Source organism: Pseudomonas imperatae (assembly GCF_057128625.1).
The window spans coordinates 1-85257 of record NZ_JBSKHP010000029.1; the positions used below are offsets into that span (position 1 = coordinate 1).

Annotated in this window: 87 protein-coding genes, 1 tRNA gene and 1 pseudogene; 33 read left to right on the forward strand and 56 right to left on the reverse strand. The window is 63.2% G+C overall.

Going from position 1 to position 85257, the window contains the following annotated elements; genetic code table 11:
• The first annotated feature begins 265 nt into the window (after positions 1–265).
• From pstS to pstB, 4 genes are all read left to right on the forward strand, one after another.
• Positions 266–1285: a phosphate ABC transporter substrate-binding protein PstS gene (gene pstS, locus ACWKWX_RS27125; RefSeq protein WP_416425251.1), complete on the forward strand. Its 1020-nt coding sequence runs from the start codon at positions 266–268 to the stop codon at positions 1283–1285.
• A 72-nt stretch (positions 1286–1357) separates the two neighbouring features.
• Positions 1358–2350, forward strand: coding sequence for a phosphate ABC transporter permease subunit PstC (gene pstC / locus ACWKWX_RS27130; RefSeq protein ID WP_416425250.1), 993 nt, complete (start codon positions 1358–1360; stop codon positions 2348–2350).
• A complete protein-coding gene (gene pstA / locus ACWKWX_RS27135) occupies positions 2347–3219 on the forward strand; it encodes a phosphate ABC transporter permease PstA (RefSeq protein ID WP_416425249.1) in 873 nt (290 codons plus the stop codon). The genes pstC and pstA overlap by 4 nt, the downstream gene beginning before the upstream one ends.
• A complete protein-coding gene (gene pstB / locus ACWKWX_RS27140; RefSeq protein ID WP_416425248.1) occupies positions 3219–3992 on the forward strand; it encodes a phosphate ABC transporter ATP-binding protein PstB in 774 nt (257 codons plus the stop codon). Before pstA ends, pstB begins: the two co-directional genes overlap by 1 nt.
• Positions 3993–4055: 63 nt before the next feature.
• On the opposite strand, the gene ACWKWX_RS27145 is transcribed toward pstB, so the two are convergent.
• The 3 genes from ACWKWX_RS27145 to ACWKWX_RS27155 all read right to left on the reverse strand — a co-directional run bounded on the left by ACWKWX_RS27145 (position 4056) and on the right by ACWKWX_RS27155 (position 5969).
• Positions 4056–4640 carry a class I SAM-dependent methyltransferase gene (locus ACWKWX_RS27145; protein ID WP_483829405.1) on the reverse strand — a complete coding sequence of 195 codons (585 nt, stop codon included), beginning with the start codon at positions 4638–4640 and terminating at the stop codon, positions 4056–4058.
• A 71-nt stretch (positions 4641–4711) separates the two neighbouring features.
• Positions 4712–5065 carry a YkgJ family cysteine cluster protein gene (locus tag ACWKWX_RS27150; RefSeq protein ID WP_416425246.1) on the reverse strand — a complete coding sequence of 118 codons (354 nt, stop codon included), beginning with the start codon at positions 5063–5065 and terminating at the stop codon, positions 4712–4714.
• Between the two features lie 187 nt (positions 5066–5252).
• Positions 5253–5969 (reverse strand): CbtA family protein, encoded by a 717-nt coding sequence (locus ACWKWX_RS27155; protein WP_483829406.1) that lies wholly within the window; start codon positions 5967–5969, stop codon positions 5253–5255.
• 106 nt (positions 5970–6075) lie between these two features.
• Here ACWKWX_RS27155 and ACWKWX_RS27160 point away from each other — a divergent pair, with 106 nt between their 5' ends.
• On the forward strand, positions 6076–6480 hold the full coding sequence (locus ACWKWX_RS27160) for a VOC family protein (protein ID WP_416425244.1): 405 nt from the start codon (positions 6076–6078) through the stop codon (positions 6478–6480).
• A gap of 150 nt (positions 6481–6630) precedes the next feature.
• Here the strand turns inward: ACWKWX_RS27160 and ACWKWX_RS27165 are convergent, their stop codons facing one another.
• The 23 genes from ACWKWX_RS27165 to ACWKWX_RS27275 all read right to left on the reverse strand — a co-directional run bounded on the left by ACWKWX_RS27165 (position 6631) and on the right by ACWKWX_RS27275 (position 34387).
• The gene (locus tag ACWKWX_RS27165; protein WP_483829407.1) at positions 6631–7728 is read right to left on the reverse strand and encodes an alpha/beta hydrolase; all 1098 of its coding nucleotides are present in this window, start codon (positions 7726–7728) and stop codon (positions 6631–6633) included.
• Positions 7729–8289: 561 nt separating this feature from the next.
• The gene (gene nuoN / locus ACWKWX_RS27170) at positions 8290–9759 is read right to left on the reverse strand and encodes an NADH-quinone oxidoreductase subunit NuoN (RefSeq protein WP_416425242.1); all 1470 of its coding nucleotides are present in this window, start codon (positions 9757–9759) and stop codon (positions 8290–8292) included.
• A 7-nt stretch (positions 9760–9766) separates the two neighbouring features.
• Positions 9767–11299, reverse strand: coding sequence for an NADH-quinone oxidoreductase subunit M (nuoM, locus tag ACWKWX_RS27175; protein ID WP_483829408.1), 1533 nt, complete (start codon positions 11297–11299; stop codon positions 9767–9769).
• A gap of 40 nt (positions 11300–11339) precedes the next feature.
• Positions 11340–13193 (reverse strand): NADH-quinone oxidoreductase subunit L, encoded by a 1854-nt coding sequence (gene nuoL, locus ACWKWX_RS27180; RefSeq protein WP_416425240.1) that lies wholly within the window; start codon positions 13191–13193, stop codon positions 11340–11342.
• Complete coding sequence (nuoK, locus tag ACWKWX_RS27185; protein ID WP_008369052.1) at positions 13190–13498, reverse strand: NADH-quinone oxidoreductase subunit NuoK; 309 nt, start codon at positions 13496–13498, stop codon at positions 13190–13192. The genes nuoL and nuoK overlap by 4 nt, the downstream gene beginning before the upstream one ends.
• Before the next feature lie 3 nt (positions 13499–13501).
• Positions 13502–14002 carry an NADH-quinone oxidoreductase subunit J gene (gene nuoJ / locus ACWKWX_RS27190; protein WP_416425239.1) on the reverse strand — a complete coding sequence of 167 codons (501 nt, stop codon included), beginning with the start codon at positions 14000–14002 and terminating at the stop codon, positions 13502–13504.
• Positions 14003–14011: 9 nt separating this feature from the next.
• Complete coding sequence (gene nuoI, locus ACWKWX_RS27195; RefSeq protein ID WP_027979511.1) at positions 14012–14560, reverse strand: NADH-quinone oxidoreductase subunit NuoI; 549 nt, start codon at positions 14558–14560, stop codon at positions 14012–14014.
• A gap of 11 nt (positions 14561–14571) precedes the next feature.
• A complete protein-coding gene (nuoH, locus tag ACWKWX_RS27200) occupies positions 14572–15579 on the reverse strand; it encodes an NADH-quinone oxidoreductase subunit NuoH (protein ID WP_416425238.1) in 1008 nt (335 codons plus the stop codon).
• Positions 15576–18287, reverse strand: coding sequence for an NADH-quinone oxidoreductase subunit NuoG (gene nuoG, locus ACWKWX_RS27205; RefSeq protein ID WP_416425237.1), 2712 nt, complete (start codon positions 18285–18287; stop codon positions 15576–15578). Before nuoG ends, nuoH begins: the two co-directional genes overlap by 4 nt.
• Before the next feature lie 131 nt (positions 18288–18418).
• Positions 18419–19774, reverse strand: coding sequence for an NADH-quinone oxidoreductase subunit NuoF (gene nuoF / locus ACWKWX_RS27210; RefSeq protein WP_416425236.1), 1356 nt, complete (start codon positions 19772–19774; stop codon positions 18419–18421).
• The gene (nuoE, locus tag ACWKWX_RS27215) at positions 19771–20268 is read right to left on the reverse strand and encodes an NADH-quinone oxidoreductase subunit NuoE (protein WP_483829409.1); all 498 of its coding nucleotides are present in this window, start codon (positions 20266–20268) and stop codon (positions 19771–19773) included. Before nuoE ends, nuoF begins: the two co-directional genes overlap by 4 nt.
• Before the next feature lie 2 nt (positions 20269–20270).
• On the reverse strand, positions 20271–22052 hold the full coding sequence (nuoC, locus tag ACWKWX_RS27220; RefSeq protein ID WP_416425235.1) for an NADH-quinone oxidoreductase subunit C/D: 1782 nt from the start codon (positions 22050–22052) through the stop codon (positions 20271–20273).
• A gap of 74 nt (positions 22053–22126) precedes the next feature.
• Complete coding sequence (locus tag ACWKWX_RS27225) at positions 22127–22801, reverse strand: NuoB/complex I 20 kDa subunit family protein (protein ID WP_158156576.1); 675 nt, start codon at positions 22799–22801, stop codon at positions 22127–22129.
• A 10-nt stretch (positions 22802–22811) separates the two neighbouring features.
• Positions 22812–23225 (reverse strand): NADH-quinone oxidoreductase subunit A, encoded by a 414-nt coding sequence (locus ACWKWX_RS27230; RefSeq protein WP_008369061.1) that lies wholly within the window; start codon positions 23223–23225, stop codon positions 22812–22814.
• A 593-nt stretch (positions 23226–23818) separates the two neighbouring features.
• Positions 23819–25144 (reverse strand): isocitrate lyase, encoded by a 1326-nt coding sequence (gene aceA / locus ACWKWX_RS27235; RefSeq protein ID WP_476295827.1) that lies wholly within the window; start codon positions 25142–25144, stop codon positions 23819–23821.
• Between the two features lie 547 nt (positions 25145–25691).
• Complete coding sequence (locus ACWKWX_RS27240) at positions 25692–26444, reverse strand: secretin N-terminal domain-containing protein (protein ID WP_416425233.1); 753 nt, start codon at positions 26442–26444, stop codon at positions 25692–25694.
• 151 nt (positions 26445–26595) lie between these two features.
• The gene (locus ACWKWX_RS27245; RefSeq protein WP_416425232.1) at positions 26596–27018 is read right to left on the reverse strand and encodes a GNAT family N-acetyltransferase; all 423 of its coding nucleotides are present in this window, start codon (positions 27016–27018) and stop codon (positions 26596–26598) included.
• The gene (locus ACWKWX_RS27250) at positions 27011–28177 is read right to left on the reverse strand and encodes a ribosomal protein uL16 3-hydroxylase (protein ID WP_416425231.1); all 1167 of its coding nucleotides are present in this window, start codon (positions 28175–28177) and stop codon (positions 27011–27013) included. The genes ACWKWX_RS27245 and ACWKWX_RS27250 overlap by 8 nt, the downstream gene beginning before the upstream one ends.
• A gap of 84 nt (positions 28178–28261) precedes the next feature.
• On the reverse strand, positions 28262–29632 hold the full coding sequence (gene purB, locus ACWKWX_RS27255; protein WP_416425230.1) for an adenylosuccinate lyase: 1371 nt from the start codon (positions 29630–29632) through the stop codon (positions 28262–28264).
• 106 nt (positions 29633–29738) lie between these two features.
• Positions 29739–30359 carry a high frequency lysogenization protein HflD gene (gene hflD / locus ACWKWX_RS27260; protein ID WP_416425229.1) on the reverse strand — a complete coding sequence of 207 codons (621 nt, stop codon included), beginning with the start codon at positions 30357–30359 and terminating at the stop codon, positions 29739–29741.
• A complete protein-coding gene (gene mnmA / locus ACWKWX_RS27265) occupies positions 30356–31486 on the reverse strand; it encodes a tRNA 2-thiouridine(34) synthase MnmA (protein ID WP_416425228.1) in 1131 nt (376 codons plus the stop codon). The genes hflD and mnmA overlap by 4 nt, the downstream gene beginning before the upstream one ends.
• 161 nt (positions 31487–31647) lie before the next feature.
• On the reverse strand, positions 31648–32091 hold the full coding sequence (locus tag ACWKWX_RS27270; protein ID WP_473003093.1) for an NUDIX hydrolase: 444 nt from the start codon (positions 32089–32091) through the stop codon (positions 31648–31650).
• 67 nt (positions 32092–32158) lie between these two features.
• Positions 32159–34387, reverse strand: coding sequence for an NADP-dependent isocitrate dehydrogenase (locus ACWKWX_RS27275; protein ID WP_416425226.1), 2229 nt, complete (start codon positions 34385–34387; stop codon positions 32159–32161).
• Between the two features lie 376 nt (positions 34388–34763).
• Here ACWKWX_RS27275 and icd point away from each other — a divergent pair, with 376 nt between their 5' ends.
• Positions 34764–36020: an NADP-dependent isocitrate dehydrogenase gene (icd, locus tag ACWKWX_RS27280; RefSeq protein ID WP_416425225.1), complete on the forward strand. Its 1257-nt coding sequence runs from the start codon at positions 34764–34766 to the stop codon at positions 36018–36020.
• A 140-nt stretch (positions 36021–36160) separates the two neighbouring features.
• Here icd and cspD read toward each other — a convergent pair whose 3' ends face one another.
• Positions 36161–36421 carry a cold shock domain-containing protein CspD gene (gene cspD, locus ACWKWX_RS27285; protein ID WP_416425224.1) on the reverse strand — a complete coding sequence of 87 codons (261 nt, stop codon included), beginning with the start codon at positions 36419–36421 and terminating at the stop codon, positions 36161–36163.
• A 228-nt stretch (positions 36422–36649) separates the two neighbouring features.
• On the opposite strand from cspD, the gene clpS reads away from it, so the two are divergent.
• Together clpS and clpA are read left to right on the forward strand one after the other, a co-directional pair.
• Positions 36650–37012: an ATP-dependent Clp protease adapter ClpS gene (clpS, locus tag ACWKWX_RS27290; RefSeq protein ID WP_416425223.1), complete on the forward strand. Its 363-nt coding sequence runs from the start codon at positions 36650–36652 to the stop codon at positions 37010–37012.
• Between the two features lie 30 nt (positions 37013–37042).
• Entirely contained in the window at positions 37043–39313 is a 2271-nt protein-coding gene (clpA, locus tag ACWKWX_RS27295; protein ID WP_416425222.1) for an ATP-dependent Clp protease ATP-binding subunit ClpA, read from the forward strand.
• A gap of 157 nt (positions 39314–39470) precedes the next feature.
• Here the strand turns inward: clpA and infA are convergent, their stop codons facing one another.
• The 3 genes from infA to aat all read right to left on the reverse strand — a co-directional run bounded on the left by infA (position 39471) and on the right by aat (position 41235).
• On the reverse strand, positions 39471–39689 hold the full coding sequence (gene infA, locus ACWKWX_RS27300) for a translation initiation factor IF-1 (RefSeq protein WP_002553999.1): 219 nt from the start codon (positions 39687–39689) through the stop codon (positions 39471–39473).
• Positions 39690–39789: 100 nt separating this feature from the next.
• On the reverse strand, positions 39790–40497 hold the full coding sequence (locus tag ACWKWX_RS27305) for an arginyltransferase (protein ID WP_475504269.1): 708 nt from the start codon (positions 40495–40497) through the stop codon (positions 39790–39792).
• A 57-nt stretch (positions 40498–40554) separates the two neighbouring features.
• Positions 40555–41235, reverse strand: a complete 681-nt coding sequence (gene aat / locus ACWKWX_RS27310; RefSeq protein ID WP_473003087.1) for a leucyl/phenylalanyl-tRNA--protein transferase — start codon at positions 41233–41235, stop codon at positions 40555–40557.
• Between the two features lie 392 nt (positions 41236–41627).
• Here aat and ACWKWX_RS27315 point away from each other — a divergent pair, with 392 nt between their 5' ends.
• The 5 genes from ACWKWX_RS27315 (at position 41628) to cysG (ending at position 49071) form a co-directional block, all read left to right on the forward strand.
• Entirely contained in the window at positions 41628–44042 is a 2415-nt protein-coding gene (locus ACWKWX_RS27315) for a DNA translocase FtsK (protein WP_416425219.1), read from the forward strand.
• A gap of 59 nt (positions 44043–44101) precedes the next feature.
• Positions 44102–44725 carry an outer membrane lipoprotein periplasmic chaperone LolA gene (gene lolA, locus ACWKWX_RS27320; RefSeq protein WP_416425218.1) on the forward strand — a complete coding sequence of 208 codons (624 nt, stop codon included), beginning with the start codon at positions 44102–44104 and terminating at the stop codon, positions 44723–44725.
• An 18-nt stretch (positions 44726–44743) separates the two neighbouring features.
• Positions 44744–46069, forward strand: a complete 1326-nt coding sequence (locus ACWKWX_RS27325) for a replication-associated recombination protein A (RefSeq protein WP_473003084.1) — start codon at positions 44744–44746, stop codon at positions 46067–46069.
• A 326-nt stretch (positions 46070–46395) separates the two neighbouring features.
• Complete coding sequence (serS, locus tag ACWKWX_RS27330) at positions 46396–47676, forward strand: serine--tRNA ligase (RefSeq protein ID WP_416425216.1); 1281 nt, start codon at positions 46396–46398, stop codon at positions 47674–47676.
• Positions 47677–49071 (forward strand): siroheme synthase CysG, encoded by a 1395-nt coding sequence (cysG, locus tag ACWKWX_RS27335; RefSeq protein WP_416425215.1) that lies wholly within the window; start codon positions 47677–47679, stop codon positions 49069–49071. It abuts the gene before it with no gap.
• A 132-nt stretch (positions 49072–49203) separates the two neighbouring features.
• Here the strand turns inward: cysG and ACWKWX_RS27340 are convergent, their stop codons facing one another.
• The 8 genes from ACWKWX_RS27340 to ACWKWX_RS27375 form a co-directional block, all read right to left on the reverse strand.
• Entirely contained in the window at positions 49204–50196 is a 993-nt protein-coding gene (locus ACWKWX_RS27340; protein WP_416425214.1) for a glutathione S-transferase family protein, read from the reverse strand.
• Positions 50197–50290: 94 nt separating this feature from the next.
• The gene (locus tag ACWKWX_RS27345) at positions 50291–51292 is read right to left on the reverse strand and encodes a glycosyl transferase family protein (protein ID WP_483829410.1); all 1002 of its coding nucleotides are present in this window, start codon (positions 51290–51292) and stop codon (positions 50291–50293) included.
• Positions 51289–51624, reverse strand: coding sequence for a TusE/DsrC/DsvC family sulfur relay protein (locus ACWKWX_RS27350; protein ID WP_473003078.1), 336 nt, complete (start codon positions 51622–51624; stop codon positions 51289–51291). The genes ACWKWX_RS27345 and ACWKWX_RS27350 overlap by 4 nt, the downstream gene beginning before the upstream one ends.
• Entirely contained in the window at positions 51621–51893 is a 273-nt protein-coding gene (gene tusB, locus ACWKWX_RS27355; RefSeq protein WP_473003076.1) for a sulfurtransferase complex subunit TusB, read from the reverse strand. The genes ACWKWX_RS27350 and tusB overlap by 4 nt, the downstream gene beginning before the upstream one ends.
• Entirely contained in the window at positions 51893–52252 is a 360-nt protein-coding gene (tusC, locus tag ACWKWX_RS27360) for a sulfurtransferase complex subunit TusC (protein ID WP_483829411.1), read from the reverse strand. The genes tusB and tusC overlap by 1 nt, the downstream gene beginning before the upstream one ends.
• Position 52253: 1 nt before the next feature.
• Positions 52254–52646 (reverse strand): sulfurtransferase complex subunit TusD, encoded by a 393-nt coding sequence (gene tusD / locus ACWKWX_RS27365; RefSeq protein ID WP_473003073.1) that lies wholly within the window; start codon positions 52644–52646, stop codon positions 52254–52256.
• A 70-nt stretch (positions 52647–52716) separates the two neighbouring features.
• Positions 52717–54096 carry a nucleobase:cation symporter-2 family protein gene (locus ACWKWX_RS27370; RefSeq protein WP_473003072.1) on the reverse strand — a complete coding sequence of 460 codons (1380 nt, stop codon included), beginning with the start codon at positions 54094–54096 and terminating at the stop codon, positions 52717–52719.
• A gap of 550 nt (positions 54097–54646) precedes the next feature.
• Entirely contained in the window at positions 54647–55318 is a 672-nt protein-coding gene (locus ACWKWX_RS27375; RefSeq protein ID WP_483829412.1) for a Bax inhibitor-1/YccA family protein, read from the reverse strand.
• A 134-nt stretch (positions 55319–55452) separates the two neighbouring features.
• Here ACWKWX_RS27375 and ACWKWX_RS27380 point away from each other — a divergent pair.
• Positions 55453–55540, forward strand: a tRNA-Ser gene (locus ACWKWX_RS27380).
• Here ACWKWX_RS27380 and ACWKWX_RS27385 read toward each other — a convergent pair.
• Positions 55527–55715 (reverse strand): hypothetical protein, encoded by a 189-nt coding sequence (locus ACWKWX_RS27385; RefSeq protein ID WP_416425082.1) that lies wholly within the window; start codon positions 55713–55715, stop codon positions 55527–55529. The two genes, ACWKWX_RS27380 and ACWKWX_RS27385, sit on opposite strands and share 14 nt — an antisense overlap.
• Positions 55716–55765: 50 nt before the next feature.
• Here ACWKWX_RS27385 and ACWKWX_RS27390 point away from each other — a divergent pair, with 50 nt between their 5' ends.
• Both ACWKWX_RS27390 and ACWKWX_RS27395 read left to right on the forward strand, forming a co-directional pair.
• Entirely contained in the window at positions 55766–56206 is a 441-nt protein-coding gene (locus ACWKWX_RS27390; protein ID WP_416425081.1) for a Panacea domain-containing protein, read from the forward strand.
• 68 nt (positions 56207–56274) lie between these two features.
• A complete protein-coding gene (locus ACWKWX_RS27395; RefSeq protein ID WP_416425080.1) occupies positions 56275–56625 on the forward strand; it encodes a hypothetical protein in 351 nt (116 codons plus the stop codon).
• Between the two features lie 101 nt (positions 56626–56726).
• On the opposite strand, the gene hxsA is transcribed toward ACWKWX_RS27395, so the two are convergent.
• From hxsA to ACWKWX_RS27415, 4 genes are read right to left on the reverse strand one after another with little or no spacing between them, the layout of a single operon-like run.
• Positions 56727–57344 (reverse strand): His-Xaa-Ser repeat protein HxsA, encoded by a 618-nt coding sequence (gene hxsA / locus ACWKWX_RS27400; RefSeq protein ID WP_483829413.1) that lies wholly within the window; start codon positions 57342–57344, stop codon positions 56727–56729.
• Positions 57341–58564, reverse strand: a complete 1224-nt coding sequence (gene hxsC, locus ACWKWX_RS27405; RefSeq protein ID WP_483829414.1) for a His-Xaa-Ser system radical SAM maturase HxsC — start codon at positions 58562–58564, stop codon at positions 57341–57343. Before hxsC ends, hxsA begins: the two co-directional genes overlap by 4 nt.
• A 5-nt stretch (positions 58565–58569) precedes the next feature.
• On the reverse strand, positions 58570–60057 hold the full coding sequence (hxsB, locus tag ACWKWX_RS27410; RefSeq protein WP_483829415.1) for a His-Xaa-Ser system radical SAM maturase HxsB: 1488 nt from the start codon (positions 60055–60057) through the stop codon (positions 58570–58572).
• Positions 60054–60350 (reverse strand): His-Xaa-Ser system protein HxsD, encoded by a 297-nt coding sequence (locus tag ACWKWX_RS27415; RefSeq protein WP_483829416.1) that lies wholly within the window; start codon positions 60348–60350, stop codon positions 60054–60056. The genes hxsB and ACWKWX_RS27415 overlap by 4 nt, the downstream gene beginning before the upstream one ends.
• 255 nt (positions 60351–60605) lie before the next feature.
• On the opposite strand from ACWKWX_RS27415, the gene ACWKWX_RS27420 reads away from it, so the two are divergent.
• Positions 60606–60734 (forward strand): hypothetical protein, encoded by a 129-nt coding sequence (locus ACWKWX_RS27420; RefSeq protein WP_483829417.1) that lies wholly within the window; start codon positions 60606–60608, stop codon positions 60732–60734.
• Between the two features lie 119 nt (positions 60735–60853).
• On the opposite strand, the gene ACWKWX_RS27425 is transcribed toward ACWKWX_RS27420, so the two are convergent.
• Positions 60854–61474: a transglycosylase SLT domain-containing protein gene (locus tag ACWKWX_RS27425; RefSeq protein ID WP_416425062.1), complete on the reverse strand. Its 621-nt coding sequence runs from the start codon at positions 61472–61474 to the stop codon at positions 60854–60856.
• A gap of 108 nt (positions 61475–61582) precedes the next feature.
• On the reverse strand, positions 61583–61837 hold the full coding sequence (locus ACWKWX_RS27430; RefSeq protein WP_476295792.1) for a DUF3077 domain-containing protein: 255 nt from the start codon (positions 61835–61837) through the stop codon (positions 61583–61585).
• Between the two features lie 565 nt (positions 61838–62402).
• Between ACWKWX_RS27430 and ACWKWX_RS27435 the strand changes: the two genes are divergently transcribed.
• Positions 62403–62942 carry a DUF3237 domain-containing protein gene (locus ACWKWX_RS27435; RefSeq protein WP_483829418.1) on the forward strand — a complete coding sequence of 180 codons (540 nt, stop codon included), beginning with the start codon at positions 62403–62405 and terminating at the stop codon, positions 62940–62942.
• Between the two features lie 462 nt (positions 62943–63404).
• On the opposite strand, the gene alaE is transcribed toward ACWKWX_RS27435, so the two are convergent.
• On the reverse strand, positions 63405–63866 hold the full coding sequence (gene alaE, locus ACWKWX_RS27440; protein WP_483829419.1) for an L-alanine exporter AlaE: 462 nt from the start codon (positions 63864–63866) through the stop codon (positions 63405–63407).
• Positions 63867–64010: 144 nt separating this feature from the next.
• Between alaE and ACWKWX_RS27445 the strand changes: the two genes are divergently transcribed.
• The 6 genes from ACWKWX_RS27445 to ACWKWX_RS27470 all read left to right on the forward strand — a co-directional run bounded on the left by ACWKWX_RS27445 (position 64011) and on the right by ACWKWX_RS27470 (position 68007).
• Entirely contained in the window at positions 64011–64637 is a 627-nt protein-coding gene (locus tag ACWKWX_RS27445; RefSeq protein ID WP_483829420.1) for a LysE family translocator, read from the forward strand.
• Positions 64638–64802: 165 nt separating this feature from the next.
• Entirely contained in the window at positions 64803–65579 is a 777-nt protein-coding gene (locus tag ACWKWX_RS27450) for a hypothetical protein (protein WP_483829421.1), read from the forward strand.
• Between the two features lie 178 nt (positions 65580–65757).
• Entirely contained in the window at positions 65758–66240 is a 483-nt protein-coding gene (locus ACWKWX_RS27455) for a MarR family winged helix-turn-helix transcriptional regulator (RefSeq protein WP_483829422.1), read from the forward strand.
• The gene (locus ACWKWX_RS27460; RefSeq protein WP_483829423.1) at positions 66240–66533 is read left to right on the forward strand and encodes a hypothetical protein; all 294 of its coding nucleotides are present in this window, start codon (positions 66240–66242) and stop codon (positions 66531–66533) included. The genes ACWKWX_RS27455 and ACWKWX_RS27460 overlap by 1 nt, the downstream gene beginning before the upstream one ends.
• Entirely contained in the window at positions 66476–66901 is a 426-nt protein-coding gene (locus ACWKWX_RS27465) for an FAD-dependent monooxygenase (protein ID WP_483829424.1), read from the forward strand. The genes ACWKWX_RS27460 and ACWKWX_RS27465 overlap by 58 nt, the downstream gene beginning before the upstream one ends.
• Positions 66902–66981: 80 nt before the next feature.
• Positions 66982–68007 (forward strand): hypothetical protein, encoded by a 1026-nt coding sequence (locus tag ACWKWX_RS27470; protein WP_483829425.1) that lies wholly within the window; start codon positions 66982–66984, stop codon positions 68005–68007.
• 58 nt (positions 68008–68065) lie between these two features.
• Here ACWKWX_RS27470 and ACWKWX_RS27475 read toward each other — a convergent pair whose 3' ends face one another.
• Entirely contained in the window at positions 68066–68617 is a 552-nt protein-coding gene (locus ACWKWX_RS27475; RefSeq protein ID WP_483829426.1) for a GNAT family N-acetyltransferase, read from the reverse strand.
• On the reverse strand, positions 68541–69410 hold the full coding sequence (locus ACWKWX_RS27480) for a DMT family transporter (RefSeq protein ID WP_483829427.1): 870 nt from the start codon (positions 69408–69410) through the stop codon (positions 68541–68543). The genes ACWKWX_RS27475 and ACWKWX_RS27480 overlap by 77 nt, the downstream gene beginning before the upstream one ends.
• 192 nt (positions 69411–69602) lie before the next feature.
• Between ACWKWX_RS27480 and ACWKWX_RS27485 the strand changes: the two genes are divergently transcribed.
• Positions 69603–70520: a LysR family transcriptional regulator gene (locus tag ACWKWX_RS27485; RefSeq protein ID WP_483829428.1), complete on the forward strand. Its 918-nt coding sequence runs from the start codon at positions 69603–69605 to the stop codon at positions 70518–70520.
• Here the strand turns inward: ACWKWX_RS27485 and ACWKWX_RS27490 are convergent.
• A complete protein-coding gene (locus tag ACWKWX_RS27490) occupies positions 70498–71145 on the reverse strand; it encodes an HD domain-containing protein (protein WP_483829429.1) in 648 nt (215 codons plus the stop codon). The two genes, ACWKWX_RS27485 and ACWKWX_RS27490, sit on opposite strands and share 23 nt — an antisense overlap.
• A gap of 38 nt (positions 71146–71183) precedes the next feature.
• Positions 71184–71309 (reverse strand): annotated as a pseudogene (locus ACWKWX_RS27495) (GNAT family N-acetyltransferase); the annotation flags it as partial.
• A 342-nt stretch (positions 71310–71651) separates the two neighbouring features.
• On the opposite strand from ACWKWX_RS27495, the gene ACWKWX_RS27500 reads away from it, so the two are divergent.
• Positions 71652–72440, forward strand: coding sequence for an aspartate/glutamate racemase family protein (locus ACWKWX_RS27500; protein ID WP_483829430.1), 789 nt, complete (start codon positions 71652–71654; stop codon positions 72438–72440).
• Between the two features lie 178 nt (positions 72441–72618).
• Here ACWKWX_RS27500 and ACWKWX_RS27505 read toward each other — a convergent pair whose 3' ends face one another.
• A complete protein-coding gene (locus tag ACWKWX_RS27505) occupies positions 72619–73248 on the reverse strand; it encodes a LysE family translocator (RefSeq protein ID WP_483829431.1) in 630 nt (209 codons plus the stop codon).
• A 135-nt stretch (positions 73249–73383) separates the two neighbouring features.
• Here ACWKWX_RS27505 and ACWKWX_RS27510 point away from each other — a divergent pair, with 135 nt between their 5' ends.
• Positions 73384–73878 (forward strand): Lrp/AsnC family transcriptional regulator, encoded by a 495-nt coding sequence (locus ACWKWX_RS27510; protein ID WP_416427412.1) that lies wholly within the window; start codon positions 73384–73386, stop codon positions 73876–73878.
• Between the two features lie 126 nt (positions 73879–74004).
• Here ACWKWX_RS27510 and ACWKWX_RS27515 read toward each other — a convergent pair whose 3' ends face one another.
• The 5 genes from ACWKWX_RS27515 to ACWKWX_RS27535 form a co-directional block, all read right to left on the reverse strand.
• Positions 74005–74397 (reverse strand): Rid family hydrolase, encoded by a 393-nt coding sequence (locus ACWKWX_RS27515; RefSeq protein WP_483829432.1) that lies wholly within the window; start codon positions 74395–74397, stop codon positions 74005–74007.
• A 5-nt stretch (positions 74398–74402) separates the two neighbouring features.
• On the reverse strand, positions 74403–75755 hold the full coding sequence (locus tag ACWKWX_RS27520) for an MFS transporter (RefSeq protein ID WP_483829433.1): 1353 nt from the start codon (positions 75753–75755) through the stop codon (positions 74403–74405).
• Positions 75756–75842: 87 nt separating this feature from the next.
• A complete protein-coding gene (locus tag ACWKWX_RS27525) occupies positions 75843–76556 on the reverse strand; it encodes an SDR family NAD(P)-dependent oxidoreductase (protein WP_416425044.1) in 714 nt (237 codons plus the stop codon).
• Positions 76557–76570: 14 nt separating this feature from the next.
• Positions 76571–77860: a flavin-containing monooxygenase gene (locus ACWKWX_RS27530; RefSeq protein WP_473003026.1), complete on the reverse strand. Its 1290-nt coding sequence runs from the start codon at positions 77858–77860 to the stop codon at positions 76571–76573.
• Between the two features lie 125 nt (positions 77861–77985).
• Positions 77986–78912 (reverse strand): LysR family transcriptional regulator, encoded by a 927-nt coding sequence (locus tag ACWKWX_RS27535; protein WP_416425042.1) that lies wholly within the window; start codon positions 78910–78912, stop codon positions 77986–77988.
• Between the two features lie 151 nt (positions 78913–79063).
• Between ACWKWX_RS27535 and ACWKWX_RS27540 the strand changes: the two genes are divergently transcribed.
• The 6 genes from ACWKWX_RS27540 to ACWKWX_RS27565 all read left to right on the forward strand — a co-directional run bounded on the left by ACWKWX_RS27540 (position 79064) and on the right by ACWKWX_RS27565 (position 85055).
• Positions 79064–80278, forward strand: coding sequence for an aldose 1-epimerase family protein (locus tag ACWKWX_RS27540; RefSeq protein ID WP_483829434.1), 1215 nt, complete (start codon positions 79064–79066; stop codon positions 80276–80278).
• Positions 80279–80463: 185 nt separating this feature from the next.
• Positions 80464–81447: a DUF1852 domain-containing protein gene (locus tag ACWKWX_RS27545; protein WP_483829435.1), complete on the forward strand. Its 984-nt coding sequence runs from the start codon at positions 80464–80466 to the stop codon at positions 81445–81447.
• Between the two features lie 24 nt (positions 81448–81471).
• Positions 81472–82506: a methionine synthase gene (locus tag ACWKWX_RS27550; RefSeq protein ID WP_483829436.1), complete on the forward strand. Its 1035-nt coding sequence runs from the start codon at positions 81472–81474 to the stop codon at positions 82504–82506.
• A 72-nt stretch (positions 82507–82578) separates the two neighbouring features.
• On the forward strand, positions 82579–83001 hold the full coding sequence (locus tag ACWKWX_RS27555) for a MerR family transcriptional regulator (protein WP_483829437.1): 423 nt from the start codon (positions 82579–82581) through the stop codon (positions 82999–83001).
• A gap of 55 nt (positions 83002–83056) precedes the next feature.
• Positions 83057–84313, forward strand: coding sequence for an NADH:flavin oxidoreductase/NADH oxidase family protein (locus tag ACWKWX_RS27560; protein WP_483829438.1), 1257 nt, complete (start codon positions 83057–83059; stop codon positions 84311–84313).
• 271 nt (positions 84314–84584) lie between these two features.
• A complete protein-coding gene (locus ACWKWX_RS27565; protein WP_483829439.1) occupies positions 84585–85055 on the forward strand; it encodes a GNAT family N-acetyltransferase in 471 nt (156 codons plus the stop codon).
• The last annotated feature ends 202 nt before the right edge of the window (positions 85056–85257 follow it).

The window sequence follows — 85257 nt, forward strand, 5'->3', positions numbered from 1 at the left end:
GGGCAGCCCGTTGATCGACGCCTCCAGTCGGCCCGGGCGCTTTACGGGGCATACAATCAAGATCAAGAGCCAGATCAGACGCCAGATCAAAGGCTTGTTCATGGCGATTCGCCGCCCCTTCGGGGGGGTAGATGCTGGCCCAATGCAATAATTTCACATCCCATTCGACTAACTGTCATTAAACCGAAATATTCAAAGCATTAAATCGTCACGGCCAAACCCGTGTGGGTAGGACCCACTCAAACCAATTTGCCGAGGTGTTGCCGTGACGCTGCTGAATAAAAATCGTCTGTCGCTTTTGCTGGCCTCCCTGTGCCTTTCGGGCCTGGCCCACGCGACCGATGTAACCGGTGCGGGCTCCAGCTTTGTTTACCCAGTGCTGTCCAAGTGGTCCCAGGACTACAGCAAGCAGAAAGACAACCGCATCAACTACCAGTCCATCGGTTCGGGCGGCGGCATCGCCCAGATCAAGGCAGCCACCGTTGACTTCGGCGCATCGGATGCCCCGCTCAGCGCTGACGACCTGAAAGCAGCCGGCCTGGGCCAGTTCCCCAGCGTCATCGGCGGCATCGTGCCGGTCTTCAACGTCGAAGGCGTGGAAGGCGGCAAGCTGAAGCTGGACGGCCAGACCCTGGCTGACATCTTCCAAGGCAAGATCACCAAGTGGAACGACAAGGCCATCGAGGCCCTGAACCCAGGCGTCAAGCTGCCTGAAACCGCCATCACCGTGGTGCACCGTTCGGACGGCTCGGGTACTTCGTTCAACTTCACCAACTACCTGTCCAAGGTCAGCCCAAGCTGGAACGACCAGCTGAAGTTCGGCACCACCGTGGCCTGGCCTGTGGGTGTGGGCGGCAAGGGCAACGAAGGTGTGGCTGCCTACGTGAAGCAGATCAAGGGCTCCATCGGCTACGTCGAATACGCCTACGCCCTGCAGAACAAAATGGCCACTGCCCAGCTGAAGAACGCCGCCGGCAAGTTCGTCGAGCCTAACGCCAAGGCCTTCCAGGCTGCCGCCGACACCGCCGACTGGGCCAGCGCCAAGGACTTCAACCTGATCATGACCAACGCCCCGGGCGACAACGCCTGGCCGATCACTGCCACTACCTGGATCATCATGTACAAGCAGTCCAAGAACGCCGAGCAGAGCAAGGCCGCCTTTGACTTCTTCAAATGGTCCCTGGAAAACGGCCAGCAGCAGGCCAGCGCCCTGGACTACGTAGCACTGCCGAACTCGCTGGTGCAGAAGATCGAAGGTTACTGGAAATCCGATTTCGCCCATTGATGTGAAGTAAACCGGCGCGCCCCCGCCGGACCTCGGGTCCGGTGGGGGCGTACGCCTTGCGAGTGGATTGCCATGACAGATAACACCCAATACATGACCTCGACCAGCTCTACCACCGATGCCAGCGAAGCCCGTGCGGCACGCGACCATCGCCACGACATGTGGTTCCGGCGCACCATGATGGGTGCCGGCATGCTGGTGCTCGTGCTGCTGCTGAGCATCGCCGGCTCCACCCTGTGGGGCGGCAGCGAAGCGTTTCGCACCTTTGGTTTCGGCTTCCTGACCAGCACCCAATGGGACGTGGTCAACGGCCAGTTCGGCGCCGTCGTGCCTGTTTTCGGCACGCTGGTGACCTCGCTTTTGGCGTTGCTGATCGCCGTTCCGGTGAGTTTCGGCATCGCCATTTTTCTTACGGAAGTGGCGCCCATGTGGCTGCGCATGCCGATTGCCTCGGCGATCGAGCTGCTGGCCGGTATCCCGTCGATCATCTACGGCATGTGGGGGCTGTTCATCTTCGGCCCGTTCATGGCCGCGCACCTGGCGCCGTGGATCAACGACCACCTGGGCGCACTGCCCGTGGTCGGCGCGCTGTTCCAGGGCCCGCCCCTGGGTATCGGCATGCTTACCGCCGGTATCGTGCTGGCGATCATGATCACCCCCTTCATCACCTCGGTGATGCATGAGGTGTTCCGCAGCGTGCCGACTACCTTGAAGGAATCGGCCTACGCCCTGGGTAACACCACCTGGGAAGTGGTCTGGGACATCGTGCTGCCCTACACCCGCTCGGCGGTGGTCGGCGGTATCTTCCTGGGCCTGGGCCGCGCCCTGGGCGAGACCATGGCGGTGACCTTCGTGCTGGGCAACGCCCACCAGTTCTCCGCTTCCTTGCTGATGCCCAGCAGCTCGATCGCCTCGGTGATCGCCAACGAGTTCAGCGAGGCCTACACCGACCTGCACCGTTCGGCGCTGATCGCCCTGGGCTTCCTGCTGTTTGTCGTCACTTTCGTGGTGCTGGCGGCTGCCCGCCTGATGTTGATGCGCTTGTCGCGTAAAGAGGGACTATGAACGACAACGAGCGGCTGTACCGTGTTCGCCGCCTGAAGAACCGTATTGCCATGGCCCTGAGCTGTGGCGCCACGGCCTTTGGCCTGCTGTGGCTGGTGTGGATCCTGATCACCACCCTGATCAACGGCTTCAAGGCGCTGAACCTTGCCCTGTTCACCCAGATGACCCCGCCACCGGGCACCGAGGGCGGTTTGGCCAACGCCTTCTACGGCAGCGCCCTGATGTCGGTGCTGGCCCTGCTGATCGGCACGCCGATTGGCCTGGCCGCTGGTATCTGGCTGGCCGAGTTCGCCCGCCACTCCAAGCTGGGCAACACCGTGCGCTTCATCAACGACATCCTGTTGTCGGCGCCGTCCATCGTGCTGGGCCTGTTCATCTACACCGCGGTGATCCTGCCGCTCAACCACCTCACCAACCACCAGGTGGGCTTCTCGGCGTTCGCCGGTGCCCTGGCCCTGGCGCTGCTGGTGATTCCGGTGGTGGTGCGCACCACCGATGAAATGCTGCAACTGCAGCCTTCGACCATGCGCGAAGCCGCGCTGGCCCTGGGTGTGCCGCAGTGGAAGCTGACCCTGCAGATCGTCCTGCGCGCCGCCAAGGCGGGTGTGGTGACCGGTGTGCTGCTGGCCCTGGCGCGTATCACCGGCGAAACCGCGCCGCTGCTGTTCACCGCGTTCGGCAACCAGTTCTGGAGCAGCAACCTGCTCAAGCCGATCGCCAGCGTGCCGGTGGTGATCTTCCAGTACGCCATGAGCCCCTTCGACGACTGGCACGCCATCGCCTGGGCGGGTGCCCTGGTGCTGACCCTGTTTGTCCTGGCCCTGAGCCTGCTCTCCCGATTGATCCTTTTGCGCAATAGGTCTCACTAATGACAAGTCTTGCCCAGGAACGCACCAAAATCCGTGTGCGCAACCTTGAATTTTTCTACGACCAGCAGCGCTCGCTGAAATCCATCGACATGGACATCCCCGAGAAGCGCGTGACCGCCATCATTGGCCCGTCCGGCTGCGGCAAGTCCACGCTGCTGCGCGTGTTCAACCGCATCTACGCGATGTACCCGAAACAGGAAGCCAAGGGCGAAGTACTGCTCAACGGCGAGAACATCCTGGCCCCGAACTACTCGATGAACCGCCTGCGCAGCCACGTGGGCATGGTGTTCCAGAAGCCGGTGCCGTTCCCGATGTCGATCTACGACAACATCGCCTACGCCGTGCGCCACCATGAGAAACTGGGCCGCCGCGAAATGGACGACCGCGTCGAGCAGGCGCTGCACGGCGCCGCCCTGTGGGGCGAGGTGAAGGATAAGCTCAAGCAGAGCGCCCAGAGCCTCTCCGGTGGCCAGCAGCAACGTCTGTGCATCGCCCGCACCATCGCCCTGAAGCCTCAGGTGTTGCTGCTGGACGAGCCGACCTCGGCGCTGGACCCGATCTCCACCGGCCGCATCGAGCAACTGATCACCGAGCTCAAGGAACAGTTCACCGTGATCATCGTGACCCACAACATGCAACAGGCCGCGCGCTGCTCGGACTACACCGCGTTCATGTTCATGGGCGAGCTGATCGAGCACGGCGACACCGACACGCTGTTCACCAACCCCGCCAAGACCCAGACCGAAGACTACATCACCGGTCGGTTCGGTTGATCTGACGCGGCCTGCGGCCGCTGCTACAGGTTTTGTAGCAGCGGCCACAGGCCGCGTCACGCGTCACACCCGCACGATCAACCGATGCACCCGCTTGCCCGACGACAGGCTCGTCGACTCGTCATCCAGCAGCACCTCTACACTGCCCAATGCCTCGCGCACCAGCCGCCGATCGAAGGCGCTGTACAGCCGCCCGGCCGCGTCGCGAATGGACGCATCAGGGGTCACCCGCCAGCTCAGATACAAGGTCCCGCCTGGGCGCAACAGCTCGCGCAGGCGCCGGGTAGCTGCGGCCACCTGTGCTTCGGGCAGGTGCATGATCACCGTTTCACACAGCACATTCTGCAAGCTGCCGGCCTGCAGGCCCTCCAGCTCGGGCAGGTGCATCAGCGCAAAGCGCAGGTCGGGGTGCAGGGTGCGCGCCTGGGTCAGCAGGCCGCTGCTGGCTTCCACGCCCAGGGCGTCAAAGCCCTGGGCGCTGAGCCACGCCAGGTCGCGGCCACTGCCGCAGCCCACGTCCACCGTAGGGCCGGGGCGGAAATGGCGCAGCAGCAGGGCGTACATGTCGCTGGGAGGTGCCTGGTGGTTCCATTCGCGCGCGTAGTCGGGCGCGCGTTGGTCATAGGCCTGGAGGGTCTTGGGGTCCACGTTCGGTTCCTGGAAAAGGCGGCATGCCATCACTCTAGACAATGTGCCAGCACCAGGGGTTCGCTTTAACCTCAGGCGCTCAGTGCCCAGCCCGGCTCCAGGGGGGGCAGGCCGTGGTGGGCGCGGGCGCGGTCGCAGGCTTCGTTGTGCGTGCCGGTCTCCCAGGACGCCTCGAATTCGCGGCAGGTGCTGGAGCGTTGTTCGTACATGGTGCAGCCCACCGAACAGCCGATTTCCCCGGCCAGGCTGGTGCAGCGCGCCGGCTTGCCCTCGGTGCCACGCATGGCCACGTGGTTGGGGCTGACCTGCACGGTCAGTTCATCGGGCACCAGCCCGCCCACCGAGGTGCATTCGCCCCAGTAGAAAGACACACGGAAAAACGCGCAGCAGGCGCCGCAACTCACGCAAGGGTTGTTATCAGACATGATGAAGGCAGGATTCGATACGGGCGGCGAACTCAGGACGAGGACCGCAACCGAGGGCCTATTCTAGGCATCGCCGCGCCGTTGAGAAGAGGGAAACGGGGGCCTTGAGCAAATATATTTGTGTGGCGTTGCGGGCGCTTTTGTGCAGCGCGAACCGGCGCTGGGCCGGTTCGCGCTGCGCCCTGTTTCAGCGCCCGGCCAGCAGGCGCTGGCGCTTGAAATCGCGCTCGGTGAGGTAGCCGAAAATCAGCCCCAGGGCGCTCCACATCACCAGCTGGATACCCAAGGTGGCGAGGCGGAACTGCCAGAGGTTTTCTGCCGGGAAGCCGTCGGGCACCTCGTTGACCGGCGGGAACACCGAGCCGCCCAGGTTCACCACCAGCAGGTACAGGGCGATGCCGATCAGGGCAGCGGTCCAGATGCCGTGGCGCGGCAGCAGGTTGCGGGCGAAGTTCACGGCGATGACCATGGCCACCACCGACAGCATCACCATCAGCAGGAACAGGTGGGTGCGCTCGCGGATGGTGTCGGGGTCGCCGATGGACGGCGGGTTGGCGGGGTATTTCAGCGCCGGCACCACGATTACCGCTACGAATGCCGCCAGCGCCAGCAACGCGGCCAGCCCGCGTGGGCCCAGGCGCCCGACCCGGCCCACGCAGTTGGCGAAGGCCAGGGCAAACAGCGCGCCCATGCCGGCGCTGTACACCACCACGCCGCTGATCAGGCCGATACCGCTCTGCAGCTCGCGGCCCACCAGCTCGGGGGCCGGGCCCTGATCCAGGTGTTCCTCGAAGGCAAAGGCCTGGTCAATCTGGGGTTCGCCGAAGCATTTGGCGAAACTGAACGCGAGAAAGCCGGCAAGGATGCCGACGAACATGCCGCGCAGGAGCAGTGAACCGGTCATGAAGGCGCTCGTCTAGCGAATAGGTGCTGGCGAGTGTAAACCGGCCCCGGGCCATTGCGACGGGGCTGAGTTTTTTGTCATATAGGATGAAAAAGGAGGACCTGCCATGTACAGCCATATTCAACTGGGCGCACGGGACTTGCCGCGGCTGGCGGCGTTTTATGATGCCGTGCTGCATGAACTGGGGCTTGAACGCATGCCGGATGATAACGATGGCGGGCCGCCGGGGGCCGGCTGGCAGGTGCCAGGCCGGCGCTGGCCGCAGTTTTTCGTGCAGGAACCGTTCAATGGCCTGCCGGCTACCTGGGGCAATGGCGTACAGGTCAGCTTTGCCGCGCGCAGCCGTGCCCAGGTTGATGCGGCGTGGAAGACCGCGGTGCAGCTGGGTGGCCAGGACGAAGGCGCCCCGGGCCTGCGCCCGCAGTATTCAGCCGACTACTACGGCGCCTACTGCCGTGACCCTGAGGGCAACAAACTCTGCTTCGTGCACGCGGAGGGCCTTAACCCGTAGCAGCGGCCCAAAGGCCGCGTCCGGGGGCGCCACGGTGTTGGCTTCGGACGCAGCCTGCGGCAGCTGCTACGGGGATAATCTGTAGCAGCGGCCCAAAGGCCGCGTCCGGGGCGCTACGGTGTTGGCTTCGGACGCAGCCTGCGGCAGCTGCTACGGGGCGGGGGTGTCGGGGGTGTCGGAGATGGCGCGGTGCAGGTCGGCGGTCAGGCGTTCGCCGGCGTAGGCCTGGGCCTGGGCGGATTTCTGTACCAGGCTGCCCAGCCCGAAGAACTCATGGGTGACGCCGCTGTACACCCGGCGCTCCACGTTCACGCCGGCTGCTTTCAACGCGGTCTCCATCAAGGCGCCGTCGTCACGCAGCGGGTCGACCTCGGCGTTGATCAGGGTCACCGGCGGCAAGCCCTGCAGGTTGGCGTGCAGCACGTCCAGGCGCGGGTCCTGTTTCTGCCCCGGGTCGCTCAGCAGTTGGTTGAAGAACCACGGCATCATCGCCGCGTTCAACGGCTTGGCGTGGGCGTATTTGGTGTAGGACTCGGTGTCGCTGCCGGTCTGGGTCACCGGGTAGATGGCCAGCAGGTGCTTGGGCGCCGCCAGGCCTTGCTCATGGGCAGCGATGGCAGTGGCCAGGGCCAGGTTACCGCCGGCGCTTTCACCGGCCAGGGCCAGGTGCTTGGGGTCGCCGCCCACGGCGCGGGCGTAGTGGGTGAGCCAGCGGTACACGGCCACGCCGTCATCGGCGGCGGCGGGGAAGCGGTCTTCCGGCGCACGGCGGTAGTCGATCGACACCACCACGGCATCGGCCACCTTGGCCAGGGCGCGGGCCGAGCTGTCATAGACCTTGCGGTCAGCCAGCACCCAGCCACCGCCGTGGAAGTACAGGATCACCGGCTTGAAGCCACCGCCATCCGGGGTATAGACCGTGGCCGGTATCTGCCCTGCGGCGCCCGGCACGCTACGGTCGTAGGCCTGCACGCCAGCGGCGTCGCCAGTAATGCCCTGATCGGCCAGCACTGCCTTGGCGGCGTCGGCCAGGGTTGGCTGCACCCGCGCGGTCGTCACGTCCAGGGTCTCGATGGGTTGCGGGTTGAGGCTGGCCAGCTTGTCCAGCACCAGGCTCATGTCGGCATCGGTGCGCAGGTTGGCGGCTTCGATCTGCGCCAGTTGCTCGGGGGTAGGCGCCTTGGGCGTGCTGGAGCAGCCAGCCAGCAGGGCAACGGCGAGCAGGAGGAGGGTGGAGGGTTTGGTCATCGACAGGGGGCCTTGAACAGAAAGAAAAGACTCACCCAACTGTAGCGCCTGGCGCAGAGCGGCGCGACACAAATCCAGTGTCAGGCAAACAAGGCGGACAGCGCCACTCCATCAGGCCATGGCACGGTGCAACAAATGTAGCACCGGCCGGCAGGCCGGGTCGCGCCGTGCGGACGGCGCTCGATCTCAAGACCGCTGCAAAACCCCAGACATGCACTTGGCGGCCATGACGCAATCCTGTAGCCGCTGCCGCCAGGCTGCGCTGGGCAGTGTGAACCCTGAAGATCTGCAGTGTGGTAAAGGGCCAGCGCAGCCTGGCGGCAGCGGCTACGCGATTGCGGGGGGGGGGGAGAGGTGCATGGCGGTGTTTTGGTGGCGGTCATGAGATCGAGCGCCGCCCGCGCGGCGCATCGCGGCCAAGGCCGGCTCCTACATCTGTTTCGGGCCAGTTATGCCTGTGGCATCACCTTGTCCGCCTTTGTTGCATGGCTGGGGAATTGTTGTTGCCCCAAAAACAAAACACCCCGCACTCGGCGGGGTGTTTTGTTATGGCAGGGTTAATTAACCCACCAACTGAAACCCAGCATGCTGCACCAGGTCCAGCAACGGCTGCGGGTACACGCCCAGGGCGAACGCCAGGATGGCGATGGCCAGCAGCATCACGCCACCGGTGCGCTGTTCCCAGTTGAACGGTGCATCGTGGCGACGCAGGGTCGGCTCGATCAGGTACAGGGTGACCATCACGCGCAGGTAGTAGAACACGCCGATGGCGCTGCCGATCACCAGGGCGCCGGTCAGCCACCACAGTTGCGACTGCACGCCGGTGGCGATGATGTAGAACTTGCCGATGAAGCCGGCGGTCAGCGGGATGCCGGCCAGGGACAGCATCATCACGGTCAGCACGGCGGTCAGGTACGGACGGCGCCAGAACAGGCCGCGGTATTCGTACAGGGCGTCGGCGTCACGGCCGTTGTACGGCGAGGACATCAGGGTGATCACGCCGAAGGCGCCCAGGCTGGTGATCACGTAGGTCACCAGGTACACGCCGATGGCTTCCAGCGCCAGGCCCTTGCTGGCCACCAGGGCGATCAGCAGGTAGCCGAAGTGGGCGATCGACGAGAAACCCAGCAGGCGCTTGAGGTTGGTCTGGGTCACCGCCAGCAGGTTGCCGATGATGATCGAGGCCACCGCAATCACTTCCAGCACGGTGGTCAGCACGCCGCTGCTGGCCGCAGGCGACAGTTGGAACAGACGCACCACCACCGCGAACACCGCCACCTTGCTGGCCGTGGCCAGGAAGGCCGCCACCGGCGCCGGGGCGCCTTCGTAGACGTCCGGGGTCCACAGGTGGAAGGGTACCAGCGACAGTTTGAACGCCAGGCCCACGAACATCATACCCAGGCCCAGGGCCGCCAGGCTGCTCGGCTTGCCGGTGGCTGCCAGGGCGCGGCCGATCTCGGCGAACTGCAGGCTGCCGGCGTCGGCATACAGCAGCGCCATGCCGAACAGCAGGAAGGCGGAGCCGGCGGCCGACAGCACCATGTACTTGATGCCGGCTTCCAGCGAACGCTTGTTGAAGAACGCGTAGGCGATCAGGCCGTAGGTGGGTACCGACAGCAGTTCCAGGCCAATGAACAGGCTCGACAGGTGCTGCGCGCTGACCAGCACCATGCCGCCGGCGGCGGCCATCAGGATCAACAGGTACAGCTCTTCGCGGTTGCCCGGGTAGCCCGAGCCGCCATCACCCAGGTAGGCGTGGGCCAGGGTCACGCACGCCAGCGTGGCGACCAGGATCAAGGCAATGTACAGGCAGGCGAAGTGGTCGATCTGGATCAGCGAGGTGACGCTGATGGGCGACACCTTGAGGGCCGGCAGCACCGACAGCAGGGCAATGTTCAGCCCCGCCACCGACAGCAGGAAGGTTTGCGAGTGATTGCGCCGCCAGGCGATCGCCAGCATCACCACGACAACGGTGAGGCTGGTGATCAGCAGCGGTGCAAGCGCGATAAAGTGTTGAAGGGTCAGGTCCATAGCGCTCTTACCGGGCCGAAGCGAGTTGAGTGAAAGCGGTGCCGAACCACTGCTGCACACCGGCCATGGTGGCCGAAGAGGTGTCCAGGAACGGTTGCGGATAGACGCCAAGCAGTACCAGCAGGGCGGCAAGGCCCAGCACCATGATCAGTTCGCGGTTGTCCATGCCGGCCAGGATCGCGTCGGATTTCGACGGGCCGAAGTAGGCGCGGTGGATCATGATCAGCGAGTACACCGAGCCGAACACCAGGCCGGTGGTGGCGATGATGATCACGATCGGGGCAATCGGGAAGCTGCCGATCAGGATCAGGAACTCGCCGACGAAGTTGCCGGTGCCCGGCAGGCCCAGGGACGCCGCCGCGAAGAACAGGCTGATGGCCGGCAGGTAGGCGATGCGCGACCACAGGCCGCCCATCTCGCGCATGTCACGGGTGTGCAGGCGCTCGTACAACTGGCCGCTGAGGATAAACAGCGCCGCTGCCGACAGGCCGTGGGCCAGCATCTGGATCACCGCGCCTTGCAGCGCCTGTTGCGAACCCGAGTAGATGCCGATCAGCACGAAGCCCATGTGCGACACGCTGGAGAAGGCGATCAGGCGCTTGATGTCGGTCTGCGCGAACGCCAGGAAGGCGCCGTAGAAGATACCGATCAGGCCCAGGGTCATGGCAATCGGCGCAAACTCGGCCGAGGCATGCGGGAACAGCGGCAGGGCGAAACGCAGCAGGCCGTAGGCCGCGGTCTTCAGCAGGATACCCGCCAGGTCCACCGAACCTGCAGTGGGCGCCTGGGCGTGGGCATCAGGCAGCCAGGAGTGGAACGGCACTACCGGCAGCTTCACCGCGAAGGCGATGAAGAAGCCCAGCATCAGGATGTATTCCACGCCGTGGGGCAGGTTGGTCTTGAGCAGGTCGCTGTAGTTGAAGGTCAGCACGCCAGTGGCGTTGTAGTTGAACAACACCAGGCCCAGGATCGCCACCAACATGATCAGGCCGCTGGCCTGGGTGAAGATGAAGAACTTGGTCGCCGCGTAGATCCGGGTCTTCTTGCCGTCTGCCGAGCTGTGACCCCAGAGCGCGATGAGGAAGTACATCGGCACCAGCATCATTTCCCAGAAGAAGAAGAACAGGAACAGGTCCAGGGCCAGGAACACCCCGACCACGCCGCCCAGAATCCACATCAGGTTGAGGTGGAAGAAGCCGACGTGGCGCTGGATCTCTTTCCAGGAACACAGCACCGACAGCACGCCGAGCAGGCCGGTCAGCAAGATCATCAGCAGCGACAGGCCATCGAGGCCCAGGTGCACGCTGATGACGAAGCGCTCGATCCACTGGACCTTGAATTCATAGGCCCAGACAGGTGCGGCGCCCGGGGCAGGGGCCAGGTGGTAGTCGCCATGGGCCCACAGCCAGAGGCCGAGGGCGAGTTCCAGGGACATGGTCAGCAACGCGATCCAGCGTGGTAGGGTGGCGCCGGAGCGCTCACCCAGCCAGCACAGAAGGCCGCCGATAAAGGGGATCAGGATCAGCCAGGGCAGAATCATGACGGGCTCAATTCCTTTCGCAAAGTCGCAAGGTTCATAGTCAGACCGCAGCCAGCACAACGGCGCCCAGTACCAGCACGGCACCGGCGGCGATGGAAGCGGCGTACCAGCGCAGCTGGCCCGTTTCGGTACGGCTCATGGCGCTGTTGCCGCCCTTGGCCATGCGCGGGATCAGACCGATGGTGCGGTCCACGGGGTCCTTGCGCAGCAGGTGGCTGATAGCCAGGTACGGTTTGACGAACAGTTTGTCGTAGATCCAGTCGAAGCCCCAGGCGGCGAACCACCAGGCCGACAGCACGCGGCCAAGGCTGCTGTTGGCGATGGCGGTGGCCACGCGGCGCTTGCCCAGGAACAGCATGGCCGACAGCAGGATACCGGCCAGGGCGATGGCGCCCGAGGCGATTTCCAGGCTGTGCTTGGCTTCACCGCCGGCATGGCCGACGCTTTCCGGCAGCACGCCCGCCAGTGGTGGGTGGATCCAGGCGCCGACGAAGGTCGACAGCACGATCAGCACGCCCAGCGGCAGCCAGTGGGAAATACCGTGGCCGGGGTGGGCGTCGGTCTTGGCTTCGCCGTGGAAGGCGATGAAGATCAGGCGGAAGGTGTAGATCGAGGTCATGAACGCGCCCACCAGGCCTGCGTACAGCAGGTAGGTGTGGCCGCTGGCGAAGGCTTCCCAGAGGATCTCGTCCTTGGAGTAGAAGCCCACGGTCAGGATCGGCAGGGCCGACAGCGCCGCGCCACCGACGATGAAGCAGGCGTAGGCCAGCGGCAGTTTCTTCCACAGGCCGCCCATCTTGAAGATGTTCTGCTCGTGGTGGCAGCCAACGATCACCGCACCCGAGGCAAGGAACAGCAGGGCCTTGAAGAAGGCGTGGGTCATCAGGTGGAAGATCGCGCCTTCCCAGGCACCCACGCCCAGCGCCAGGAACATGTAGCCGATCTGGCTCATGGTGGAGTAGGCGAGGATACGCTTGATGTCGGTCTGCACCAGGGCGGCGAAGCCGGCCAGTACCAGGGTCACGCCGCCGACGATGCCCACCAGGTGCAGGATATCCGGCGCCAGGGCGAACAGGCCGTGGGTACGGGCGATCAGGTACACGCCCGCGGTCACCATGGTGGCGGCGTGGATCAGTGCCGACACCGGGGTAGGGCCGGCCATGGCGTCTGCCAGCCAGGTCTGCAGCGGCAATTGGGCCGATTTACCGACCGCGCCGCCCAGCAGCATCAGGGTGGCGAAGACAATCCAGAAGTCGCCGACCTTGAAGTGCGCAGGGGCCCGTACCATCAGTTCCTGGATGTTCAGCGTGCCCAGCTGCTGGAACAGGATGAACAGGCCGATGGCCATGAACACGTCACCGATACGGGTGACGATGAAGGCCTTCAGGGCTGCGTTGCCGTTGGCGCGGTTGCTGTAGTAGAAGCCGATCAGCAGGTAGCTGCACAAGCCCACGCCTTCCCAACCGAAGTACAGGAACAGCAGGTTGTCGGCCAGTACCAGGAACAGCATGCTGGCGATGAACAGGTTGGTGTACGAGAAGAAGCGCGAGTAGCCCTCTTCACCGCGCATGTACCAGGACGCGAACAGGTGGATCAGGAAGCCCACGCCCACCACCACGCCCAGCATGGTCACCGACAGGCCGTCGACGTACAGGGCGAAGTTGGGTTCGAAGCCGTCCACCGACATCCAGCGCCACAGCACCAGGGTGTAGTGGCCCGCTTCAGGCGGCGCGACGTTGAATTGCCAGATGACCCAGGCGGCGACAATCGCCGACAGGCCGATGGAGCCCACGCCGATCAGCGCCGAGAGGTTCTCGGAGAAGCGCCCGCGCGAGAACGACAGCAGCAGGAAGCCGATCAGGGGGAATACGAAAGTCAGGAAGATTAGGTTCATCCGCGCATCTCACTGGCAGCGTCGATATCAAGCGTGTGGAAGCGGCGGTACAGCTGCAGCAGAATCGCCAGGCCAATGCTGGCCTCGGCGGCTGCCAGGGTGATGACCAGGATGAACATGATCTGTCCATCCGGCTGCGCCCAGCGTGCACCGGCCACGACGAACGCCAGCGCAGTGGCGTTCATCATGATTTCCAGGCTCATCAATACGAACAGAATGTTGCGGCGTACCAACACGCCCATCAGGCCCAGGCAGAACAGCACACCGGCTACTGCGAGACCATGTTCCAGGGGAATAGATGACATGAGTTACTCCTTCGCCTCGTTGCGGCCCAGGTGGAAGGCGGTGACCACGGCGGCCAGCAGCAGCATCGAGGCCAGTTCCACCACCAGCAGGTAAGGGCCGAACAGGCTCACGCCCACGGCCTTGGCGCCCACGGTTTCCTGGCCGATGGCCGCGCCCGAAGGCTCGGCGAACAGCACGTACAGCAGCTCGAACAGCAGCATGCCGGCCAGGAAGATCGGGCCTGCCCAGATGCCGGGCTTGAACCAGCCCCGTTCCTGCAGCACCGAGGCCGGGCCCAGGTTGAGCATCATCACCACGAAGACGAACAGCACCATGATGGCGCCGGCGTAGACGATCACTTCCAGCACGCCGGCGAACGGTGCGCCCAGGCTGAAGAAGGTCATGGACACGGCGATCAGCGAGATGATCAGGTACAGCAGCGCGTGCACGGGGTTGGTGTTGGTGATCACCCTGAAGGTGGACACCACGGCGACTCCGGCTGCGAAATAGAAAGCGAATTCCATCTTTCTTCCTTAAGGGAGCAAGCTCTTCACGTTGATCGGCTCGGCTTCGTTCTGCGCAGCGCCTTTCGGCTTGCCGGCAACGGCCATCCCTGCAACGCGATAGAAGTTGTAGTCAGGGTTCTTGCCGGGGCCGGAGATCAGCAGATCTTCTTTCTCGTACACCAGGTCCTGACGCTTGAACTCGGCCATTTCGAAATCCGGGGTCAGCTGGATCGCGGTGGTCGGGCACGCTTCCTCGCACAGGCCGCAGAAAATGCAGCGGGAGAAGTTGATGCGGAAGAAGTCCGGGTACCAGCGGCCGTCTTCGGTCTCGGCCTTCTGCAGCGAGATGCAACCTACCGGGCAGGCCACGGCGCACAGGTTGCACGCCACGCAGCGCTCTTCGCCGTCGGGGTCGCGGGTCAGTACGATGCGGCCGCGGTAGCGCGGCGGCAGGTACACGGCTTCTTCGGGGTACTGCAGGGTGTCGCGCTTGCGGAAGCCGTGGCCGAAAATCATCACCAGGCTGCGCAGTTGGGTACCCGTACCCTTAACGATGTCACCAATATATTTGAACATGGGTCAAATCCTCACTGGGCCGCAACAGCTGGCGTGTTCAGCAACACGACGGCAGCGGTCACCAGCAAATTGATCAGGGTCAGCGGCAAGCAGAATTTCCAGCTGAAATCCATCACCTGGTCATACCGTGGGCGCGGGATCGAGGCGCGCAGCAGGATGAAGATCATGATGAAGAACGCGGTCTTCAGGGCGAACCAGATGAACGACAGTTGCGGCAGGATATCGAACGGGCCGTGCCAGCCGCCGAAGAACAGGGTCACCAGCAGCGCCGAGATCATGATGATGCCGATGTACTCACCGACGAAGAACATGCCCCATTTCATGCCGGCGTATTCAATGTGGTAGCCGTCGGCCAGTTCCTGTTCCGCTTCCGGTTGGTCGAAGGGGTGGCGGTGAGTTACCGCAACGCCGGCGACGAAGAAGGTGCAGAAGCCGAAGAACTGCGGAATGATGAACCACAGGTGCTGGTTCTGGTATTCAACGATGTCGCGCATGTTGAACGAACCCACCTGCGCCACGATGCCCATCAGCGCCAGGCCCATGAACACTTCGTACGACACGGTCTGCGCCGAGGCCCGCAGGCTGCCGAGCAGGGCGTACTTGTTGTTCGACGACCAGCCGGCGAACAGCACGGCGTACACCGACAGGCCGGCCATGGCGAAGAAGAACAGCAGGCCGATGTTCAGGTCGGCGATGCCCCAGGTCGGGGTGATCGGGATGATGGCGAAGGCGATCAGCAAGGCACTCATGGCCACCACCGGCGCCAGGGTGAAGATCACCCGGTCGACGAACGGTGGGTTCCAGTCTTCCTTGAAGAACATCTTCAGCATGTCGGCGGCGATCTGGAACATGCCGAACGGGCCGACACGGTTCGGACCGTAGCGGTCCTGCCACCAGCCCAGCAGGCGACGCTCGACGAAGCTGAGCAGCGCGCCGCAGACCACCACGGCCAGCATGATCACCAGGGCCTTCACGACAGCAATGATGATGTCGATCACTTCAGGGGTGAACCAGGTCATTGTGCTGCCTCCTGCAGGCCGTCGACGGTAGCGCCGGCGAACGCAGGCGGAATGCCGGCGAAGCCTGCGGGCAGGGCCACCAGGCCCGCGCCGAGTTCTTCATTGATGCGCAGCGGCAGGCGCAGGGCCACGCCCGCCACGTTCAGGCTCAGCAGCGCGCCGTCGTTGACGCCCAGGCGGTCGGCTTCCGACTTGGCCAGGCTGACGTAGGCGGGCTGGATGCGTTCCTGCACCGGCGCTGCGCGGGACGAGTTTTCCTCGGAACCGAACAGGTGGTGCACCGGCACCGCGGTCCAGGTGCCACGGGCCGGGGCGAAGGCGCCCGGGATGGCGCTGTACCAGTTCAGGCTGTCGCCCTGGCTCTCGATCAGGCGGGTGCCCGGGTCGCCTGCGCGCAGGTGACCACCGACCTCGTCCTGGAACTTGTTCCAGGCCTGTGGCGAGTTCCAGCCCGGCGACCAGGCGAACGGCACCTGCTGGCGCGGCTCGGCGGAGCCCGAGTAGCCTTCCATGGAGAAGGCGAACGCGGTGTCCTTGTCCTGCGGGGTGCGCGGCTCGTGCACGCTGACGTTGGCGCGCATGGCGGTGCGGCCGCTGTAGCGCAGCGGTTCACGGGCCAGCTTCAGGCCCTTGATGCGGAACGCGGCCGACGGGGCGGCCTCGACGATGCGCGCCAGGGCCGGCTTGCTGTTGGCCACGGCCTGGGTCACCTGGTCCAGCAGGGTGTAATCGACCTGACGGTCCAAAAGCGTGCTGCGCAGGGCGTGCAGCCAGCGCCAGCCTTCGTGGATCAGGTTGCTTGCGTCCAGGTACGCCGGGTCGAACACCTGGAAGAAGCGCTGGGCGCGGCCTTCCTGGCTGACCAGGGTGCCGTCGCCTTCGGCGAAGCTGGCCGCTGGCAGCACCAGGTGGGCGCGGTCGGCGGTGGCGGTCTGCTGGTGGTCGGCGACGATGACGACCTTGGCGGCGGCCAGGGCAGCGTCGACCTTGGCGGCCGGCAGGCGGGTGTACAGGTCGTTTTCGAGAATGACCAGGGCGTCGGCACGGCCGTCGATCACCGCGTCCAGCGCAGCGTCAACCGACTCGCCACCGAGCATGGCCAGGCCCAGGCTGTTGGCCTCGGGCACCACCAGGCTCAGGGAGCCTTGCTTGCCGGCCAGGTTCAGGGCCTTGGCGATGTTGGCGGCGGCCTCGATCAGGGCGTTGCTGCCCAGCGAGGTGCCGGACACGATCAGCGGGCGCTTGGCTTTCAGCAGGGCGTCGGCGATGCGTTGCGCCAGCTCCAGGGCTTCGGCGTCCAGGCCAGTCACGGCAGGGGCGCTGGCGTCCAGGGCGTGGGCCACGGCGAAGCCGATGCGCGCCAGGTCTTCAGGCGCCGCGTGCACGCATTCCTCGGCCACGTCATCGAGCTTGGTGTCGGTGAGGCTGGCGATGAACAGCGGGTGCAGGGCGTGCTGGCCGATATTTTTGACCGCTGCGTCCAGCCAGGGCTGCACGCGCATGCCTTCGGCCATTTCCACGGCCTTGCCCTTGACCGACTGGCGCAGGGCCAGGGCCATGCGCGCGGCGGTCTGGGTCAGGTCTTCGCCCAGCACGAACACGGCGTCGTGGTCTTCCACTTCGCGCAGGCTCGGGATCGGCAGCGGGCTGTTTTTCAGCACGTCCAGCACCAGGCGGATGCGGCCCAGCTCAGCGGCTTCGATGCCGCTGTAGAAGTGCTCGCCGCCTACCAGTTCCAGCAGCGCGTAGTTGCTTTCCAGGCTGGCGCGGGGCGAGCCGATGCCGACGATGTTGCGGCCGCGCAGCAGTTCGGCGGCCTTGTCCAGGGCAGCGTCCAGGCCCAGCTTCTGCTGGCCCAGCAGCGGCTGGCGCGGGCGGTCCTTGCGGTTCACGTAGCCGTAGCCGAAACGGCCGCGGTCGCACAGGAAGTAGTGGTTGACCGAACCGTTGTAGCGGTTCTCCACGCGGCGCAGTTCGCCGTAGCGCTCGCCGGGGCTGATGTTGCAGCCGCTGCTGCAGCCGTGGCAGATGCTGGGGGCAAACTGCATGTCCCACTTGCGGTTGTAGCGCTCGGAGTGGGTCTTGTCGGTGAACACACCGGTCGGGCAGACCTCGGTGAGGTTGCCGGAGAACTCGCTTTCCAGCACGCCGTCTTCAACGCGGCCGAAGTACACGTTGTCGTGGGCGCCGTACACGCCCAGGTCGGTGCCGCCGGCGTAGTCTTTATAGAAGCGCACGCAGCGGTAGCAGGCGATGCAGCGGTTCATCTCGTGGGCGATGAACGGGCCGAGCTCCTGGTTCTGGTGCGTGCGCTTGGTGAAGCGGTAGCGCCGCTCGTTGTGACCGGTCATCACGGTCATGTCCTGCAGGTGGCAGTGGCCGCCTTCCTCGCACACCGGGCAGTCGTGCGGGTGGTTGGTCATCAGCCATTCGACGACGCTGGCGCGGAACGCCTTGGACTCGTCGTCGTCGATGGAAATCCAGGTGTTGTCGGTGGCAGGGGTCATGCACGACATGACGATGCGACCACGGGTGTCGTTCTCGTCGGTGTACTGCTTGACCGCGCACTGGCGGCAGGCACCAACGCTACCGAGTGCGGGGTGCCAGCAGAAGTAAGGGATGTCGAGGCCAAGCGACAGACAGGCCTGTAACAGGTTGTCTGCGCCATCGACTTCGAGCGCTTTGCCGTCTACGTGGATAGTGGCCATGGTTCAAAGTTCTTCGTTGGCCCGCGTGGGCGGGCGTGGCTAATGGAAAGCTGTGTGCTCGCCCCGCCACCCTTCATGCAAGGGCAGGGGGCGCGCAGCCGGCGGCACGGACCACCGGCTTTTGAGTCTTGTTATGCGCCGACCTGGATCGGGCGCGCCAGGTCCGGGCGCAGGCCGCTGCTTGCGGCGATGCCAGCCTCGAATTCCGGGCGGAAATATTTGATCGCGCTGCCCAAGGGCTCCACGGCACCGGGTGCGTGGGCACAGAAGGTCTTGCCTGGGCCGAGGAAACCGACCAGGCCCAGCAGCGTCTCGATGTCGCCTTGCTGGCCGCGGCCTTGCTCCAGGGCACGCAGCAGCTTCACGCTCCACGGCAGGCCGTCGCGGCACGGGGTGCAGAAGCCGCACGATTCGCGGGCGAAGAACTCTTCCATGTTGCGCAGCAGCGAGACCATGTTGACCTTGTCGTCCACGGCCATGGCCAGGCCCGTACCCATGCGGGTGCCGACCTTGCCGATGCCACCGGCGTACATTTGCGCGTCCAGGTGCTCGGGCAGCAGGAAGCCGGTACCGGCACCGCCTGGCTGCCAGCACTTGAGCTTATAGCCGTCGCGCATGCCGCCGGCGTAGTCCTCGAACAGCTCGCGGGCCGGGATGCCGAACGGCAGCTCCCACAGGCCGGGGTTCTTGACCTTGCCGCTGAAGCCCATCAGCTTGGTGCCGGCGTCTTCGCTGCCTTCGCGGGCCAGCGATTTGTACCAGTCCACGCCGTTGCCGACGATGGCCGGCACGTTGCACAGGGTTTCCACGTTGTTCACGCAGGTCGGCTTGCCCCACACGCCCACGGCGGCCGGGAACGGCGGCTTGGAACGCGGGTTTGCGCGGCGGCCTTCCAGGGAGTTGATCAGGGCGGTTTCTTCACCGCAGATGTAGCGGCCGGCACCGGTGTGCACGAACAGCTCGAAGTCGAAGCCCGACCCGAGGATGTTCTTGCCCAGCAGGCCTGCGGCCTTGGCTTCTTCCACTGCACGGTTGAGGTGCTTGGCGGCGGTCACGTACTCGCCGCGCAGGAAGATGTAGCCACGGTAGGCCTTCAGCGCGCGGGCGCTGATGAGCATGCCTTCCACCAGCAGATGGGGCAGTTGCTCCATCAGCATGCGGTCTTTCCAGGTGTTGGGCTCCATTTCGTCCGCGTTGCACAGCAGGTAGCGGATGTTCATGGATTCGTCTTTGGGCATCAGGCCCCATTTGACGCCGGTGGGGAAGCCCGCACCGCCACGGCCTTTCAGGCCAGAGTCTTTCACCGTCTGGACGATGTCGTCCTGGGACAGGTCGGCAAAGGCCTTGCGCGCGGCGGCGTAGCCGTCTTTCGCCACGTACTCGTCGAACCACACGGGTTCGGCGTCGTCACGCAGGCGCCAGGTCAGCGGGTGGGTTTCCGGGGTGCGGGCGATACGGTTCGCCGGGCCGAAGGAAGTCAGGGTCATACGTAGCCCTCCAGCAGTTTGGCAATGCCGGCTGGCTGTACGTCACCGAAGGTGTCGTCGTCGATCATCAGCGCCGGGGCCTTGTCGCAGTTGCCCAGGCAGCACACCGGCAGCAGGGTGAAGCGCCCGTCCGCGGTGGTCTGGCCCAGGCCGATGCCCAGCTTGCTCTGGATCTCGCTGACCACCGATTCATGGCCGCCGATGTAGCAGACCATGCTGTCGCACACACGGATGATGTGGCGGCCCACCGGTTGGCGGAAGATCTGGCTGTAGAAGGTGGCCACACCTTCGACGTCGCTGGCCGGGATGCCGAGGATCTCGCCGATGGCGTACAGGGCGCCGTCCGGCACCCAGCCGCGTTCCTTCTGCACGATTTTCAGGGCTTCGATGGACGCCGCGCGCGGGTCCTCGTAGTGGTGCAGCTCGTGCTCGATGGCCGAGCGCTCGGTTTCGCTGAGGGCGAAACGGTCAGTCTGGATAAGCGTGCTGTTCATGCTTAGCGGTCCACGTCGGCCATAACGAAGTCGATACTACCCAGGTACGCGATCAAGTCCGCGACCATGCTGCCTTTGATCACCGAAGGGATCTGCTGCAGGTGCGGGTAGCTTGGGGTGCGGATCCGGGTACGGTAGCTCATGGTGCCGCCGTCGCTCGTCAGGTAATAACTGTTGATGCCCTTGGTCGCTTCGATCATCTGGAAGGACTCGTTGGCCGGCATGACCGGGCCCCACGAAACCTGCAGGAAGTGCGTGATCAAGGTTTCGATGTGCTGCAGCGTGCGCTCTTTGGGCGGCGGCGTGGTCAGCGGGTGGTCCGCCTTGTACGGGCCTTCGGGCATGTTGCGCATGCACTGGTCGATGATCTTGATGCTCTGGCGCATCTCTTCCACGCGCACCATGCAGCGGTCATAGGCATCGCCGTTGTGGCCCAGCGGCACTTCGAACTCGAAGTTCTCGTAGCCCGAGTACGGGCGCGCCTTGCGCAGGTCGAAGTCGCAACCGGTGGAACGCAGGCCGGCACCGGTGACGCCCCATTCCAGGGCTTCCTTGGTGTTGTAGGCGGCGACACCGATGGTACGGCCTTTGAGGATGCTGTTCTGCAGGGCAGCCTTGGTGTATTCGTCCAGGCGCTTGGGCAGCCATTCGACGAAGTCTTTCACCAGCTTTTCCCAGCCGCGCGGCAGGTCGTGGGCCACGCCACCAATGCGGTACCAGGCCGGGTGCAGGCGGAAGCCGGTGATGGCCTCGATCACCGTGTACGCCTTCTGGCGGTCGGTGAAGGTGAAGAACACCGGGGTCATGGCGCCCACGTCCTGGATGTAGGTACCCAGGAACAGCAAGTGGCTGGTGATACGGAAGAACTCGGCCATCATGATGCGGATGGTGTCGACCTTCTGCGGCACCTTGATGCCGGCCAGCTTCTCCACCGCCAGCACGTAGGGCAGGTTGTTCATCACCCCGCCCAGGTAGTCGATGCGGTCGGTGTAGGGGATGAAGCTGTGCCACGACTGGCGCTCGGCCATCTTCTCGGCGCCACGGTGGTGGTAGCCGATGTCGGGCACGCAGTCGACGATCTCTTCGCCGTCCAGCTGCAGGATGATGCGGAACGCACCGTGGGCCGAAGGGTGGTTGGGGCCCAGGTTGAGGAACATGTAGTCCTCGTTGGTGCCCGAACGCTTCATGCCCCAGTCTTCCGGGCGGAAGCGCGCGGCTTCTTCTTCAAGCTGCTGCTTGGCCAGGCTCAGGCTGTAGGGGTCGAACTCGGTGGCGCGCGCCGGGTAGTCCTTGCGCAGCGGGTGGCCTTCCCAGGTGGGCGGCATCATGATGCGCGACAGGTGCGGGTGGCCCTGGAAGGTGATGCCGAACATGTCCCAGACTTCACGCTCGTACCAGTTGGCGTTGGGCCAGATACCGGTGACGGTGGGCAGGTTCAGGTCGCCTTCGTGCAGCGCGACCTTGATCATCACGTCGCTGTTCCGCTCCACCGACATCAGGTGGTAGAACACGGTGAAATCGGCGCCCGGCAGGCCGCGGCGCTGGGTGCGCAGGCGCTCGTCGACGCCATGCAGGTCATACAGCATGGAGTAGGGCTTGGGCACGTTGCGCAGGAAGCTCATCACTTCCTTGAGCTTGGCGCGGGCGATCCACAGCACCGGCATGCCGGTGCGGGTTTCCTGGGCGACGAACGCCTCGGGGCCGAAGCGCTGTTGGAGTTCGACGACCACGTCCTGGTCGTCAGCCTTGTAAGGCGGGATATATAGAGCGGTGTCCGCTGTCATGTTCTCGGTCGCTATTCGTCAACGTACAGAATGAGGCCAGGGTTCTTTGTGGCGGTGCCGGGTAAAGAGCTGGATCAGACTTCGTCGGGGCTGCGCAGGTTGGTGACCGCAATGCGTTGTTCGCGGCGTTGCTCCTTTTGCGACGGCATCTCGGCGCGGTACACGCCTTGATCACCGACGACCCAGGACAGCGGGCGACGCTCTTGGCCAATCGATTCCTGCAACAGCATCAGGCCTTGCAGGAAGGCCTCTGGGCGCGGCGGGCAGCCGGGCACGTAAACGTCCACGGGCAGGAATTTATCCACCCCCTGGACGACCGAGTAAATGTCGTACATGCCACCGGAGTTGGCGCACGAACCCATGGAGATCACCCACTTGGGCTCCAGCATCTGCTCGTACAGGCGCTGGATGATCGGCGCCATCTTCACGAAGCAGGTGCCGGCGATGACCATGAAGTCGGCCTGGCGTGGCGATGCCCGGATCACTTCCGCGCCGAAGCGGGCGATGTCGTGGGGCGCGGTGAACGCGGTGGTCATTTCCACGTAGCAGCACGAAAGCCCGAAGTTGTACGGCCACAGGGAGTTTTTACGCCCCCAGTTGACAGCACCGCTCAGGACGTCCGAGAGCTTGCCCATGAAAATGTTCTTGTGGACCTGATCCTCTAGCGGATCGGCTACGGTTTCCCGTTCGCCGATCGGATACTGGTCGTTGGGTGCATCCGGGTCGATTCTGGTGAGATTGTATTGCATTGCCAAAGCCTCATTGTTTCAGCTTCGCTTGCCGCTTACGGCGACCTTCGGGAGCCCAATCGAGCGCCCCCACCCGCCAAAGGTAGACAAGACCTGCCAACAGAATTGCTATGAAAACGAGTGCTTCGACGAATCCGGCCCAGCCGCTTTCGCGTACCGACACAGACCATGCAAAGAGAAAGAGGGCTTCGATATCGAAGATCACGAACAGCATCGCGACCAGATAGAATTTGGCGGAAAGGCGCAGGCGGGCGCTGCCGACCGGCAGCATGCCGGATTCGAATGGTTCGTTCTTGCTGCGGCCCCAGGCCTTGCTGCCCAGCAGGGCCGACAGCCCCAGCATGAAGGCGCAGAGCCCGGCGACACCCAAAAGGAAGATGGCAAAGCCCCAGTTGTGGGCCATGAGTCCTGTCGAATCGGGCATGCTGGAATCCTTAACGGAGAGCAAATGTCTCGGTACTTGAAAAGTAGTAAAGCAGTGACGATATGTCGCAGCTGAATCTATCGCGCTGATTTTATGGGTAAAGCGGTAGCAAGTAAATTTTCTACAGCAAATTTATTCGTAGGATTAAGCACATACACACCTTGCAAGTGCCTGCAGGCCCCATGGGGCGGGGGTTTCAGGTGGTTTTATTTATACCGTTGTTACACCCGTTTGGAGGTCTTTTTAATGTGTAATGATAATTAATATCATTTAAAGGGTTCCAAATCGTGTCAACCCTCACGTGCGCGTTAACCAACTCGTACGTTCTACGCTATTTTCCCTCTATATAAGTTGGCGTGGATCAAGACTTTGGTTGTAGAAGCGTAGTCGATGTGGGGCGGGGCGAAGGAGTGAATGAGCGCGGTGCACTTCGCTCCCTGTAGCAGCGGCCGCCAGGCCGCGTCACGGCGTCACGCATTGCAGGGGCCATGACGCAGCCTTCGGCAGCTGCTACGGGGGAAGACGGCCTTTGGCGCAATGAAAAAAGGCCACCTGCGTGGGGTGGCCTTTTTCGTTACGGCGTGTGCGTTACATCAATGGAACTGCTCTTCTTCGGTAGAGCCGGTCAGTGCGGTCACCGACGAGGTGCCGCCCTGGATCACGGTGGTCATGTCGTCGAAGTAGCCGGTGCCCACTTCCTGCTGGTGCGCCACGAAGGTGTAGCCCTTGGCGGCGTCGGCGAACTCCTGCTCCTGCAGCTTCACGTAGGCGGTCATGTCGTTGCGGGCGTAGTCGTGCGCCAGGTTGAACATGCTGTGCCACATGTTGTGGATGCCCGCCAGGGTGATGAACTGGTGCTTGTAGCCCATGGCCGACAGTTCGCGCTGGAACTTGGCGATGGTCGCGTCGTCCAGGTTCTTCTTCCAGTTGAAGGACGGCGAGCAGTTGTACGACAGCAGCTGGTCCGGGTATTCCTTCTTGATGGCCTCGGCAAAGCGACGGGCTTCGTCCAGGTCCGGCTTGGCGGTCTCGCACCAGATCAGGTCGGCGTACGGCGCGTAGGCCAGGCCGCGGGCGATGGCCTGGTCCAGGCCGGCGCGCACCTTGTAGAAGCCCTCCTGGGTGCGGGTGCCAGTTACGAACGGCTGGTCGTACGGGTCGCAGTCCGAGGTCAGCAGGTCGGCGGCGTTGGCGTCGGTGCGGGCCAGGATGATGGTCGGCACGCCGGCCACGTCGGCTGCCAGGCGGGCAGCCACCAGCTTCTGCACGGCTTCCTGGGTAGGCACCAGTACCTTGCCACCCATGTGGCCGCATTTCTTCACCGAGGCCAGCTGGTCTTCGAAGTGCACGCCGGCGGCGCCTGCCTCGATCATGCTCTTCATCAGCTCGTAGGCGTTCAACACGCCGCCGAAACCGGCTTCGGCGTCGGCCACGATTGGCGCGAAGTAGTCGATGTAGCCGTCATCGCCCGGGTTCTTGCCGGCTTTCCACTGGATCTGGTCGGCACGACGGAACGAGTTGTTAATGCGCTTGACCACGGTCGGCACCGAGTCCACCGGGTACAGCGACTGGTCGGGGTACATCGATTCGGCCGAGTTGTTGTCGGCGGCCACTTGCCAGCCGGACAGGTAGATGGCCTGGATGCCAGCCTTGACCTGTTGCACGGCCTGGCCGCCGGTGAGGGCGCCCATGCAGTTGACGAAGTCCTTGTCCGGACGGAAGGACGGCTTGGCGCCCTGGGTCACCAGGTTCCAGAGCTTCTCGGCGCCCAGGCGGGCCAATGTGTGCTCGGGCTGGATCGAACCGCGCAGACGCACAACGTCGGCAGCAGAGTAGGTCCGGGTTACACCTTTCCAGCGCGGGTTTTCTGCCCAGTCTTTTTCGAGGGCAGCTATTTGTTGTTCGCGTGTCAGTGCCATGGAGATAAACCTCGTCGCATAGGTTTGAATGAAAATTCTCGCTCCGCCGGCGCTGTCCTTACAGAAACACCATTGTGGCGCTCGCAGATCAGAAGCTTAGAAGGTCTGGGACGGGCTTGACGGAGAAGGCGACGATCGAACGGTCGTTCGAAGGAGGGGAAGACAGCTGGCAGGCCAAGGTTGCCCGGGCGCACGTGGCTCGTGGTTGCCGTTGTGCGAACGTTCAGGTCTTGCCGTGATGCCGATTGTGCTTCCGTCCCTCGGGACAACTTCTTCGTTCCAGTCGCAATCTCGTCAGGCTGCCTTGTGGGCGTTCCAGACACGAATCGGCTCAGGTGGGTAGGTTAGAGACCGATCCGAAGGCCCTTTCCAGGGCCCCTGATTAGCGGGAGCGAGGCCATCATGCCAAGCACAAATAGTGTCGTCAAATGTTTTGTAGTGGTTTTTTTCTATCACTACATCTTTGGTAGTAGGCGACTTGGCAGTCAGTTTTCGAGGGGCGGGTCGACGACTGGCGGGGCGTTTTCGCGACCCGCAAGTCATGTTTTCAGTCCAGTGGGTCCACTTTTACCCGCAAAGTCATGTCGCTACGCCCCTGGGTGGACCAATTTCGCGTGTAGCCACTGTTATTGGCGGTGCTTTGCTCGTTGGTACCGGCCAGGGTGATCCACTCGCCCAGGCGTCCGCTGACCTGCGTGTCGGTGCTTTGCACGTTCACTACATCCTGACGTTCCTGGCTCATCCGGTCATTATTGGTGCTGATGCTCAGGTGTACGGTCTCACCGGTGACGCTGGCGGTCACGTAGAAGCCCTGGGTAACGTTGCGGTACTGGGTTTGGGTCTGCAGGCCGCCGTAGCTGTCGCTCTGGGCGGTGGTGAAGGGCACGCTCTGGCCCACCTGGATCAGCGCCGGCGTGCCCTCGGTGGCCTGCACCTGCTGGGTGCCGCCGGTGCGGTTGGTGGTGCCGTAGTTGATGATGCGGGTGTTGTTGTTATTGACCGTGTAGCCGCCGCGGTCGCCTTCGTTGCTGTCGCTGGTGTCGACGCTGATCAGCAGGCGCCGGGCGGCCACGTCCAGTTGGGTGATAAGCGCGCGCAGTTGCTGGATCTTGTCCGGGTCGGCGTTGACGATCAATTGGTTGCCGTAGGCGCTGACCTTGCCGTCGCGGCCGATGAAGTTCTGCGCCACGGGCAGCAGGTCGTCGCTGGTGCGGTTGTTCAACTGCACGATCTCGGTGGCGGCGCTGGCGGTGAACGAGGCGAGCAGTGCGCAGGTGGCAAGCAGGGGGCGTAACGGCATGTCCGGAGTCTCCATCATTGGAGTGGACATTATGGCAGAACGGATGAGCGCAAATCCGTGACGCGACGCAGCTCCCGTAGCAGCGGCCGCCAGGCCGCGTCACCGGCGTTGCGGCCGGACGCAGCCTTCGGCAGCTGCTACGGGAGGTATTTCAGCTGTAGCGCACCATATCCACGTGCGGAATGCCCGCCTCGAGGAACTCTTCGCTCACCACCTTGAAGCCGTGGCGCTCATAGAACGCCGTGGCGTGCACCTGGGCGCTCAGGCTTTGCTGCTTGAGGTCCTGGTGCTCGGCCTGGGTGATGGCGGCTTGTAGCAGGGCGTCGCCCACTTTAAGGCCACGCCAGTCCTTGAGCACCGACACCCGGCCAATCTGGCCATCGGGCAGCAGGCGGGCGGTGCCGATAGGGTAGTCGCCCTCGCACGCCAGGAAGTGCACGGCGTCGACGTCATCGGCGTCGAACTCCAGCTCCGGTGGTACCGATTGCTCGGCGATGAACACGGCCTCGCGGATACGTCGAATGTCGGCGATGTCCTTGTGCCAATCAGCCACGCGTACGCGAATCTTATTCATCGGCAAACCCCAGACTTCCTTGTTTGACCAGCTCGCAGATCAGTGTACGACCTTGCTCGTCAATCATCCATGGGCCCAGGTTTTCGATATGCAGGGCGTCGGCCGCGCAGATCAGCTTCAGCAGCTCGCGCATCTCGCCCGGCAGCAGGCGGCTCTGGCCGCTGGCAAACAGCAGCAGGTCGTCGCCCACTTCCGACCAGGCCAGGCGCGCGCTCGGGTTGCGGATCAGGATGGCGCCGTCTTCCAGGCCGCCCAGCAGGTCGTCCTCTTCCAGCTCTTCACCGGCCACCAGCTCGGGGTAGCGCGGCTCGGTCATGAACTGGCCGAACCAGGTCAGCAGCAGGCGCTCGTCGTTCATGTGCTCGTTGAGCAGCTTCTTCAAGCGGTCCAGGGCGTCGTGCTGGATCTGCGTCGGGTCGCTGACAGGCTGGGCGTCGGCGTCGGTGTAGCGCTCTTCGTCCGGCATGAACTGGGTGAGGAAGTCGGTGAAGTGGGTCAGCACTTCAGCGGCGCTCGGCGCGCGGAAACCCACCGAGTAGGTCATGCAGTCGTCCACGGCGACGCCGTAGTGGGCCAGGCGCGGCGGCAGGTAGAGCATGTCGCCCGGCTCCAGCACCCACTCGTCGGTCTGCTGGAAGTCGGCCAGGATGCGCAGGTCGGCGTGGTCGATCAGCGGGCTGTCGGCGTCGCACATCTGGCCGATTTTCCAGTTGCGCTTGCCATGGCCCTGCAGCAGGAACACGTCGTAGTTGTCGAAGTGCGCGCCCACGCTGCCACCAGGGGCTGCGTAGCTGATCATCACGTCGTCGATGCGCCAGCTGGGCAGGAAACGGAACGGCTGCAGCAGTTCGGCCACTTCCGGCACGAATTGGTCGACGGCCTGCACTAGCAGGGTCCAGTCACGCTCGGGCAGCTTGCTGAAGGCGTCGTCTTCGAACGGGCCGCGGCGCATTTCCCACGGGCGTTCGCCGTTCTCGATGACGATGCGCGACTCGACTTCTTCTTCCAGGGCCAGGCCCGCCAGCTCGTCGGGGCTGATCGGGTTGTCGAAATCGGTGAACGCCTGACGGATCAGCAGGGGCTTTTTCTGCCAGTAATCACGCAGGAATTCACGTGCAGTCAGGCCGCCCAGCAGTTGCAGAGGAGTATCAGGATTCATGTGTAACCTATTGAATGAGAGCGCTTTTAAGTCACGAATAAAAACGCCCGGCTGAGCCGGGCGTCGTAGCGACGGGGCGGAGCGTCAGATGCGCTTGGCCTGGGCCGCGGCGTTACCGATGTAGGAAGCCGGGGTCAGCTTCTTCAGTTCAGCGCGGGCTTCGGCTGGCATGTCCAGGCCGTCGATGAAAGTTTGCAGCGCGTCAGGGGTGATGCCCTTGCCGCGGGTCAACTCTTTCAGTTTTTCATACGGGTTTTCGATGTTGTAGCGGCGCATCACGGTCTGGATCGGCTCGGCCAGGACTTCCCAGCAGGCGTCCAGGTCTTGGGCGATGCGCACTTCGTTCAGTTCCAGCTTGCTGATGCCCTTCAGGGTCGCCTCGTAGGCGATGACGCTGTGGGCAAAGCCCACGCCCAGGTTGCGCAGCACGGTGGAGTCGGTCAGGTCACGCTGCCAGCGCGAAACCGGCAGTTTGCTGGCCAGGTGCTGGAACAGGGCGTTGGCGATACCCAGGTTGCCTTCGGAGTTTTCGAAGTCGATCGGGTTGACCTTGTGCGGCATGGTCGACGAGCCGATTTCGCCGGCGATGGTGCGCTGCTTGAAGTAGCCCAGGGAGATGTAGCCCCAGATATCGCGGTCGAAGTCGATCAGGATGGTGTTGAAGCGCGCGATGGCGTCGAACAGCTCGGCGATGTAGTCGTGCGGCTCGATCTGGGTGGTGTAGGGGTTGAAGCCCAGGCCCAGCTCGTCTTCGATGAAGGCGCGCGCGTTGGCTTCCCAGTCGATGTCGGCGTAGGCCGACAGGTGGGCGTTGTAGTTGCCCACGGCGCCGTTGATCTTGCCCAGCAGCGGCACGGCGGCTACCTGGGCGATCTGGCGCTCCAGACGGTAGACGACGTTGGCCAGTTCCTTGCCCAGGGTGGTCGGCGAAGCCGGCTGGCCATGGGTGCGCGACAGCATCGGCACGTCGGCGAAGCGGTGGGCCAGTTCGCGGATGTTGTCGGCGATCTGGCGCATCAGCGGCAGCAGCACGGTGTCACGGCCTTCGCGCAGCATCAGGGCGTGGGACAGGTTGTTGATGTCCTCGCTGGTGCAGGCGAAGTGGATGAACTCGCTGACCTTGGCCAGTTCCGGCAGCTTGGCAGCCTGTTCTTTCAACAGGTACTCGATGGCCTTGACGTCGTGGTTGGTGGTGCGTTCGATCTCTTTCACGCGCTCGGCGTGCTCGAGGGCGAAGTCATCGGCCAGGGCGTCGAGGATAGCGTTGGCTTCGGCGGAGAACGCCGGCACTTCGCTGATTTGCGGGTGGGCGGCCAGGCGCTGGAGCCAGCGCACCTCGACCAGGGCGCGGAAACGGATCAGGCCGTATTCGCTGAAAATAGGGCGCAGGGCCTGGGTTTTGCCGGCGTAGCGGCCGTCAACAGGGGAAACCGCAGTGAGCGAAGAAAGCTGCATGGGGTGTTCTCGGACAGTCGGGCAACGAAATGGGGCGCGTATCATACATGAAAATTCATTGCAGGTCGGCAGCCCAGCGCCGACCGCGCCCGTGAGGTGACGAGCGTTAACCGCGCATCATCGGATACAGTTCTTTGAGTAGCTTGCGCCGGCTGAATACCAGTTGCCAGCGGTGGCCGCCCAATTGCCGCCACAAACGCGCCGAACGGATGCCGGCCAGCAGCAACGCGCGGATTTTCGCGGCGTTGCTGGGCTGCTGCAGGTTGCGCATGTCGCCCTGCACCTGGATCCGCTGGCGCAGGGTGCTCAGGGTGTCCTGATACAGCGCACCGCTGGCGGCGATAACGTTCTCGTGGGTAATGCCAAAATGTTCTACCTGGGACTGGATCTGCGGCAGGCGCCGGCCGATCACCTCCAGCAGGTCGTCACGCTTGCCCAGCTGGCGCTCCAGGTTGAGCATCGACAGGGCGTAGCGCAGCGGTTCGCGCTGCAGGCTGGCCGGGTCGCGCTCAAGCGCGCTGACCAGGGCGCGGTAGCCGTCGCGCAGGTTCAGGTCGTCGCCGCCGAACACCTCCAGGGTGTCCTTGGGGTCGCGAATCAGCAGGCTGCCAAGCATGCAGCCCATGGCCGCCTCGGCGCTCTGGCCGGTCTTGGCGATGCGGTCTACCAGCACGGCGGCCTGGAAAACCGCACCCAGGGCAATCAATTGCTCCTGAATGGGGTTCATGCAGCGGCGCCTTTGCTGGTCCACGGCTGGGCCACTTCAATGACGCCGCCACCCAGGCAGATCTCGCCGTCGTAGAACACCACCGACTGGCCGGGGGTAACCGCGCGCTGCGGGTCGTCGAACACCGCGCGGTAGCCGCTGGCGGTCTTTTCCAGCGTGCAGGGCTGGTCGCCTTGGCGGTAGCGCACCTTGGCGGTCAGGCGGCGCGGGCTGCTCAGGTCGATGGGGTTCACCCACCAGATTTCCGAGGCCAGCAGGGCGCGGGAGAACAGCCACGGGTGATCATTGCCCTGGCCGACCACCAGCACGTTGCGTTCCAGGTCCTTCTCCAGCACGTACCACGGCTCGTCGCTGGCGTCCTTCAGGCCGCCAATGCCCAGGCCCTGGCGTTGACCGATGGTGTGGTACATCAGGCCGTGGTGCCGGCCGATCACTTCACCTTCGGTGTTCTGGATCTCGCCGGGCTGCGCCGGCAGGTACTGCTTGAGGAAGTCGCTGAAGCGGCGCTCGCCAATGAAGCAGATGCCGGTGGAATCCTTCTTCTTGGCGGTGGCCAGGCCGTGTTTCTCGGCGATGGCGCGCACTTCCGGCTTTTCCAGCTCGCCCACCGGGAACAGGGTGCGGGCGATCTGTTCGCCGCCCACGGCGTGCAGGAAGTAGCTCTGGTCCTTGTTCGGGTCCAGGCCCTTGAGCAGCTCGGTGCGGCCGTCGATGTCACGGCGGCGCACGTAGTGGCCGGTGGCGATCAGGTCGGCGCCCAGCGACAGGGCGTAGTCCAGGAAGGCCTTGAACTTGATTTCGCGGTTGCAGAGGATGTCGGGGTTCGGCGTGCGGCCGGCCTTGTACTCTTCCAGGAAATGTTCGAAGACGTTGTCCCAGTATTCGGCGGCGAAGTTGGCCGTATGCAGCTTGATGCCGATACGGTCGCACACGGCCTGGGCGTCGGCCAGGTCTTCGCGGGCGGTGCAGTATTCGGTGCCGTCGTCTTCTTCCCAGTTCTTCATGAACAGGCCTTCCACCTGGTACCCCTGTTCGAGCAGCAGGAGGGCGGACACGGAAGAATCAACGCCGCCGGACATGCCGACGATGACGCGCTGGGTTTCAGGGGCAGCAGCTGAATCACGCATAGGAATTGAGAGTGTGTCTGGGAAAAGCAGGGGATTCTACCACCAAGCGCCGCGCTTCGCTCGCTTCTGTAGCCGCTGCCGCAGGCTGCGCTGGCCTTTGAGTGCGCAGTAGATCTCCAGTGGGGCATAGGGCCAGCGCAGCCTTCGGCAGCGGCTACAGGTCAATTACGGATCAGGGACAGGCTGTGCAGGTCGCCCGCCAGGTAATCATCAATACACTGCAACAACAACTCGCTGCGCCAGCGCGGCTTCTGCTCGATGATCTCATCGCGGGTCAGCCACTGCGGCCCGATGATGCCGTGGTCCAGCGTGCGCTCCGGGTCGTGGTGCAGCGGCTTGCCGGCAAAGCACACCCGCTGGTACGTCACGCCGTTGCTGGGCGCGGTGTACAGGTAGATGCCAATGACGCCGGTCAGCTCGACGTCGTAGCCGGTTTCTTCCAGGGTTTCGCGGATGGCCGCCTCGATCAGGCTTTCATCGGGTTCCAGGTGCCCGGCGGGCTGGTTGAGCACGGCGCGGCCGCCCTTGAGTTCTTCGACCAGCAGGAAGCGGCCGTTGTCCTCGATGACAGTGGCGACGGTGACGTGGGGGATCCATGGGCGCATCGATGTTCTCCTGTAGAAAGCACAAAGCCCCGGCACATGACCGGGGCTTCGTGTGTTGCGGGCTAGCTTACTTCAGCGACGCGATCGCGGCGTTCAAGGTAGCGCTTGGGCGCATGACCTTGGCAGCCAGCTCGGCGTTGGCGTGGTAGTAGCCGGCGATGTCGACCGGCTTGCCTTGCACTGCGTTCAGTTCAGCGACGATGGTCGCTTCCTGTTCGGTCAGTGCAGCGGCCAGCGGGGCGAAGCGCGCCTGCAGGGTGGTGTCTTCGGTCTGGGCGGCCAGGGCTTGTGCCCAGTACAGCGCCAGGTAGAAGTGGCTGCCGCGGTTGTCGATGTTGCCGACTTTGCGCGATGGCGACTTGTTGTTGTCCAGGAACTGGCCGGTGGCCTGGTCCAGGGTGGCCGCCAGGACCTTGGCCTTGGCGTTGTCGGTGGTCACGCCCAGGTGTTCCAGGGAAGCGGCCAGGGCCAGGAATTCACCCAGCGAGTCCCAGCGCAGGAAGTTCTCTTCCACCAGTTGCTGCACGTGTTTCGGAGCCGAACCGCCGGCGCCGGTTTCGAACAGGCCACCGCCGTTCATCAGCGGCACGATGGACAGCATCTTGGCGCTGGTGCCCAGTTCCATGATCGGGAACAGGTCGGTCAGGTAGTCGCGCAGCACGTTGCCGGTCACCGAGATGGTGTCCTGGCCCTTGCGGATGCGCTCCAGGGAGAACTTCATGGCGTCGACCGGGGACATGATGCGGATGTCCAGGCCCGAGGTGTCGTGGTCTTTGAGGTAGACCTGGACTTTCTCGATCATCACGCCGTCGTGGGCGCGTGCCGGGTCCAGCCAGAAGATGGCCGGGGTGTTGGAAGCGCGGGCGCGGTTGACGGCCAGCTTGACCCAATCCTGGATCGGCGCGTCCTTGGTCTGGCACATGCGGAAGATGTCGCCAGCCTCGACTTTCTGTTCCAGCAGGGTGCGGCCCTTGCCATCGACCACGCGCACGGTGCCGTCGGCCTTGATGTGGAAGGTCTTGTCGTGCGAACCGTACTCTTCGGCTTTCTGCGCCATCAGGCCAACGTTTGGCACGCTGCCCATGGTGGTCGGATCGAAGGCGCCGTGCTTCTTGCAGTCTTCGATGGTGGCCTGGTAGATGGTGGCGTAGCAACGGTCCGGGATCACCGCCTTGGTGTCCTGCAGGTTGCCTTCGGCGTTCCACATCTTGCCCGAGTCACGGATCATGGCCGGCATCGAGGCGTCGACGATCACGTCGCTTGGCACGTGCAGGTTGGTGATGCCCTTGTCGGAGTTGACCATGGCCAGCGCTGGGCGGGTGGCGTACACGGCTTGCACGTCGGCTTCGATCTGCGCTTTCTGCTCGGCAGGCAGCGACTGGATGCGGGCGTACAGGTCGCCGATACCGTTGTTCAGGTTGAAGCCAACCTGCTCCAGCACGGTGGCGTGCTTGGCCAGGGCTTCTTTATAGAACTCGGCAACCACCTGGCCGAACATGATCGGGTCGGAAACCTTCATCATGGTGGCTTTCAGGTGCAGGGACAGCAGCACGCCCTTGGCCTTGGCGTCTTCGATTTCGGCGGCGATGAAGGCGCGCAGGGCCTTTTTGCTCATCACGGCGCAGTCGATGATCTCGCCGGCTTTTACCGAAGTCTTTTCCTTCAGGACGGTCACGGAACCGTCGGCGGCCAGCAGTTCGATGCGCACGGCGTCAGCGGCTTCGATCAGCGCGGCTTTCTCGCTGCCGTAGAAGTCGCCGTTGCTCATGTGAGCCACGTGGGACTTGGAGTCGGCAGCCCAGGCGCCCATCTTGTGCGGGTGCTTGCGCGCGTAGTTCTTCACCGACAGCGGTGCGCGGCGGTCGGAGTTGCCTTCGCGCAGCACCGGGTTCACGGCGCTGCCCTTGATCTTGTCGTAGCGCGACTTGGCTTCTTTCTCGGCGTCGTTGGCCGGGGTCTCCGGGTAGTCCGGGATGTTGAAGCCCTGGGCCTGCAGCTCGGCGATGGCGGCCTTGAGCTGGGGAACCGAGGCGCTGATGTTCGGCAGCTTGATGATGTTGGCTTCCGGCGTGGTGGCCAGGGTGCCCAGCTCGGCGAGGTCGTCAGCGATGACCTGGTCGGCTTTCAGTTGCTCAGGGAAGCTCGACAGGATGCGGCCAGCCAGGGAGATGTCCCGGGTTTCCACGGCAATATCAGCCGAGGCGGTGAAGGCCTCTACGATAGGGAGCAGGGAATAGGTGGCGAGGGCCGGAGCTTCGTCGGTGAAGGTGTAGATGATCTTTGAGCGGGTGGGCATATTCGGATTAACTCTCTTCTTTGCTAAGCGTGCACAGAATCTCGAGATGCGCAGGGTAGGCGCTTTCGTCCAATGTGATCAATGAGCCGAAAGTCGAGGATTCGTCGCGATGATGTGGGGTGCATCAGTAGAGCGTCAAGCGACCGAGTTGCGGTACAACCGGGTCTTTTCAAGCGTTTTCAAAGGCTTGGTGTCTGGTTGCAGACGCCTCGGCCCCCGGTGACTCGATGGTCACTGCGACAGTATACCACTGGTGATGCGGGATAAATGATGCTCTTCGGCAGATTCACCTGCCAATCGGGTGGTTGCGGTCTAGGGCAGGTGGGTTACGCTCAGGGATAGCCAGGATGTTCAACCCACAAAAACGGAGTCCAGCATGGGATACCAGAAGATTCAGGTACCGAGCGTCGGCCAGAAGATTACCGTCAATGCAGATCATTCCCTCAACGTGCCTGACCAACCGATCATTCCGTATATCGAAGGCGATGGCATTGGCGTGGACGTCACGCCGGTCATGATCAAGGTGGTGGACGCCGCGGTGGCCAAGGCCTACGGCGGCAAGCGCAAGATTTCGTGGATGGAAGTGTACGCGGGTGAGAAAGCCACCCAGGTCTACGACCAGGACACCTGGCTGCCCCAGGAGACCCTGGACGCCGTGAAGGACTACGTGGTGTCCATCAAGGGCCCGCTGACCACGCCGGTGGGTGGGGGCATTCGCTCGTTGAACGTGGCCCTGCGCCAGCAGCTCGACCTTTATGTGTGCCTGCGCCCCGTGGTGTGGTTCGAAGGCGTGCCCAGCCCGGTGAAAAAGCCAGGCGACGTGGACATGGTGATCTTCCGCGAGAACTCCGAGGACATCTACGCCGGCATCGAGTGGAAGGCCGGCTCGCCGGAGGCGCAGAAGGTCATCAAGTTCCTGAAGGAGGAGATGGGCGTCACCAAGATCCGCTTCGACCAGGATTGCGGCATCGGGATCAAGCCGGTGTCCAAGGAAGGCACCCAGCGCCTGGTGCGCAAGGCCCTGCAATATGTAGTGGATAACGACCGCAAGTCGCTGACCCTGGTGCACAAGGGCAACATCATGAAGTTCACCGAGGGGGCCTTCAAGGACTGGGGCTACGAGATCGCCCGCGACGAGTTCGGCGCCACCTTGCTGGACGGCGGCCCGTGGATGCAGTTCAAGAACCCCAAGACCGGGCGCAACGTGATCGTCAAGGACGCCATCGCCGACGCCATGCTGCAGCAAATCCTGCTGCGGCCGGCCGAGTACGACGTGATCGCCACCCTCAACCTCAACGGTGACTACCTGTCCGACGCCCTGGCGGCCGAGGTGGGCGGCATCGGCATTGCGCCGGGCGCCAACCTGTCCGACACCGTGGCCATGTTCGAGGCCACCCACGGCACCGCGCCCAAGTACGCGGGCAAGGACCAGGTCAACCCGGGTTCGGTGATCCTCTCGGCGGAAATGATGCTGCGCCACCTGGGCTGGACCGAGGCGGCGGACCTGATCATCAAGGGCACCAACGGCGCCATTGGTGCCAAGACCGTGACCTACGACTTCGAGCGGCTGATGGACGGTGCCACGCTGGTGTCCAGTTCGGGCTTCGGCGAGGCGTTGATCAAGCACATGTAATGGCAGGCAACAAAAAAAACCGGCCGTCCTGGCCGGTTTTTCTGTCCCTGACTAGTCAAGAACCTGTGGGAGCTGGCTTGCCAGCGAGCTTTTCAGGTCGCCCCAAAGCTCGCTGGCAAGCCAGCTCCCAAAGGTGTCAGTCAGGCAGTAATGGTCTGCTGCACAGCCTGTGGGGCAGTGTGCTGGGCGGGGCTGTCGGTGGCAGCGGAAATGTCGACGGCGTGCAGGCCCTTGGGGCCCTGGATGATTTCGAATTTGACAGGCTGGCCGGCCTTGAGGGTCTTGTAGCCATCCATCTTGATGGCCGAGTAGTGGGCGAACAGGTCTTCGCTTTTGCCCTCTTCAACGATGAAGCCATAGCCCTTGGCGTTGTTGAACCACTTGACCTTACCGTTTGCCATGCTCATATCCCTCTGCAAAGGACTCCATCTCTGGAGTATCATCCACTTCATCCGGCATTCGGACCGATCAAAAAATTTGGTTGACTGCGCGGACCTTTATTCCCCAATGTGGGTTCTATTGTTTGTAACACCGTTTTGCCGATAGTCAAGGTCATGCGGCGGCCGAGCTTACAGTCGGTCACAAGGTCAACACACAACCCTATTCGCTCAACCATGAACCTTCTTTCCATGCATGCATTCAGCCAGATTCGACTAACATTCAATCAGGATCGCCCGGAATCGCATGAGGACGATTCCGCAGGCGTGGCCATACAGGAGGCCAAGCCGGCCTTGAAGGCGCCACCCATGTATAAGGTGGTTTTGTTTAACGATGACTACACACCGATGGATTTCGTCGTCGAAGTGCTCGAGGTGTTTTTCAACCTTAACCGCGAGCTGGCGACCAAGGTCATGCTCGCCGTCCACACGGAAGGGCGAGCCGTATGTGGATTGTTTACCCGCGACATCGCCGAGACAAAGGCCATGCAGGTCAATCAGTACGCCAGGGAAAGCCAGCATCCGCTACTCTGTGAAATCGAGAAGGACGGTTAATCGCCGACCACTTGGGTATGAGGTGAAGCTATGTTAAACCGCGAGCTCGAAGTCACCCTCAATCTCGCCTTCAAGGAGGCGCGTTCCAAACGTCATGAGTTCATGACCGTGGAGCACCTCCTGCTGGCATTATTGGATAATGAGGCCGCCGCCACCGTTTTGCGTGCTTGTGGCGCAAACCTCGACAAACTCAAGCACGACTTGCAGGAGTTCATCGACTCCACCACGCCGCTGATCCCCGTCCACGACGAGGACCGCGAGACCCAGCCAACCCTGGGCTTCCAGCGTGTGCTGCAACGTGCTGTCTTCCACGTGCAGAGCTCGGGCAAGCGTGAAGTCACCGGCGCCAACGTGCTGGTCGCCATCTTCAGCGAACAGGAAAGCCAGGCCGTGTTCCTGCTGAAACAGCAGAGCGTGGCCCGCATCGATGTGGTCAATTACATCGCCCACGGTATCTCCAAGGTGCCAGGGCACGGCGATCATTCCGAGGGTGAGCAGGATATGCAGGACGACGAGGGCGGTGAGTCTTCTTCTTCAGGCAACCCGCTGGATGCCTATGCCAGCAATCTCAACGAACTGGCTCGCCAGGGTCGCATCGACCCGCTGGTAGGGCGTGAGCACGAGGTGGAGCGCGTCGCGCAGATCCTCGCCCGCCGCCGCAAGAACAACCCGCTGCTGGTGGGTGAGGCTGGCGTGGGCAAGACCGCCATCGCCGAAGGCCTGGCCAAGCGCATCGTCGACAACCAGGTGCCGGACCTGCTGGCCAATAGCGTGGTCTACTCGCTGGACCTGGGCGCCTTGCTGGCCGGTACCAAATACCGCGGCGACTTCGAAAAACGCTTCAAGGCGCTGCTGGGCGAGCTGAAAAAACGTCCGCAAGCCATCCTGTTCATCGACGAGATCCACACCATCATCGGTGCGGGCGCGGCGTCGGGCGGGGTGATGGACGCCTCCAACCTGCTCAAGCCACTGCTGTCCTCGGGTGATATCCGTTGCATCGGCAGCACCACGTTCCAGGAATTCCGCGGCATCTTCGAGAAAGACCGGGCCCTGGCGCGGCGTTTCCAGAAAGTCGACGTCAGCGAGCCTTCGGTGGAAGACACCATCGGCATCCTGCGCGGTTTGAAAGGGCGTTTCGAACAGCACCACAGCATCGAGTACAGCGACGAAGCCCTGCGCGCCGCTGCCGAGCTGGCCTCGCGCTACATCAATGACCGGCACATGCCGGACAAGGCCATCGACGTGATCGACGAGGCGGGTGCCTACCAGCGCCTGCAACCGGTGGAAAACCGCGTCAAGCGCATCGAAGTGCCACAGGTTGAGGACATTGTCGCCAAGATCGCGCGCATTCCGCCAAAACACGTCACCAGTTCCGACAAGGAGCTGCTGCGTAACCTGGAGCGCGACCTGAAGCTGACCGTGTTCGGCCAGGACGCGGCCATCGACTCGCTGGCCACCGCCATCAAGCTGTCCCGTGCGGGCCTGAAATCGCCAGACAAGCCAGTGGGTTCGTTCCTGTTCGCTGGCCCCACCGGCGTGGGCAAGACCGAGGCTGCGCGGCAGTTGGCCAAGGCCCTGGGCGTGGAGCTGGTGCGTTTCGACATGTCCGAGTACATGGAGCGGCACACCGTCTCCCGTCTGATCGGCGCGCCGCCGGGCTACGTCGGTTTCGACCAGGGCGGCTTGCTGACCGAGGCCATCACCAAGCAACCGCACTGCGTGCTGCTGCTCGATGAAATCGAGAAGGCCCATCCAGAAGTGTTCAACCTGCTGCTGCAGGTGATGGACCACGGCACCCTGACCGACAACAACGGGCGCAAGGCGGACTTCCGCAACGTGATCCTGATCATGACCACCAACGCCGGTGCCGAGACCGCGGCGCGCGCTTCGATTGGCTTCACGCACCAGGACCACTCGTCCGATGCCATGGAAGTCATCAAGAAGAGCTTCACGCCAGAGTTCCGCAACCGCCTGGATACCATCATCCAGTTCGGCCGGCTCAGCCACGAAACCATCAAGAGCGTGGTCGACAAGTTCCTTACCGAACTGCAGGCCCAGCTCGAAGACAAGCGTGTGCTGCTGGAGGTGTCGGACGCGGCGCGCAGCTGGCTGGCAGCCGGTGGCTATGACGCCACCATGGGTGCCCGGCCAATGGCGCGGCTTATCCAGGACAAGATCAAGCGGCCGCTGGCCGAGGAGATCCTGTTCGGCGAGCTGGCCGAGCACGGCGGCGTGGTGCACATCGATGTGAAGGACGGCGAGATGACCTTCGACTTCGAAACCACGGCGGAAATGGCCTGACGGCCCACCGCCCGTAGCAGCTGCCGCAGGCTGCGTCCCCTACACCGCGAAACCGCGGTGGCTGTGACGCGGCCTGACGGCCGCTGCTACAGGGGGTGGTTTTGTAGCGCCCACACAAAAACGCCCGGCATGCGCCGGGCGTTTTCGTTTGTGTCGCTTAGCGAGCGCGGTAAGTGATGCGCCCTTTGCTCAAATCGTAGGGCGTCAATTCAACGCGCACCTTGTCACCGGTCAGAATACGAATGTAGTTCTTGCGCATCTTGCCGGAGATATGCGCGGTAACGACGTGCCCATTTTCCAACTCCACGCGAAACATGGTGTTCGGCAGGGTGTCGACGACAGTGCCTTCCATTTCGAAGCTGTCTTCTTTCGACATGCAGTAAAGCCCTCGGTGTCCAGTTAATGGCCCGGTGCAACTGCGCCAGGCAAAAGCGGCGTGCATTGTGCCTGAAAAAGGGGCGTTACGCCAAGGCCCTTCAGTTGAGTGTCACCCAGCGCTGGTTAATCAGCAGTTCTATGGGCCGGTATTGGGTCTTGTAATTCATCTTTTTGCAGTTCTTGATCCAGTAGCCCAGGTACACCGCACCCAGTTCCAGGCGCAGCGCCTCGCCGATCTGCCACAAAATCGCGAAACGGCCCAGGCTGCGGCGCTCCTCGGCGGGTTCGTAGAAGGTGTACACCGCCGACAGGCCGTTGGGGAGCAGGTCGGTAACCGCCACGGCCAGCAACTGGCCATCGCGGCGGAATTCGTAGAAGCGCGAGAACGGCAGGTCGCGCACCAGGAAGGTGGAAAACTGATCGCGGCTGGGCGGGTACATGTCGCCGTCGGCATGGCGCTGTTCGATGTAGCGCTGGTACAGGTCGAAGTATTCCTCGCTGAACGCAGGCTTGGTGGAGGTCACCTGGATGTCGGCGTTGCGCTTGAGAATGCGTTTCTGCTGGCGGTTGGGGCTGAAGCTGGCCGCCGGGATGCGCGCCGGCACGCAGGCGTTGCAGCGCTGGCAGTGGGGGCGGTACAGGTGATCGCCGCTGCGCCGAAAACCCATTTCCGAGAGGTCGGCGTACACGTGCACGTCCATCGGCTGGCTGGGGTCGAGGAACAGGGTGGTGGCCTGCTCCTCGGGCAGGTAGCTGCACGAATGGGGTTGAGTGGCATAGAACTTCAACCGCGCCAACTCAGTCATGATCAACCCTCGGATCGAAACCTTTGAATAAGTGTAAGCCAGCCGCGCCCAACTCGCCTAACAAACCCAGGTGGCGGTGTTGGCCTGGTCGAGGTAGGTGCGCAGGTGCCAGGCGAAGTCTTCGCGGCTGATGGAGCGCGCGCCCAGGCTGAGCAGGTGCTCGGTAGGCATCTGGCAGTCGATCAGGGCGAAACCTGCAGCCTGCAGGTGGCCCACCAAGGCGGCGAAGCCGACCTTGGAGGCGTTGTCAGCGTGGCTGAACATGGATTCGCCGAAAAACAGCTTGCCCATGGCCAGGCCGTACAGGCCTCCGACCAGTTGCTCGCCTTGCCACACCTCCACCGAGTGGGCCAGGCCTTGCTCGTGCAGGTGGATGTAGGCCGCCTGCATGCTGCCGGTGATCCAGGTGCCGTCGGCATAGGCCCGCGGGCCTGCGCAGGCGCGGATTACCGCGGCGAAGTCGGTGTCGAAAGTGACCCGGTAGCGCTGCTGGCGAATCACCTTGGCCAGGCTGCGCGACACGTGCAGCTCGGCGGGGAACAGCACGGTGCGCGGGTCTGGCGACCACCACAGGATAGGTTGGCCGTCCTGGTACCAGGGGAAGCAGCCATGGCGATAGGCCTGCACCAGCCGCTCGGCGCTCAGGTCGCCGCCCGCGGCCAGCAGGCCGTTGGGGTCGCGCAGGGCCTTGTCCAGCGGCGGGAAGGTGAGCTCGTTCTTTTTCAACCAGGTCAGCATGGAATTTTTCTGGCAGGGGGAGGGGAGGGCGCTTGTAGCCGCTGCCGCCAGGCTGCGCTGGCTCTTGGGTACACTGAAGAAATTCAGCGAGGCAAAAGGCCAGCGCAGCCTGCGGCAGCGGCTACAAGGGTGCGGCTGTGATCAGTATTCAGGATAAAAACCCCGTCCTGCAACTCTACGGTCATGTCGCGGTCGTAAACCTTCGGGAATGTAATTGAAAAGCCTGCATAAGCCTTTGTCACAAAAGGCAATGCGTGCTCCAATTGAATCGTGCCAGACGCTCTGGGCTATGCTGTGGCGAACCCGTACAATGCTCCGTTCATTACCCTGATTTTTTATTGTTTGGTCCATCATCCGTTGTTGGCGCCCATGGGCGCAGGAAAAGACTTGTTTTGAAGAAATCCACCGCGACACCCAATCCCGTAGTGCCCCTGTGGCGTCAGCAAATGCACTACCGGCTCAAGGAAGGTGCCCTGATTGCCATGGGTGCCCTGTGCCTGTACCTGTGGATGGCGCTGCTCACCTACGACCAGGGCGACCCGGGCTGGAGCCACACCAGCACCGCCCATGAGGTGCAGAACGCGGCCGGCCGCGTGGGGGCCTTCGCCGCCGACATCCTGTTCATGGTGCTGGGTTATTTCGCCTACATCTTCCCGCTGCTGCTGGCGGTCAAGACCTGGCAGATCTTCCGCGAACGCCACCAGCCCTGGCAGTGGAGCGGCTGGCTGTTCTCGTGGCGACTGATCGGTCTGGTGTTCCTGGTGCTCTCGGGTGCCGCGCTGGCGCACATCCACTTCAAGTCCACCAGCCTGCCGGCCTCGGCGGGCGGCGCCCTGGGCGAAAGCCTCGGCGACCTGGCCTACAACGCGCTGAACGCCCAGGGCAGCACACTGCTGTTCATCGCCCTGTTCCTGTTCGGCCTGACCGTGTTCACCGACCTGTCGTGGTTCAAGGTCATGGACCTGACCGGCAAGATCGTCCTCGACCTGCTGGAACTGGTGCAAGGCGCCGCCGGCCGCTGGTGGGCGGCGCGCAACGAACGTCGCCAACTGGTGGCGCAACTGCGCGAGGTGGACGTGCGCGTGCACGACGTGGTCGCGCCCATTACCCCGGACCGCCGCGAGCAGGCCAAGGCCCGCGAGCGCATCATCGAGCGCGACCAGTCGCTGACCAAGCACACGGCCGAGCGCGAGAAGCAGGCGCCACCGGTGATCATGCCGGCCCCGGCCATGGCCAAGCCGCCAGAGCCGAGCAAGCGCGTGCAGAAGGAAAAACAGGTGCCGCTGTTCGTCGACAGCGCCGTGGAAGGCACGTTGCCGCCCATTTCCATCCTCGACCCGGCCGAAAAGAAGAAGGTCAACTATTCGCCTGAATCCCTGGCGGGCGTGGGCCACCTGCTGGAAATCAAGCTCAAGGAATTCGGCGTCGAAGTGTCGGTGGACTCCATCCACCCCGGCCCGGTCATTACCCGTTACGAAATCCAGCCGGCCGCGGGCGTCAAGGTCAGCCGCATCGCCAACCTGGCCAAGGACCTGGCGCGTTCGCTGGCCGTGACCAGCGTGCGCGTGGTGGAAGTGATTCCGGGCAAGACCACCGTGGGTATCGAGATCCCCAACGAGGACCGCCAGATCGTGCGGTTCTCCGAAGTGCTGTCGTCGCCGCAATACGACGAAGCCAAGTCGCCGGTCACCATGGCTCTGGGCCACGACATCGGCGGCAAGCCGGTCATCACTGACCTTGCGAAAATGCCGCACCTGCTGGTGGCCGGTACCACCGGTTCCGGTAAGTCGGTGGGCGTGAACGCCATGATCCTGTCGATCCTGTTCAAGTCCAGCCCCGAAGACGCCAAGCTGATCATGATCGACCCGAAGATGCTCGAGCTGTCGATCTACGAAGGCATCCCCCACCTGCTGTGCCCGGTGGTCACCGACATGAAGGACGCCGCCAACGCCCTGCGCTGGAGCGTGGCCGAGATGGAGCGCCGCTACAAGCTGATGGCGGCCATGGGCGTGCGCAACCTGGCCGGCTTCAACCGCAAGGTCAAGGACGCCGAGGAGGAGGGCACGCCGCTCACCGACCCGCTGTACCGCCGCGAGAGCATGGACGACGAGGCGCCGCTGCTCAAGACGCTGCCGACCATCGTGGTCATCGTCGACGAATTCGCCGACATGATGATGATCGTCGGCAAGAAGGTCGAAGAGCTGATCGCGCGTATCGCCCAGAAGGCCCGTGCCGCCGGTATCCACTTGATCCTGGCCACCCAGCGCCCGTCGGTGGACGTGATCACCGGCCTGATCAAGGCCAACATCCCCACCCGCATGGCGTTCCAGGTGTCGAGCAAGATCGACTCGCGCACCATCATCGACCAGGGCGGCGCAGAGCAGCTACTGGGCCACGGTGACATGCTGTACATGCCGCCGGGCACCAGCCTGCCGATTCGCGTGCACGGCGCCTTCGTCTCCGACGAGGAAGTGCATCGCGTGGTGGAAGCCTGGAAGCTGCGTGGCGTGCCGGACTACAACGAGGACATCCTCGCCGGCGTCGAAGAGGCCGGCAGCGGCTTCGAAGGCGGCGGCGGTGGCGGTGGTGGCGACGAGGACAGCGAGTCCGACGCGCTGTACGACGAGGCCGTCAACTTCGTGCTGGAAAGCCGCCGGGCGTCCATCTCCGCGGTGCAGCGCAAGCTCAAGATCGGCTACAACCGCGCCGCGCGCATGATCGAGGCGATGGAAATGGCCGGCGTGGTCACGCCGATGAACACCAACGGCTCGCGCGAAGTCATCGCGCCCGGGCCGATGCGCGACTGATTGAACTGCCGGCCGCCGAATCGTCGGTGGCCGGTCCCATTCTTTGTACGAGGATTCCCATGCGCCTGATTCGCATGTTGTTGGTTTCTGCCCTGGCCTTCTCCACGCTGCCGGCCCACGCCGACGACGCCGCCGTGAAAAGCCTGACCCAGTTGCTGGAAAAGTCCCAGACCCTGGCGGCGCACTTCTCGCAACTGACCCTGGACGGCAGCGGCACCCAGCTGCAGGAAACCTCCGGTGAAATGACCCTGCAGCGCCCGGGCCTGTTCTACTGGCACACCGCCGCGCCGAACGAGCAGACCATGGTTTCCGATGGCCAGAAGGTCAGCCTGTACGACCCGGACCTGCAACAGCTGACCGTCAAGAAGCTCGACCAGCGCCTGACCCAGACCCCGGCGCTGCTGCTGTCCGGTGACATCTCGAAGATCAGCCAGAGCTTCGACATCAGCGCCAAGGAAGCGGGCGACGTGATCGACTTCATGCTCAAGCCCAAGACCAAGGACACCTTGTTCGACTCGCTGCGCCTGTCGTTCCGCAAGGGCCTGATCAATGACATGCAACTGATCGACAGCGTCGGCCAGCGCACCAACATCCTGTTCACCGGCGTGAAAGCCAATGACCCGGTGGACAAGAGCAAATTCACCTTCGTGGCGCCCAAGGGCACCGACGTCATCCAGGAATAAGAGGTAGCCCCGCCCGTCATGGACCTGTTCCGCAGTGAGCCCATCGCCCAGCCCCTGGCCGCCCGCCTGCGGGCGCGCAACCTGGACGAATACGTTGGCCAGGAGCACCTGCTGGCCCGCGGCAAGCCGCTGCGCGAGGCGCTGGAGCAGGGTGCGCTGCACTCGATGATCTTCTGGGGGCCGCCTGGCGTGGGCAAGACCACGCTGGCGCGGCTGCTGGCGGAGGTTTCCGACGCCCATTTCGAGACCGTCTCGGCGGTGCTGGCCGGGGTCAAGGAGATTCGCCAGGCCGTCGAGGTGGCCAAGCAGCAGGCCGGCCAGTACGGCCGCCGCACCATCCTGTTCGTCGACGAAGTGCACCGCTTCAACAAGTCCCAGCAGGACGCCTTCCTGCCCTACGTGGAAGACGGCACGCTGATATTCATCGGTGCCACCACCGAAAACCCTTCGTTCGAGCTCAACAACGCACTGCTGTCGCGCGCCCGCGTGTACGTGCTCAAGAGCCTGGACGAGGCGGCGCTGCGGCGCCTGGTGGACCGCGCGCTGACCGAGGAGCGCGGCCTGGGCAAGCGCCAGCTGCGCCTGGGCGACGAGGCCTTCGGCATGCTGCTGGCGGCCGCTGACGGTGACGGCCGGCGCATGCTCAACCTGCTGGAAAACGCATCGGACCTGGCCGAAGACGGCGAGGAAATCGCCACCGAGCTGCTGCAAAGCCTGCTGGGTGACACCCGCCGGCGCTTCGACAAGGGCGGCGAAGCCTTCTACGACCAGATCTCGGCGCTGCACAAGTCCGTACGTGGCTCCAACCCGGACGCCGCGTTGTACTGGTACGCGCGCATGATCGACGGTGGCTGCGACCCGCTGTACCTGGCCCGGCGCGTGGTGCGCATGGCCAGCGAAGACATCGGCAACGCCGACCCGCGCGCCCTGGGCCTGTGCCTATCGGCGTGGGACGTGCAGGAGCGCCTGGGCAGCCCCGAAGGCGAGCTGGCGGTGGCCCAGGCCATCGTCTACCTGGCCTGCGCGCCGAAAAGCAACGCCGTGTACATGGGCTTCAAGCAGGCCATGCGCGAAGCCACCGAGTACGGCTCGCTGGAAGTGCCGCTGCACCTGCGCAACGCCCCCACCAAGCTGATGAAACAGCTGGGCTACGGCGAGGAATACCGCTACGCCCACGACGAGCCCGACGCCTACGCTGCCGGCGAAGACTACTTCCCCGAACAGCTGGAGCCGCGCGCCTACTACCAGCCGGTGCCTAGAGGCCTGGAACTGAAAATCGGCGAAAAGCTCAAGCACCTGGCCCAACTGGACCGCCTCAGCCCGCGCCAGCGCCGCAAGCCCTGAAGGGCTGGCACGTTGCAACAGGCTGCGGCACCCATGACGCGGCCTGCGGCCGTTGCTACAGGGGGCATGCGTAGCAGCTGCCGCCAGGCTGCGTCGCGCCGCGCAAGCGGCGCTCGATCTCAACATTGCCCCAGGCTACGCGCATGTCTTGATTGTCAGGGTGTCGTCGAGATCTCGCGCTGCCAGCCTTGTTTGCCCGGTTCTGCAACACGCAACTGGAAACAGCCCTTCTATCCCGGTACGCTGGCCGTTAATATGGTCGGCTGCCCGGTGTCCTGCCCGCAACAAGGGCTGACCAAGACTTAATTTGATAACGAGAGACCGACATGCTCGATCCCCTGATTTTGCGTACCAAGCTCCACGAAACCGCGGATCGCCTCGCAGCCCGTGGCTACAGCCTGGACGTGGCGCGCCTGGAAGCGCTGGAAGCCCAGCGCAAGACCGTACAGACCCGCACCGAGCAACTGCAGGCCGAGCGTAACGCCCGCTCCAAATCCATTGGCCAGGCCAAGCAGCGCGGCGAAGACATCGCCCCGTTGATGGCTGACGTCGACCGCATGGCCGGTGAGCTGGCCGAAGGCAAGGCCGAGCTGGACAAGCTGCAGTCCGAGCTGGACGCCATCGTGCTGGGCATTCCCAACCTGCCGCACGAGTCGGTGCCGGTCGGTGAAGACGAAGAAGGCAACGTCGAAGTGCGCCGCTGGGGCACCCCGGCCGACTTCGGCTTTGCCGTGAAAGACCACGTGGCCCTGGGCGAGCAGTTCGGCTGGCTGGACTTCGAGACCGCCGCCAAGCTGTCCGGCGCACGCTTCGCCTTGCTGCGCGGCCCGATTGCCCGCCTGCACCGCGCCCTGGCGCAGTTCATGATCAACCTGCACGTCACCGAACACGGTTACGAAGAGGCCTACACCCCGTACCTGGTCCAGGCCCCGGCGCTCAAGGGCACCGGCCAGCTGCCCAAGTTCGAGGAAGACCTGTTCAAGATCAGCCGCGAAGGCGAGGCCGACCTGTACCTGATCCCGACCGCCGAAGTGTCGCTGACCAATATCGTGGCGGGCGAGATCCTCGACGCCAAGCAGCTGCCACTGAAACTGGTCGCCCACACCCCGTGCTTCCGCAGCGAAGCCGGCGCATCGGGCCGTGACACCCGCGGGATGATCCGCCAACACCAGTTCGACAAGGTCGAGATGGTGCAAGTGGTCGAGCCGTCGAAATCCATGGAAGCCCTGGAAAGCCTGACCGCCAACGCCGAGCGCGTGCTGCAGGCCCTGGAGCTGCCGTACCGCGTGCTGGCCCTGTGCACCGGCGACATGGGCTTCAGCGCCGTGAAGACCTACGACCTGGAAGTGTGGATCCCCAGCCAGGACAAGTACCGCGAAATCTCCTCGTGCTCCAACACCGGTGATTTCCAGGCCCGCCGCATGCAAGCGCGTTTCCGCAACCCGGAAACCGGCAAGCCGGAGCTGGTGCACACCCTCAACGGTTCGGGCCTGGCCGTGGGCCGCACCCTGGTGGCCGTGCTGGAAAACTACCAGCAGGCCGACGGTTCCATCCGCGTGCCGGAAGTGCTGAAGCCGTACATGGGCGGCATCGAGGTCATCGGCTAAATGGAATTCCTGCCGCTGTTTCACAAGCTCAAGGGCAGCCACGTGCTGGTCGTGGGCGGTGGCGAGATTGCCTTGCGCAAGTCGCGCCTGCTGGCCGATGCCGGCGCGCTGCTGCGCGTGGTGGCCCCGGCCATCGAAGCGCAGTTGGATGAACTGGTGCGCAGCAGCGGCGGTGAAGCGGTGCGCCGCGGTTATCAGGAGAGCGACCTGGACGGTTGCCAACTGATCATCGCCGCCACCGACGACGAAGCCCTCAACGCCCAGGTGTCGGCCGATGCCAAGCGTCGTTGCGTGCCGGTCAACGTGGTGGATGCGCCGGCCCTGTGCAGCGTGATCTTCCCGGCCATCGTCGACCGCTCGCCCCTGGTGGTGGCGGTGTCCAGCGGCGGCGATGCGCCGGTGCTGGCACGCCTGATCCGCGCCAAGATGGAAGCCTGGATTCCGGCCGCCTACGGCGAGCTGGCCGGCTTGGCGGCGCGCTTCCGTGCCCAGGTCAAAGGCCTCTACCCCGACGTGCAGCAGCGCCGCGCGTTCTGGGAAGAGGTGTTCCAGGGCCCGATTGCCGACCGCCAACTGGCCGGGCAGGGCGCCGAAGCCGAGCGGCTGCTGGTGGAGAAAATCAACGGCCAGCCGCCCCACGCACCGGGTGAAGTCTACCTGGTGGGGGCCGGCCCCGGTGACCCCGACCTGCTGACCTTCAAGGCCCTGCGCCTGATGCAGCAGGCCGACGTGGTGCTGTACGACCGCCTGGTGGCCCCGGCCATCATCGAGCTGTGCCGCCGCGACGCCGAGCGCATCTACGTCGGCAAGCGCCGCGCCGACCATGCCGTGCCGCAGGACCAGATCAACCAGCAACTGGTGACCCTGGCCAAGCAAGGCAAGCGCGTGGTGCGGCTCAAGGGTGGCGATCCGTTCATCTTTGGCCGTGGTGGCGAGGAAATCGAGGAACTGGCGGCCCATGGCATCCCGTTCCAGGTGGTGCCGGGCATTACCGCGGCCAGTGGTTGCGCGGCCTACGCCGGCATCCCGCTGACCCACCGCGACTACGCCCAGTCGGTGCGCTTCATCACCGGCCACCTCAAGGACGGCACCAGCGACCTGCCTTGGGCAGACCTGGTGGCGCCAGCCCAGACCCTGGTGTTCTACATGGGCCTGGTGGGCCTGCCGAGCATCTGCGAGCAGCTGATCAAGCACGGCCGCGCCGCCGATACCCCGGCAGCGCTGGTGCAGCAGGGCACCACCGTCAACCAGCGGGTCTTCACCGGCACCCTGGCTGACCTGCCGCGGCTGGTGGCGGAGCATGAAGTGCATGCGCCGACGCTGGTCATCGTGGGTGAAGTGGTGCAACTGCGCGAGAAGCTTGCCTGGTTCGAAGGCGCCCAGCAAACCGTGTAACCCCTGCCCGTAACGGCGGCCCATGTGGGAGCGGGCTCTGCCCGCGAAAAGAACGCCGCGGAACCTCTGGAACCGCGGCGTTCTTTTCGCGGGTAGAACCCGCTCCCACCACTGGCGGCCGCTGCTACAGGTTTACGCGATGCCTTTGCCTGGCAGGCGCGCGCGGTCGTGGGGCAGGGTGAAGTCCTGCGCCGGGCCCTTCGGCACCACCCCCGTCGGGTTGATGGTGGCGTGGCTGGCATAGTAATGATGCTTGATGTGCTGGAAATCCACCGTCTGCGCCACACCCGGCCACTGGTACAGCTCGCGCAGCCAGTTCGACAGGTTCGGGTAGTCGGCAATGCGCCGCAGGTTGCACTTGAAGTGCCCGTGGTACACAGCGTCAAAGCGAATGATCGTGGTAAACAGCCGCACGTCCGCTTCGGTCAGGTACTCGCCGGCCAGGTAACGCTGCTCGCCCAGCAAGCGCTCCAACCGATCCAATTCAGCGAACACATCATCGAACGCCGCCTCATAGGCTGATTGCGACGTGGCAAAGCCTGCGCGGTAGACGCCGTTGTTCACCGCCGGGTAGATCGCCTCGTTCAGCGCGTCGATGGTGCCGCGCAGCGCCTCGGGGTACAGGTCCAACGTGTTGCCGGTCAGGTCGTTGAACGCGCTGTTGAACATGCGGATGATCTCCGCCGATTCATTGCTGACGATGCGCCCCAGCTTCTTGTCCCACAGCACCGGCACGGTGACGCGCCCGGTGTAGTCCGGCGTCTCGGCGGTGTAGCGTTGGTGCATGAATTGCAGGCCGTCGAGCTTGTCGCCAGTGGAGCCGAGCGTTGTGTCGAAGGTCCAGCCGTTCTCGCGCATCAGCCAGCTGACCACCGACACGTCGATCAGGCTTTCCAGGCCCTTGAGCTGGCGCACGATGAGTGTGCGGTGCGCCCAGGGGCAGGCCAGTGACACGTACAGGTGGTAGCGGCCGGCCTCGGCCTGGAAGCCGCCTTCGCCGCTGGGGCCCGGGCGGCCGTCGGCGGTCACCCAGTTGCGACGCTTGGCCGCTTCGCGCTGGAACGCGCCGTCTTTGGCGCTTTCGTACCACTGGTCATGCCAGCGTCCTTCGATCAACAGGCCCATGGGCTGGACTCCTCGCAAACTCTATAAGCGTTGGAGCCCAGTGTACGGCCATCAGTTCGAATAAATAGCGCAAAAACCCCGATCAACCTATCGGCTAAATCGATTTGTCGCGAGCCGCCCAGTATTCGCTGGCGGTGGCGAAGGCCTCGTCACGGGGCTGGCCCAGGCCGCGCAGGGCCAGGGCCATGGTCGAGATCAGGGCCATTTCGCCGTAGCTGTCCTGGGCCTCGCCGCGCCACACCGCCAGCAGGTGCGCAGGCGCAAGGCTGGCTGGTTTCACGTGGCGTTGCGCTGCCAGCTGCGGCCACTCTTCATCCCAGCTCTGGCCGCCGGTGGTGCCGTACAGGTGGCTGGGGCTGTCGGGATTGACCTCGATCTCGCCGCCGTCACCCTTGATGACGATGGCGTGGTCGCCCAGCAGGCCGCTGGCATCGCGGTGCACCGCCTGGTAACCGGGGTGGAAGATGCTCTGCAGGCCGCAGCGCGCGCCCAACGGATTGAGGATGCGCGCCAGGGAGTGGATCGGCGAGCGCAGCCCCAAGGTGTTGCGCAGGTCGATCATTCGCTGCAGTTGCGGCGCCCAGTCCACCAGCGGCGCGAACGCCAGGCCGTGGCTGTCCAGCGCCGTACCCACCGCCTGCCAGCCGCGCGCCAGGGGAATGCCCAGGGTGCCCAGCAGCTGCTCGGTGTACAGCCGGCCCGCGGTGTGCGCGCCACCGCCGTGCATCAGAATGCGCAGGCCGTTGCCGGCCAGGCACTTGGCCGCCAGCAGGTACCAGGGCAGGTGGCGTTTCTTGCCGGCGTAGCTGGGCCAGTCGATGTCCACGGCCAGGGCCGGGGGCTTGAGCCGCGCGCGCAGGGCTTCGGTGAAACCGGCCAGTTCCTCGGCGCTTTCCTCTTTATGCCGCAGCAGCATCAGGAACGCGCCCAGTTGGGCTTCCTCCACCTGCTCATCCAGCAGCATGCCCATGGCCTCGCGGGCTTCTTCGCGGGTCAGGTTGCGCGCGCCGCGCTTGCCCTTGCCCAAGGCGCGGACGAATTGAGCGAACGGGTGTTCGGCAGGGGTTTCCAGCAGCAGGGCGGGGTAGTCGGTCATATGCAATTGGTCGGCTTGGGCAGGCCCGCCAGCTTGGCGGCAAGTTTGGCGGGAGTGCCGTTGAACAGGCGGTTCAGGTGCGGGCTGTTGCCTTTCTCGGCGCCTAGCTTCAGCGCCGTGTATTTGATCAGCGGCCGCGTGGCCGGGGACAGCTGGAACTCCTGGTAGAACTGACGCAACACCTCCAGCACCTCCCAGTGTTCGGCGGTCAGCACGATCTCCTCGCGCGCGGCCAGGGCCTCGGCAACGGGTTTAGACCACTCGGTCAAATCTTCCAGAAAGCCGTTCTGGTCAAGCGCAATCGCACGGCCTTCAACCATCAGTTCACTCATAGCCAGGTGTTGACCTTGTCAAAATCGAGGGTGAGCTGCACAAAGCCCGGGTAATCCACCACCTGCGCCGCGCCATTGATGGCGCGCGCCTGCACGTCCTCGTCCAGGGCGTAAACCCGGCCCGCCAGGTGCGCCAGGCTGTCATTGAGCAGCGCGTACACGGCGTCGCCGGTCAGCAGCAGGGCATCATCAGCACCCAGCAGGCGCAGGCAGCTGGCCAGGCGGTTATCGCCGAAGGGCGAGTGGGACAACACATGCAAAGTAGCCATCAGAGGGTAATCACCTGATCAAAGCGGTCGACAAGGGCGGCCAGGGCGGCGTCTTCCAGCACTTCGGCGGCAAGGCTCAAGCTGTCGGCGGCCAGGCCGCGCTCGCGCAGGCTGCTGGCCGCCACGAACAGCTCGTCCACGCCGAACATCGGCAGCGCCTGCAGGTTGGCGGTCAGGTCTTTCTGCTGCACTTGGGCAGGCTGTTGGCCTGTCGCCAACTGAAACACGCCGTCATCGAGGAACAGCATGCCCAGCGGCAAATCGAAGGCACCGCCTGCCAGGGCGATGTCCAGTGCCTCGCGTGGGCCGGGGCCCGACCACGGCGCCTGTCGGCTGATAATCAACAGGGATTTGGCCATGTCACTGCCCTCCAAAGGTCACGAGGCGGTCGGCCAGCTGGGCGGCTTCATGCAGCTGGCCCAGCCCGGACAGGTCCCACGGCGCCGGCAGGTTGGCCGCCGGGCGGTTCCAGCGCTTGGCTTCGGCTACGTCCAGCACGCCACGGCGCAGGGCGGCGGCAATGCACACCACCGCGTCCAGCTGGCGCTCGGTAATAAAGGCGCGCCACTGGGCGGCCACGTCCAGCTCATCCTGGGGGGCAACGACGTTGCCCGAGGCGCTGTGCACCCCGTCCTGATAAAAGAACAGGCGGACGATTTCATGGCCGCCCGCCAGCGCCGCCTCGGCAAACCGCAAGGCGCGGCGCGAGGAGGGCGCATGGGCGGGGGAAAATACAGCGATGGCGAACTTCATGGCGCGGCTCTATCAGCAAATCTGCCGGAATGATAAAGCCTGCACGCGAAAAAAGCCCGCCGCACCCGCGTCAGCGGGCGCTGTTGTCGCGCAGCTCCGGCAGGAACCAGTTCAGCACCAGGGCGCAGATGCCACCGGTGGCCACGCCCGACTCCAGCACATTGCGCAGGGCCGACGGCATGTGCGCCAGGAACTCCGGCACCTGCGCCACGCCCAGGCCCAGGGCCAGGGACACGGCAATGATCAGCAGTGCGCGACGGTCCAGGTGAATGCTGGCCAGGATATTGATGCCCGACGCCGCCACGGCACCGAACATGACCATGGCCGCGCCACCCAGCACCGGTTCCGGCACCGCTTGAATCACGCCGGCCACCGTCGGGAACAGGCCCAGGATCACCAGCATGCCGGCAATCCACACGCCAATGTGGCGGCTGGCGATGCCCGTCAGCTGAATCACGCCGTTGTTCTGGGCAAAGATCGAGCTGGGGAAGGTGTTGAACACGCCGGCCAGCAACGAGTTCGCGCCGTTCACCAGCACGCCGCCCTTGATGCGTTGCATCCACACCGGGCCTTCCACCGGCTGCTTAGACACCTTGCTGGTGGCTGTCACGTCACCGATGGACTCCAGCGAAGTCACCAGGTAAATCACCAGCATCGGAATGAACAGCGCCCACGAGAAGCCCAGGCCGAAGTGCAGCGGCACCGGCACCTGGAACACCGCAGCTTCATGCATGCCGGTGAAGTTCAAGCGGCCCATGTAGCCGGCCAGGGCATAACCCGCCGCCAGGGCGATGACGATGGCGCAGCTGCGCATCCACACCACCGGCACGCGGTTCAGCACCACGATAATCGCCAGCACCACGCCCGACAGCAGCAGGTTGTCGCCGTTGGCGAAGGTGCCGTTGGCCATGGCCGAGAAACCGCCGCCCATGCTGATCAGGCCGACCTTGATCAGCGTCAGGCCAATCATCAACACCACGATGCCGGTCACCAGCGGCGTGATCAGCCGCTTCACGAACGGCAGAATGCGCGAAATGCCCATCTCCACGAACGAGCCGGCAATCACCACGCCGAAAATCGCCGCCATCACGCCTTCAACCGGCGTGCCCTGCTTCACCATCAGCGCGCCACCGGCAATCAGCGGCCCGACGAAGTTGAAACTGGTGCCCTGCACAATCAGCAAGCCCGCGCCAAACGGCCCGAAGCGCTTGCACTGCACAAAGGTGGCGATACCGGAAATCACCAGCGACATCGACACGATCAGGTTGGTGTCATGGGGCGAAACGCCCAGCGCCTGGCAAATCAACAGCCCCGGCGTCACGATGGGAACAATGATCGCCAGCAGATGCTGCAGCGCAGCCAGCAGGGCAATCACCGGGCGGGGACGGTCTTCCAGCCCCAGCACCAGGTCTTGGCTAGGGGGCGGGGAGGGCTGTTGATGAACAGTCATGGCAGGGCCTTGGCGAAAAAAAGAGCGCAATTCTACGGATAAGCACCCCACAAGGCCACTACCGTTGCGCCGCACATCGCCACCCGTGCCATCCCGCGGTATACCTGCCCCGACGCGGGGCCAAAGACGCGGCCTACAGGTCCGCGCGGTATCCACTATCCGCGTAGCAGCTGCCGAAGGCTGCGTCCCGCCACCCCGCGGTGCACCTGCCCCAACGCGGGGCCAAAGACGCGGCCTGCGGCCGCTGCTACACGTCCGCGCGATATACACTATCCCGCGTAGCAGCTGCCGAAGGCTGCGTCCCGCCACCCCGCGGCGTATCTGCCCCAACGCGGGGGCAAAGACGCGGCCTGCGGCCGCTGCTACAGGTCCGCGCGATATACACTATCCCGCGTAGCAGCTGCCGAAGGCTGCGTCCCGTCACCGCGCGGTGTACCCGCCCCAATGCGGCGCCTAAGACGCGGCCATGCGGCCGCTGCTACAGGTTTGTGCGGTATTCGCGCCCACAAAAAAGCCCGCCGAAGCGGGCTTTTCCAACACAACCATCTAATCAGTCATCACGACCCATCAGGCCAAACAACTGCAGCAGGCTGACAAACAGGTTGTAGATCGAAACATACAGGCTGATGGTCGCCATGATGTAGTTCCGCTCACCACCCTGGATGATCGCGCTGGTCTGGAACAGGATGCACACCGACGAGAACAGCACGAAGCCCGCGCTGATCGCCAGTTGCAGCCCGCTGATCTGGAAGAACATACCCGCGACGGTGGCACCCAGCAGCACGAAGAAGCCCGCAGTGATGAAGCCACCCAGGAAGCTCATGTCCTTGCGCGTGATCAACACGTAGGCCGACAGGCCGCCGAACACCAGCGCCGTCATGGCAAACGCCGAGCTGACCACTTCGGCACCGCCCTGCATGTGCAGGTAACGGTTGAGGATAGGGCCCAGCAGGTAACCCATGAAACCGGTCAGGGCAAAGGTGGACACCAGGCCCCAGGCCGAGTCACGCAGCTTGGTGGTGACGAAGAACAGGCCGTAGAAGCCGATCAGCACCACGAAAATGTTCGGGTAGCCCACGTGCATCTGCTGCGACACGTAGGCGGTCACGGCGCTGAAGGCCAGGGTCATGGCCAGCAAGCCGTAGGTGTTGCGCAGGACCTTGCTGACCTCTAGCTGGTCGGCCTGCTGCCTGCTATTGACTGCGTAATCCTGTTCGCGCATGGCGAGACTCCTTTGGGTTGAAAACCGCGTTTGAAACGTTCAGATGCAAAGATCATAACAGACATGCTGCAAGGGGAAATGAAGAGAGTTTGACAGTGTGTTTCAATCGGGTATTATGCACGCCGCAACAAGCTGGAAGCGTGGCCGAGTGGTTTAAGGCAACGGTCTTGAAAACCGTCGATGGGCAACTATCCTAGAGTTCGAATCTCTACGCTTCCGCCACATTTTCTTCGTTAGAGCCCTGATTATTCAGGGCTTTTTCGTTTCTGGGTTTTCTTTTCCTGCCATCCAGATCGCACGCGCCTTCATCATTTTTCAGAGTGCGACGACTTTTTCTTCCTTCTTGAAACGAACTGTCGAGGAATAGCTGCCCCGTCAGCTTGACTTGCCCACGCATGCGCCTCACTTTGAGTGGAGGACGACTCGTATCACGAAAGGGGAGGCAAAATGCCAAGCAGCGCAGACGTAGCCAACTACTTCCTGAACCTTGAGGGGGAAGGGGGTGAGATCTCGAATCTAAAGCTTCAGAAATTGGTGTATTACGCTCAAGGGTTCAGCTTGGCCCTGCGCGGCACGCCACTGTTCGACGAGCCCATTGAAGCGTGGATGCACGGGCCTGTGGTACCTGCTCTGTACCGTCAATTCCGGGACCGGGGATCAAACCCGATTCCACCGGATGTGGCATTCGATCCTGAGGTGCTGAGCGTTGACGAACGCCGCCTCATCGAAGAGGTGTTTGGCGTCTATGGCCAATATTCCGCATGGAAGTTACGCCAGCTCACCCATGAGGAAGACCCCTGGCGTGAAAACTACTCCGAAGGTGAGTACAGCCGCGAGATCCCCCAGCAGCAAATGGAGCATTATTTCCGCGAACATCTGGTGAACTGACCGTGGCCAGGGACAGAATCAAGCGGCGGGACTCGCATGGCTCTCAGATCAAGGCACGCACTTCACCCGTGGAACTCGATGATTCGGACGCCCGCCCACCGGTATTTTCCTTCGAATACCTGCAGAAGGGCTGGTGCATTCAAGACTGCCAGCAAGAAGAACGGTCGAAGATGCTGGATAAACTGAGAAAACTCAGCAGCCTCTCCTGGAAAGACATTCGCCAGCAGGAGCGGCACGGCCTAGGCACCGAAATCATTGATAGGGGCAGTTTAAAGGCCGCGTTGCCTGCCTTTATCACGGAAGAGGTCCGCCTATTGGCGTTCAGGGCCTACGATTTGGTGCCGATGGTTGGCTACCGTAGTGGGCGGATTTTCCACGTCGTTTGGATTGATCGGGCGTTTAAGCTGTACAAACACTAACGTCCTATCTTAGTGCGTGTGCCTCATGGATGCGGAGTCGACTCAAATTTGCGTAGGTAACTGACCCTGGTCAGCTTCCGTCTGTCTCTCCGCATCCGCGCTCAGGGAATTCTCAACCCGAGAGCGTTCAGTGTTGGCGTATCCATTTTCCCGTGCACGGTAAGCCCCGAATCTGATTGGAAGGCCATGAGCGCCCCCCGGGTGGCTTTGCCCATCACACCGTCTGGACGACCTTGGTAATACTGACGAACCATCAGCGCAGTCTGCACCCTCATGACCAGCGTGTTCTTCTCTGCTTCGGTTGGGCGGGCAGCGGCAGTGGAAGTAGCCCCGCCTCCGGTTGATGTCCCATAAAGGGAATTGTTTGAGGAGGAACTCGTCGACCTGGTAGCGCTGTATCTCGACGTACCCGAGGTGTTCGGCGTGGTCGCCACAGGGGGGCTGTAATAGCGTGGCGCGCTGTAGCCGCTTGATCCGCTGTAGTGAGAGCTATGGGAACTGTGCGAGCTATGGGAGCTATGCGATCGGTGAGCGGCATACATGTTGACCACGTCGAGCGCGTTCAAGGTATTGGCGAACACGGGTGGTAAAGCATTGTCCCTGGGTGCCCAGTTCATGTCAGCGAGGGGCAATTGGTTTGCGTCGGCCATGGCCGCGCCGGCAATCGGTAGCAGGCTTACGCCTCCGATCAATAGCTTCCAGCGATCAAGCAGTTTCATTGGGCGCTCCCTGCGTAGGCTGCGAAAGCCTGCGTCGTCAGTTTTTGTATTCCACGGCTTTGCCAGCGGGTGGTGTGAGATTTGAAGAAGCCAGAACAGTGTTCAGCGGCGGCGCAGTCTTTACAGTCGTCGATGAACAGATTTTTCCAGTCCGAGATGCTCTGCCGGGCAAACCGCGCGAGATGTGGGGGGACTAGGCAGAGCGGAAGGTTGTAGATCGACACCGGAAGGCCTCGGTTACTCAGGAAGTAAACGGCTTGGGTTAAGTGCTCCTGGTAATCCAGTGGGTCTATCCAGAGCTCGTCGTAATGCTTGCGAGCAAGTCCGGTGCTCTCAATCCCCATCAACGCAACGTGTCGTACAAACGACAAATTGCGGAAAATGTAGTGGGCCAGCTCGGGGAGGCGCGGCGTCGTCAATTGGCTGAGCACCACCCGGATCTCGATGACCTGTTTTGCGCGCGCCAAGTTGTACAGCCCCTGCAAGGTTTCGCTAAAGGCGCCAGGTGCTTGCACGACGTGGTCGTGATCTGTGGGGTTGTCCGCGTAGAGGGGGATTCCCCAGCTGAGCTGTGGATGATCAACCTGAGTCAGCGCCTCAATCCAGCTGGGGTCTTTGAAAGTTCGGCCGTTGCTCAATACGTGGATCGACTTGTGAGGGAGCACGTCTTTGCATTTACGCAAAATGGCCAACAGTCCTTCCCGGTAAAGGGTTGGCTCACCGCCGCTGATGCCGATGTTCTCCTCCTGCGGATCCATCAGATCAATCACGCGTAGGTTTTCCTCGATGTGCCAGCGGTCATCGATGTCCTTGGGCGGTTGAGAGCACATCAGGCACAGGCTGTTGCAGCGGTCGGTCATGAACAACAGGTTGCTGTCGGAGCCTCTCCGATAGAGCACTCGAACTACCGGGCTTCCAGGCGTTAACGCAATCACATCACCTGGCTGGACGACCCCTTTGTCCTTCGGGCCATGGAGGGCCAGCACACCAGCAGCAACCGGTAGCTCAGCGCTAGTTGGTGTGATGAAACCACCGAGCGGTAGTTCGAACAGGTTGGCTTGGAGCGTAGGCTCTGTAACCCATAGCATCAGATCCTCGAAGCCAACTTGGCCTGCACAGGCAGCAGTGCCTTTCTCAATGAACTCTTCAAGGCTCAAGATTTTCAGTAGCCGAGGTTCGACTAACCCCTGAATTTCAAAGTGAGTGTCTTTACGCAGCAAAATGGTTACCCCCGATATCCGGCTAGACGAACATCGGAGTAGGCGCGCCGGTTCAGCCAAGACAGGAACACCCTTTGGCTGTCGTCATCGCCATCGCGCAGCAGCGTGAACAGATGCTGAAGTAAACCAAGGTTTTTGGTGCAAAAGCTGCTGAGCGTCCGGTGCCCTATAGGGTCGCCTTGACGGGCAAAGTGCTCGACTGGATCTGCACCACAGTAGGGAACCAGCGCGCAGTCAGAGCAACCAGGCAGAGCTTCGGCCACGCCACTGGCGAGCAGTACCTCCATTACAGGAGAATTCAGCAGTTCATGCAGCGGCTGGTGGACTGTACCCAGGCGCAGGCCATTTTCACCCATCTCCAGAAGCATGCGTGCCTCGTCGGACGGGTAGACGTAGCCGTCATAGTTGTACACCAGCGCTCCGGTGCCCGCGCCGGTAGGGGAGCGCAGATCCACGTATCCCGAGGCGAAGGGCGTCAGCACATTCCTCAGGAGAAGAGTGGTGTAGCTTTCAGAGAGGTAAACTCCTTGCTGGTTGATCTCCAGCAAATACGCCAAGGCCTCTTTGTAAAAAGCGACGAATCGCTCCATCGGGTAGTCCAGTCGCCGCGCACTGCGGGTAGCAAAGCCGTAGGGGCTGAGGGGGCGCAGCGCGATACTGGTGAAGCCTTGTTTGATGTACTCGTCGATGATGGCCTTGGGGCTTTCGAGGCTGCGTGCTGTCAGTGTCGTCAGGGCGGAGACCGCGTCATGCCCCATGTGTTCACGGACACGCCTGACACCCTCGAGGGTGCGCTCGTAGGAATCGCGGGACGGCGTTGGGCGGTTCGCGTTGTGCAATGCCGCGGGCCCATCCAGCGACGTGGAAAACTGGATCTGATGCTGTTTGGCGAAATCGAGGATTTCGTCAGTCAGATGGTGCAGGGTCGTTGTGACGACAAACTGCACGTTGCGCTGTTCCACCAGGTTGCGTGCTTCAACCCACTCGACAATCTGCTGGATTCGCCCGAATGCCAAAAGGGGCTCACCACCTTGAAACTCTACGGTGAGTGCCTGCGCGTTTGACTCGAATACTCGGTCGACAGCAGCGAGGGCGTCCGCTTCCGAGAGATCATGGCCGGCGCCGGCCATGGGCGCCCGGGACACCTGGCAGTACTGGCAGGTATGGTTGCACCGCAACGTGACCACGAAAATGTGCAAGGCCGGCCCTTGGAAAAGGAAATTCTTGCGACTGCGGTACTGGGCTGCCATCTCAGGCATAGGGTCGTGGCGCCCGGGCTCATAGATGAAATGGCGCGCAAGCAGATCTTTGTAAAACGGCGTTTCAGGAGGAATCTTTTTGTCCACCAGGGCCTGCAACTGTGGGTCGCTGACAAACAGGTATTCACCTGTTTCCGAGGTGATCAGGACATCCTGCGCATGCATTTCTGGCAGGCGCATGAATCGCAGCGGGAGTAGCCTGAAGCTGCTCGCGTCGGTCGCAATAAGGGTCATTTCAGGCCGCAACCCGATAAGGCTGCACGTGCCAGCAACTCCCTGATACCAGCGGACTCCTGATTGATGCGGTCACGTAGCGCAAAGTCATTCAGGGATTGTATGACCAGCGCGCGAGCGCGATCAGCCTGCATGATGCCGTCGGAAATGGGGGGCGAGATCATCAAATCGAATTGATCTGCCGAAGGCACAACCTGGATGGTCAAGGAGCTCGCCAGTGCATAGGCAGCTCGTTGCACAACACCAAGAGGATATGCTGTGGCGCTCACGCGCAGGGTGACTGGCCATGTCATTTTGTTCGATCCCTGAATACACACCGGAAGGTGGGGATTTTGCCGTTGTTGTAGGCAATTGGCCACTACCATCTATAGCCTTTATGAAGATTTTTTCATTCTAGGGGCGCAGGTTCGCCAAGTGAGAAGAGCCGGCTGATCATGAGGCCGCAAATGCCGCACGCGCGGCTCAAGTGAAGCATGGCGGGCCTGCTGTGGGCGCCGTCCTTGGCAGTGGTCCGGCTGGTGTCCGCCGGGGTTGGGGCAGGGATCTCGATGGTCACCTACCTGACCCTCTTCGGTGTGCAGGTGCGTGACCATCACCAGGCCAGCGCACTGTCGGCCATGGCGCAATGCGTGGGGTATGGGCCATTCCTGGCGGGGCGTCGGCGGTTCATCGAGTAGCTCCCCAAGGGACGTAGCAGCTGCCGCAGGCTGCGTCCGCCCCAACGCGGTATAGCTGGAGAAAACGCGGCGCTTGTGGACGCGGCCTGGCGGCCGCTGCTACGCAGGGAATCAGCGCCTCACAACCAATGCCACAACCGGCTCCAGAACCCCCGGTCCAGATCAGCCTTGCACCCCGCATACTGCTGCGCGTACATCTGCGAGCGCGCCTGCACCTTGCCCGCCACCGCCGGCAGCCACGCCTTGCTGGCGTAGGTGCGCTGCCGGTAGCCGCCCCAGCCCTCGTGGTAGTTCAGGTACTGGTCATAGGCGTCCCACTTGGACACGCCGTTGATGGTGTAGGTCTTGTCCATGTACCAGCCGACGAAATCGATGGCGTCGTCGAAGTCCTTGCGGCTGGCGCCGCTGTGGCCGGTGCTTTTGCGGTAGTCGTTCCAGCCTTCGTCCTTGGCCTGGGCGTAGCCGGCGGCGGTGGTCACGCGGCCCCAGGGGATCACCCACAACAGGTATTTGCGCGGCGCCTTGGCGTCCTGATGGAAGGCCGATTCCTGGTACATGATGGCGAAGGGCACCTGGATCGGCACGCCCCAGCGCTGCTGGGTGGCCTTGGCAGCGTCGTACCAGCTGTCCTTTTCGCGGAAGATGCCGCAGATGTCATCCGGGGTGCGGGGCGGGGAAACGCTGCATGCGGCCAGGAAAGAGGTGAGTAATAAAAGTCCTGCGGCTTTGCCAGTGCTCATTGGGCATCCGTTCGATACGCGTAAAAAGCGCCGATTTTACCCCCGCAGGGTCGGTGATGGCGATATAGCAGCGCCGCCGCTGCCGCCAGGCCGCGGCGACGCAGCGGGCTACCTGACGGCGATCAGCGCATCGACCAGGCCTTTGGCGCCTTCGATGTGGTGCAGCGCCGACCAGGCCAGGCCTTTTTCAACGCCGTCGCCGTCGGTGAGCTCGTAGGCCGAGTCGTACGCGCAGCGCAGCAAATGCGCCAGGTGGCACAGCGTGTCTTCCAGGCTGATGCCCGGGTTCACGCTGAAGAAGGGTTGCTGCTGGGAGTCGCGCATGCCGAAGGGCAGGGCGGTGGTTGCCAGAAAGTCGCTCATGATCAAATTCCCTGTGAATACATCCTTGTGGCCGCCCGGCCGGGAGGTGGGGCGGTGCGGTGATGGGGGGATTTGTTGCAGGGTGGATCGGGGGTGGGTTTGACCATGATGTAGCTCCTGTTGGATTAACGGAGCTGCCAGTCAATGTGACCAAACAAAGGGGTGGCAGCTATACGAGGGTTGGTCAACCGGGGCAACAGGATCCCGGCGCATCCTAGGATGCCCCGCGCACAGCTGCCATAAAGCATCGTGCCGGCCCAGAAAGGGCTGGCACGAAATGGCGACGCCGTTGCGTCTGTTGACCGTCGGGTGACCAAACCCGGCCGCTATCAGTCAGCGGCGAGGGGAGGTTAGTGACCGAGGGGAACGGGCGCAAGCGTGAAAATGTAAGCTTATTATTCGATTATCACAGGAGTTGTAGGACTTTTCCTAGGAAATTTCCTATAGCTTTTGTTTCTGGAAATGTGCGTGCGGGGTCGAGGTCAAGCCTCAACCCTGCCTGTTGCATCTTCGTGGCGATTAATAGTTAATATTGTTATTCAATATAACAACAAGAGGTCGCCCCATGAACCTACGCAAGCAGCTGCCAATCCTGGCCATGACGGCCTGCGCCAGCCTGACCCAAGCCGCCACGTACGACCCACCACCGCTCAAGCTGGAACCCCTGGCGCGTTTCAGCGTTGATCTGGTGGCGCCCATCTGGGAGCTGGGCGCTACCAGCGGCCAGGGCAACCGGCGCATCATCCCCATCACCGGCGGCCACTTCGAAGGGCCGCGGCTCAAGGGCACCATTCTCGACAACGGCGCGGACTGGCAGGTGGTCACGCCCGACGGCGTGGCCGTTATCGACACCCGCTACCTGCTGCAGACCGACGACGGCGCCTTGATTTACCTGCGCACCGAGGGCTACCGGTTCGGGCCGGCCGAGGTGATGAAAAAGGTCGCGGCAGGGGAGGATGTTGACCCGGGCCAGTACCAGTTTCGGATTACGCTGAGGTTCGAGACGTCGGCGCCTCGGTACGCGTGGCTCAACCGCACGATCGGGGTGGGCAGCGCCATGCGGCTGGGCAATGCGGTGGTCTACGACGCATTTGAACTAAAATAGCGCTGAAATAATTAATTGTGTTAATTGATTGGAGCGTGCCGGCAACTGCCTTGAAATGCCGTCGTCCCATTCGCGTAGCAGCTGCCGAAGGCTGCGTCCGTGCGCCGCCGCGGTGGGGCTGGACAACCGCGGTGCTTGGGGACGCGGCCTTTGGCCGCTGCTACGGGGAAGTGGATGCCGCGTGGCAGCAACTGCCTTGAAATGGCGTCGTCCCACTCGCGTAGCAGCTGCCGAAGGCTGCGTCCGTGCGCCGCCGCGGTGGGGCTGGACAACCGCGGTGCCTGTGGACGCGGCCTTTGGCCGCTGCTACGGGGAGGTGGATGCCGCGTGGCAGCAACTGCCTTGAAATGGCGTCGTCCCATTCGCGTAGCAGCTGCCGAAGGCTGCGTCCGTGCGCCACCGGGGTTCGTCTGGACAACCGCGGTGCCTGGGGACGCGGCCTTTGGCCGCTGCTACAGGGGGTCAGCTGTTGAGCGACATGGGGCGGTCGCCGCCCGGCGGCAAGCCGAATAGCTTGCGCACGGCGTTAAGGAAGGCGCCGTAGGGGCGCCCCAGCAACAACATCATCAACGCCGCGCCAAGCGTGCCACGCACCACGCCGCCCGCGGAAGCGCCACTGGTGGCAATGATTGCGGCGTAGATAGGCACTTGGAAACTGACCAGGGCAAGGCTGTCCCACAGCACCCTGGACGCACGCCCCGGGCCGGCAAGGGTCATCAACCGGTCGCGCCACAGGCCGTAAGGCCGCGCGACGGGCACCATCAGGGCCGCGCCCAGTAGCCGCGCGTGCAGCACTTGTTCCCACGTCATGCCGGCAATGAAGCGTTCATTGATGATGCCGGTGGTGGTGAAGAACAGGATCAAGGCCGTGGTGTCCGCAAGGAACGCAGCCTTGCGTGCGGTTCGCTGGGGAGGTCGAGGCACAGGGGGCTCCTGGAATATCGCATTTCAAATAATGACCCCGCCAACGTCCCTGCGGTTCGCCAAGGCCCAGCCGGCCCCGGCAGGTTGCTTTCGCTTTTCGAATCAGGATTACTGGAGACTTCTCCTGCCCTGAGGTGGTCCGCGATGTTCGACCTGGCTTCCATCGTGACGTATGTCGCTGTCGTCATTGGCCTGTTCCTGATCCCCGGCCCCGCCGTGTTGCTGGTGCTGACCCGCACCCTGCAAGGCGGGCGCCCCGTGGGCATGGCCACGGGGCTGGGCATCGCCGCAGGCGACCTGATACACACTTTGAGCGCTGCGCTGGGCCTGTCGGCCATCCTCATGACCTCGGCGCTGGCGTTCACCGTCGTCAAAGTGGCCGGCGCTTGCTACCTGATCTACCTGGGGGTTATCGCCTTCTTCGTCAAGGCAAGTGCCACGCGGGTCACCCAACTGCCCACTGTCTCGCCCGGCCAGGCCTTCGCCCAGGCGGTGGGGGCGGAAGTGTTGAACCCGAAAACCGCGATCTTCTTCCTGGCGTTCCTGCCCCAGTTCGTTCACCCGGCCTCGGGCTCTTCGCTGGCGCAGTTCGCGGTGCTTGGGTTGATCTTCTCGGGGCTCAGCGCGCTGTATACCTGCCTGATCGTATTGGCCATTGGTCCGTTGAGCCGTTGGGGCAAGGGGCTCGCCAGGCTGCGGCAGTGGGAGGGCAAACTCATCGGCACGGTGTTTATTGCGTTGGGGGTGAAGGTTGCGTTCCAGCAGCGGTAGGTGGTGCCGCCCACGCAAATAATTCCCCATGGCGTCACCGCGGCGGGTGCCAACCAGGTCCTCAAGTTGGCACCCAGGCGGCCGAGAATATTTCATGACTGACACAAAGTGCCTACTATTGTGTCGACAATGAAAATAACTCCGTCGCCTCGACAGGGAAGCCGCATGATCATCAACAACAACTCGTCCAACACCGCCGCGGCCGCCTACGCCAGCCAGGCCACGCGCAGCACCAGCGCTGCCAGCGCCACCGCGCAAGCCACCGCCAGCCGCGCTCAGCACGCGGGCAACGCCGTGAGCCTGTCCGGCACCTCGGCCGACTACAGCCACGCCATCGCCAGTTATTCCGCCTATTTTCCCGTGCGCGAGGGCATGGCGGCCGACGCCCTGGCCCTGGGCGTCTCCCAGCCTGGCGCGGTGTCCAGCTCCAAGGGCCTGAGTTTTGCCGACGTGGCCACCGACGCCCGCAAGCGCCTGGACGAGAAGTACGCGCTGATGACCAAAAGCGGCAAGCCCTACGACGGCACTGACACCGACCGCAACTCGGCGATGGGCGACCTCGACCGCCGCTCGCTGTACGCCGTGGCGACCAATAAGGACGGGCACTTCACTAGCCAGGAGCAAACCGCAGCCAAGGCGCTGATGACGCAGCAGGGGCGGTTGGCCACGGGGTATTACAGCGGCCCGGCCGACCAGGCGAAAAACTTCACCGACCCTTACGCGAAGGACCCGGTGGGCCGCGCCAAGGCAGCGCTGGCGTTCCTGGACAATGTGAGCGTGGAGGAAAAGTCGGCCTCCGGTTGGCTGGTGCAGCACCAAACGTTGAGCCAGGCCCTGACGCAGGCGGGCAGCGCCGCTGGCGGCTCGACGGCGACTACGGGGAAGGGGCATTTCCACAACCTGGCGGAGATATTGGCAGGCACCGATACCTCCGGGAGCTAACCACGTAGCAGCTGCCGCAGGCGGCGTCCTGCAACCACGGTGCGCCAGGTGAAACGCGTCGGCTGCTGACGCGGCCTGGTGGCCGCTGCTACAGGCATGGTAACTAGCTAAGTAAGTTAGTTATGTGTTAGCTTGGCTTCATCGCAGCCGCGCCCCTTGCCCACCGGACACCCCGCGCATGAAGCCATCCCCAGCCCAAGACCCCCGTACCCTGCAGATCGCCAACGACCCCCTGGGCCAACAGCTGCAGCAGATAGCCATCCTCACCCGCGCCGCCGCCGGTAACCTGGCGGCCACCCTGGGCATCAACCAGACCGACATGGCCGCCCTCGAACACCTGATCACCGACGGGCCCTTGCCCCCCACCGAACTTGCCGCGCGGCTGGCGGTGACCACCGCCGGCATCACCCAGGTCATCGACCGGCTGGTGCGGGCCGGGCACGTGGTGCGCCAGCGCCAGCTCGATGACAAACGCCGGGTGCTGGTGTGCCCGGTGCCGGCGTCGGTGGCGCTGGCCTATCAACATATCTCGCCCATGCTCACGGGCTTGAGCAGCGTGCTGCATGGCCTCGACAGCGGTGACCGCCGCGTGATCGAAGCCTTTCTGGAGCAGGTGATCGGCGTCTATCGCAGCAGCCTGCCACGCGGCCACCACGCCTGATGAAAACACAAAAGATTCTGGTGACCGGCGCAAGCATTGGCGGGCCAACCCTGGCGTACTGGCTGGCGCGCCAGGGTATGGACGTGACCGTGGTGGAGAGGGCGCCTGCCTTCCGCGATGGCGGGCAGACCATTGACGTGCGCGGCGCCGGCCGCACGGTGGTGCAGCGCATGGGGCTGGAGGCGCAGGTGCGGGCGCACAATTGTTCGCCGGCGCCGGCTGGGAGACGCCGCGCGTGCTGGCTGCACTGGACGATGCGCCCGACCTTTACCTGGAAGCCGTGGGCCAGGTGAAACTGCCCCGCTGGAGCAAAGGCCGCGTCGCGCTGGTGGGCGACGCTGCCTATTGCGCGTCGCCCATCAGTGGCATGGGCACCAGCCTGGGCCTGAGCGGCGCCTATGTGCTGGCCGGCGAGCTGGGGCGTCACGCCGACCACGCCCAGGCGTTCGCGGCGTATGAGGCCTTGATGCGGCCTTACGTGGCGCAGGCGCAAAGCGTGCCCACATTCGCCCCCCGGCTGGCCTCGCCGCATTCGCGGGCGGGCATCGCGGTGGGGCATGCGCTGTTGCGGTTGGCGACCTTGCCGGGGTTCAAGGGCGTTTTCGGCAAGCTCCTGTCGCCGAAGGCGGATGCCATCGAGTTGCCGAACTACGAACCTTAAGTGCGCAATGGCGGTTCGTCCTGGGCCTGTCATCGCTTGGCTATGCTGTGTGTCTACTCGTCATGCAAGGAAGCGCCGGGATGCCAGCGCAGCTTCGATCGACATTGCCGTTCAGGCCTTATCTCTGGATAAGCATCGCCCTGTTCTTTCCCGCGCTTGCCTTGCCGGCTTACTACCAAGGCACCAAGATCGTCTACGGTGTCGAAACGGCCGCACTAGGGTGGCTCGGGTTTATCGACGGGCACTTCTCCTGGTTCGCCAACCCTCTTTACCTCGGGGCTGTGCTGCTGTCTCTCGCCAACCCGCACCGCGCATTACGCTGGGCGGTGGTGGCGTTGGTCCTGGCCTGCACGTTCATGTTCCGCAGCGGCATTATCTATGACGAAGCTCACGGGGACGGGGCGATATCCGGCCTGGGTTGGGGTTACTTCTGTTGGCTGATGGCGATGCTGTTCGCCGTCCTAGGGCTGGCACGGCCTTCCTGGCCTGGTTACCTGAAGCCGGGCTGGCTGGAGGTGGCTGTGCTGGCGGCTGCGTTGCTGGCGTTTAACTTCTATTGGTTCCATCACCCCACGGGCTATTGGCAACAAAAGTCGAAGCTGGAGCACTTCATGGCCATCAACTGTGGTGAAGCAAAACAGATGATCGAGCATACGCTGCCAGAAGTGAGGCTGTTGTACATGCCTGAAGGAAACTCTTCGTTGTCGAGTTATCTACTTACTCACACAGACCTTCAGGAAATTCAGACGCAACGCACGTCGCGCCCAGGCGTGAAAGTACTCCGTGGGCCAGACGTTCATGAAGCAGAAAAACTGGACAGCCCGACGGCCAGGTATCAATACGACGTCAACACCCAGTTCCCTGTTGCCGCCAGCGGTGCGTGGGCTTCGCGTGCGCGGATAGTCGACCGAGAGACGGGGGAAGAGGTCGCGTCGAGTACTTCGTATGGTTACCTGCCCATCGGCGGTAGCGCCGAAGTGGCCTGTGGAGAGCCAGCGGGGCCCCCGTTCATCGTCAAGGTGCTGTCGCTCAGGTTACTCACTGAACAAGAGACTACCGAGCGCGTGATGAACGCTCGCAAGGCTGTCAGAGCACCCGCCCTCTGAAGGGAAATGTTCTGCCACGGGCTATTGGGGCGGCTGTGACGCGGCCTGGCGGCCGCTGCTACGCAGAGCGTGTGGGCTCAAGCACACAGTGATGAGTCGCCTGTTCATCCACCACCGCCTGAAAGCCGCAGGCACTATAGAAGGCTGCGCCGCTGGAGGAATCGGTGGACAGGCGCACCTCGCGGAAGTGTCGAGCGGCATGGGCAACCAGCTGCTCGACCAGGCGCCTGCCCAGGTTCCGGCCCCTGAACGCCCGGGCAACGAACACCCGACGCAGCCTGCCGACGCCATGCGCCGCGAATGGGTCTTGGGTAAGACCGCCAATCGCCACCAACTGGCCCTCCATAAAAGCCGCCATGAGGCATTCGCCGGGGCGGTTGAAGCGATTGGCGCCGGACTGCCATTCGGCAACCAGGCGCGTGAGAAATCGGAAGCCCTCGGCGGTGGCCTCTTTTTCCAAAACCGCGATGTTCTCGGGCAGTGCTGTTATGAAATGCATTGCTGGCTGATTCATTTGATGCCCTCCGTGAACGTCAGTTGACCCGCTTGAGCCGCAATCCCACCACCACCCCCAGCAACGCCAGCCCACCACCCACCGCATGATAGGCATGCAACTGCTCGCCCAATACCCCACACGCCACCACGGCCACTAACACCGGTACCAGGTTCAGGTACAACGACGCCTTCGGCGCCCCCAAGTGGCGAACCCCCTTCATCCAGAAAAACGGTGCGCCGATCGACGCGGCGATACCCGCGTACAAAATCAGCGGTGCGTTGCTGGCGGTTATTGGTGAGATAGGGCTCATCAGCCAGACCGGCAACGTCACCAGCACGCCGAAGCCGACCTGCACCTGCAGTTGCTGCCAGGTTGAAAGGGGCAATGCCCAGCGTTTGAGCAGCAGGCCGTACAACGCATTGGCGAAGAGGGCGACCAGCATCAGGGCATCGCCCGGCGTGAGGCTTTGCTGGAACAGGCGCATGGGGTGCCCCTGGCTGGTCAACCAGAACAGCCCCGCCAGCGATATCAGCGCCCCGGCAAGTGTGCGTGCCGGTACGGCCTCGCGTGCGATGGCGCAGGCCAGCAGCGCTGACATCAGCGGCGCCAGCGAGACCAGCACGCCCATGTTGATTGCCGAGGTGGTCAGTGCTGCCTGGTACGCCAGCCCTTGATAGACCGCCATGCCGAGCACGCCCAACACCATCAGCTTGGACCAGTGCCGGGCCACCACCTGGCGGTTGCGCCACACGCCTTTGCCGGCAAACAGGCTGAGCAGCGCAAACGCCAGCAGCCAGCGGTAGAACACAATCGAGGCTGGCTGAATGGCCACTGCGGCGGCCTTGGTGACGATGGTGTTGCCGGACCAGAGGACCACGGCGCACAGCGGTGCAAGTGAGGAGGTCAAGAGCGCCGCGATGGGCGCTTGGCGTGATACGGGGAGGCTGGGCGAGTCAGGCATGGCGGGCACCTTGTCAGGAATGAGTTCGGTGGATTTTTGCGGCACCTCTTGATTAAATAAATTGCAACGATAGCAACCTATGCATGCGCTATTTGCAGCAGATGCCTGGCGATACCTGTCTTAAGGTGCAGTTCCACCATGAAGAACCTCGATCTCAACCACTTGATTGACCTGGACGCGTTGCTCAACGAGGGCAGCGTTGCTGGTGCGGCCAGGCGCCTGAATCTGAGCGCCCCGGCGATGAGTCGTCGCCTCGCGCATCTGCGCCACGCCTTGGGTGATCCGTTGTTTGTGCCGGCAGGGCGAGGCCTGGTGCCCACCCAGCGGGCGCTGGATTTGCGGGAGCGGGTGCGGACCTTGATCGAAGAGGTGCGGGGTATCCTCGCGCCGCCGGATATCGAGCTTGCCCAAGTCGAGCGGACCTTCACTCTGCGTACCAGCGATGGCGTGATCGGGACCTGGGCGGCGGCGCTGTGCGCCCGGCTGCTGGAGCAGGCGCCGGGGATTACCCTGCGTTTCGTGTTGCGCCCACAGCAAAGCATGGAGGCGTTGCGCAGCGGCGAGGTGGACCTGGACCTGGGAGTGCTCGATGGCGACGCGCCGGAGATCAAGACCCAAACCCTACTGAGGACACAGTTCATGGGCGTGGTCAGGGCGGATCACCCGCTGGTCCCGCTTGAGCACATCGGTGTCGAGCAGTTCATTGCCTGGCCGCACGTCAACGCCTCACGGCGTGGTGTGGCCGATGGCCCTATCGATCATGGACTTGCGGCGGTCAACGCCAAGCGGCGCGTGGCCCTTGTGGTGCCGTCGTTTCAGGCGGCCTTGGCCATGGCCATGAGCTCGGATTTCATCGCCGCCATACCGGAGCCATTTGCCCGCTGGAGTCCTCACTCCAACCAGTTGCATGTGTTTGCGCTGCCAGTGGCCACGCCGCAGGTCAGTATCGCCATGAGCTGGCATCCCCGGCACGACGCCGAACCTGTGCACCGATGGCTGCGCGAGCAAGTCAGGCAGACGACCGCCAGTGTCTTCACCCCCCAATCTCATCCATGAAATCCGCCAGGAATGACTCCAGCCGCCCATGGCGCACCGCAGCCAGGCGGGCGCCCTCGGCTGTCTGGAAGCCGACCGCGAGCGTCAGCAGCTTGGTGTGGAAATGCTCGATGGCAAACTGCTTGTCCTGGTAGTCGCGATCGGCAGCCGTGGGGTTGCTGAAATCGTACAGCGCCGAGCCCATGCGCCCGGCAACGTAGAAACAGCGCGCCACGCCCACCATGCCAATGGCGTCCAGGCGGTCGCTGTCCTGCAGTATCTTCGCCTCCAGGGTCTGGGGCGCGACGCCTGCCGAGAAGCTGTGGGCCTGCACGGCATGGGCAACCTGTGCGACCCGGCTCGGCTCCCAGCCTCTATCCGTCAGGATCGAAGCGGCCTTTTCGGCCGAAAGCGTCGAGGCCTGGGCCCGCAAGGGCGAGTCTTTCTCGACCGCCACGCAATCGTGCAGCAGGGTGGCAGCCAGCAGCACTTCCAGGTTACCGCCTTCGCACTGTTGGATGCGCCGGACGTTGGACCATACCCGCTGAAGGTGCGACAGGTCGTGGGAGCCGTCGTTGGTGGTGGGTAAGCAGGCCAGGAGGTCGCTGGCCAGGTGTTGGTACGGGGCGAAGGGTGGGTTGGGCATGGGTTTGGCTCGGGGGGGGCGCGTGTGGGTAGCGGTCGTTATCCAGTGATAGCCTTGGCCATCTCCGACGTCCCCATCCAGCCTATCTGCTCATACACAGGCTTTCCAACCTGGGTGGCGTGCAGTACGGCAAAGCTGATACCCCGCCTGGCGAACTCGGCCTCTCTCGGCGTCATCTGGCCCAAGAGGCCGGCATTGCAGCCCGCTTGATTCGCTACGTCCCTGTGGTGGCTTCATCGCTGTCCCGTCGATGGTGAGTGTCGAAGACAAGCAGGCTATGGCATTTGCCAGCGCTGTGGCAAGGCTGAGCAAAGAGCGCAGAGCAACCACGCCTCTATAGGCCCCGCCTATGCAAGACACTGGAAACCCACCGTTCATCTCGCCCTACACCGAGCGCCACAATGCTGCTGGTAGAGGCATGCGCCGGCAATCCCATGCCAGGAGCCGTTTTGCCCTGCAACCGGCGACCCGTTCGCCGGTTTTTATTGGCCAAGAGGAATGCCTCGATGAAACTGTGCTGGATTCACCCGACTGCCCGTAACCCGGCCCTGGAGCCGCTATGGGCGACCATTCACGAGCGTGTCGGCGCCGTGGTTGCCCCAAACGTTCAACTGGACTTTCGCTTCCTGGCCACCAGCGGTGGCTTCACCCGCTCGCAGTACGCCGAGCACCTGAACTCGGTGCTGATGGTGGAAGCCGCCATCCAAGCCCAGGCCGACGGATACGATGGCGTTTATCTGGGCTGTTGGAATGACCCTTTGTGGGAAGCACGCGAGATGCTCGACATCCCGGTAGCTTCGGTGGGCGAGCAGTCGATGCTAGCCGCCCTGGCCATGGGCCAACGGTTTGCGGTGGTCACGGTCTCCGACAAGACTGCCGTGGCCATCGAGCGCGATATCATCGCCTATGGCCTGCGGGACCGCTGTATCGCTCGGCCGGTCCGGTCCATCACGCCCTATTCCGATGCACAGCTATTGCTGGAAGCCGTCGATGCGCCAGCACGGCAATTCATTCCTCGTTTCGAGGCTGCGGCGCACGCGTGCATCAGCGACGGGGCAGACGTGATCCTGGTGGGCTGTGCCTATTACGGGCCACTGTTGCGTCGCGCCGGCTACAGCCACGTGCAGGGCACGCGCGTGCCCGTGGTGGATTCCTCCACCGTGGGGCTCAAATACCTGGAGGCAATGGTGGGGGTTGCCCGGTGTACCGGGCTGGTGAAAAGCCAGGCGAACTTGTTCGCCGGTGTCGCGCCTGAGTCCATGGCCCAGGGCCGCAAGGCCCTGGGGTTGCCGTAGCTGCAACTGCCTTTGTGGGAGCTGGCTTGCCAGCGAGCTTCTATGGCCCCACAGCTCGCTGGCAAGCCAGCTCCCACAGGATGTAGCAGCTGCCGCCAGGCGGCGTCTTGCAACCACGGTGAGCCAGGCACAACGCAGCGGCTTCTGACGCGGCCTGGCGGCCGCTGCTACAGGTAGATTAGCCCTGCTGCACCCACGCCAGCCGCACCGCGAACCCGATCAACATCCCGCCAAACAGCCATTGCTGGACCTTCTGCGCGACGGCGCTGTGTTCCAGGCGGCGGCCCATCCAGCCGCCAGCGGTGGCGTAGGCTACGTCGAACACTGCGCCCACGCTCACTAATATCACGCCCAGGAGCGCAAATTGGCCCAGCACGGGCCCCTGGCCCGGGTGGATGAATTGCGGCAGTAACACCGAGCAGAACAACAAGGCCTTGGGGTTCAGGAGGTTGGTCAGCATGCCACGCCGCACCGCCGCCAGCCCCTGGCCCGGCGTGCTCTGCGCAGGCGGGTGGCATGGTGTGCCATGGCTGGTCGGCTTGAACATCCTGAGGCCGAGCCAGAGCAGATAGGCAGCCCCACCGAACTTGGCTATTTCGAACGTCCAGGGTAGCACCTTGAACAGCGATGCCAGGCCTACCGCCGCCAATGTGACATGAGCGGCACGGGCCAGGGCCAAACCCAAAGCGGTGGCCAGCGCCCGTCTGCGGCCCTGGCGAGCGCCGGTCTGCAGCAGCAGGACCATGTCGGGGCCAGGCATGAGAAAAATCATCGCAAGGGCGGCGAGATAGAGAACTTTATCGTCCATGGCAGCGACCGTCAGGGCAGGAAGTGAGGACAAAATTCTAAGCCGCATGGGCAGGGCAGGTGGTTGCGTAATGAACCCTTGAATTGGCTATCATTGGCAGATTGTGCCAATTAACCCTTACTCAACAGGCTACCTATGCCAACTCAGCGCCCGGTCTACCCCAAGCTCGATGGTTACGACAAACGTATTCTCACCGCCCTGCAGCGCGACGGTCGGCTCACCAACGTTCAACTGGCCGAGGAGATTGGCCTGTCCCCCTCGCCATGCTTGCGGCGGGTACGCCAGCTGGAGGAGGCGGGGGTGATACGCGGCTACCAAGCCAGCCTGGAGGCGGAAGCCGTGGGGCTGGGGTTGACTGTCTTCGTGGGGGTGAAGGTCGAACGTCACCATGAGGTCGAAGCCGAAAACTTCCGTTTGGCCGTGCTGGCGCTGCCAGAGGTCATCTCGGCGTTCCTGGTCTCAGGTGAGTCGGACTTCCTGCTGCATGTGGTGGTGCCAGATCTGCGTGACTACGAGCGCTTTCTTACGGAGTCGCTACTGAGGCTGCCGGGGGTGCGGGATATTCGCAGCAATTTCGCGATCAAGACCATCAAGCCTCAAGGGGGATTACCCTTGGGGCATTTGCCTTAGGTGGCGTGAAGCCGGGGTGGGCTTGCTTCGCTCGGCTAGCGTTGACGGCTGGGTGCCGCTGACGCCGCCTGCGGCAGCTGCTACGGGGGGGGCGGCATGCCCTGTAGCAGCGGCCGGCAGGCCGCGTCAGCCGGCGACGATGGCGTAGGTCTCTATCTCGACCTTCTGCCAGGGCCGCAGCATGGAGTCGACCTGGATCAGGCTGCTGGCCGGGCGGATGCCGTCGAACACGTCGCTGTGGGCCTTGGCCACCTGGGCGGCATCGTTGATGTCGCGCAGGTAGACCACGGTGCGCACCACGTCTTCCACGCTCATGCCGGCTTCGGCCAGCACGTTGCGCACGGTGGCCAGGATGGCCTGGGCCTGTTCCCCGGCGTTGCTGTGCTCATGGTCGGGCGAGGCGCAGGTGCCGGAGATGTGCAGGTGGTTGCCCACGCGCACGGCACGCGAGTAGCCGAACACCGATTCGTACTGGCCGCCCGAGGAAATGTTTTGACGCGAGGTTGGAGTAGTCATCATGGGTCTCATTGTGGGAGAGGTTTGCCGGTGGAGTCCTTCACGAACAGGACGGAAATCAGGCCGACCACGGCGCCTGCGATCAGGTACCAGGCCGGTATCATCTGGTTGCCGGTGGCGTTGATCAGCCAGGTGTTGATCAGCGGGGCGGTGCCGCCAAACAGTGACACGGCGACGTTGTAGCTGATGGCCAGGGCGCTGAAGCGCACCCGGGAGCCGAACAGCGATGTCAGCGTCGCCGGCATGGCGCCTTCGAAGAACAGTTGCGCCAGGGTCAGGGTCAGCATGGCCGCCAGCAGCAGGGGCAGCGACTGGCTGTGCAGCAGCATGAAGCAGGGGATGGCCAGCACGATCAGCAGGGCGCAGCCGGCGATGATCATGGCCTTGCGGCCGATGCGGTCCGCCAGCAGGCCGGACACCGGGATCAGCACCAGCATGAACAGCGTGGCGGTCATGCCCAGGCTCAGGCTGAAGCTGTTGCTGTAGCCCAGCACGTTCTCCAGGTAACCGGGGATGTACCCCAGGATGATGTAGTACGTCACGTTGAACACCGTGACCAGGCCCATGCACTTGAGCAGTTGCGGCCACTCGTTCAACAGCAGGGTGAACAGGCCGACTTTGGCCGCCGGGCTGTTTTTCAGCGCGGCTTCGTTCGCCTGCATTTGCTGGAACACCGGGGTCTCTTCCAGGCTGAGGCGCAGGTACAGGGCAATCATGCCCAACAGCCCGCCGACGGCAAACGGCACGCGCCAGCCCCAGTCGGCCATGGTGGCTTCGCCCAGCGTCAGGGTGAACAGCGTGACCACCGCGCCACCGAGCAGGAAGCCGGAGATATTGCCGAACTCCAGCCAGCTGGTGAGGAAGCTGCGGCGCTTGTCCGGCGCGTGCTCGGCGATGAAGGTGCACGAGCCGCCGTACTCGCCGCCCGTGGACAGGCCTTGCAGCAGGCGCATCAGGATCAGCAGTATCGGGGCGAACGCGCCGATGCTGGCGTAGCTGGGTATCAGCGCAATGGCGAACGTGGCCACCGCCATCAACGAGATGCTCAGCGACAGCGCCATGCGCCGCCCGTACTTGTCGCCGATGGGGCCGAACACCAGGCTCCCCAGGGGGCGGATGAGGAAACCGGCGGCGAAGGTTGCATAGATCGCCAGCAGTTGCGTGGTGGGGTTGTCGTTGTGGAAGAAGGTCTTGCCGATGATGCCGGCCAGTGATGAGTACAACGCAAAGTCAAACCATTCGACCATGTTGCCCAGGGTCACGCCGACCACGGCCTTGGTCATCGGTTTGCGCGAGGTCGAGGCCTTGGCGCGCGGGGTGGACCTGTCGTGCGACGTGGAGGAAACGTAGAGTTCGCCCATGATTTTGCCCTCTGGAATAATTGTAATGAGGCAGCTGTCAGGAGGAAGGGCAGGCCCACGTCTTGGCGCGTGGGGCCTGCGATTGGGTCAACGCATGAACACACCACCGGCGATGCACAGCGACTCGCCCGTGACGTAGGACGGCTTGGCGCCGAGCTGCCAGACCCAGTCGGCGATTTCGTCAACGCGGGCGGCACGCTTGAGCGGGATCGACGCAATGGCCGCTTCGATGCGGCCACCGGCACGGGTGCCTTCGGTGTCTACCCAGCCCGGCGCCAGGGCGTTGACCACGATGTTGTGGTCGGCCAGTTCAATCGCCAGCGAGCGGGTGATGGACACTACGGCGGCTTTCGAGGCGCTATACAGCAGTTGGTTCTTGGACACCGTGAAGGCGTCCACCGACGCGAAGAACACGATGGCGCCGCCACCGGCGGCCTTCAAGTGCCGGGTGCCGATGCGGGCGATGTTCAGCGAGCCCAGCACGTTGATGTCGAAGATCTTGCGGTACAGGGCGTCGCTGTAGCTTTCCAGCGACGAGGTCGGGAAAATCCCGGCCGCGTTGATCACGGCTTTCAACGGCGCCTTGCCGTCGAGGGCGGCGTCGATGGCGCTGGTCAGCTCTGCTTCGCGGGTGATGTCACCCACGACCGGCGAGAACAGAGCGCTGGGCGCTTGGGTGCCGGGGGCGACGTCGACGGCCACCACGTGCCAGCCTTCGGCCTGGAAACGTTGGGCGACAGCCTGGCCCATGCCGGAGGAGGTGCCGGTGATGATGACGCTGGCGGTAGGTGCAGTAGTCATGATGAGTAGTCCAGTCAGGCCAGTTGGGCGATAGGGGCGGCGGGTTGCAGGGACAGTTCCATGACATCCAGTTGGCGCTGGGTGTCTTTGTAGCTGGCGAGCCATTCGCGCTTGATGATGTCGATGCGCGAGTCGGCCGGCTGCAGCCTGGCGAACTTGGCCGCCAGGCCTTGCATGCCGGCGGCGCGCAGTTTCAGGAAGCGCATCACCAATTTGGTCTGGTCGCAGTACACCGGCCATTGCGGGCCACGTGGGGCGCCCAGGCCGATGTAGAACAGGCCTTCAAGGTTGGTCGGCAGGGTCATGGCGGCGGTGCGCAGGGGCGCGCCGTCGCGCCATTGCAGCAGGTTCTCGTCCAGGAACGGCAGGCGGGTGTTGAAGCCGGTCGCCCAGACGATGGTGTCGTAGTCGCCCTGGCTGCCGTCGCTGAAGGTGACGGTCTTGCCTTCAATGTGCTCGATGCCCGGGGCCACCTTGATGCGGCCGTGCTGAATCCAGTACAGCAGCAGGGTGTTGACCACCGGCGGCTGTTCGTCCAGGTCGTAGCTTTCCGGGGCAGGCAGGCCGGGGTAGTTCGTGTGCGAGCCGACGGTGGCCATGATCAGCAGGTTCATCACCATGTTCTGCTGTTCGGGCGGCAACTGGCCGAGGAACGGCAACTCACCGCGGGGCACGCCGAAAATGGTCTTGGGCTGGAACAGCTGGCCACGGCGGATCACGATGGTGGTGTCGAGGCGCGCCTGGGCGGCATCCACGGCCAGGTCGCAACCGGAGTTGCCGAAGCCCACCACCAGCACCTTGCCTTCCACCTGTTTGACGTTGCGGTATTCACCCGAGTGAATGGACACGCCGGTAAAGCCTTTGCCCACCTCGGGGATCTTGCAATCCCACAAATGGCCGTTGGCAACCAGCACCCCGGCGTAGCGCTTGCGGGTGCCGTCGGCCAGGGTCACCTGCCAGCCCGCTTCGCCGTTGTCGCCCAGGGGCACCAGGGTGCGCACTTCGGTGTTGAAGGTGATTTTCTCGCGCAGGCCGAAGGTGTCGGTGTAGGCGTTCATGTACGCCTTCACCTGGTCGCGGCTGGGGTACACCGGGTAGTCCGCCGGCATCGGGAAACCATCGAAGCACGAGCTGCTTTTCGGGGTGATCAGGTGCAACGCGTCGTAGTCGGTGTTCCAGTGGCCGCCGATGTGCCCCGACTTCTCGTAACAGTCCACCTGGAAGCCGGCGTCGGTCATGGTCTTCAGCGCTGCCAGGCCTGCGGCCCCGGCGCCAATGATGCAGTACTGCAGTTGAGTGGACATGGTTGACTCCCCCTTCATCGAACGGTGCAAGCGCCTGTCATTGGCGTCCGTGGGGGCAGTATCCAACCGGCTTGCGTGCGGATGAATGGGTAAAACAAAGTGCTTCGTATAGGCGCAGCCTATGGCTACTGCGACTCCAGATGCGCATACAACGCCTGGATACGGCTCAGGTGGCTGCGCATCAGGTTCATCAGCACCCGGGTGGGCGGCGAAATGGGCGTGTCGTGGCGGTGAATAAAGCCGAAGACTTCGAAGATGGGCGGGTTGATCGGCACCCAGCCCAGGCGGTCATTGAAGCCCAGCTGATGCAGGATCGGGCGCGTGGCAATGACGTCGCCGAGCCCGCGGGCGGCCAGTTCAAAGCCGGTGACCTGGTGTTCCACCTCGATGATCGGGTCCAGCACCTCGCCGCCCTTGGCCGCCAGTTGGGCGAGCAGGCGGCGGATAGGGTCGGCGGTATTCCAGCGCGCTTCTGTCAGGATCAGGGGCGCGGTGGCCAGGTCGCGGATGGTTTTCGGGCCCTGCAGGTGGTCGGGGTTGGCGCTGATGTAGCCGACCTGCGCCGACCAGACCGGCTCGCTGACCGTCAGGTTCTGCTGCTTGATGGGCAGCATCACCAGGCCCGCCTCGATATCGCCGTGGCTGACCAACTCGGCGATCTCGGACGAGTTGTAGCCCACGATCTTGATGCGCATGTCGGGGTGCTGGGTGCGGAACTGTTCGATCAGGTCGGTCAGGAAGTAATGGTGCGCCGTGCCGAACGTGCCGAAGCTGGCCACCCCGCCACTGAGCTCGCGCACCGCTTGCACCGCCTCGTAGCCTTGGCGGGCGGCGGTGACCATGCCTTGGGCGAACGGCTGCAGGCGCCGCCCCGCCTCGGTGAGCACCAGCCGCCGGTTGGTGCGGATGAACACGTGGGTGCCCAGGTGCTCTTCCAGGCGCAGGATCTGCTCGGACAGCGACGGCTGGGCGATGTGCAGGCTTTCGGCGGCCTTGGAGAAGGTGCCGTGCTCGATCGCGGCCAGGAAGTAGGTCAGTTGTTGCAGGGTCATGTGAAGGTCAACCGTTCCTTGTCTGTTCGCGCCAGGGGCCTCGCGCTGCCGTGCATCATGGCCTAAATGGGCGGGGAACGTCGCCCCTGGGCTTGCTGAAACGTTTCTTCAAGGCTATAAAAAACCCACAACTCCAAGAAAGGCTACTGCAATGACTCCGCTCAAACTCTTCGTTGCCCTCGGCGCCCTGTCCGCCGGCTCCCACGCCATGGCCTGGGATTACGTATTGCTCGACACTGACAAAGCCGCCCAGAACTGGCAGGTCACCAGCCAGCAGCTCGGGATGAAAACCGCCAAACCTTTCAGCGTCACGGTGCGTACCCTGCACGGTGGGCGGCAGGAGGGCGTCAGCATCGTCGACATCGATAACGGCACGATGCAACTCTCGGTGGTGCCCACCCGCGGCATGAACGTCTTGCACGCCTCGGTGGGCAAGGTGCGTATGGGCTGGGATTCACCGGTCAAGGAGGTGGTCAACCCGGCCTTCATCGAACTCAATGGCCGCGATGGGCTGGGCTGGCTGGAAGGCTTCAACGAGCTGGTGGCCCGCTGCGGCTACGAATGGGTCGGCCACCCCGGCGTCGACAACGGCGAGCTGCTGACCCTGCACGGGCGGGCCGCCAACATACCCGCAAGCAAAGTCACCCTGCACATCGACGAGCAGCCACCGTACGCCATCAGTTTGCGTGGCGAGCTGAAAGAGCAGGCGTTCAAGAAGGTCGACTTCGCCGTCGCCACCGAACTGGTCACCGAACCGGGCAGCGTAGCGTTCGCCCTCAACGACACCCTCACCAACAACGGCGACTACCCAAAGGAATACCAGGCGCTGTACCACAGCAACTTCAGCACCCCGTTCCTGGAGCAGGGCGCGCGTTTCGCCGCGCCGGTGAAACAGGTGTCGCCGTTCAACGACAAGGCCAAGGGCGACCTGGCCGACTGGCAAACCTACCGCGCGCCCACCAGGGACTACGACGAAACGGTCTACAACGTAGTGCCCTATGCCGATGCCAAGGGCGATACCTTGACCGTGCTGCATAACCAGGCGGGCAACCTGGGCGTGGCGGTCGGTTTCAACACCCGGACGCTGCCGGTGTTTTCCCTGTGGAAAAACACCGATACCCAGGGCCAGGGCTACGTCACGGGGCTGGAACCGGGGACCAGTTTTTCCTACAACCGCCGTTACCAGCGCCCATTGAACCTGGTACCCACCATTGGCCCGAAAGAGCACAAGCAGTTCCACATCAGCTACAGCCTGTTGGCGGACAAGGCCGCAGTGGACAAGGCCTTGAAGCAGGTGAGTGATATTCAGGGTGGGCGCGACACCGAAGTGCGGCAGACGCCGTTGGTGGATTTGACCAAGGGGTAGCGCCGGCCAGTTCGTTGTGGCGCTGTTGCAGCGGCATGAGCAGAACTAATGCTTTTTTGAAATCAATTCGTTTTTACTCAACTGCCACCCGCTTTAACCTGCGCTCAGCTCTTCACACTCGGCAACGCCAAGGCTGTGAGGGAACGGAACGCTGGTCAATATTGAAAAGCAGGGTGGCAGTTGGAATGAACAATGAATTCACCTTCACGATCAAGCGCGTAAATTTTGATGAGCACTATTCGCCATCAAACAATACCCGGGTCACCACCAACTTCGCCAACCTGGCCAGGGGTGAAAGCCGCCAGGAGAATTTGCGCAACACGTTGAAGATGATAGATAACCGTTTCAACGCACTGGCGCATTGGGACAATCCCGCAGGTGATCGCTACACCGTTGAACTGGAGATCATCTCCGTCGAGATGAACATGGGGGCCGGCACCCGTGGTGACGCCATCCCGCTGATCGAAGTGCTCAAAACTACGATCGTCGACCGTCAAACCAACGAGCGCATCAGCGGCATCGTCGGCAATAACTTTTCCTCTTACGTGCGCGACTACGATTTCAGCGTGCGGTTGCTGGAACACAACAACAAGCAGGCCGGGTTCAGCACACCGGAAGGCTTTGGCGAGCTGCACGGAAAGCTGTTCAAGTGCTTCGTCAATTCCAGCGCCTACCAAGCGCATTTCGACAAGCCGCCGGTCATCTGCCTGAGCGTTTCGAGCAGCAGAACCTACCACCGCACCGAAAACCAGCATCCTGTATTGGGCCATGAGTACCAGCAGGATGAATACTCGCTGACCGATGAATACTTCAAACAAATGGGCATGAAGGTTCGCTACTTCATGCCGCCGAACAGTGCGGCGCCGCTGGCGTTTTATTTTACAGGCGATGTGTTGGGTGATTACTCCAACCTGGAGTTGATGGCCACGATCAGCACCATGGACACGTTCCAGAAAATCTACCGGCCCGAGATTTACAACGCCAATTCGGCGGCAGGTAGAACCTACCAGCCAAGCCTGACGCACCAGGATTATTCGCTGACGCGCATTGTTTATGATCGAGAGGAACGTAGTCGCTTGGCTGTGGAACAAGGCAAGTTCGCCGAAGAACAGTTCATCAGACCCTACCAAGCCATGCTTGAACAGTGGGCGGCGAACTGCACGTTTTGATTCATTTAAACCAAGGTCTTTTTCATGAAAAAACTGTTGCCCACATCGACGGCTGGCAGCCTGCCCAAGCCTGCCTGGCTTGCCCAACCCGAGACACTCTGGTCACCCTGGAAACTGCACGACGAAGCGCTGATTGAAGGCAAGCAAGACGCCTTGCGCCTGGCGTTGCACGAGCAGCAACTGGCCGGTATCGACATCGTCAGCGACGGTGAACAAACCCGTCAGCATTTCGTGACCACGTTCATCGAACACCTCGACGGCGTTGATTTTGAACAGCGCAAGACCGTCAGGATCCGTGATCGCTACGACGCCAGCGTCCCCACGGTGGTGGGCGCTGTTGCGCGCAGACAACCAGTGTTCGTCGAGGACGCCAAATTCCTGCGGCAGCAGACCCGGCAACCCATCAAGTGGGCACTGCCAGGCCCCATGACGATGATCGACACCCTGTTTGATGCGCATTATAAAAGCCGTGAAAAACTGGCGTGGGAATTTGCCAAAATTCTCAACCAGGAGGCCAGGGAACTCGAGGCTGCCGGGGTGGACATCATCCAGTTTGACGAGCCTGCCTTTAACGTCTTTTTTGATGAAGTGAACGACTGGGGCGTGGCCACCCTGGAGCGCGCCATCGAAGGGCTCAACTGCGAAACCGCCGTGCATATCTGCTATGGCTACGGCATCAAGGCCAATACCGATTGGAAACAGACGCTGGGCGCGGAGTGGCGCCAGTACGAACTGGCGTTCCCCAAGTTGCAACAGTCCAGCATCGATATCGTCTCGCTGGAATGTCACAACTCCCACGTTCCCCTGGAGCTGATCGAACTGATCCGGGGCAAGAAGGTGATGGTCGGGGCCATTGACGTGGCCAACCATGCCATCGAAACGCCCGAGGAAGTTGCCGACACCCTGCGCAAAGCCCTTCAATTCGTCGACGCCGACAAACTTTACCCCTGCACCAACTGCGGCATGGCACCGTTGCCGCGTCGAGTGGCCAGCGGCAAGTTGAGAGCGTTGAGTGCTGGCGCAACGATTGTTCGCGAGGAACTTGCGAGCGAAGGTTGAGCCCGCCTTGGCCGCCTGATGGCGTTAGGTTTAAAGTCAGCTTTTAGGTCAAGCGTGGTGCAGGGTGGGGTTATGAGAATAGGCGAACTGGCGAAAATCAGCGGGCTGGCCCCCTCACGAATCCGTTTCTACGAGGCCAGTGGCTTGATTCACTCCGTCGAGCGCAAGACCAACGGCTACCGGGACTACGCGCCTGATACCCAATGGGTGCTGGAACTCATCACCGGTGCACAGGCGGCAGGTTTCTCGTTGGAGGAGATCCGGCAACTGATGCCGGGGAACGCCAGCGGTTGGCAGCACGACGCGTTGCTCACGGGGCTGAAGCAAAAGGTGGAGGAAATCAGTGTGCTGCAGGAGCGGCTGGCGCAAAACAAAGCGCAACTTCTGCTCGTCATCAAGGGCATTGAAGCTAAGCCCGAGGGTGTTGCGTGTGGGGACAACGCGCAAATGCTGATAACTCGTCTGCGAGAAGAGGGGGCTACAAAAAGGTATTGACCTTAAAGTTCACTTCAATCTTAAGGTGGCCTCATCTCCAGTTGAGGACTGCCCCATGAATGTGTTCGCCCCCCTGACCCTTCCCAACGGTTCCACCATCAAGAACCGAATCGCCAAAGCCGCCATGGAGGAGAACATGGCGGACGCCCACCAGGCGCCCTCCGAAGACCTCATGCGGCTCTATCAAGCGTGGGCGGACGGCGGTGTCGGCCTGATCATCACTGGCAACGTGATGGTCGACGGCCGCGCCATGACCGGACCGGGTGGCGTGGTGTTGCAGGACGATAAACACCTGGCCCCTTTCAAGCGTTGGGCGCTTATTGCTCGATCCGGCGGTGCGCAGGTCTGGTTGCAGATCAATCACCCAGGTCGGCAGATGCAGGCCAACCTCGGGCAAACGACGTGGGCGCCGTCGGCCGTGCCACTGGCACTGGGGAACATGTCCAAGCGCTTCGCCACGCCCCGGGCGATGACCCCTGATGTGATTGAAGAGGTCATCCAGCGCTTCGCGAACACCGCCCGCCTGGGCGAAAAAGCCGGGTTCACCGGCGTGGAAATCCACGCCGCCCATGGCTATTTGCTGAGCCAGTTCCTTTCGCCCCTGACTAATCAAAGAACGGACGAGTGGGGCGGCTCCCTGGAAAACCGCGCGCGCCTGTTACTCGCCATCGTCAAGGCGGTCAGGGCAGTGGTGTCCGCGGAATTTGCGGTGGCGGTTAAACTCAATTCCGCCGATTTCCAGCGTGGAGGGTTCACTGCCGATGAGGCGAAACGGGTGGTTGAGTTGCTCAACGGCCTGGGCGTGGACATGGTGGAGTTATCCGGAGGCAGCTACGAAGTACCCGCAATGCAGGGTGACGCCCGCGACGATCGCACCTTGGCGCGTGAAGCGTATTTCGTCGAATTCGCCCGTGACATCCAAACCGTCGCCAACATGCCGGTGATGGTTACCGGCGGTATCCGCCGCCGGCCGGTGGCCGAAAGCGTGGTGCGCAGCGGTGTGGACATGGTGGGCATCGGCACAGCGTTGGCCATCGACCCGCACTTGCCTCGTAACTGGCAGCGGGGCAAGGACAGCGCCCCGCAGTTGCCTGCAATCACCTGGAAAAACAAAGCCATTGCCGCCTTGGCGAACATGGCGGTGGTGAAGTTTCAGTTGCGCAAACTCAGCCGAGCTAAAAAAACCGATCCGAGCGTTTCACCGTTGCGGGCGCTGATCTTGCAGCAGCTCGCCATGGCCTTGCGCACTCGCCAGTATCGAAGATGGGTGGAAAAGTCTTCTCACTACAACGGCTTGGGAGACTTGAGATGACCATCGCAGCGCACGCACTGCTGCGTCTCGCCGATTGCCGTCCAACATCGAACACCTCTGCGCCCGAAAAATTGCACTCCCTTCCAAAACATCAGATGATGCCCCCATGACCACTTGCAGCCGCGTAACCCAGATGCACCCCATGATGCCCCCCTCGGCGGGCCATAGGGCGTTGCGCGCGTAAATCCCACGCATCCCCCCAAGCCCCGCCAGCAACGGCCGGGGCTTTTTCATGCTCCGGTCATGAACATCCATGACAAGGAGAGTGAGCATGTTGCAGATCCGCCCAGCCAGGTACAGCGACGCCGAGGTCGCTTTCGATATCCGGTTTCAGGCTATTCGACACCAATGTATTACCGTCTACACGCCAGAACAGGTTCAAGCCTGGACACAGGTGCCCCTGACGGACCGGTACCGGGCCAGTGTGGCGCGCCAGTACCACATTGCCTGGTGGGGTGACGTGGCGGTTGCCACGGGGCTGATCGATTTCCAGTCCGGGGAGCTGGGCGCGCTCTTTGTGTTGCCCACGTACATGGGGCAGGGCATTGGCAAGGCCATGATCCAGCACCTGGAGCGGCTGGCGATTGCGGCTGGGCTTGACGAAATTCACCTGGACGCGACCCCGAATGCCACAGCGTTTTACCATCGGTGTGGTTACCTCGGGGAAGTTGGCGGCATCTATACCTCGCCTTCGGGGCTTGAGCTGGCGTGCACGCCCATGCGCAAGCGATTGGTTGGCTGAGGTGAGAAGATGTGTAGCAGCGGCCGCCAGGCCGCGTCAAAGGCGCTGCAGTACTTCTGGTGGGGCGTTCGGCAACTATCGTATGTGGCTGGGGGGTATTGCTTGGCTGGAAGGCAGCTTCTGGCCCAGAGTGTGTAAAAACGCCCGGACAAACCCTTGCTATGATTTCTGAGAATTTCATCGCAAGGGTCGCCTATGAAAC

Excerpts from the sequence above, each read along its gene's own strand:
- pstC (WP_416425250.1), top strand. The coding sequence starts at position 1,358 with ATGACAGATAACACCCAATACATGACCTCGACCAGCTCTACCACCGAT.
- pstA (WP_416425249.1), top strand. The coding sequence starts at position 2,347 with ATGAACGACAACGAGCGGCTGTACCGTGTTCGCCGCCTGAAGAACCGT.
- pstB (WP_416425248.1), top strand. The coding sequence starts at position 3,219 with ATGACAAGTCTTGCCCAGGAACGCACCAAAATCCGTGTGCGCAACCTT.
- ACWKWX_RS27150 (WP_416425246.1), bottom strand. The coding sequence starts at position 5,065 with ATGTCTGATAACAACCCTTGCGTGAGTTGCGGCGCCTGCTGCGCGTTT.
- ACWKWX_RS27155 (WP_483829406.1), bottom strand. The coding sequence starts at position 5,969 with ATGACCGGTTCACTGCTCCTGCGCGGCATGTTCGTCGGCATCCTTGCC.
- ACWKWX_RS27160 (WP_416425244.1), top strand. The coding sequence starts at position 6,076 with ATGTACAGCCATATTCAACTGGGCGCACGGGACTTGCCGCGGCTGGCG.
- ACWKWX_RS27165 (WP_483829407.1), bottom strand. The coding sequence starts at position 7,728 with ATGACCAAACCCTCCACCCTCCTCCTGCTCGCCGTTGCCCTGCTGGCT.
- nuoN (WP_416425242.1), bottom strand. The coding sequence starts at position 9,759 with ATGGACCTGACCCTTCAACACTTTATCGCGCTTGCACCGCTGCTGATC.
- nuoM (WP_483829408.1), bottom strand. The coding sequence starts at position 11,299 with ATGATTCTGCCCTGGCTGATCCTGATCCCCTTTATCGGCGGCCTTCTG.
- nuoL (WP_416425240.1), bottom strand. The coding sequence starts at position 13,193 with ATGAACCTAATCTTCCTGACTTTCGTATTCCCCCTGATCGGCTTCCTG.
- nuoK (WP_008369052.1), bottom strand. The coding sequence starts at position 13,498 with ATGTCATCTATTCCCCTGGAACATGGTCTCGCAGTAGCCGGTGTGCTG.
- nuoJ (WP_416425239.1), bottom strand. The coding sequence starts at position 14,002 with ATGGAATTCGCTTTCTATTTCGCAGCCGGAGTCGCCGTGGTGTCCACC.
- nuoI (WP_027979511.1), bottom strand. The coding sequence starts at position 14,560 with ATGTTCAAATATATTGGTGACATCGTTAAGGGTACGGGTACCCAACTG.
- nuoH (WP_416425238.1), bottom strand. The coding sequence starts at position 15,579 with ATGACCTGGTTCACCCCTGAAGTGATCGACATCATCATTGCTGTCGTG.
- nuoG (WP_416425237.1), bottom strand. The coding sequence starts at position 18,287 with ATGGCCACTATCCACGTAGACGGCAAAGCGCTCGAAGTCGATGGCGCA.
- nuoF (WP_416425236.1), bottom strand. The coding sequence starts at position 19,774 with ATGACCCTGACTTCCTTCGGCCCGGCGAACCGTATCGCCCGCACCCCG.
- nuoE (WP_483829409.1), bottom strand. The coding sequence starts at position 20,268 with ATGAACAGCACGCTTATCCAGACTGACCGTTTCGCCCTCAGCGAAACC.
- nuoC (WP_416425235.1), bottom strand. The coding sequence starts at position 22,052 with ATGACAGCGGACACCGCTCTATATATCCCGCCTTACAAGGCTGACGAC.
- ACWKWX_RS27225 (WP_158156576.1), bottom strand. The coding sequence starts at position 22,801 with ATGCAATACAATCTCACCAGAATCGACCCGGATGCACCCAACGACCAG.
- ACWKWX_RS27230 (WP_008369061.1), bottom strand. The coding sequence starts at position 23,225 with ATGCCCGATTCGACAGGACTCATGGCCCACAACTGGGGCTTTGCCATC.
- aceA (WP_476295827.1), bottom strand. The coding sequence starts at position 25,144 with ATGGCACTGACACGCGAACAACAAATAGCTGCCCTCGAAAAAGACTGG.
- ACWKWX_RS27240 (WP_416425233.1), bottom strand. The coding sequence starts at position 26,444 with ATGCCGTTACGCCCCCTGCTTGCCACCTGCGCACTGCTCGCCTCGTTC.
- ACWKWX_RS27245 (WP_416425232.1), bottom strand. The coding sequence starts at position 27,018 with ATGAATAAGATTCGCGTACGCGTGGCTGATTGGCACAAGGACATCGCC.
- ACWKWX_RS27250 (WP_416425231.1), bottom strand. The coding sequence starts at position 28,177 with ATGAATCCTGATACTCCTCTGCAACTGCTGGGCGGCCTGACTGCACGT.
- purB (WP_416425230.1), bottom strand. The coding sequence starts at position 29,632 with ATGCAGCTTTCTTCGCTCACTGCGGTTTCCCCTGTTGACGGCCGCTAC.
- hflD (WP_416425229.1), bottom strand. The coding sequence starts at position 30,359 with ATGAACCCCATTCAGGAGCAATTGATTGCCCTGGGTGCGGTTTTCCAG.
- mnmA (WP_416425228.1), bottom strand. The coding sequence starts at position 31,486 with ATGCGTGATTCAGCTGCTGCCCCTGAAACCCAGCGCGTCATCGTCGGC.
- ACWKWX_RS27270 (WP_473003093.1), bottom strand. The coding sequence starts at position 32,091 with ATGCGCCCATGGATCCCCCACGTCACCGTCGCCACTGTCATCGAGGAC.
- ACWKWX_RS27275 (WP_416425226.1), bottom strand. The coding sequence starts at position 34,387 with ATGCCCACCCGCTCAAAGATCATCTACACCTTCACCGACGAAGCTCCG.
- icd (WP_416425225.1), top strand. The coding sequence starts at position 34,764 with ATGGGATACCAGAAGATTCAGGTACCGAGCGTCGGCCAGAAGATTACC.
- cspD (WP_416425224.1), bottom strand. The coding sequence starts at position 36,421 with ATGGCAAACGGTAAGGTCAAGTGGTTCAACAACGCCAAGGGCTATGGC.
- clpS (WP_416425223.1), top strand. The coding sequence starts at position 36,650 with ATGCATGCATTCAGCCAGATTCGACTAACATTCAATCAGGATCGCCCG.
- clpA (WP_416425222.1), top strand. The coding sequence starts at position 37,043 with ATGTTAAACCGCGAGCTCGAAGTCACCCTCAATCTCGCCTTCAAGGAG.
- infA (WP_002553999.1), bottom strand. The coding sequence starts at position 39,689 with ATGTCGAAAGAAGACAGCTTCGAAATGGAAGGCACTGTCGTCGACACC.
- ACWKWX_RS27305 (WP_475504269.1), bottom strand. The coding sequence starts at position 40,497 with ATGACTGAGTTGGCGCGGTTGAAGTTCTATGCCACTCAACCCCATTCG.
- aat (WP_473003087.1), bottom strand. The coding sequence starts at position 41,235 with ATGCTGACCTGGTTGAAAAAGAACGAGCTCACCTTCCCGCCGCTGGAC.
- lolA (WP_416425218.1), top strand. The coding sequence starts at position 44,102 with ATGCGCCTGATTCGCATGTTGTTGGTTTCTGCCCTGGCCTTCTCCACG.
- ACWKWX_RS27325 (WP_473003084.1), top strand. The coding sequence starts at position 44,744 with ATGGACCTGTTCCGCAGTGAGCCCATCGCCCAGCCCCTGGCCGCCCGC.
- serS (WP_416425216.1), top strand. The coding sequence starts at position 46,396 with ATGCTCGATCCCCTGATTTTGCGTACCAAGCTCCACGAAACCGCGGAT.
- cysG (WP_416425215.1), top strand. The coding sequence starts at position 47,677 with ATGGAATTCCTGCCGCTGTTTCACAAGCTCAAGGGCAGCCACGTGCTG.
- ACWKWX_RS27340 (WP_416425214.1), bottom strand. The coding sequence starts at position 50,196 with ATGGGCCTGTTGATCGAAGGACGCTGGCATGACCAGTGGTACGAAAGC.
- ACWKWX_RS27345 (WP_483829410.1), bottom strand. The coding sequence starts at position 51,292 with ATGACCGACTACCCCGCCCTGCTGCTGGAAACCCCTGCCGAACACCCG.
- ACWKWX_RS27350 (WP_473003078.1), bottom strand. The coding sequence starts at position 51,624 with ATGAGTGAACTGATGGTTGAAGGCCGTGCGATTGCGCTTGACCAGAAC.
- tusB (WP_473003076.1), bottom strand. The coding sequence starts at position 51,893 with ATGGCTACTTTGCATGTGTTGTCCCACTCGCCCTTCGGCGATAACCGC.
- tusC (WP_483829411.1), bottom strand. The coding sequence starts at position 52,252 with ATGGCCAAATCCCTGTTGATTATCAGCCGACAGGCGCCGTGGTCGGGC.
- tusD (WP_473003073.1), bottom strand. The coding sequence starts at position 52,646 with ATGAAGTTCGCCATCGCTGTATTTTCCCCCGCCCATGCGCCCTCCTCG.
- ACWKWX_RS27370 (WP_473003072.1), bottom strand. The coding sequence starts at position 54,096 with ATGACTGTTCATCAACAGCCCTCCCCGCCCCCTAGCCAAGACCTGGTG.
- ACWKWX_RS27375 (WP_483829412.1), bottom strand. The coding sequence starts at position 55,318 with ATGCGCGAACAGGATTACGCAGTCAATAGCAGGCAGCAGGCCGACCAG.
- ACWKWX_RS27385 (WP_416425082.1), bottom strand. The coding sequence starts at position 55,715 with ATGCGTGGGCAAGTCAAGCTGACGGGGCAGCTATTCCTCGACAGTTCG.
- ACWKWX_RS27390 (WP_416425081.1), top strand. The coding sequence starts at position 55,766 with ATGCCAAGCAGCGCAGACGTAGCCAACTACTTCCTGAACCTTGAGGGG.
- hxsA (WP_483829413.1), bottom strand. The coding sequence starts at position 57,344 with ATGAAACTGCTTGATCGCTGGAAGCTATTGATCGGAGGCGTAAGCCTG.
- hxsB (WP_483829415.1), bottom strand. The coding sequence starts at position 60,057 with ATGACCCTTATTGCGACCGACGCGAGCAGCTTCAGGCTACTCCCGCTG.
- ACWKWX_RS27415 (WP_483829416.1), bottom strand. The coding sequence starts at position 60,350 with ATGACATGGCCAGTCACCCTGCGCGTGAGCGCCACAGCATATCCTCTT.
- ACWKWX_RS27420 (WP_483829417.1), top strand. The coding sequence starts at position 60,606 with ATGGTCACCTACCTGACCCTCTTCGGTGTGCAGGTGCGTGACCATCAC.
- ACWKWX_RS27425 (WP_416425062.1), bottom strand. The coding sequence starts at position 61,474 with ATGAGCACTGGCAAAGCCGCAGGACTTTTATTACTCACCTCTTTCCTG.
- ACWKWX_RS27430 (WP_476295792.1), bottom strand. The coding sequence starts at position 61,837 with ATGAGCGACTTTCTGGCAACCACCGCCCTGCCCTTCGGCATGCGCGAC.
- ACWKWX_RS27435 (WP_483829418.1), top strand. The coding sequence starts at position 62,403 with ATGAACCTACGCAAGCAGCTGCCAATCCTGGCCATGACGGCCTGCGCC.
- ACWKWX_RS27445 (WP_483829420.1), top strand. The coding sequence starts at position 64,011 with ATGTTCGACCTGGCTTCCATCGTGACGTATGTCGCTGTCGTCATTGGC.
- ACWKWX_RS27450 (WP_483829421.1), top strand. The coding sequence starts at position 64,803 with ATGATCATCAACAACAACTCGTCCAACACCGCCGCGGCCGCCTACGCC.
- ACWKWX_RS27455 (WP_483829422.1), top strand. The coding sequence starts at position 65,758 with ATGAAGCCATCCCCAGCCCAAGACCCCCGTACCCTGCAGATCGCCAAC.
- ACWKWX_RS27460 (WP_483829423.1), top strand. The coding sequence starts at position 66,240 with ATGAAAACACAAAAGATTCTGGTGACCGGCGCAAGCATTGGCGGGCCA.
- ACWKWX_RS27470 (WP_483829425.1), top strand. The coding sequence starts at position 66,982 with ATGCCAGCGCAGCTTCGATCGACATTGCCGTTCAGGCCTTATCTCTGG.
- ACWKWX_RS27475 (WP_483829426.1), bottom strand. The coding sequence starts at position 68,617 with ATGCCTATCATGCGGTGGGTGGTGGGCTGGCGTTGCTGGGGGTGGTGG.
- ACWKWX_RS27485 (WP_483829428.1), top strand. The coding sequence starts at position 69,603 with ATGAAGAACCTCGATCTCAACCACTTGATTGACCTGGACGCGTTGCTC.
- ACWKWX_RS27490 (WP_483829429.1), bottom strand. The coding sequence starts at position 71,145 with ATGCCCAACCCACCCTTCGCCCCGTACCAACACCTGGCCAGCGACCTC.
- ACWKWX_RS27500 (WP_483829430.1), top strand. The coding sequence starts at position 71,652 with ATGAAACTGTGCTGGATTCACCCGACTGCCCGTAACCCGGCCCTGGAG.
- ACWKWX_RS27505 (WP_483829431.1), bottom strand. The coding sequence starts at position 73,248 with ATGGACGATAAAGTTCTCTATCTCGCCGCCCTTGCGATGATTTTTCTC.
- ACWKWX_RS27510 (WP_416427412.1), top strand. The coding sequence starts at position 73,384 with ATGCCAACTCAGCGCCCGGTCTACCCCAAGCTCGATGGTTACGACAAA.
- ACWKWX_RS27515 (WP_483829432.1), bottom strand. The coding sequence starts at position 74,397 with ATGATGACTACTCCAACCTCGCGTCAAAACATTTCCTCGGGCGGCCAG.
- ACWKWX_RS27520 (WP_483829433.1), bottom strand. The coding sequence starts at position 75,755 with ATGGGCGAACTCTACGTTTCCTCCACGTCGCACGACAGGTCCACCCCG.
- ACWKWX_RS27525 (WP_416425044.1), bottom strand. The coding sequence starts at position 76,556 with ATGACTACTGCACCTACCGCCAGCGTCATCATCACCGGCACCTCCTCC.
- ACWKWX_RS27530 (WP_473003026.1), bottom strand. The coding sequence starts at position 77,860 with ATGTCCACTCAACTGCAGTACTGCATCATTGGCGCCGGGGCCGCAGGC.
- ACWKWX_RS27535 (WP_416425042.1), bottom strand. The coding sequence starts at position 78,912 with ATGACCCTGCAACAACTGACCTACTTCCTGGCCGCGATCGAGCACGGC.
- ACWKWX_RS27540 (WP_483829434.1), top strand. The coding sequence starts at position 79,064 with ATGACTCCGCTCAAACTCTTCGTTGCCCTCGGCGCCCTGTCCGCCGGC.
- ACWKWX_RS27545 (WP_483829435.1), top strand. The coding sequence starts at position 80,464 with ATGAACAATGAATTCACCTTCACGATCAAGCGCGTAAATTTTGATGAG.
- ACWKWX_RS27550 (WP_483829436.1), top strand. The coding sequence starts at position 81,472 with ATGAAAAAACTGTTGCCCACATCGACGGCTGGCAGCCTGCCCAAGCCT.
- ACWKWX_RS27555 (WP_483829437.1), top strand. The coding sequence starts at position 82,579 with ATGAGAATAGGCGAACTGGCGAAAATCAGCGGGCTGGCCCCCTCACGA.
- ACWKWX_RS27560 (WP_483829438.1), top strand. The coding sequence starts at position 83,057 with ATGAATGTGTTCGCCCCCCTGACCCTTCCCAACGGTTCCACCATCAAG.
- ACWKWX_RS27565 (WP_483829439.1), top strand. The coding sequence starts at position 84,585 with ATGTTGCAGATCCGCCCAGCCAGGTACAGCGACGCCGAGGTCGCTTTC.